Origin of the sequence: Leeuwenhoekiella polynyae (genome assembly GCF_004104075.1) — a bacterium.
Lineage (GTDB): Bacteria > Bacteroidota > Bacteroidia > Flavobacteriales > Flavobacteriaceae > Leeuwenhoekiella > Leeuwenhoekiella polynyae.
Genome location: NZ_QOVK01000009.1, coordinates 1 through 115,343 on the forward strand (window position 1 = coordinate 1; position 115,343 = coordinate 115,343).

99 protein-coding genes (1 of these 99 running past the window's edge) are annotated in these 115,343 nt (G+C 38.7%); 36 read left to right on the plus strand and 63 right to left on the minus strand.

The window, feature by feature from the left end:
- Window positions 1-559: 559 nt before the first annotated feature.
- The 6 genes from DSM02_RS11055 to DSM02_RS11080 form a co-directional block, all read right to left on the minus strand.
- Window positions 560-970 carry a Dabb family protein gene (locus DSM02_RS11055; RefSeq protein WP_128765697.1) on the minus strand — a complete coding sequence of 137 codons (411 nt, stop codon included), beginning with the start codon at window positions 968-970 and terminating at the stop codon, window positions 560-562.
- Between the two features lie 20 nt (window positions 971-990).
- Window positions 991-1,218 (minus strand): putative signal transducing protein, encoded by a 228-nt coding sequence (locus DSM02_RS11060; protein WP_128765698.1) that lies wholly within the window; start codon window positions 1,216-1,218, stop codon window positions 991-993.
- Between the two features lie 153 nt (window positions 1,219-1,371).
- Entirely contained in the window at window positions 1,372-1,905 is a 534-nt protein-coding gene (locus DSM02_RS11065) for a MepB family protein (RefSeq protein WP_240674035.1), read from the minus strand.
- A gap of 129 nt (window positions 1,906-2,034) precedes the next feature.
- The gene (locus DSM02_RS11070) at window positions 2,035-4,368 is read right to left on the minus strand and encodes an AAA family ATPase (RefSeq protein ID WP_128765699.1); all 2,334 of its coding nucleotides are present in this window, start codon (window positions 4,366-4,368) and stop codon (window positions 2,035-2,037) included.
- Between the two features lie 3 nt (window positions 4,369-4,371).
- Window positions 4,372-5,079 (minus strand): ABC-three component system middle component 1, encoded by a 708-nt coding sequence (locus DSM02_RS11075; protein ID WP_128765700.1) that lies wholly within the window; start codon window positions 5,077-5,079, stop codon window positions 4,372-4,374.
- On the minus strand, window positions 5,076-6,362 hold the full coding sequence (locus DSM02_RS11080) for a hypothetical protein (RefSeq protein ID WP_128765701.1): 1,287 nt from the start codon (window positions 6,360-6,362) through the stop codon (window positions 5,076-5,078). The genes DSM02_RS11075 and DSM02_RS11080 overlap by 4 nt, the downstream gene beginning before the upstream one ends.
- 403 nt (window positions 6,363-6,765) lie before the next feature.
- Between DSM02_RS11080 and DSM02_RS11085 the strand changes: the two genes are divergently transcribed.
- Window positions 6,766-7,275: a DUF1440 domain-containing protein gene (locus DSM02_RS11085; protein ID WP_128765702.1), complete on the plus strand. Its 510-nt coding sequence runs from the start codon at window positions 6,766-6,768 to the stop codon at window positions 7,273-7,275.
- Between the two features lie 181 nt (window positions 7,276-7,456).
- Window positions 7,457-9,628: an FUSC family protein gene (locus DSM02_RS11090; RefSeq protein ID WP_164918293.1), complete on the plus strand. Its 2,172-nt coding sequence runs from the start codon at window positions 7,457-7,459 to the stop codon at window positions 9,626-9,628.
- A 3-nt stretch (window positions 9,629-9,631) separates the two neighbouring features.
- Here the strand turns inward: DSM02_RS11090 and DSM02_RS11095 are convergent, their stop codons facing one another.
- Together DSM02_RS11095 and DSM02_RS11100 are read right to left on the minus strand one after the other, a co-directional pair.
- Window positions 9,632-10,768 carry a methionine aminotransferase gene (locus tag DSM02_RS11095; protein ID WP_128765704.1) on the minus strand — a complete coding sequence of 379 codons (1,137 nt, stop codon included), beginning with the start codon at window positions 10,766-10,768 and terminating at the stop codon, window positions 9,632-9,634.
- Entirely contained in the window at window positions 10,768-11,340 is a 573-nt protein-coding gene (locus DSM02_RS11100) for a DUF3109 family protein (RefSeq protein ID WP_128765705.1), read from the minus strand. The genes DSM02_RS11095 and DSM02_RS11100 overlap by 1 nt, the downstream gene beginning before the upstream one ends.
- Before the next feature lie 290 nt (window positions 11,341-11,630).
- On the opposite strand from DSM02_RS11100, the gene DSM02_RS11105 reads away from it, so the two are divergent.
- Window positions 11,631-12,203, plus strand: a complete 573-nt coding sequence (locus DSM02_RS11105) for a MarC family protein (protein ID WP_128761624.1) — start codon at window positions 11,631-11,633, stop codon at window positions 12,201-12,203.
- A gap of 9 nt (window positions 12,204-12,212) precedes the next feature.
- The gene (locus DSM02_RS11110) at window positions 12,213-12,434 is read left to right on the plus strand and encodes a hypothetical protein (RefSeq protein WP_128765706.1); all 222 of its coding nucleotides are present in this window, start codon (window positions 12,213-12,215) and stop codon (window positions 12,432-12,434) included.
- 17 nt (window positions 12,435-12,451) lie between these two features.
- Here the strand turns inward: DSM02_RS11110 and DSM02_RS11115 are convergent, their stop codons facing one another.
- From DSM02_RS11115 to DSM02_RS11130, 4 genes are all read right to left on the minus strand, one after another.
- Window positions 12,452-12,745 (minus strand): hypothetical protein, encoded by a 294-nt coding sequence (locus DSM02_RS11115; RefSeq protein ID WP_128765707.1) that lies wholly within the window; start codon window positions 12,743-12,745, stop codon window positions 12,452-12,454.
- A complete protein-coding gene (locus DSM02_RS11120) occupies window positions 12,745-14,334 on the minus strand; it encodes a S41 family peptidase (RefSeq protein WP_128765708.1) in 1,590 nt (529 codons plus the stop codon). Before DSM02_RS11120 ends, DSM02_RS11115 begins: the two co-directional genes overlap by 1 nt.
- Entirely contained in the window at window positions 14,334-14,774 is a 441-nt protein-coding gene (locus DSM02_RS11125) for a deoxycytidylate deaminase (RefSeq protein WP_128765709.1), read from the minus strand. The genes DSM02_RS11120 and DSM02_RS11125 overlap by 1 nt, the downstream gene beginning before the upstream one ends.
- A gap of 87 nt (window positions 14,775-14,861) precedes the next feature.
- Window positions 14,862-15,446, minus strand: a complete 585-nt coding sequence (locus DSM02_RS11130; RefSeq protein ID WP_128761629.1) for a HupE/UreJ family protein — start codon at window positions 15,444-15,446, stop codon at window positions 14,862-14,864.
- Window positions 15,447-15,575: 129 nt separating this feature from the next.
- Between DSM02_RS11130 and DSM02_RS11135 the strand changes: the two genes are divergently transcribed.
- Together DSM02_RS11135 and DSM02_RS11140 are read left to right on the plus strand one after the other, a co-directional pair.
- Window positions 15,576-16,025, plus strand: a complete 450-nt coding sequence (locus DSM02_RS11135) for a hypothetical protein (RefSeq protein WP_128765710.1) — start codon at window positions 15,576-15,578, stop codon at window positions 16,023-16,025.
- Window positions 16,018-17,028, plus strand: coding sequence for a YihY/virulence factor BrkB family protein (locus DSM02_RS11140; protein ID WP_128765711.1), 1,011 nt, complete (start codon window positions 16,018-16,020; stop codon window positions 17,026-17,028). The genes DSM02_RS11135 and DSM02_RS11140 overlap by 8 nt, the downstream gene beginning before the upstream one ends.
- Here the strand turns inward: DSM02_RS11140 and DSM02_RS11145 are convergent.
- On the minus strand, window positions 17,018-17,365 hold the full coding sequence (locus tag DSM02_RS11145) for an endonuclease/exonuclease/phosphatase family protein (RefSeq protein ID WP_205875138.1): 348 nt from the start codon (window positions 17,363-17,365) through the stop codon (window positions 17,018-17,020). The two genes, DSM02_RS11140 and DSM02_RS11145, sit on opposite strands and share 11 nt — an antisense overlap.
- A gap of 103 nt (window positions 17,366-17,468) precedes the next feature.
- Between DSM02_RS11145 and DSM02_RS11150 the strand changes: the two genes are divergently transcribed.
- Window positions 17,469-20,300, plus strand: a complete 2,832-nt coding sequence (locus tag DSM02_RS11150) for an NACHT domain-containing protein (protein ID WP_128765712.1) — start codon at window positions 17,469-17,471, stop codon at window positions 20,298-20,300.
- A gap of 167 nt (window positions 20,301-20,467) precedes the next feature.
- Here DSM02_RS11150 and DSM02_RS11155 read toward each other — a convergent pair whose 3' ends face one another.
- The gene (locus DSM02_RS11155) at window positions 20,468-21,532 is read right to left on the minus strand and encodes an endonuclease/exonuclease/phosphatase family protein (protein WP_164918294.1); all 1,065 of its coding nucleotides are present in this window, start codon (window positions 21,530-21,532) and stop codon (window positions 20,468-20,470) included.
- Window positions 21,533-21,620: 88 nt separating this feature from the next.
- Here DSM02_RS11155 and DSM02_RS11160 point away from each other — a divergent pair, with 88 nt between their 5' ends.
- From DSM02_RS11160 to DSM02_RS11195, 8 genes are all read left to right on the plus strand, one after another.
- Entirely contained in the window at window positions 21,621-24,461 is a 2,841-nt protein-coding gene (locus tag DSM02_RS11160) for a TonB-dependent receptor (protein ID WP_128765713.1), read from the plus strand.
- A gap of 35 nt (window positions 24,462-24,496) precedes the next feature.
- Complete coding sequence (locus tag DSM02_RS11165) at window positions 24,497-25,903, plus strand: DUF5689 domain-containing protein (RefSeq protein ID WP_128765714.1); 1,407 nt, start codon at window positions 24,497-24,499, stop codon at window positions 25,901-25,903.
- Window positions 25,904-25,945: 42 nt separating this feature from the next.
- Window positions 25,946-26,605, plus strand: coding sequence for a peptide deformylase (locus DSM02_RS11170; protein WP_128765715.1), 660 nt, complete (start codon window positions 25,946-25,948; stop codon window positions 26,603-26,605).
- Between the two features lie 73 nt (window positions 26,606-26,678).
- Window positions 26,679-27,242, plus strand: coding sequence for a hypothetical protein (locus DSM02_RS11175; RefSeq protein ID WP_128765716.1), 564 nt, complete (start codon window positions 26,679-26,681; stop codon window positions 27,240-27,242).
- On the plus strand, window positions 27,242-29,104 hold the full coding sequence (locus DSM02_RS11180; RefSeq protein ID WP_128765717.1) for a sensor histidine kinase: 1,863 nt from the start codon (window positions 27,242-27,244) through the stop codon (window positions 29,102-29,104). The genes DSM02_RS11175 and DSM02_RS11180 overlap by 1 nt, the downstream gene beginning before the upstream one ends.
- Window positions 29,101-29,727: a response regulator gene (locus tag DSM02_RS11185; protein WP_128761637.1), complete on the plus strand. Its 627-nt coding sequence runs from the start codon at window positions 29,101-29,103 to the stop codon at window positions 29,725-29,727. The genes DSM02_RS11180 and DSM02_RS11185 overlap by 4 nt, the downstream gene beginning before the upstream one ends.
- Window positions 29,728-29,856: 129 nt before the next feature.
- A complete protein-coding gene (locus DSM02_RS11190) occupies window positions 29,857-30,150 on the plus strand; it encodes a hypothetical protein (protein ID WP_205875140.1) in 294 nt (97 codons plus the stop codon).
- A gap of 95 nt (window positions 30,151-30,245) precedes the next feature.
- On the plus strand, window positions 30,246-30,560 hold the full coding sequence (locus DSM02_RS11195) for a DUF1456 family protein (protein ID WP_128765718.1): 315 nt from the start codon (window positions 30,246-30,248) through the stop codon (window positions 30,558-30,560).
- Here the strand turns inward: DSM02_RS11195 and DSM02_RS11200 are convergent.
- Entirely contained in the window at window positions 30,557-31,504 is a 948-nt protein-coding gene (locus DSM02_RS11200; RefSeq protein WP_128765719.1) for an endonuclease/exonuclease/phosphatase family protein, read from the minus strand. The genes DSM02_RS11195 and DSM02_RS11200 overlap by 4 nt on opposite strands.
- Window positions 31,505-31,579: 75 nt before the next feature.
- On the opposite strand from DSM02_RS11200, the gene hflX reads away from it, so the two are divergent.
- Window positions 31,580-32,806 carry a GTPase HflX gene (gene hflX, locus DSM02_RS11205; RefSeq protein ID WP_128765720.1) on the plus strand — a complete coding sequence of 409 codons (1,227 nt, stop codon included), beginning with the start codon at window positions 31,580-31,582 and terminating at the stop codon, window positions 32,804-32,806.
- Window positions 32,807-32,889: 83 nt separating this feature from the next.
- On the opposite strand, the gene DSM02_RS11210 is transcribed toward hflX, so the two are convergent.
- The 11 genes from DSM02_RS11210 to DSM02_RS11255 all read right to left on the minus strand — a co-directional run bounded on the left by DSM02_RS11210 (window position 32,890) and on the right by DSM02_RS11255 (window position 41,366).
- Window positions 32,890-33,837: a DUF3078 domain-containing protein gene (locus DSM02_RS11210; protein ID WP_128765721.1), complete on the minus strand. Its 948-nt coding sequence runs from the start codon at window positions 33,835-33,837 to the stop codon at window positions 32,890-32,892.
- Window positions 33,838-33,921: 84 nt separating this feature from the next.
- Window positions 33,922-34,428 carry a DUF2480 family protein gene (locus DSM02_RS11215; RefSeq protein WP_128765722.1) on the minus strand — a complete coding sequence of 169 codons (507 nt, stop codon included), beginning with the start codon at window positions 34,426-34,428 and terminating at the stop codon, window positions 33,922-33,924.
- A 17-nt stretch (window positions 34,429-34,445) separates the two neighbouring features.
- Window positions 34,446-34,775, minus strand: coding sequence for a DUF59 domain-containing protein (locus DSM02_RS11220; RefSeq protein ID WP_073099325.1), 330 nt, complete (start codon window positions 34,773-34,775; stop codon window positions 34,446-34,448).
- Window positions 34,776-34,779: 4 nt separating this feature from the next.
- On the minus strand, window positions 34,780-34,953 hold the full coding sequence (locus DSM02_RS20375; protein WP_164918295.1) for a hypothetical protein: 174 nt from the start codon (window positions 34,951-34,953) through the stop codon (window positions 34,780-34,782).
- 185 nt (window positions 34,954-35,138) lie between these two features.
- Complete coding sequence (locus tag DSM02_RS11225) at window positions 35,139-35,567, minus strand: SufE family protein (RefSeq protein ID WP_128761652.1); 429 nt, start codon at window positions 35,565-35,567, stop codon at window positions 35,139-35,141.
- Between the two features lie 5 nt (window positions 35,568-35,572).
- Window positions 35,573-35,974 carry an META domain-containing protein gene (locus DSM02_RS11230; protein WP_128765723.1) on the minus strand — a complete coding sequence of 134 codons (402 nt, stop codon included), beginning with the start codon at window positions 35,972-35,974 and terminating at the stop codon, window positions 35,573-35,575.
- Between the two features lie 67 nt (window positions 35,975-36,041).
- Window positions 36,042-37,280, minus strand: coding sequence for an aminotransferase class V-fold PLP-dependent enzyme (locus DSM02_RS11235; RefSeq protein ID WP_128765724.1), 1,239 nt, complete (start codon window positions 37,278-37,280; stop codon window positions 36,042-36,044).
- 40 nt (window positions 37,281-37,320) lie between these two features.
- Window positions 37,321-38,634, minus strand: a complete 1,314-nt coding sequence (gene sufD / locus DSM02_RS11240) for a Fe-S cluster assembly protein SufD (RefSeq protein ID WP_128765725.1) — start codon at window positions 38,632-38,634, stop codon at window positions 37,321-37,323.
- 106 nt (window positions 38,635-38,740) lie between these two features.
- Window positions 38,741-39,493 (minus strand): Fe-S cluster assembly ATPase SufC, encoded by a 753-nt coding sequence (gene sufC, locus DSM02_RS11245; protein ID WP_128761657.1) that lies wholly within the window; start codon window positions 39,491-39,493, stop codon window positions 38,741-38,743.
- A gap of 54 nt (window positions 39,494-39,547) precedes the next feature.
- Window positions 39,548-40,993 carry a Fe-S cluster assembly protein SufB gene (sufB, locus tag DSM02_RS11250; RefSeq protein ID WP_128765726.1) on the minus strand — a complete coding sequence of 482 codons (1,446 nt, stop codon included), beginning with the start codon at window positions 40,991-40,993 and terminating at the stop codon, window positions 39,548-39,550.
- Between the two features lie 43 nt (window positions 40,994-41,036).
- The gene (locus tag DSM02_RS11255) at window positions 41,037-41,366 is read right to left on the minus strand and encodes a HesB/IscA family protein (RefSeq protein ID WP_128761811.1); all 330 of its coding nucleotides are present in this window, start codon (window positions 41,364-41,366) and stop codon (window positions 41,037-41,039) included.
- A 265-nt stretch (window positions 41,367-41,631) separates the two neighbouring features.
- On the opposite strand from DSM02_RS11255, the gene thiL reads away from it, so the two are divergent.
- On the plus strand, window positions 41,632-42,684 hold the full coding sequence (thiL, locus tag DSM02_RS11260; protein WP_128765727.1) for a thiamine-phosphate kinase: 1,053 nt from the start codon (window positions 41,632-41,634) through the stop codon (window positions 42,682-42,684).
- Window positions 42,685-42,692: 8 nt separating this feature from the next.
- Here thiL and DSM02_RS11265 read toward each other — a convergent pair whose 3' ends face one another.
- Window positions 42,693-42,938: a DUF1660 family phage protein gene (locus DSM02_RS11265; RefSeq protein ID WP_128765728.1), complete on the minus strand. Its 246-nt coding sequence runs from the start codon at window positions 42,936-42,938 to the stop codon at window positions 42,693-42,695.
- Window positions 42,939-43,133: 195 nt separating this feature from the next.
- The gene (locus tag DSM02_RS11270; RefSeq protein ID WP_128765729.1) at window positions 43,134-43,901 is read right to left on the minus strand and encodes an alpha/beta fold hydrolase; all 768 of its coding nucleotides are present in this window, start codon (window positions 43,899-43,901) and stop codon (window positions 43,134-43,136) included.
- A gap of 36 nt (window positions 43,902-43,937) precedes the next feature.
- On the opposite strand from DSM02_RS11270, the gene brnQ reads away from it, so the two are divergent.
- The 3 genes from brnQ to DSM02_RS11280 are packed head-to-tail and all read left to right on the plus strand — an operon-like array spanning window position 43,938 to window position 46,029.
- Window positions 43,938-45,230: a branched-chain amino acid transport system II carrier protein gene (gene brnQ / locus DSM02_RS11275; RefSeq protein ID WP_128765730.1), complete on the plus strand. Its 1,293-nt coding sequence runs from the start codon at window positions 43,938-43,940 to the stop codon at window positions 45,228-45,230.
- Window positions 45,230-45,382, plus strand: a complete 153-nt coding sequence (locus DSM02_RS20380; RefSeq protein WP_164918296.1) for a hypothetical protein — start codon at window positions 45,230-45,232, stop codon at window positions 45,380-45,382. The genes brnQ and DSM02_RS20380 overlap by 1 nt, the downstream gene beginning before the upstream one ends.
- Before the next feature lie 38 nt (window positions 45,383-45,420).
- On the plus strand, window positions 45,421-46,029 hold the full coding sequence (locus DSM02_RS11280; RefSeq protein WP_128765731.1) for a DUF2652 domain-containing protein: 609 nt from the start codon (window positions 45,421-45,423) through the stop codon (window positions 46,027-46,029).
- On the opposite strand, the gene DSM02_RS11285 is transcribed toward DSM02_RS11280, so the two are convergent.
- Window positions 46,022-46,522, minus strand: coding sequence for a GreA/GreB family elongation factor (locus DSM02_RS11285; RefSeq protein WP_128765732.1), 501 nt, complete (start codon window positions 46,520-46,522; stop codon window positions 46,022-46,024). The two genes, DSM02_RS11280 and DSM02_RS11285, sit on opposite strands and share 8 nt — an antisense overlap.
- A gap of 402 nt (window positions 46,523-46,924) precedes the next feature.
- Here DSM02_RS11285 and DSM02_RS11290 point away from each other — a divergent pair, with 402 nt between their 5' ends.
- The 6 genes from DSM02_RS11290 (at window position 46,925) to DSM02_RS11315 (ending at window position 51,026) form a co-directional block, all read left to right on the plus strand.
- Entirely contained in the window at window positions 46,925-47,137 is a 213-nt protein-coding gene (locus tag DSM02_RS11290; RefSeq protein WP_128765733.1) for a hypothetical protein, read from the plus strand.
- Window positions 47,138-47,175: 38 nt separating this feature from the next.
- The gene (locus DSM02_RS11295; RefSeq protein ID WP_128765734.1) at window positions 47,176-47,610 is read left to right on the plus strand and encodes a hypothetical protein; all 435 of its coding nucleotides are present in this window, start codon (window positions 47,176-47,178) and stop codon (window positions 47,608-47,610) included.
- A 9-nt stretch (window positions 47,611-47,619) separates the two neighbouring features.
- Window positions 47,620-47,994, plus strand: coding sequence for a hypothetical protein (locus DSM02_RS11300; RefSeq protein ID WP_128765735.1), 375 nt, complete (start codon window positions 47,620-47,622; stop codon window positions 47,992-47,994).
- Between the two features lie 125 nt (window positions 47,995-48,119).
- Window positions 48,120-48,926: an MbnP family protein gene (locus DSM02_RS11305; RefSeq protein WP_128765736.1), complete on the plus strand. Its 807-nt coding sequence runs from the start codon at window positions 48,120-48,122 to the stop codon at window positions 48,924-48,926.
- Between the two features lie 48 nt (window positions 48,927-48,974).
- On the plus strand, window positions 48,975-50,030 hold the full coding sequence (locus DSM02_RS11310; protein ID WP_128765737.1) for a cytochrome-c peroxidase: 1,056 nt from the start codon (window positions 48,975-48,977) through the stop codon (window positions 50,028-50,030).
- A gap of 12 nt (window positions 50,031-50,042) precedes the next feature.
- A complete protein-coding gene (locus DSM02_RS11315; protein WP_128765738.1) occupies window positions 50,043-51,026 on the plus strand; it encodes a transporter in 984 nt (327 codons plus the stop codon).
- Between the two features lie 68 nt (window positions 51,027-51,094).
- On the opposite strand, the gene DSM02_RS11320 is transcribed toward DSM02_RS11315, so the two are convergent.
- The 18 genes from DSM02_RS11320 to DSM02_RS11405 form a co-directional block, all read right to left on the minus strand.
- Entirely contained in the window at window positions 51,095-51,679 is a 585-nt protein-coding gene (locus tag DSM02_RS11320; RefSeq protein ID WP_128765739.1) for an HPP family protein, read from the minus strand.
- Between the two features lie 100 nt (window positions 51,680-51,779).
- Window positions 51,780-52,076, minus strand: a complete 297-nt coding sequence (locus tag DSM02_RS11325) for a hypothetical protein (protein WP_128765740.1) — start codon at window positions 52,074-52,076, stop codon at window positions 51,780-51,782.
- Between the two features lie 366 nt (window positions 52,077-52,442).
- Complete coding sequence (locus tag DSM02_RS11330; protein WP_128765741.1) at window positions 52,443-52,805, minus strand: hypothetical protein; 363 nt, start codon at window positions 52,803-52,805, stop codon at window positions 52,443-52,445.
- 455 nt (window positions 52,806-53,260) lie between these two features.
- Window positions 53,261-53,641, minus strand: coding sequence for a hypothetical protein (locus DSM02_RS11335; protein WP_073099345.1), 381 nt, complete (start codon window positions 53,639-53,641; stop codon window positions 53,261-53,263).
- Window positions 53,642-53,690: 49 nt separating this feature from the next.
- Complete coding sequence (locus DSM02_RS11340) at window positions 53,691-54,071, minus strand: hypothetical protein (RefSeq protein WP_128765742.1); 381 nt, start codon at window positions 54,069-54,071, stop codon at window positions 53,691-53,693.
- A 74-nt stretch (window positions 54,072-54,145) separates the two neighbouring features.
- Window positions 54,146-54,559 carry a GreA/GreB family elongation factor gene (locus tag DSM02_RS11345; protein ID WP_128761677.1) on the minus strand — a complete coding sequence of 138 codons (414 nt, stop codon included), beginning with the start codon at window positions 54,557-54,559 and terminating at the stop codon, window positions 54,146-54,148.
- A 14-nt stretch (window positions 54,560-54,573) separates the two neighbouring features.
- Complete coding sequence (locus DSM02_RS11350) at window positions 54,574-55,881, minus strand: Glu/Leu/Phe/Val family dehydrogenase (protein WP_073099348.1); 1,308 nt, start codon at window positions 55,879-55,881, stop codon at window positions 54,574-54,576.
- Between the two features lie 457 nt (window positions 55,882-56,338).
- Window positions 56,339-57,667 (minus strand): sigma-54-dependent transcriptional regulator, encoded by a 1,329-nt coding sequence (locus tag DSM02_RS11355; protein ID WP_073099349.1) that lies wholly within the window; start codon window positions 57,665-57,667, stop codon window positions 56,339-56,341.
- A gap of 6 nt (window positions 57,668-57,673) precedes the next feature.
- A complete protein-coding gene (locus DSM02_RS11360) occupies window positions 57,674-58,750 on the minus strand; it encodes a sensor histidine kinase (protein ID WP_128765743.1) in 1,077 nt (358 codons plus the stop codon).
- Between the two features lie 29 nt (window positions 58,751-58,779).
- Entirely contained in the window at window positions 58,780-60,084 is a 1,305-nt protein-coding gene (gene nhaA / locus DSM02_RS11365) for a Na+/H+ antiporter NhaA (protein ID WP_128765744.1), read from the minus strand.
- A 67-nt stretch (window positions 60,085-60,151) separates the two neighbouring features.
- Complete coding sequence (locus tag DSM02_RS11370; RefSeq protein ID WP_128765745.1) at window positions 60,152-60,763, minus strand: MCP four helix bundle domain-containing protein; 612 nt, start codon at window positions 60,761-60,763, stop codon at window positions 60,152-60,154.
- A gap of 235 nt (window positions 60,764-60,998) precedes the next feature.
- Entirely contained in the window at window positions 60,999-63,116 is a 2,118-nt protein-coding gene (locus DSM02_RS11375) for a TIM-barrel domain-containing protein (protein ID WP_128765746.1), read from the minus strand.
- Between the two features lie 10 nt (window positions 63,117-63,126).
- Window positions 63,127-64,974 carry a glycoside hydrolase family 13 protein gene (locus tag DSM02_RS11380; protein WP_128765747.1) on the minus strand — a complete coding sequence of 616 codons (1,848 nt, stop codon included), beginning with the start codon at window positions 64,972-64,974 and terminating at the stop codon, window positions 63,127-63,129.
- A 66-nt stretch (window positions 64,975-65,040) separates the two neighbouring features.
- Window positions 65,041-66,483: an alpha-amylase gene (locus tag DSM02_RS11385; RefSeq protein ID WP_128765748.1), complete on the minus strand. Its 1,443-nt coding sequence runs from the start codon at window positions 66,481-66,483 to the stop codon at window positions 65,041-65,043.
- Window positions 66,484-66,527: 44 nt separating this feature from the next.
- Entirely contained in the window at window positions 66,528-67,670 is a 1,143-nt protein-coding gene (locus DSM02_RS11390) for a SusE domain-containing protein (RefSeq protein WP_128765749.1), read from the minus strand.
- Between the two features lie 14 nt (window positions 67,671-67,684).
- A complete protein-coding gene (locus DSM02_RS11395) occupies window positions 67,685-69,304 on the minus strand; it encodes a RagB/SusD family nutrient uptake outer membrane protein (protein WP_128765750.1) in 1,620 nt (539 codons plus the stop codon).
- 11 nt (window positions 69,305-69,315) lie between these two features.
- Window positions 69,316-72,258: a SusC/RagA family TonB-linked outer membrane protein gene (locus DSM02_RS11400; RefSeq protein WP_240674037.1), complete on the minus strand. Its 2,943-nt coding sequence runs from the start codon at window positions 72,256-72,258 to the stop codon at window positions 69,316-69,318.
- 311 nt (window positions 72,259-72,569) lie between these two features.
- Window positions 72,570-74,252, minus strand: coding sequence for a DUF6377 domain-containing protein (locus DSM02_RS11405; RefSeq protein ID WP_128765751.1), 1,683 nt, complete (start codon window positions 74,250-74,252; stop codon window positions 72,570-72,572).
- Window positions 74,253-74,756: 504 nt separating this feature from the next.
- Here DSM02_RS11405 and DSM02_RS11410 point away from each other — a divergent pair.
- Window positions 74,757-75,494, plus strand: coding sequence for a hypothetical protein (locus DSM02_RS11410; RefSeq protein ID WP_128765752.1), 738 nt, complete (start codon window positions 74,757-74,759; stop codon window positions 75,492-75,494).
- Window positions 75,495-75,986: 492 nt separating this feature from the next.
- On the plus strand, window positions 75,987-77,201 hold the full coding sequence (locus tag DSM02_RS11415) for a site-specific integrase (protein ID WP_128765753.1): 1,215 nt from the start codon (window positions 75,987-75,989) through the stop codon (window positions 77,199-77,201).
- 5 nt (window positions 77,202-77,206) lie between these two features.
- Here DSM02_RS11415 and DSM02_RS11420 read toward each other — a convergent pair whose 3' ends face one another.
- The 3 genes from DSM02_RS11420 to DSM02_RS11430 are packed head-to-tail and all read right to left on the minus strand — an operon-like array spanning window position 77,207 to window position 82,618.
- Complete coding sequence (locus tag DSM02_RS11420; RefSeq protein ID WP_128765754.1) at window positions 77,207-79,165, minus strand: hypothetical protein; 1,959 nt, start codon at window positions 79,163-79,165, stop codon at window positions 77,207-77,209.
- A complete protein-coding gene (locus DSM02_RS11425) occupies window positions 79,149-80,126 on the minus strand; it encodes a glycosyl hydrolase (RefSeq protein WP_128765755.1) in 978 nt (325 codons plus the stop codon). Before DSM02_RS11425 ends, DSM02_RS11420 begins: the two co-directional genes overlap by 17 nt.
- Window positions 80,123-82,618, minus strand: a complete 2,496-nt coding sequence (locus DSM02_RS11430; protein WP_128765756.1) for a glycoside hydrolase family 9 protein — start codon at window positions 82,616-82,618, stop codon at window positions 80,123-80,125. The genes DSM02_RS11425 and DSM02_RS11430 overlap by 4 nt, the downstream gene beginning before the upstream one ends.
- Before the next feature lie 137 nt (window positions 82,619-82,755).
- Here DSM02_RS11430 and DSM02_RS11435 point away from each other — a divergent pair, with 137 nt between their 5' ends.
- Window positions 82,756-84,093: an AGE family epimerase/isomerase gene (locus DSM02_RS11435; protein WP_128765757.1), complete on the plus strand. Its 1,338-nt coding sequence runs from the start codon at window positions 82,756-82,758 to the stop codon at window positions 84,091-84,093.
- Window positions 84,094-84,168: 75 nt separating this feature from the next.
- Here the strand turns inward: DSM02_RS11435 and DSM02_RS11440 are convergent, their stop codons facing one another.
- The 6 genes from DSM02_RS11440 to DSM02_RS11465 all read right to left on the minus strand — a co-directional run bounded on the left by DSM02_RS11440 (window position 84,169) and on the right by DSM02_RS11465 (window position 93,408).
- Window positions 84,169-85,374 carry a glycoside hydrolase family 27 protein gene (locus DSM02_RS11440; protein WP_128765758.1) on the minus strand — a complete coding sequence of 402 codons (1,206 nt, stop codon included), beginning with the start codon at window positions 85,372-85,374 and terminating at the stop codon, window positions 84,169-84,171.
- A gap of 85 nt (window positions 85,375-85,459) precedes the next feature.
- The gene (locus tag DSM02_RS11445; RefSeq protein ID WP_128765759.1) at window positions 85,460-86,518 is read right to left on the minus strand and encodes an IPT/TIG domain-containing protein; all 1,059 of its coding nucleotides are present in this window, start codon (window positions 86,516-86,518) and stop codon (window positions 85,460-85,462) included.
- Window positions 86,519-86,527: 9 nt separating this feature from the next.
- Window positions 86,528-88,078 (minus strand): RagB/SusD family nutrient uptake outer membrane protein, encoded by a 1,551-nt coding sequence (locus tag DSM02_RS11450; RefSeq protein WP_128765760.1) that lies wholly within the window; start codon window positions 88,076-88,078, stop codon window positions 86,528-86,530.
- A 13-nt stretch (window positions 88,079-88,091) separates the two neighbouring features.
- On the minus strand, window positions 88,092-91,274 hold the full coding sequence (locus DSM02_RS11455; RefSeq protein ID WP_164918298.1) for a SusC/RagA family TonB-linked outer membrane protein: 3,183 nt from the start codon (window positions 91,272-91,274) through the stop codon (window positions 88,092-88,094).
- A 281-nt stretch (window positions 91,275-91,555) separates the two neighbouring features.
- On the minus strand, window positions 91,556-92,539 hold the full coding sequence (locus tag DSM02_RS11460) for a glycoside hydrolase family 5 protein (RefSeq protein WP_128765762.1): 984 nt from the start codon (window positions 92,537-92,539) through the stop codon (window positions 91,556-91,558).
- A complete protein-coding gene (locus DSM02_RS11465; protein ID WP_128765763.1) occupies window positions 92,536-93,408 on the minus strand; it encodes a helix-turn-helix domain-containing protein in 873 nt (290 codons plus the stop codon). The genes DSM02_RS11460 and DSM02_RS11465 overlap by 4 nt, the downstream gene beginning before the upstream one ends.
- A gap of 205 nt (window positions 93,409-93,613) precedes the next feature.
- Here DSM02_RS11465 and DSM02_RS11470 point away from each other — a divergent pair, with 205 nt between their 5' ends.
- From DSM02_RS11470 to bglX, 7 genes are read left to right on the plus strand one after another with little or no spacing between them, the layout of a single operon-like run.
- Window positions 93,614-94,753 (plus strand): glycoside hydrolase family 26 protein, encoded by a 1,140-nt coding sequence (locus DSM02_RS11470; RefSeq protein ID WP_128765764.1) that lies wholly within the window; start codon window positions 93,614-93,616, stop codon window positions 94,751-94,753.
- Window positions 94,754-96,592 (plus strand): sodium:solute symporter family protein, encoded by a 1,839-nt coding sequence (locus DSM02_RS11475; protein WP_128765765.1) that lies wholly within the window; start codon window positions 94,754-94,756, stop codon window positions 96,590-96,592.
- Window positions 96,593-96,595: 3 nt separating this feature from the next.
- A complete protein-coding gene (locus DSM02_RS11480; RefSeq protein WP_128765766.1) occupies window positions 96,596-97,801 on the plus strand; it encodes a glycoside hydrolase family 130 protein in 1,206 nt (401 codons plus the stop codon).
- A complete protein-coding gene (locus DSM02_RS11485) occupies window positions 97,791-98,984 on the plus strand; it encodes an AGE family epimerase/isomerase (protein ID WP_128765767.1) in 1,194 nt (397 codons plus the stop codon). Before DSM02_RS11480 ends, DSM02_RS11485 begins: the two co-directional genes overlap by 11 nt.
- 4 nt (window positions 98,985-98,988) lie before the next feature.
- On the plus strand, window positions 98,989-100,230 hold the full coding sequence (locus DSM02_RS11490; protein WP_128765768.1) for a glycoside hydrolase family 26 protein: 1,242 nt from the start codon (window positions 98,989-98,991) through the stop codon (window positions 100,228-100,230).
- Complete coding sequence (locus DSM02_RS11495) at window positions 100,205-101,515, plus strand: glycoside hydrolase 5 family protein (RefSeq protein WP_128765769.1); 1,311 nt, start codon at window positions 100,205-100,207, stop codon at window positions 101,513-101,515. Before DSM02_RS11490 ends, DSM02_RS11495 begins: the two co-directional genes overlap by 26 nt.
- Complete coding sequence (bglX, locus tag DSM02_RS11500; protein WP_128765770.1) at window positions 101,499-103,832, plus strand: beta-glucosidase BglX; 2,334 nt, start codon at window positions 101,499-101,501, stop codon at window positions 103,830-103,832. The genes DSM02_RS11495 and bglX overlap by 17 nt, the downstream gene beginning before the upstream one ends.
- Here the strand turns inward: bglX and DSM02_RS11505 are convergent, their stop codons facing one another.
- The 7 genes from DSM02_RS11505 to DSM02_RS11535 all read right to left on the minus strand — a co-directional run.
- On the minus strand, window positions 103,833-105,212 hold the full coding sequence (locus DSM02_RS11505; protein WP_128765771.1) for a sialate O-acetylesterase: 1,380 nt from the start codon (window positions 105,210-105,212) through the stop codon (window positions 103,833-103,835).
- A 13-nt stretch (window positions 105,213-105,225) separates the two neighbouring features.
- Window positions 105,226-106,326 carry an SGNH/GDSL hydrolase family protein gene (locus tag DSM02_RS11510; RefSeq protein ID WP_128765772.1) on the minus strand — a complete coding sequence of 367 codons (1,101 nt, stop codon included), beginning with the start codon at window positions 106,324-106,326 and terminating at the stop codon, window positions 105,226-105,228.
- A 146-nt stretch (window positions 106,327-106,472) separates the two neighbouring features.
- Complete coding sequence (locus DSM02_RS11515) at window positions 106,473-108,917, minus strand: glycoside hydrolase family 2 TIM barrel-domain containing protein (protein WP_240674039.1); 2,445 nt, start codon at window positions 108,915-108,917, stop codon at window positions 106,473-106,475.
- Between the two features lie 19 nt (window positions 108,918-108,936).
- Window positions 108,937-110,130 (minus strand): glycoside hydrolase family 53 protein, encoded by a 1,194-nt coding sequence (locus DSM02_RS11520; RefSeq protein ID WP_128765773.1) that lies wholly within the window; start codon window positions 110,128-110,130, stop codon window positions 108,937-108,939.
- Window positions 110,131-110,210: 80 nt separating this feature from the next.
- Entirely contained in the window at window positions 110,211-111,368 is a 1,158-nt protein-coding gene (locus DSM02_RS11525; protein WP_128765774.1) for a SusE domain-containing protein, read from the minus strand.
- 16 nt (window positions 111,369-111,384) lie between these two features.
- Window positions 111,385-112,986: a RagB/SusD family nutrient uptake outer membrane protein gene (locus tag DSM02_RS11530; RefSeq protein ID WP_240674040.1), complete on the minus strand. Its 1,602-nt coding sequence runs from the start codon at window positions 112,984-112,986 to the stop codon at window positions 111,385-111,387.
- A gap of 11 nt (window positions 112,987-112,997) precedes the next feature.
- Window positions 112,998-115,343, minus strand: partial view of a SusC/RagA family TonB-linked outer membrane protein gene (locus DSM02_RS11535; protein ID WP_128765776.1) — the 3' portion only. It continues 615 nt past the right edge of the window; 2,346 of the gene's 2,961 nt are visible here — the last part of the coding sequence; its start codon lies beyond the right edge, outside the window; it ends in the stop codon at window positions 112,998-113,000.

Here is a 115,343-nt window from a genome sequence, read left to right on the forward strand (position 1 = left end):
GAGTTATCCACTGACGTTCTAATAGACTTGATACGGTAGAAGAAAGCTACAAGAATAAAAAGCATACGTATCCATACCCAAAGGGTAAACGAATCATAAATTCCCTCGGTTCAGAATAGGCGCAGGCAGCTCCGAAGGACAGGAGCGGTAGCGACGCGGAGCTGACAAGACGGTTTTTGCCTGATAAGGCAAAAAATTCCTAAGCGAGGGGGTCTTTTCTTTTGTTGAGCCTGCCCTGAGCGATAGTCGAAGGGTTTCTTTGGACAAGCAAAGAAAATGAACAAACATGATTAGAAGGAAGCACTACTCAAATCGACGTTAGGAGATTCACGAGTTCCCGTAAAATAACAAACACGCGAGCTAAATCTCTGTTAGGAGATCAATCAACATTTCATTAGAAATATAACTTCTATTCGTGTTTCTGTTCTTTTGTCTTGATACGGCAAAACATGTCTTTGAGCGAGTTGATGCGGCTGGAAACCAAAAAATCAAGGCTCACAAGACTAAATCTGGTGTTTAAGACCAGCTTTAGAAAATTTGATCTCGATTATCGAATAAATTACTCCTTCCAATAATCCACGACCAGAACATCTTCTAAAACCGGACCTAACATCGCACCAAATTCTTGATGCTTGGGATGCACCAAATACGTATCCCGATCTTGCTCACTCGTAAACGTGACAAAAAAGCAATGGGTAAAGCCTTTATTTAAATTTTCCGGACTGTTGTTGAGACCCCACTCGAAAGCTTTGATTTCATCGATTTCAACAGCCAGATTGGCAAAGGCGGCTTCTACTTTTTCAACTTCAGCGGGGGTTGCGGATTCTTTAAAACTGAATAACACCACATGGCGCAACTGACGCGCTTGCTCTTCTGCTTGGTTTGTAACCGCTTCTTCAGCTTCTGAATTCATGTCTTTACAGCTGGTAAAAATGAGTAAACCTATTAAAAGGTAACATGTGTTTTTCATGATTTAACTTTAATTCTTTCTTACTGGTCTACGGCTATATCCGTTTTATCAATGATCTCCTGAGCTCTTTCAAAGTCAGCTTTATGAACGTACAACTCTATATCATTCTGCGGAATTCCAAAACCTCCCAATCTAGCGGATTCAACGTGATCCTTTATACGTGTTGAAATGTTTTCTTGATCCAAAAGAAACGCAATTCGATTAATTATAATCGAAGTATTGGTCATTATTTTTAAGTAATCTTCCATATTCTAAAGCTTTAATTTCAAAAACTCTATGCGGGTCTCCACCTATTCTGAATATAGAAATTTAGGACTTTCTACTCGTATAATTCAACTTAACGATTAATTTAATCGTACTAAACACTATGTTTTAACTCCTCAACACTACCCATATATGCTTTAAGACAAGGGGCCCCCGTTGTACAAGGCTACCACTTTTTTGAAATCGATCGAAGTGTTCAGTTCGTAGAAATACTTCAACTGCCATTTTTGAGTGCGTACCGCTTGTTTACTTTGCGCGATGTCCCAGCTGGGGTATACTCTACATGCGCGTTTACCTGCTTGGGTTGCTGATGAGATGATCCCTTTTTCAAGCAGTACTTCTTTTGGAAATACAAACTGACCAAAAGCCTCTGCTGAGCGAACATTGACCACATACAAATCACCAGGATCTTGTGCATCAAACGGCTCAATGGGTCCGTTGCCAGTACGTTTCCAGAACGTCACAAACTGCCCGACTTTCTTAGGTGTAATTTTTGAACTTCTGCTTACGATCCGTGTTCCGTTTAATTTAAACCGGCACGCATCATATTCCTTACTTTCCGGCTCCATAAAAAATTCTGAAATCTCCAGCGAACATTTATCGTAAACTTCCGTTTTTAGGGTATTCAGATTTTTATCCATGCAATTGGTGTTCTTTAAAAGTGCCTCCATGCAGTGGATTATAATGGTTCTATTGGACAATAGTTTTTATAAGCGCTCATAAGATTTTAGTTTGTTGATTATGACAGATTAAGTGCTTTTACAAATACTTTGTACAGGAAAAATCTATAACATATTTTTTCAAGTTATCTGCCGCATTTCTATATTATCATGACTTAAGCCAAACCTCTCATACTTGTATCTTATGAAACGAGAATACTTATCTTCATGTGTCGACAAAACAACCTGTTCTTGCGAAAAGTTATGTTTAAGTAACTCAATTAGTGAATGAGTATTTATTTCATCCAAAGTCTGTATTGGATCATCAATCATAATTACACCTAAATCATTCTGATTATAAACTTTGTTCAAGACTAACATTAAAGACATTACTGTAGCTGAAAGCTGACCTGAACTTAGAGAAAAAGATGCTTCCTGCTTTCTTCCAAGAGGATGAATCATAATTTCGGGCGTTGCTTTATCAATATCGGCGTTAAATACAAGCCCTGTTCCTAAGGAATGATTTTGAAGTATTTTACTTGTATATATGTAGAATGGCGCAGTAATATTTGCAATTATTCCTTTTAAGTATCCGTTGATCTGGCTTTTAAGTAAATCTCTTACATCGGTACATTTCGTTCTAGTTGCATCTAGCTTAGTCAAATCCGCTTCAAGTTTAGTAACCTTCTTGTTAATTCCATTGAAATATGCATAATGAATATAATTAACCTTTTGCTCGATAGCTTCAACATCTATTTTTCTCAACTCCTCTAATGAATTGTTTAACTTACTTAGGAACGTTTCTCGTAACTCATCCGTTCTCAAATCTGCGCTAAATTGAGGGGTATATTCGGAAACCTTAGAACGAACAGATTCAATGACTTCATCTAATTCTTCCTTTTTTAATCGTCGATTAAATAAAGCTTTCAAGCCTTTTAATTCCTCTTCTGAGAACAGAGTTAAGTTCTTTTCAAATTCTTCCGACCAATTAGTCTGATTTGCCCTAATTCTTAAGAACTCGTCTGACCCAATGAGAACTAGCTTATTTTTTTCAATTTGATCGACCCTATCTGAAATACGCTTTAATAAATCCAGTTCGTCAATCTCAGCTTCCCATAATTCCTGAGCTTTTCTAAGTTTTTCACGAGATTTATCATTTGATTTAAAGATTAGTTCTTCCGTTTCCTTAAACCGAGATAATAATTCATCTTTAGTACCCCAATCATGAGAGCAGGTTGGACAAGTTCCATTCTCTAGCAATTTTATAGATTCTAAAGACTTCGTATAAACCTCTAGGAAAGAATCCCGTTTGTCCCTGATCTCTTCAATGAGCTTATTCTCTGAAGAAAGAAGGTTTTTAAGTGATAATAATTCACTTATCATTTTTTTAAGCTCTTCGTACGTATTATTATCTTTAATTACGTATTTGAGGGCTTCTTGTTTTTGTTGAAGAGTATAATAATCTTTACTCTCTAATGACTTGGATAAAATGGTTAGAGAGCCTTGTTCCATTGTTTCCTTACCTCTTTGTTCATTTTCTTTTATAAGAGTCTCGATATTGACAACATTCCAATAATTTCGGACAAGATTATCAATTCGTACGCGTGATTCAAGTAACTCTCTTATCGAATGAGCTTTGATAATTTTTTGAATCGATTGCTCGTTAGATTTTAGATAAGAAAATTTTTGAAGTTCATCTAAATAGCTAGCCCGAACTTCACTCTGAGAAATAACTAAATCTTTTTTATCCCAAGGAAGTTCCTTAATCTCAATGAGACGGCTATATACAATCCTTTCTCCTGCTCTTTCAAGAATTGCTTTATTTTCCTCTTTAACAAGAGTTAGTTGTTCTCCCAGCGCTTTCTCCTTAGCTTTAATAGTACGTATAACGTCGCCCGTTTTCTTTAACGTGTCATTTTGATCTTTAATCCCTAAAAGCTCGCTTAATCCGTTGTATTTATCCTTTGCCGATTTTTTAATGAAATAAGTGTTTTCATCTTGTTCAACATAGTCTAGAATAGTAAAGAACTTTTCAATATTCGTATACTTCAATAATTGCCCTAGCGTCTGATCTTCAATATTTTCATTGTTTAATTGAATCAAGTATTGTTCTATTTTTTCAAAGAAATTTCGAGGGTTTTTATCTCGATCCGTAATAGAACTAGCGCCTGGATATTTTCTATAGACATATAGTTTATTTCCTTCATCATCATAAAGAGTTAATCCAATCTCGATAGGTTTATTTTTATCTCTATGAAAAGAACTATCTCCATATCCAACTGACTGTTTTATGTTAGTATTGTCCTTGAAACGTCTTAAGTTTCCAGTGAAAGCTATCTCTAGAGCATCAAAAACAGTTGTTTTTCCGTACCCATTTGGGCCGTCAAATAACACTAGGTTCTTTTCACCAAAATCGAAAGAGTAATCTTCCAGACATTTAAAATTCTTTACCTCTAAACTCCTGATTCTGTACATCGTTTAATCTTCTTTCGTGATTAACTCTACTAAATCATTAATATCCGCTCCCATATCGTGTTCTAAGATGGAATTATAAACGCCAATTAAATTAAGTTCATCTAATTTTGAGAATATACTTTTATCAATATCCTCGAGAACTCGTTTCTCTCCATCCGTAACATGGTAGTTTAAAAATGGGATTTTCGTAAAAATCCTCGTAAGCAAGTTAAACCAAGGTTCGTCAGAGAAGTTCTTGAGCTTATCACTATTAAGAGAAACAAGTTCAGTAAGTGATAGAACAAGCGTTTTGTCAATTTCTTTTATTTTATCATTTAATACTTCCAACTCACCTTGAGAGTACGTTAAAATGTATTTCCTTGACTGATAATAATTTTCTTCGCTTTTAAGCATCCAGTTTATATCCTCCGTTCCCTCATCATTTTCAGCAACTATTATTAGGGATAAATTCTTTTCAATATATCTACTCTTGTATTCCAGTAATTTATCGCTCCTTAAAGTTCCTATCATGGAGTTCAACTCATATTCAAATTTTTTCAAATTACCATCAACTTTTTGACGGAACATAGAAACTTTACCAAACTGAAATAAGAAGAAGTCACTTTTCTGCAATTCAGGATAGTGTGCCAAGATAAACGTAGAATCATTATACATAAACTCTTCACTTTCAAGTCTATACCCCTCTATAAGATTTTGTATTAGTTCTTTCATGCATTTAATTCATTTGACGCCTTATCAATTTTTCTTAGTCCGAATACTCTGTTTTCTTCGAAAGAATCATCACCATCCAGAGCAAGATCAGTAAAGATATTGTTCAATACATCCTTTGCATCGTTAAGATCTAAGTTTAAGTGTTGATTTATGAAAAAAGAAACGTCATTAGAAACGGGTTTTTTTGCAAGCTTTTCAACCTCCTCCATGAGTTGGCTAGAATATCTTTCATCATCTGGAATATCCCTATTCAAGAGAGTGGCTTGATAGATATTGTGGGTCTTTTTACAAGTAAATGCCAAGGACGCATAATTAGGTCCATCATTAATTGAAGTTATTGCCCTACATAGAATGTCTATGACAAGAGTTTTATTCAAATAATCTCCGAATTCAATTAGGCTGAAACTGCCTTTTAAATCTTTATGAGGAATAAGGTTGTTTTCCAATAAGCCTTTGAACTGAGCATCATCGAGCTTCCCTAGCTCAAGAATAACTCTATCTATCTTCCCCTTTTTCTCTAACATATCATCAGAATTAAGATCTTTATAAGAATTCAATTCTTCCATCATCGCATGAAAGAAATTCCTTTTTACATAGTGCCATCCTATTTCAACATTGTAGGCTTTTGGAGCGTTTTTTATGTCATTAATAATTTCTGTAAACGGGATTTCTTTGCGAACTTTTTTAGAATGGCTATCCTTTATCAAAGAATCTACTTTACCACAAAGAAAAGCATATATAATATCAAGGTCTGAATAAGCGAAATCAACTCCAATATGATTTAATACCTTCTCAATTTCGATTTTAGTCTTGTCCTCAATATTTTCAACCGTGTACACTCCAGAAATTAAGGAAAAGGAAGTATCAATATGAGCAGAAAATCGGTCATCAAAACTTTCTTTATCCCAGTCCGTTATATTGTACCAGCTTACCAAATAGGATTTAATCGGTTTATTACGCACTTCATTTCTCTGAGATCTAATAGTTTTGCGACCATCAGCAGGGTCTTTCAACTCTTTTATTGAATACGTATAGCGATTTATTAGCTCTTCAACTGTATTCTTAAAAGCACTCATACTTGAATTAGCTATTGCCTTAACCTGGTACACTTCTAGTTCATTTTCTCTGATTGAGAAGTCTTCGTCTGATTCTATAAGTAAGGCGTTCCTAGATGTAAGGTTATCAACTCCAATACCCATGATTTTCTCTAGAGCCACGCAAATTGCAACTTCTCCTTGAAAAATAAATCCCGACCAACTTGGGGTAGCATCTCTCTTTGACATTTAGTGATTTAAGAATATTTAGTTTATTTGACTAAACTCAGTTTTATTTAGAAAACAGCTATTAATACTTAGCCTAAAACTACCCCAAAATCTCCAAACCCCTTTACACAATTCTGTAATTATCAAGCCATAAGCCCCTAAACCCTACAATTAGGGGGTATTTCCCCTCGGGTTTGCTTCGCCCTATACCCATTGATCCCCCATAGTTTCTCCATTGTTTTACCATTAAACCCCAGTGTTTATGGACAATTAATGGAGTATCAATGGACAATCTATGCATAAACCCCTAACAATACCCCTAAAAAGGCCGCAGCGTTGCAGGTGTCAAAAACGTGTTAAACCCCAACGGCTTGTAAGGCATCCTTCATAACTTTAAACTCTGATACATTAAGATTTTAGATTTATGAGCAACGCACTGGAAGCCTGGTTAGAAAAAGATACGTTTACCTCTAATGTGAGCCGCGGATTGATTTCCGGGGTGTTGGGGGGTATTGCCGGAACGGTGGTAAAAGCTGCTATTGAAAAAGTTTTAACTGTACGCAAACCCAATACGCGTTCTGCTCAGGTGAAAATGGTAGACGATCTCTCGATGCAATTAACGGGAGAGCGCATCAGCGAAAGCAATCACGAACTCGCAGAGCAATTGGTGAATATTCCGTTTGGGGCCAGTCTGGGTGCTACTTATGGTTATGCGAAACGCGATAAGCTCGATACCAATATTCTAGACGGTTTGGCCTATGGCGCAACCACCTGGGTAGGTACGCACGAGACTTCGTTACCCCTATTGGGTCTTAAAGACAATCCTACAGAAATTCCTGTAAAAATACAGATCAACGAGTTGATCGCCCATGCAGCCTTTGGGATCACGACCGAAATCGTACGGGGTATTATTGCAAAAAAACTCAGGGAATAGCTTAAAGTCCTAACTTGCATACGTAAAGAACCGCCTCAAAATACGGCTGTAAAGTGTTTATAAACTAGCAAACGGAGTTTGCTGAAGATGTAGTCTTCTACAAGCTTAGACTTAAAAAAATACCGCTTAAAACAGGTTTACCCGATCATCGGGCAGGCTCACACCCTTGAAGCATGGACCATTGAATTTAAAAGAGTATAGCGCAAAGATTCGCAGTTTTATAAACAGTACCGATTTTGCTAAAGCGATACTGATCACTACAGGTATCGTAATTCCTATTTTAACGGGGTATCTTTTAGACGCACTCGGCATCGGCCTTGCTATCGGAACCGGGGTCTTGTTGAGTTCGCCAAGTACCGTAACCGGAAGTCTGAAAAACAAGCGCATCGGTATTGTGATTTCGGCTTTTCTGGGCGCACTCATCAGCCTTATAGGCAGTTATATTCCTGAAGTATACTGGATACAATTACCCTATTTGGGGATCAGCATGTTTGCGCTTTCCTTACTTTCTGTATATGGGTTTCGAGCATCACTGATCGGTTTTGCCGGACTCTTTGCGGTGGTGTTGAGCTTCGCCAATTTATCGGCTTCCGGTTTAAGTCCGTTAGAACGCGCTGCACTCATCGTGGTAGGTGGAATCTGGTATTTAGTCCTGACCCTTATCTACGATCTTATCGCTCCTAAAAAGCAGGTAGAAGAGCTTTTAGAAACCGCAGTAGCTTTGTGTGCGAGTTATATTGAAGCACGTGGCGAATTCTTAAAGCAAGCCACCGATCGCGATACCGGACTCAATCGTTTATTCACGATTCAAAGTGAGTTTAACGAACATCTGGAGAAATTACGGGAGATCTTACTCATCAACAGGCATGCTTCCGGTACCTCGAGTTATTACCGAAAGCGCTTTTTGATTTTAGGCGAACTCGTAGATTTATCAGAATTGTCGCTTACCAGTCCTATTCCGCCCCGTAAAATGCACGACGTTTTAAAAAATTACCCGGAGCAGCTGGAAGCTTTTATTCAACTGAATAAAGCGCAAAGCGAAAGTTTAAAACGCATCGCCCACACCAATCTTAAAAAACACGATGTCAATTTAAGTCCGCTGGACACTGCCTTAAAAAACACAGCGCAAGCTCTGGAACGCTATCTGGAAAACAACGCGTGGGACAGCAACTACCTGGTGGTTAAAAACCTGTATGAATTACAGGAAAAACAAGCACAACGTATTTTTAGTATTGCAGATCTGCTAGACCGAAACAAGAACATCAAAAGCACTAAATCTGATTCTACTCATGAGGTTGAACATTTTATAACCCGGCAAGATTATAGCTTTCAATTGATTCTGCAGAACCTCAACCGGGACTCCCCCATCTTTAGGCATGCCTTTCGCATAGCCGTTACTGCGATAGTGGGTTTTGGGTTAGGCAGCTTTTTTGACGTTCAAAATCCGTATTGGATTTTACTCACCATTGTGGTGATTATGCGGCCTAGTTATGGCCTTACCAAACAACGTTCTAAACACCGCATCATCGGTACGCTCCTTGGCGCCGCAGTAGCTACCGGTATTGTCTACCTCTTTCAAGGTGATAAGATGCTCTTTAGAATTCTGGCTATTTTAAGCTTTATTTTGGCTCAGGCCTCCTTGCAAAAAAACTACCGTACCGGTGCACTTTTTATAACCCTGAGTATCATTTTTGCGTATGCACTTTTAAAACCCGATGTGCTTTTGGTGATTCAATTCAGAGTAATAGACACGGCTATGGGTGCCGGTCTTGCTGCACTGGCCAATGCCTTTTTATGGCCTACCAAAGAAGCTAAAACCCTTAAACAAAACCTCTCCGAAAGCCTGATTGCCAATCGCGATTATTTAAAAGCAATAGAGTCTCATTATGAGACTAAAGAAAAGATTGCGCTACCCTATAAAATGGCTCGCAAGAAAGCATTTTTAGCAACAGCAGCTTTAAATGCAGGGGTACAACGCTTGTTGCAAGAGCCTAAAAAAACAGAACAACTCACCGGGAAACTCTATGAACTCGCGGTGCTCAACCACGCTTTTGTAGGCGCATTAGCCTCAATAGGAACGTATTTACGCGGCCATAATGTGACCCGTATGGATGATGCTTTTCACAACTATACCGCACCTATTTATAAGAATATGGATACAGCCATACAATTGCTGGAGCACAATACCAGCAATCCTGAAGTGGTCACGGTTACGGAAGGCTATTTTGGCAACTTATCCTTTAAAGAAAAAAACGAACAACTTCTCGAAACCCATATTCTCAGCGAACAATTAGAGTCCCTTAAAAAGCTGAGCGAGCAGTTTAACAAACACTTGAAAAATTTAAAAGGCTAGTTTTTAGATTGCATTGAGAATGGCAGCGGCTTTAAGCAGGGTTTCTTCTTCCTTAGCAAAGCAAAAACGCAGCAATTGATCGTCTTGACCATTCACATTAAATACTGAAACCGGAATACTTGCGAGTCCGTTTTCTTTAGTCAGCCGCTCTGCAAATTCCGGTGCGGGTTCGTCTGTTATTTTGCTATAATCCAGCATTTGAAAATACGTCCCTGCGGAAGGGGTAACTTGAAATCGGGAATCCTTAATCGCCTCAATAAACACATCGCGCTTCCGTTGATAAAACGCACTTAGATTCAGGTAATGCCCGGGTTCTTCCAAATAGGTTGCCAGCGCAACCTGCGTAGGATGATGCACACAAAACACGGTGCTCTGATGTACTTTTCTGAATTCGTGCATCAATGCTTTAGGTGCCAGGCAATACCCTGTTTTCCACCCGGTAGTGTGAAAGGTTTTGCCAAAGGAAGCCGTGATCAAAGAACGTTCTGCCAATCCCGGAACACTTGCGACACTCTGATGCTGTTGGTTATCAAAAACAATATGTTCGTACACCTCATCACTCAGGATCAGGATATCTGTCCCATGCACCAATGCTTCCAGACGCTCTAAGTCTGCTTTCTGAAAGATCATTCCACTGGGATTGTGCGGATTGTTGATGATCAGCATTCGGGTTTTTGGCGTGATAGCCGCTGCCACCGCATCCCAATTAATTGAAGTATACGGCGCTTCTAACTGCACCGGAACGGGAACACCTCCTTGTACTAAAATTGTAGGTTCGTACGTATCATACGCGGGTTTCAACACAATCACCTCATCGTCGCGATGCACAAAAGCGGTGATGGCCACATACAAGGCTTCAGAAGCACCAACGGTCAGGGTGATTTCAGATTCCGGATTGTAATATTTTCCCCTAAGCTCCAGAACCAATGCTGCAATCTTTTCGCGTAGGCGTAAATTCCCGGCTAACGGAGCATACTGATTGTGACCCGCTTGCATCGCTTCGGTTACCAGTTGGATCAAAGCAGGATCGGTATCAAAATCAGGAAATCCCTGTGAGAGGTTGAGTGCACCGTACTCGGCAGCCAGTTTACTCATCACTGAAAAAATAGATAGCTTGCTATCGGGTAATTTACTACGCATTAGTCTTTTCTAAAATGGTCTGCTACCGCTTCTAGCTCCTCGTACCATTGCTCCCCAAATTTACGGATCAATGCCTCTTTAGTAAACTTATAAACCGGCACTTGCAGTTCTTTACCCAGGCTGCAGGCATCATCACAAATAGGCCATTTGTGATAATTAACAGCTGTAAATTTTGAATACTCCTGCAAACGCACGGGATACAAATGACACGAAATAGGTTTTCTAAAGTCCACTTCGCCTGCATTGTACGCATCTTCAATACCGCAAGAAGCGACCCCTTCCTTGGTAAAGGTTACGTATGCACACTCAGCCCCGTTAACTAAAGGAGTTTCCAACTCCTCTAAATCGGTTTCAATATGCGTGCCTTGTGCCTCGATAGCCGCAATGCCTTCTTCCCGTAAAAAGGGTTTTACTTTAGGGTAAATAGCTTTAAGAATAGCTACTTCGTTAGGTTCTAAAGGAGCCCCCGCCTCACCGGCAACACAACACTCGCCTTTACACGCGGAAAGATTACACACAAAATCCTTTTGAATGACCTCTTCTGAAACTATGGTTTGATCTATTTGAAACATAGCGCAAAGATACATTTTCTCAAATACTGTATCTGCTCCTGAGTAGTTAAGATACACGGCACTATAAAAGACTCACCAAGCGGCTATTAAACCAATAATCTACCTCGGGGCAAGACCCCCAGAAATTCCTCAGTAACAAATTTTCAATTTCAAGACGAGCCTCGGGATATTAAAGCCTTTGGCGGTGCCAATAATTCGCAGATTATGTATAGGTTAAATCTACCCACTAAACCTATTATATATCAAATAAATAGATGTAATTTTGCGCCCTCTTTAAAAAAAGGAACGATATGGCATTTGATATTAAAGAAATCGTAACGGCAACGATGATCTTGTTTGCAATTATTGATATCATCGGTAGCATTCCCATCATCATTGGTTTACGTGAAAAAGTAGGACACATTCAGAGTGAGAAGGCTTCTATTGTAGCTGCCGTTCTTATGGTATTGTTTTTATTTGTGGGTAAAGAGATCCTTACTTTAATAGGTATTGACGTAAACTCGTTTGCAGTAGCAGGTTCGTTTATTATTTTCTTCATTGCTTTAGAGATGATCTTGGGTATTTCGCTTTATAAAGACGATGCTCCGGAGACTGCTAGTGTGGTACCCCTTGCCTTCCCACTCGTAGCCGGTGCCGGTACCATGACCTCCTTACTTTCGATGCGTGCAGAGTATGCCGTAGAAAACATCATTGTGGCGATCATCATCAACATTCTTTTTGTGTATGCCGTCTTGAAAGCATCGGGCAGAATCGGAAAAATCCTAGGAAAACAGGGAATTAATATCATACGCAAAATCTTTGGTGTAATTTTGCTGGCGATGGCTGTAAAGCTGTTTACAACAAATATTCAAGGACTTTTTTAAATACACCCCATGAAAATCGCACTTTATATCATACTTGGCCTGGCAAGCGCATTGCTTATTTTTAATCTTACTAAAATAGATTATAGCGCTCCGTTTGAAGGAAATAGTATGGTGGGCGTTATTTCGGTTATCGCGTGTCTGTGTGCTATTTTGCTGGTTGTAATCCTGATGATCTCCAGAAAGATTGCTGTTAAAAACAAAGAATTGAAAAGAAGGCCTAAGAACCAATAAACGCAGGGGTATTCTCTTTAGAGTAGCGTAACCAAAGTAGGGTTTATAAATTCATACACGATACCGGCAAAAAAAGTAAGTATCGCCAATACTAGAAAGATCTTGTGTAGTTTTTGAAACAAAATTGCCCGCTTGAGCTTTTTGAGCATCTTCCGGTTTTTAATACTAAGCATCTGCTCTTTGATCTCTTCTTCTGAAAGATAAAACGGACTCACAGAAATACCACTGGAAATCAAGATGTTTGCACTGTTATCCAGCAATCTAAAAATCGCTGCAATGCAAAAGACAAATATAGAAGCTATGATAACCATTACTCGTTTCTACTTAAGGCTATTATTTTCTGAATAGCTGCATCTTCTTCATTAATCAGCTTTTCAAAAACCGTATTACCAAAAAGTTGCTGCGCCATTACGGCCTTAAGATACCGTTTTAAATCATTTTTGTAATCTTTTACCCGAATTTTAAGATTTCTACGATTCATATACGTTACAAAATCCTGAATACTGGCATCAGATATGGTAACCTCCTCGTTAAAAGCTTCTAACGACAGACTGTTATAATACGGGCGGCGCTTTTCAATCAATTCAAAAATAAAGCGTGACATATATCCCGCGCGCAACGCATAGGTAATCGCTTCTTTCTCATAATTAGTATCCTTCGGGATAAACACATCCGGGATGATACCACCCCCACCGTAAACCACTTTTCCTCCCGGAGTTACATACCGCAGACTGTCTGCTACGGTAATGCTGTCTACACTTTGCATCTCCCCGTTTTTATAGCGCGATAAGTAATCTTCATAATAGGCTTTATTACCATCTGCATACGGGCGTTGAATGCTTCTTCCTGTAGGCGTATAGTACCGTGCAATAGTCAGGCGCACAGCACTACCATCGCCCAACTCCATCTCGCGTTGCACCAGTCCTTTACCAAACGAGCGTCTTCCTACAATGACACCCCTGTCGTTATCTTGCAAGGCACCTGCAACAATCTCACTGGCCGAAGCGGAGTTCTCATTGATCAGAACATACACCTTACCTTGCTCAAACTCTCCTGCATCAGTAGCATACGCATTTTCTATTTTTCCCGTTTTGTTTTTAGTAAACAGAATGAGTTTATCTTCTTTTAAAAACTGATCGGCTATTTGTTCTGCCGCGGAAATATACCCTCCCGGATTACCGCGCAAGTCTAAGATCAGCTCTTTGGCTCCCTTCCGCTTCAGCGAAAGAATGGCTTTTTCAAACTCCTGAGGCGTACTTTCGGCAAATCGATTGATTTTGATATACCCTAACGTATCGGTTGCCATATACGAAGCATCAACACTTTTTAAAGGTACAACGGCACGGGTAACATTAAAATCCAATAAGCCTTTAACTCCGGGGCGCTTTACTTTAAGAGCCACCTTAGTATTCGCCTTACCTTTTAACTGATTGGTAATCGAATCATCAGCAACAATAGCACCCGTTAAGGGTTGCCCATCTGCCGCAACAATACGATCGCCACCCCGAATCCCTGCTTTTTCACTAGGCCCGCCGGGAATGGCTTGTATGACAGCTATACTGTCTTTAAAATTGTAAAAGCTGATCCCGATGCCTACGAAGTCTCCTTTCATACTCTCGTTCACCTGCTGCAATTCACTGGGGGGGATATACACCGAATGCGGATCGAGATTCTCCAGAATTCCATTTACCGTAACTTCAACAATAGAATCGGTATTTATAGGATCTACGTACTCATAGTCGATGTAATCAATGAGCCGGTTGAGCTTTTCTTTCTTGGAGTTTCCCCCTAGAATGTTGGTGGGATTGTTGCTGTAATTAAACTGGCTGCCAATGTAGATGCCTAAAGCAACAGCCACGCAGAAGAATATGGGCAGGTATTTTTTTTGGTAACCTCCCATTATTCGTCAATATTTTCAATACAAGCTACCTGTACTCCCGCGCGTTTTAAGAAATCAATTCCGCTGGGATCTTTATAGGCTTTATTAAAAACCACCCGTTTGATACCCGCCTGGTGCACCAGTTTACTGCATTCGGTACAAGGAGACAAGGTAATGTAAAGGGTAGCCCCTACACAAGCCTGTGTAGATGAAGCTACTTTGAGTATTGCATTGGCTTCCGCATGAAGCACATACCACTTGGTATACCCCTCTTCATCTTCACATACATTTTCAAAACCCGTAGGGGTGCCGTTATATCCGTCAGAGATGATCATCTTATCCTTAACGATAAGCGCGCCCACTTGTTTTCTTTTACAGTAAGAAAGTTTTGCCCATTCGCGTGCCATACGTAAATAAGCGATATCGTACGTGCGTTGTTTATCTGAAGTAATTGAAGACATATATTTATAAAACCGTACTTGAAGTACAAGCTGTTAAGCTTGCGAAGATAAAAAACTTAAGGTGCATAACATCCTCTAAAAAATGCTTTACCACGGATAATTAGCCATTAACATTGGGATTACCATACCGATGACCACTGCCGAAATAAACAAACACCAGTCTCTCCTTGAAAATCTAAAGATCGTCTGGCAGATAAAACCTAAGATTAAAACAACCAATACAATGATGATCTGAGCAGCTTCAATACCCAATCCGAATTCTAACAGCGGTAAGATTTTACTTGATAAATGCGCAGTCAACGATTTAAAAAAGGATGAGAAACCCAACCCGTGTATGAGCCCAAAGAAAAGTGCTGTTATAAACAATACGCCTAGTTTATCTTTATGAGCTCCTCTGCCGGCAGTAAATACATTGTATAATGCCGAGACAAAAATGGTAACCGGGATCAAAAACTCTATAATCCCCCGATCTACACTAACGACGCCATAAACAGCCAGAATCATTGCGGTCATATGACCTACTGTAAACAACGTAACCATTAAGAGCACACGCCTCCAGTCTTTAAAGACATAAGGCACCGTTAATACAATTAAAAATAAAACATGGTCGTACGCCTTGTAGTCTAAAACATGCTCTAGACCTATTTTAAAATAAAACCAAAAATCTGACATAAGGAAAACTTGCAATTTCACCAAAACTACAATTATTTCCCAAAGTTGCTGTGTTAAACGTTAAACTATGTCTAAACAGAAATCTAAAAAATTAAGGCTTTCGTAATTTCATTTTTTAAAAGCAAACCTATGCATCGCTTCTCCAAACTTATAGTGCCCGTATTTCTCACACTCCTACTCGTAAGTTGTGGTGCAACACCCGGGTTTACCTCCAGCCAGGACACCACATTACCCAATGCACCAGACTATACGTATATAGATACGAAAGGCAATGTGTATTCCATCAGTACCAAAAAGCTCATTTATGATCCGGTTTCTGAAGACAATACCATAGACGGTCTGGATGATGAAGGCCGGCATCTGGAGTTGAATATAGCGCTTAATGATTATGCAAAAATGGCTGCCGCTTGTGAGCAACAGTTAACCACTCCTCAGAACGAACTTCCTGCCAATTATACCGGTTATGTGATTCCCACATTAACCCGAAAAACCGCTGAAGAAACGGTGCAAATCGACCTCAGCATCAAAGCGGTAGACGAACTCGACTATATCATAAAACCCTTTTTAAAAGATGAATAAACCCAAAAACCCCATACTCAAAAAAGGGTTTGAGTTTTTCATCTTTATGAAAAATACCTATCTGGCCTGGGATCGTAACGATCCCTTTGCCAAGAGTGCCATCATTGCCTATTACACCTTGTTCTCGCTACCTTCCCTACTGATGATTGTGACCTCAATCGCAAGCACGTTTGTAGGCACAAAAGCGGTACAGGGACGTATTCACGATGAAATCGCCCGTTTTATCAGTCCGCAAGTAGCCGTTTCTATTGAAGAAATGATAGGCAATGTCACCTTACAAGATGATAACTGGATCACGCTGATCATCAGTATCGCTGCATTGATTTATGGTGCAACCGGAGTCTTTTTTCAGATGAAGAAGACGATGAATACCATCTGGAATGTCACCGAAAAAAACCAAAACTTCAAACGCATGCTCATCAACCGGGCTATTGCTTTTGGGATGGTTTTGGTATTGGGTTTTATGCTTTTGGTAGCCTTTGTAGTAACCGTATTGCTCAACTTACTCACCGATTATCTGGCGCAGTTCGCACCCGTAATTACAGTCATTTTTGCCGATGCGCTACGCTTTTTGATTTCGTTTATATTCATCGCTTCCCTTTTTGCAGCAATCTTTAAGATTTTGCCTGACGTAAAAATGGGTTACAAGACCACCGTTTTAGGAGCGAGTATTACCGCGATTCTTTTTCTAATAGGAGAAAGCCTGTTGGGCTATTATTTTTCCAGTAGTAATCCTGCTTCGGTATATGGTGGCGCGGCGTCTATTGTACTTATGCTGCTCTGGGTAAACTACACCTGCCTGATCTTGTTTTTTGGGGCTGAAATCACCGTACAATATGCACTGGTCAAAAAACATAAGATCGTACCGAGCAAGCACGCAGAATTTGCGCATACCGAAGAAACCAAAGCCCTGCGCGAGAAACAAAAACAGCTTGATGCCGATAAAAAAAAAGCGATCGAATTAGCAACCAATCCTGAAGACCCCAAGAATCCTACTTCCTAACCTTGCGAATCAAGCACACATAAACGGGAAAGTGATCGCTGTAACCGCCGGTATAACTACCATTTGCAAAACTTCTAAAAGGGTAATCTTTATAGGCACCACTTGGGGTCTGTAAAAACCGCTTGTTAAAAATACCCGCTTTGTAATATTGAAAGCTATCGTAGTCTTTTTTTAGCCACGCAGCCGAAAGTAAGATCTGACCAAAAAGATTCCAGCTATCGCGATAAGCAAGCGTGCCCAAACCTTTCTTAAAAAACTCATCCATAAAATTATACAGTTCGTTAATACCCAGATTTTTCGACTTGTTTTTAGTTCCCATTACTTTTTTTCTACTCATCAGAGGTTTTATTGGGAATTTTTCATAATTAAAATCCCTACACATCAATATTCTAAATAAACACTCTATTTTTAAATAATGAAGATTTAAAAATTAAACTAAAATGGCATTAGGAACAATAGCAGGATTAGCCTTTAAAACTTGGGCAATAAAGAAAATTTTTGACACAGGTTTTAATATTTTTTCTAAAGGACTGTTGAATACAGAAGAAATAGAAAAAGAGTTCAGTGCAGTAATTGATAAAGTTTCCAAAAAATTATCTAAACAATATCCTTTGGTTTTTGGAGGTAAAATGAAAATGATATTAAGCGATGACGAAGTATTTAATGAGCTAATGAAGCTTTTATTTGAATCATCTTCCATCGAACCTAACCTTCTAAAAACAAAAATTGATACAACAACAGTACCCGAAGGCTTTGTCGAAAATTTAATTGAAGAGCTCAAAATCGAGATAAAAAGAAATATTAGACTGAATGCAATCTTTACTAATAATAAAATCTATATAGCAATTCAAGGAATACAAACTGAAATTTCTAGAATAGAAAAAAACACATCAATAACTGTTGCTGAAATAATAAAAATTAGAACTTATTTATTAGAAAATCTTGACCCTGCATTTTCTTTTCAAAACTTTTTTAAAGTATACAAATCTAACGCCATCGGCAATTTATCACAGATAAATTTTATCGGCTTGGGTGTTGATATGTCAGTAAAACGAAACAGAAAAAACCTTAAAGAAATATTCGTTGAGCCTTTCCTAGAGGTGAAAGTAAACAACAAACCAGGAACACGTAAGCAATTAGACTTTATAGATAATTTACCTGTAGAGACCCAAATTTGTGATTTGTTTGAAAACGGTAAAAATATTGTGATTTTGGGTAATCCGGGTTCTGGTAAATCTTTATTGATAAGATATATCATCTGTGCAATTCTCAAGGAAGTTGAATTCAAATTCAACTATATCAATTCTGATGAAGTAGTGCCGTTTAGAATTGAGCTTAGGAAATATCTAGCATACAAGAAAGCTAATCGAGGTAATATATTTAAATATTTAAATAATCTTCTTGAAGAAGAGTATGGTTTACAGATAATTAATGAAAAATCGCTTTTATCAATATTAAAAAATCAGGATTGTATATTTTTCTTCGATGGTTTAGATGAAATTTTCAAAATACAAGATAAAATCGGGATAAAGAATGATATTGAAAACTTCCACAATCAATTTGAAAACGTCAGATCAGTAACAACATCTAGAAACATTGGCTATGAAGAAGCAAAACTTAATGAAGATAAATTTGAAGAACTAAGAATTTCAAATTTTACGGAAAGTCAAATAGAGGAATATATATCTAAATGGTATAAAGTTGAAGAAGAAGATGAAATTAGACGTGAAAAAGAGATTTCAGGGCTTTTAAATAAGAAAGATGAAATTGATAACGAGCTTTTATCTAATCCATTACTTTTAGCATTGATAGTAATTCTCTATAGAAATGTCTTGAAGCTACCTGAGTCCAAATTAGAAATTTACCAAAGTTGTACAAAGACACTTGTTGATAAATGGGATGAAGAAAAAAGTTTAGAAATAGATCTAGATAATGATATTTATAAGGATAGGGAAAAGATATTCGCTGACTTAGCTTATTGGCAATATGAGAAACTTAGTAGCGAAAACTCAAATGTCGTATTAACTTATGAGGACGCTAGAAAAACTGTTGAATCTTCTATATTAAATAAATTGGAAAAAGTAGATAATTATAATTGTGAAGATTATTCAAATAGCTTTATGGAATATGCAAAAAAAAGGTCCATTTACTTTGACAACAACTTCACACATAAAACTTTCTTAGAATACTATACGGCTTATTGGATATACTCTAATATTGAAAAAAAACATAAAATCAATAAAAGAGACGCATTAATTGAGAAATACATTCGAAATTCATTTTGGCATATTGTTTTGGAGTTACTATTTAATATGATTGATAAAGATCAAGCAGATACTGAAATAATAGATAGAATTTTAAAAAATCAAATAGCAAAAAATAACGATGCGTTACCATTCTGTCTTTCTATTTTACCAGGTTTGAAAAATGTGAGTATAAAAATCGAAAAAGAAATATGGGAAAATAGTCTTAAGGTTATTTTTCAAGAGGAAAGAATAGATAATAAGGGAAACATTAGTATTAAGCTTATAAGCCTAAATTCGATTACTCAAAACTTAACTAAACATACTAAACAAAATAAATTGCTATCAGAGGTTTTCCTAAAAATCATTAGCAATGAAACATACCCTAAAATTCTTGTTTATAAATACATCGTGGAAATATCAATATTTATAGAAAATAAACTTTCCCTTTTTGAAATGGGTTTTGAATTTGATAGAGATATTATCTATTCTGATCCACACTTAGCATTAAGTTATCAATACTTAGTAGAGGATTTAAAAGATGACAAAATCTCAAAAAAAGATGAACTATTCCGTTTTGTGAAAGAATTTGGCTCTACAATTTTTTTTAACGAACCAATGTCAACATATGCTGGGTTCAAGTATCCGTCATTTGCGTTTCTTTTTTTTAGGCATTTGCAATCATATTTGGAAAATGGTGAACTAATAGATGTATTTCACACTTTGCAAGAATATGATCTAAGTAAAAGCATGTTTATTGATCACCTTCAAGAAGATCCAGAATTACCTATGATATATAGTATGGACCAAATTAAGGAGTTTTTCATATTTGCAGAAAATTGTAGCGATATAGAAATAAAAGTCATAATACTTCTTTATTTAACAAATAGTTATGCACGTATCAACTCATCTTATAGAGAAGAAGATTTTATAACATTAGAGAATTATAAAGTATACCCAATTATTAGGATGATGCTAAATAATGAAAGTTCAGAAGATATAACTTATCGTATTTTAACTTTGATTTGAGTACGAAATTATTTTTCCAAAAAAAGACTTTATTTTGATCTAAAGACTGAGATGTCCTAATTCTGGGAATATTAAGTGTTACCCCAAAATTTGTCAATTCTATATTGTTTCTTCTTTTACTATTTATAGAAAACCTTTATTCGCAATACGATAAATCTTGTAAAATACTAATTTGTATTATGCTCCCTAATCAAGCACACATAAACGGGAAAGTGATCGCTGTAACCGCCGGTATAACTTCCGTTCGCAAAACTTCTAAACGGGTAATCTTTATAGGCACCACTCGGCGTCTGTAAAAACCGCTTGTTAAAAATACCCGCTTTGTAATATTGAAAGCTATCGTAGTCTTTTTTTAGCCACGCAGCCGAAAGTAAGATCTGATCAAAAAGATTCCAGCTGTCCCGATACGCAAGTGTGCCCAGACCCTGCTTTGCTAAAGCTTCCATCGGATTATAAACATCTTTAAGTCCCACGTGTTTCAATTTTGCTTTTGCTTTTAAACCCTTCTTTACACTTTTATTTTTAGGATCATCATTAAGATCCCCCATGGTAATGATTTTAGCATAGGGTTCCTGACTCAAGATCGAATCAATGATCTTTCGGTTTAAAACAGCCGCTGCAACCCGTCTGGCCTGGCTACGGGCTTCTCCTCCGCTTCGGGAAGGCCAGTGATTTACAATAATGTGTACCCGTTCTCCCACAAGATTACCACTCACCAGTAATTGATCTCGGGTATAAATGCGTTTGTTTTCTCGTTCCGGATCAAAGAGCTCCAGCTCATAAGCTTTACTGCTAATAGGCTGAAACACCATTTTATCATACAACAAGCCCACATCTATACCGCGTCGATCGGGAGAATCGTAATGCACGATTCCGTAGTCCGTTTTTTGCAAAACCGGCTGACTGACCAGATCTTCAAGCACCTTACGGTTTTCAATCTCCGCAACCCCCAGAACCGCTGGTCCGTTTTCAGCTTCCGGAGGTCCTATTTGTGCGATCACCTCTGCCATTTTTGAAAGTTTATCCGCATAAACAGCTTCCGTCCACCGGTCTTTGCCTTCGGGAGTACGATCGTCATCAAAGGTTATGGGATCATTTTCGGTATCAAAAAGGTTCTCCAAATTGTAAAACGCTACCGTAACCAGCTGATAATCTTCATGCTCCTGACTAAAAACCCACAGATTTGGGTTAAGAATGAACACAATAAGAACACTTAATCGAGTTTTTAACATAACACACCTAAAATCAAGCCATTAAGTTAAACTAATTTTTAATTTAGAAGTGTACGCCCCCGCTGAAAATCAATTAACTCTTTTCACTGTGTACAAAAACATATTTTTTATAGCGCTAGTATTCAGCTTAGAAACAGGTCTAACGCAAGAGATTCGCATCCGCGGAATCATCAAAGACGCGACAACAGCTGCTGCTATTCCAGAGGTTGTGATCCGTATTTTAAAAACGGATTTACATACCTCAAGTACCCCAACCGGAACCTTTGAATTGAAAGGCAAGCTCCCCGATGGAAATCAAACCTTAGTATTTTCAAAACAAGGCTATCTCGAGCTTCGGTTACCTGTAAGTCTTCATGCCAATCAAAACTTGTATTTAGAGTACATCCCCTTAGAAGTAGATCTCGCTGAAGCCAATCAAAACCTAACCTTGATCAGTCTTTCTGATATGCAGCTCAACGGAGATGAAACAGCACGTGACAATGTAGTTTCCGGTCTTTTAGGTGCTACGAATGATGTATTCAGTAATGCAGCAGCTTTTGATTTTAGCGCTACCTTTTTTAGGCCGCGTGGTTTGGACAGCAAGTACAGCAGGGTACTCATCAATGGTATTGAACTTAATAAATTCAATACCGGAAGACCGCAGTGGAGCAATTGGGGCGGACTCAATGATGTCATGCGCAATCGGGAGTTCAGTCCGGGAATTACGGCTAATGACTATACGTTTGGCGCACCGGCGGGGACACTTCATTTTAATATGCAAGCTTCCTCCTATCGCCGTGGCGGGCGAATCTCCTATGCTTATGCCAATCGCACCTATACCGGCAGAGCGATGGCGAGTTATACTAGTGGAGTTACTCAATCAAATTGGGCCTATTCCGTTTTGGCTTCCCGTAGATTTGGGCAACAAGGCTATGTAGCTGGAACACTTTACGACGCCAACGCTTTGTTTATAGGAATCGAAAAAATACTTGCTGAGCACCACAGCCTCAACCTGTCCTTGTTGTATACGCCCAATCGCCGCGGAAGAGGTACTGCATTAACTCAGGAAGTAATTGATTTGAAAGGAAACAAATACAACCCCAACTGGGGGTTTCAAAAGGGTGAACTGCGCAATGCCCGACTCCGGGAGATCGAAGAACCTCTTGCTATTTTGACGCATAACTGGAAGCTCGATAAAGAGCGGACTTTAACAACCAGCTTGGCGTATCAATGGGGAAAAACCACAAACTCACGCATCGATTACACCGGAAGCACGCTAGTGCTCAATACCAATGGTCAGGAAAGCTTTTTAGGTGGTGCCCGCAATCCTGCACCCAATTACTATCAGAACTTGCCCAGTTATTTTCTACGGTTTGATAATCCTACAGCCGCACACTACCAACAAGCGTATTCAGCTCAGGAAGAATTTACAACAAAGGGTCAGCTGGACTGGGATGCTTTATATAAAGCCAATCAAGCTGCAGCAACAACCGGACTCAATACGATATACGCAATACAAAACGATGTAAATAGTGATCGCTTAATTCAAGCCTCAAGTATATTAAACAGCAGTTTTTCTGAACATCTTGATCTGGATGCTCGCCTTTCAATTGCTCAGTTGATCAGTGAGAATTATGCGGAAATCGATGATCTGTTAGGGGGAAGTGTCTGGCTTGATATAGACAGTTTTGCCGAGGATGACAATACTACCGGTGGAGATCTCGCACAAAGCGACCTTCAGCATCGCAACAGACTGGTTACCGAAGGAGATCGCTACAAATACAATTATTCCATTCATGCTTTTAAGGCTTCGGCATTTGCACAACTTCAAGGTACTTACAACCACTTTGACTTTTATACGGGTTTGCAACTCGCACAAACCAACTATCAACGGGAGGGTTTGTATGAAAACGGATATTATCCCGGTACACAATCTTTAGGTAAAAGTGAAGCAGTCCATTTTACGACTCTCAATGCCAAAGGTGGGTTTACGTATAAATTCAACGGGAAACATTTTGCACAATTCAATGCCGGGGTGCTGGCTCAACCCCCTACTACAAACACCGTATTTACCAATGCCCGACAAAACAACGCTGTTATCGAAAACCCTTCCGCAGAAAATATAATGAGTTTAGATGCCAGTTACATCTACCGAAGTTCGTGGCTTAAAGCACGATTAACAGGCTACTATCTCGATTTTACAAATGGAAGCGAAGTCTCGTATTTCTACACGCAGTCTTTGCAAAACCCCGCAATTGAAAACGGCAATGCCCTGGTACAAGAAATCACGACCGATATCTCCCGTCAGAACTTAGGGGTTGAACTGGGTGCCGAATTCAAAGTACTGCCTACCCTGTCATTTAAAGCTGCAGCTGCCCTAAGTCAAAATACCTATACAAACGATCCCAAGGTTTATTACACGACTACCTTAGCTGATGCGCCTATCGCCTTTGGCGATGGGCATGTTAAACTTAAAAATTACCACGTTTCCAGCGGACCCGAGCAAGCGCTGCAGCTAGGTTTTGATTATCGGGATCCGGATTTCTGGTGGTTGGGTGGCAGTTTAAACCGGTTTGCGAATGCGTATGTAGACGTGAGTTATTTGCGCCGGTCTGCCGCGTTTAGCTCAGACTATGACGGACTCCCTCTCAACGACTACAATCCTGAAATTGCTGCTGGATTCCTGCAGCAAGAACAACTCGATTCGTATTATTTGATCAATCTCGTGGGAGGAAAATCATGGCGCATCAAAGACTATACCCTTGGCTTTTTTGCGTTGGTCAATAATCTGTTGAATACCCGGTATAAAACCGGCGGTTTTGAAGATTCCCGCATTGGTGATTACCGAAGTCTTCAGGAAGAACAAAACAGGCAAACGCCCTTGTTTGGCAACCGCTATTTTCTAGGTTATGGAACAACCGTTTACGCCAATTTTTACATTCGATTTTAATAGTCCGTTCTCACGGAATCAAAATTAAAAGCATTATGAAAGCACATCCCTTTTTAAGTTTTCTAGTCATTTTTAGCACCCTGAGCTGTGTCACCAATGAATTTGAAGTCCCAGATACTTCACTACCAGAGGTGGTACCGGAAGGCACCGAGGTACCTATTACTTCTGTAATTAATAATCTTACCCAAAGTACAGAACCCATTATCGAATATGAAGACTCAGACACCTACCTTACCGGTTATGTAATTAGCAGTGATGTAGCGGGTAATTTTTATCACGAACTCGTACTACAAGATGCTCCTGAAAATCCACAGGGTGGAATCACGATTCAGCTGAATCAAAACGCCATCTATACCGTTTTTGAACCCGGTCGTAAAGTCTATGTGTATCTTGACGGACTCGCAGTCACAACTGAAAATGGCATTGTACAGATGGGCATACGAGACGGCAACGGGATCACTGATATTCCGAATTCCTTAATTGGCAAACACGTACTACGAACACCTGAAGTTGCCACACTAGTCCCATTACCTATTTCAATCGCTGACTTTTCTGAAGCGTATGAGAACTTGTTGATCAGTCTTGAACATGCACAGTTTAATCGGGATGAGGTTTTAGACGAATCTATAAAAACATTTGCCGGTGAAGTGACCGATGAATTTGACGGTATCCGGCTGTTAGAAACCTGTGATACAAAAGGCAGAACATTGGTAAGCACCAGTACGTTTGCTAAGTTTAAATCTGTTGCACTCCCCACAGGAAGCGGAACCATTCAAGGAGTACTGAGTCGGGATTTTTACGATGACTTTTACATCATTCGCATCAACACCACAGCAGCTATTGATTTTACAAATACTGAGCGTTGTGATCCTGTCGAACTCCAATGCGGTCTTGCAGAAGTTTTAGGAACAAGCCTTCTTTTTGAAGACGACTTTAGCGAACAAACCCGTAACAATCCCATAGAAGGTAACGGCTGGACCAATTTTATAGAGTATGGAATTCAAGCCTGGGAAGCCTATACCGCAACCGGTAATAATGCTTCACAGGGAGTTTCTGCACGTATAGACTCGTATCAATCTGGTGATGCTCTGAGTGTTTGTTGGTTGGTCACACCGGCAATTGATTTAGCTTCTAACACCCATGTGAGAATCAGGTTTGAAACCAGCAGTAGCTTTGCAGACGGTAGTGATCTTGAAGTGCTGTTCAGTTCAGATTGGGATGGCGATGCGGCAACACTTACGCAGGCGAACTGGTCTGTTCTGGGTGACGCATTTGTAATTCGTGATCAGGATTTCTTTGGAGATTGGTACAGTTCTGGCATCGTGAGTTTATCCTGTGCTACCGGTGAAACCGGTTATGTAGCTTTTAAATATACCGGCAGTACACATGATGACTTTGATGGCACCTATCAGCTTGACAACATAAGTATTACGGCAGACTAAGCAATAAAAATGCTATTTTTAGGAAACTAAAACCTGCATATTTTGATTAAAACTACCCTACTCAGTTTACTTTTTATTGGTTGTATTGCCTGTAATTCTAAAAAAGAAACCGCTCAAAAAACTCCTCGATTTACAGCAGAACAAGCACAACTCATTATGGCTGCAGACTCGGTCACTCCCATGCGGGTCTTTAAAATCACTAAAAAAAGTGATTCGCTGTTGCTGCGTACTCCCAGCGAAAGAGTGATCGTAGATCCTAACGACACCATTCTTAAAAACCTCATAGACCGTATGTATGCTACGGTGCGCGACAGCCTTTCTCTGGGTGCGGGCATTGCGGCTCCACAAGTAGGGGTCTTAAAAAATATAGCCTGGGTACAACGTTTTGACAAAGAAGGTTTCCCTTTTGAAGTCATCATCAATCCTGTGATCAAGCAGTACTCAAAAAAGAAACAAGACTGCCCGGAGGGTTGTCTGTCTATTCCCGGTAGGCGTGACACGCTTTCTACCCGGGCTTATGCCATTCTGGTTGAATATGACAAACCCGATGCTACTCATGAAATTGAAATGGTTGAAGATTTTACAGCTGTGGTGTTTCAACATGAGATTGACCACCTCAACGGCATCTTATACCTCGATCATTTAAAGCAGGAAGTTAAAGACGCAGAAGGCTTGATGACTTTAGACAGTCTTTCAAATTAAAATACCCGATAGCGGGTATAAAATTTCTTCTTGCCTTTCTTTAAATTTAGATCTAACTAAAAATCATATAGATATGTCACTTGATTACGATGGAATAGAAGGCCTGGTTTATCTTGGTAAAGGCTCAGAAAATTATCAACAATTAGTTTATGCATCATCGCTTTATGGAACATTCTTCACTGTTTATGGAAATTTTCAAGTCGAAGATAATGGTTCAGATGGTTTAAAAATAGCCAAGGCTACTTTTAGCTTGGTGAATTATAAAGGAATACTAGACATTGGTTTGCGCAAGGTTAAGTTCAACAAGGAACGTCAAGAATGTGAATTAAAACTTCAGGCACTTAAAAAAAATAAGGAATGTACCTTAGAAAATTTTGTAATTGATCCTACAGAAAATCTGAGGTTTATAAGAAACTTATCTAAAGTTTCTAGCAAAGAAAAATATATTCACGATGATGAGTTTTATTACAGAGATGGGGATTTTAAGATGAACAAACCCCCTTATGACTTACTCAATAACGACAACTGTGGTGATATCGAGAAATGCATACAAAGTAAAGTTCCTTACGAACTTGACGCAATAGATAAAGCTCCCGGCGCACGCTGTATGCTCTCAGAACTTAAAGTTTTGATTTAATGGTTCGTTTGCTGTCTAAACTTCTTTGCTTTCTAGTTTTTAGCTTTTCGTTTGGGCAGCAAACAGACTTTTCGGATTTTGATGCCTATTTTCAGTATTTAAAAGAACTCGAAAATCAGCATGCAGTTGAGCAATTACAAACCATTGCCGATACTACGTATGCCATACCGCTTAAAACTTTTGCACGTATTACGTATCAGGGATTTACCGGTGAGGCTGCAGAATATGCATCTCTTTGCCAAGAACGTAAAAGTGAAAATCCTTTTTTAAATACCGTATATCTGCTCAATACGGGCTATTATGCATTTTACTTTTCGCAAGACCGCACAGCAGCCTACCCCTATTTTTATGCTGCTTTAAAAAGCGCCAATCGCACCAAATACAAACCGCTCCAAAGACGTTCACTGCGTGCTATTTTACAGTATTTTCATCACGAAATTGCCAGAAACAATAACAATTATCAGGTTTTTTTAGATCACTATAAAAGTCTTATTAGTGATATTCATGATCAGGTTTACGTTCAGGTTTATGAGGTTATTTTTGATTCTTCTGTTTTGCATGTGCAATCGGTCTATCACAAAAGAGCTGCGCAACTAGAGCTTTTAATTCCGCAGCTAGAGCCTAATTGTAAGCTCTTACCTAAGCTTTACTTAGAGATTGCACTGTTTTATGAATTAACCGAAAACCTCAACAAATCTGCAGTTTATTATCAAAAGGTTTTTGATGAAGGAAAAGACATCCCGTATTACAACGACAACCGGTTTTCGGCAATAACAAAACTGGCCTATCTGGAGCATTTACAAGGTAAGTCTGAATCTGCACTAGAAAAACTAAAAGAAGTCTCGTGTTGCTACAACCCGCAAGATTCCTTAAAAAATACCTTTTTTGTAGAATATTATCTCTCCAAATTTCACGAGGGTTTGAGCAATGATTCTTTAGCATTAGCGCATTATAAGTCGCACGTTGAAGCAGGTCACCAAATCAACTTTAGAGATAATTCTTTAGAAATATCAAGACTTCAGGTTGAATTAGAAACCGAAAAAAAAGCCAACGATTTATTGCTTGAAAGACAAGCCAAAAAGCGCTTTCTCCTAATTACTTTAGGGCTTTTGGCGCTGCTTGTTATCTTAATTCTTATTGGCTATCTCGTATTAACAAATAGCAAAAAACGTCGCAAACTGGCAGAGCAACAAAATGAATTGGAGAAAGAACGCGTAAAGAATCTTTTAAAAGAACAAGAGCTTACGAGTATTGATGCGATGATTGCCGGCCAGGAAAAAGAGCGCACCCGTATTGCCGGCGAATTACACGATGACCTTGGCGCTTTAATGACCAATTTGCGTTTGCATTTTGAATCCTTAAAGTCTTCGAGAGCTCCGCAGCTTTTTGACAAGACCGATGAACTCCTAAACGAAGCCTACCAAAAAGTACGAAGCATTGCTCACGCTAAAAATTCTGGGGTTATCGCCAATCAAGGTTTACTTAGAGCTGTAAAAGAACTCGCTCAAAAAGTCTCCCAACTAAACGGCCTGGAGATTGAAGTGGTACACCATGAGATGACCAATAGATTAGAGAACAGCCTCGAACTCAGCATTTTTAGAATCATACAAGAATTGATTACAAATATCATCAAGCACGCTCAGGCGACCAGCGCAACAATTCATCTTATCAATCACGGTGACAGCTTAAATATAATGATTGAAGATAATGGTGTTGGCTTTGAAACCCGGCACGTGCTTACACGCTCTTCGGGTATGGGAATAAGCAATATAGACCGCCGCGTAGAGCATTTAAATGGAAGCTTAACCCTAGAATCTGAACCCGGAAAAGGAACCACAGTTATACTAGATATACCGTTATGATACGATTAGGAATAGGTGAAGATCATCAGTCATTAATAGATGGTATTCAATTACTCATACAGGAAGAATCACATATAGAATTGGTTTGCACGGCTATTGATGGTGAAGAACTGGTTGAAACCGTACGCAAAAAACAGCCCGATGTGATCATCACAGACATACGCATGCCTAAAATGGATGGCATACAGGCAACGAAAATTATCAAAAGTGAATTTCCTGATATAGCGGTTATAGCCTTTACCATGTTTGACCAGAATGACGCTGTACAACAAATGCTTGATGCCGGTGCATCTGGATATATTTTGAAGAATTCAAGTTTACAAACGCTTAAAAAAGCGATAGAAACGGTTGCTGCAGGAGAACGCTTTTTTGATTCGCAGATAGACCTCAATTTTATGAATACAGCCAACAGCAGCACTTCAAAAAGTGGTTTACTTACTAAGCGTCAACTCGAGATCTTGAATCTGATTGCTCAGGGCAAAACCTCTCGGGAAATCGCAGACGCGCTTTTTATAGGGGTTCATACGGTAGATACACATCGCAAAAACATGATGCGAATTCTAGAATTAAAAGGGAAAGGAGAATTGCTAAGGTATGCACTCGATAAAAAATATGATTTTTAAAAATTCAGATTCTTCGTATCAATAACCGTATAATAACCCCCTGAATTTCAACAAATACCAGATATCAGGTATTTTCAAGAAACATCTATTCATTTAGTTTTGAATGCATTAACCATTAAAACTAGTCTCTTGAAAAACAAATTTTATATCAATGTACAGAGTTCGCTATCTCTGGTTTCAAAAGATAAAGAACGTACAAACCGCATCACAAATACGCTTACACTAGCTCCACGATTAGAAACCAAATGGTTTAGTGTCTATAGTCCCATACGTGTACAACAATATGATGGTTTTGCCTGGGGTTTTGGTCTTAGAGCAGGCCCGCTGACTGTAGGTTCAGCTTCCGCAATTACCAATTTGATATCCTCAAACTCTAAAGCTGCAGACGTCTATTTAGGCTTAAAAATTCCTATTTATCAATAAGACCCTATTTATTTGAATCAGCCATTCATTTAGAAAACGCTTCAGATATACTGGAGCGTTTTTTATTTCTACCTTTACCGTCTAATCTTTTGTATATGGCTTTATCTAACAACGACATCTTTAAAAAATTGCGTGTAGCACTTAAACTGCGGGATGACGATATCGTAAAAATTTGTGCTTTAGTAGATTTTGCAGTGACTAAAAGTGAACTGGGTGCCATATTCAGAAAAGAAGACCACCCAAAATATGTAGAATGCGGCGATCAATTTCTTCGGAATTTTCTTAACGGACTCGTCATTCATATGCGCGGTCCTATGCCTGAAAAAAAAGCCGGTAAACCGACCCTTAAAAAAGACGGGGATAAAAAGAAAAATAGTAAGAAGAAAGACTCTTCTAATAAAGCAGATTAATCCTCCAGTTTAAAAATCGTATATACCGGAAAGTGATCACTCAAACCGCCCAGATACTTATCTCCGGCGTATGTACGTAGCGGATTACCGCGATACTTTCCTTCTCGTTCTTTTAAATACTCCGGATTGTAAATCGCTGATTTCTCATATTCAATGGGATTGTCATAAGCCTTCATCCAGTTGGGTGAAAGAATGATCTGATCAAACAAATACCAATCACCTCGATGGGTTAACGACCCGGCATAACGCGTTAATAAAAATACCATAGGATTGTAAAAATCAGTAGAAACCAAATGATCGCGAACTGAAATACTCTGCGGATCATCATTAAAATCACCCATAATGATGATTCTCGCTTCCGGCTCTTTTGTCTGAATTTCTGTAATAATTTCCCGATTGCGTTTTGCTGCGGCAATACGCTTAGGCTCTGAAATCGCAACACCCTCTCCACGAGAAGGCCAGTGATTTACTAAAATATATACCTGCTCCCCTTTAAGCAATCCGGATACATACAAAATATCTCGGGTATAATCGCGCACGCCCTGAGCCGTATTGATGTGTAACGAGTAGCTTCGGGTTTCTAAGACTTCAAAAAGCTGCGTGTCATAGAGCAAAGCAGTATCTATACCGCGTTCATCAGGAGAGTTGTGGTGCACAAAATCATAATTTAAACCTTGTAAAGCTTCGGTTTGCAGCAGGTCATTCAGTGTTTTTTTGTTTTCTACTTCAGCAACTCCTACCAGCGCCGGACTTATACCCGTTTCCTCTTTTCCAATTTCAGCAATAACGCCTCCAAGACCTTTTATTTTTTTCGCGTAGCGCGAAGCATCCCAGTTAAGAGCTCCTTGTGGAGTAAAATCATGATCCAGAATATTAGGATCATTAATGGTGTCAAAGAGATTTTCTAAATTGTAAAAGGCAACGCAGATTTTATTTTGAGGCATTATTTAGTTTTAAGGCTAAGCAATTTAAGAAACCCTTAGCTTCTAAATCCTTATCTTTGCAGCTTACTTTTATTTATGATTGAAGAGAATAAAATAGAATATGAAAAAACCGTATTAATCGGTTTGATTACGCAGTTTCAGGACGAAGAAAAAGCTACAGAATATCTGGATGAACTGGAGTTTCTGGCGTATACCGCAGGGGGTGAAGTATTGAAACGCTACACTCAAAAAATGGACACGCCAAACCCGAAAACTTTTATAGGCACCGGGAAGATGGAGGAGGTACGCGCTTATGTTGACCAATACGAGGTAGGTACTGCTATTTTTGATGATGAATTGAGCCCGGCACAACAAAAAAACATTGAAAAAATACTGAAGTGTAAGGTTATAGACCGTACCAACTTAATCCTTGACATCTTTGCGCAACGTGCACAAACCAGTTATGCCCGCACTCAGGTAGAACTGGCGCAGTATGAATATTTATTGCCCAGACTTGCCGGTATGTGGACACACTTAGAGCGGCAACGTGGGGGGATCGGAATGCGGGGACCTGGTGAAACAGAGATTGAGACCGATAGACGTATTGTACGCGACCGTATCACTTTACTTAAAAAGAAACTTGAGAAAATAGATAAGCAACAGGCTGTACAACGCGGAAATCGTGGAGCATTAGTGCGTGTTGCCCTTGTGGGGTACACCAACGTGGGTAAATCTACCTTGATGAATACCATAAGTAAAAGTGAAGTTTTTGCCGAAAACAAACTCTTTGCAACTCTGGACACCACCGTTAGAAAAGTGGTTATACGCAATCTGCCTTTCCTTTTGAGTGATACAGTAGGATTTATTAGAAAATTGCCTACACAGCTGGTAGAATCGTTTAAAAGTACCTTAGACGAGGTACGCGAGGCCGATTTGCTCTTGCATGTGGTAGATATTTCGCATCCACAGTTTGAAGATCATATTGCTTCTGTAAATCAGATTATGGATGAAATAGGAGGTTCTGACAAGCCGATGCTGATGGTATTCAATAAAATTGATGCCTATACCCATAAAACCATTGATGATGATGATTTAGTAACCCAACGTACTGAAGAGCATTTTACTCTCGAAGAATGGGAGCGCACCTGGATGTCTCGTATGGATGGTGATGCAATCTTTATTTCGGCATTAAACAAAGACAATATGGAAGCTTTCCGCAAAAAGGTTTATGAACGTGTGCGTGAGATTCACATTACCCGTTTCCCGTATAACAACTTTTTATATCCGGAATATGACTTGTATACCGGTGAGGAAGAAGAATAACTCAAACGTATTGAATAGAAAAAGTCCGATACAGTGCAGTATCGGACTTTTTTTTATGATTGCAATAATTGGAAATCTCTTACTTAGAATGAATACGTCAGTCCTAATAAATAATACGATTGTAATTGGCTGTCTAGATTATCAAAGTTAGGTTCTGTACCCACGCTACCGTTATCTACAAACTCAGCTAATTGGTAGTCTAAATTTTCTTGCTTGTTTCCTCTTAAACCAAACTCAAAACCAACCCCAATATTATTGAAGAGTTTATAGTTGAATGAATTGATCCAGGTAAAGTTTGAGTAGTCACTACTCTTATAACTTTGGAAAGCTGAGAGGTTAGATTTAAAAGCTATTTTACCGATCTGACGGGTGTAATCTGCAACGATCTTAGCTCCTAAAGAAGATTCAAAAACTGAATCTTCGCTGCTAAAAACAAAGTTATAGTTTAAAGGATGCACCACAACTGTAAGGTTATTTATAGGAGTCCACGTCATACCCACACCCACATCAAGATATCCCGGATCATTAAAGTTATCAAGAATCGTAGTACGGTATTCCCCTAAGGTAGAAACGGCAAGCTTTTCAGATAACTTGTAACCGTATAAAGAGGTTATATTAAAAACATCTGTCGCGTTGCGGAAACTGTCGTCGTCTGTAGGATCGTCACGATCGTCAAACTTCACCCAACCCAGATTCAGATTTAATGCATTTCTCCAGAAATAGTTATCTGCTTTCTTATTTGCGAATGCATTTACAGTGGCACCAACAGTTGCAGAAGAAACGTTAGGATTCCCTTGAGAATACCAACTATTAAACCAGCTAAAGTTTGCGCCTACGGTACCAAACGCACCAAATTTCCAACCTGGAAGATTATCTATTTGAGATTGCAATGATTTTACTTCTTTTTGAAGTTTTGCAATTTCAGCTTTTTTAGGAGCCATCTCTTCTTTTAATTCTTCTTCAGTTTTATCCTGAGCATATACAGCAGTTAGTGTACATGTCATCAAGAAAACAAATAGTAATTTTTTCATAGTTCTGTTTGTTGCTTTCGGCAAAGATAATTAACCGTCATTTTTTAAACAGGCGTAAATACTAAGAAAAATAAGATTTATTAATTATTTGTTCGTTTTAAAAAGCGGAACAGAAGAGCAAGCCTCTCCAAACATCAGGCTTTTAACTACGGGTTGTAGTTTTTGAGTCAATAAAATATAGGCGTTTTGAGGTACCGGTTTATTAGAACAACCTTTAACAATCACATACTCATTTTCATAACCTGACACCTCCAATTGTTGAATAACTTCAGTATATAAAACGGTCTCTAAATCAGTAAGTGAGCCTACAATTATTTTTTTTGCAACAGATTGTAAATAAGTAGTTACAAGCATATAAGCCCAGGCAGGCACAATAGCATCTGTGCTGCATTGAAGCGCAACATAAGAATCCTCATAAACAGACCAGTCAAAGTTTTTTAAGCTTTCGCGAAAGTCTTTTTCGCGCAAAATAAAACCTTCGGTAAGCCATTGAGCAATATCAATAGTTTCCCGTTTTCCGGCAGGATATAAATCCTCCAGATTAAAAGTTTTAAGCTTGCTGTTTGCTACTCTGTTTATGATTTCTTCCATAAAAATAGATTAAAGGTTTAAAGCAGACCTAATTCTAATTTTGCTTCTTCACTCATAAGATCCTGCGTCCAGGGTGGATCAAAAGTAATCTCAACTTCACAGTCTTTTACCATATCTATGGTCTTAACCTTCTCCTCTACTTCTACAGGCAGCGTTTCTGCTACCGGGCAGTTAGGAGTGGTAAGTGTCATTAAGATTTTAGTCTCATAATCTTCATTTACAAACACATCATAAATAAGCCCAAGCTCATATATGTCTACCGGAATTTCCGGATCGTAAATGGTTTTTAGTACGCGAACAACTTTTTCGCCTAACTCTTGTGTATCTATCTCTTTTGTATCGCTCATCGTTCTAATCTTTAGTGTTTTTGTCGATTGCTCGCTGTGTCCTTACAAACATATATATAATTCCGCCTGCTAAGATCATAAAGCTTAAGAATATAAAACTTCTTGACTCATCACCTTTTGGAATTACAAATACTGAAATAGCCGCCAGAATTGTAAAAACAGCACCGACTTCTAACATGCGTAAGGAAGAATATTTTTGTGCAAAGTCCTAATTATCTTGATTTCTCATAGCCTTTACTGTACGGTAACCATAAAGAGGGTTGATTTTTTTAGGAGGAAACTTATACATAAAAACTGCTACAATTAGAAATACAATACCACTCAACCCTATAGTTAAAATGAAGCTATTTTCTAAATTCATCATTAGTTTCCGGCTTTAGCCTGATAGGCTATTGCATATAGTTTAATCTGTTTAATCATACTCACCAAACCATTTGCCCGGGTTGGCGAAAGATGTTCTTTAAGACCTATTTCGTCTATAAAAGAAGTATCTGCATCCAGAATTTCCTGAGGCGGTTGCCCAGAAAAAGAACGGATCAAAATTGCTATGATCCCCTTAGTAATAATCGCATCACTGTCTGCGGTGAACTCGATTTTATCGTCTTTAAGGTCAGCATGAACCCACACCTTACTTTGACATCCTTTAATGATGTACTCGTCTGTCTTGTACTTCTCATCAATAAGTGGTAACGATTTACCTAACTCAATCATGTATTCATAACGCTGCATCCAGTCGTCAAACATCTCAAACTCTTCAACTATCTCCTGTTGTATTTCTTGAATACTACTCATAATCATTAATCGTCTTTTGCTGTCAAAATCAGCGTGTTTTCAGCATTATAGAGCCTCAGTTTTCCTTTTTTAATTGAAAAGGTATTAGCCTTCGACAATGCTTGAAAAAAATTATATTCTAAGGATGTTCCTTCAGGACACATCATTTTTGTTGAGATTGCAGGTGAAAACTTAATGCTCTCCCCACTAACAACATATGTAGAACTGTAGCTGTTACAAACTCCTCTACCATTGATTTGACCGGTCTCTTCATTAAAAATAATGGTCATCTCTTTATCTGCGATAGAATCTGTTTTTACAGATTGTACAATGTATTTACCCTTTGGCCCTTGCATCTTTTTGTTAGTGGATTTACACGAACTAAAACCTACTAAACCGAATATAACCAGTGCTATTACTATTCTCATATTGCTATTATTTTGAATATGAAATTACTAGTATTCCTTGAAATACCCGCAAATCGAAAGGTTAAAATTAACTCAACATATTTTTAGCACGCTCAACAGCAGCTACTAATATGTCAATCTCTTCTTTAGTATTGTAAAACGCAAAGGAAGCACGCACTGTACCGGGAATCTTATAAAAATCCATAATAGGTTGTGCGCAATGGTGACCGGTACGCACGGCAACACCCAGCTTATCGAGGATCGTACCTATATCGTACGGATGAATTCCTTCTATATTAAATGAAATTACAGCTGTTTTTTCTTTAGACTCTCCGTAGATTCTAAGTCCGTCTATTGCTTTTAATTTCTCTGTACCGTATTCTAAAAGTTCATGCTCATATGCCGCAATGGTTTCAAAGCCTATCGCATTCATATAATCTAGAGCAGCGCCAAAAGCAATACCGCCACAAATATTTGGGGTACCTGCTTCAAATTTATGCGGCAAGCCCGCATAGGTTGTTTTTTCAAAAGTGACCTGATCTATCATCTCACCCCCACCTTGATACGGAGGCAATTGTTCTAGCCATTTCTCTTTTCCATACAGCATTCCTACTCCGGTAGGACCACACATTTTATGAGCAGAAACCACATAAAAATCAACATCAAGAGCCTGAACGTCTGCTTTGATATGCGGAGCAGCTTGAGCACCATCTACTAAAACCGCACCACCCACTGCATGTGTTTTTTCAATAATAAATTCAATGGGATTTACAGTTCCCAGTGCATTACTCACGTGATTTACAAAAACTAATTTTGTTTTATCCGAAAGCAATTGTTCAAAAGCATCCATATCAAGTGTCCCGTTATCTGTCATAGGGATAACCTTAAGCACTGCACCGGTCTTTTCACAAAGCATTTGCCAAGGCACAATATTAGAATGATGCTCTAATGCTGAAACAATAACCTCATCTCCTTCCTTTAAAATTTCGGCATAGCCCGAAGCGACAATATTAATCCCGTGCGTTGTCCCTGAGGTAAAAAGGGTTTGATAGGCATTAGGGATATTGAAATGCTTTTGCAATTTAATACGAGCCTGCTCGTAAGCATCTGTAGCTTCTTGAGAAAGCGCGTGAACACCACGGTGAATATTTGCATTATAGTTAGAATAATAATCTACAATAACATCTATTACCTGTTGTGGCGTTTGCGAAGTCGCAGCATTGTCAAAATACACCAAGGGTTTCTCATTGACCTTTCGGTTTAGAATAGGGAAATCCTTCCTTATACTCTTGACATCAAAGGTTAAAGGTGTGCTGACGCTAGCCATAACTGAATTTTTGAAAATTTATAGAATAAGAAAACGTATGCTACAGGTCAAAACCAATATTAACGCCTAACTTATCTGCGATAAGATTAGTAATACGTGCTTTTAGCTGTGGAATTTTTACACTCTCCAGAACGTTATTAGCAAACGCGTACATCAATAAAGCACGACCTTCTTTGACACCTATACCACGAGTTCGCATATAAAACAAAGCATCTTCATCAAGCTGACCAATAGTACAACCATGAGAACAACGCACATCGTCAGCAAAGATCTCTAATTGAGGTTTTGAATTTATAGAGGCTTTATCACTGATCAGGATATTGTTGTTAGACTGATACGCATTGATCTTTTGTGCAATCGCATCTACCACAACTTTACCGTTGAAAACACCGGTAGATTTATCATCAAAAATACCTTTATAATCCTGATGACTCTCGCAGTTAGGCTGCTTGTGATGAACCAAGGTATTGTGATCTACGTGCTGCTTGTCTTCTATTATGGTAATACCTTTTAGAATAGAGTTGTTATGTTCCCCATTCTGATAGAAGCTGAGATTGTTACGCGTTAATTTTCCTCCAAAAGAAAAAGTATGCACCGAAACTTCACTAGATTCTTGCTGATCTATATGCGTGTTATCTATTAAAGAAGCATTTTCTTTATCGTTCTGAATTTTATAGTAATCTACTCTTGCGTGTTTTCCGGCATAGATCTCTGTAACCGAATTTGTAAACACAGCATTAGAGTTAAGGCTCTGATGACGCTCAATAACCTGTACTTCTGCATTTTCTTCAGCAACGATCAGGTTACGCGGTTGAAGCATTAAATTAGCCTCATTACCGGTAGAAAAATGAACAATCTGAATAGGTTTATTTACCGCTCTGCTTTTAGGAACATAGATGTATGCACCTTCTTTTGCAAAAGCTGTATTTAAAGCTGTAAGGCTTTCTTTTTTAGCAATTTTGTTGAAATACACATCAATTACCTGCTTGAACTTTGGCTTAGTAAGTGCCGAACTCAATAAACAAACATCTACACCATCGTGTGTCGTTTCAGAAAGATACGAACTGTAAACGCCGTCTATAAACACAATTTTATAGGTGTCTATATCATTTAAGAAATACTTCTTAACGTCTTTAAATTCAATAGCATCATCTGCATGAGAAACCAAACTGTAATCTGGTTTTGTCAGGCTATTCAAAGAAGTGTATTTCCAGTTCTCATCCTTTCGGGTAGGAAAACCGTGTTCTTCAAATACTTTAATAGCTTCATCTTTAATATCGTGAATACTATTATCAAGATCTGTGTTCTCCTGAAAAGTCAGGTATGATGATAATAATTTATCTTTTAAACTCATTTCGTTACAGTTATAAGTTAAAAATTGAAAGTGCCATAATTAGCAAACCTCCACTTTTTACTTTTTACAAAAATCAGACATTCTAAAACGCTGACTTCTAATTCTTTTACGCTGTTAATTCAGCTTTTACCCAGTCGTAACCTTTTTCTTCTAGCTCAAGTGCTAATTCTTTACCACCAGATTTTACGATTTTACCGTCTACAAGAACGTGTACAAAATCTGGAACGATATATTCTAGCAAGCGCTGGTAGTGTGTAATAACAATAACCGCATTGTCTTTACTGCGCAATTTGTTCACCCCATTAGAGACAATACGTAAAGCATCAATATCTAAACCAGAATCAGTCTCATCAAGTATAGCAAGCTTAGGCTCTAACATCGCCATTTGAAAAATCTCATTACGCTTTTTCTCACCACCTGAGAACCCTTCATTTAAGGAACGAGATAAGAATTTACGATCGATTTCTAAAAGCTCAGATTTCTCACGAATCATCTTCAGCATATCACTAGCAGGCATATCTTCTAAACCTTTAGCCTTACGCGTCTCGTTGATTGCTGTTTTGATGAAATTAGTCACCGAAACTCCAGGTATCTCAACAGGATATTGAAACGAAAGAAAAACACCTTTGTGCGCACGCTCTTCAGCATCTAATTCTAAAATAGATTCGTTCTCAAACAAGATGTCCCCGCCAGTCACTTCATACTCTTCTTTTCCCGCAACAACAGAAGACAAGGTACTTTTACCAGAACCGTTAGGCCCCATAATCGCGTGAACTTCTCCTGCGTTTACTTTAAGATCAATCCCTTTTAAGATGTCTTTGTCTTCTATACCTGCATTCAGATTTTTTATCTCTAACATATTCTAAATTCTTTAGGCTGATTTATAATGCCTTTTTCTGATATTCTTAATTAATTATCCTACTGAACCTTCTAATGAAATTTCTAATAATTTCTGAGCTTCAACAGCAAACTCCATCGGTAGTTTGTTTAGCACTTCTTTACTGAAACCATTCACAATCAATGCGATTGCTTTTTCAGTATCTATACCACGCTGGTTACAATAGAAGATTTGATCTTCACCAATCTTACTCGTAGTAGCCTCGTGTTCTACCCGTGCTGTTTTGTTTTTAGCTTCGATATATGGGAAAGTATGCGCTCCACATTTATTACCCATTAATAACGAGTCACACTGTGAAAAATTCCGTGCGTTTTCAGCTCTGCTGTTTATCTGCACCAGACCCCGGTAGCTGTTTTGAGATTGACCGGCAGAGATCCCTTTAGAGATAATCGTACTCTTAGTGTTCTTACCTATATGAATCATCTTTGTACCCGTATCTGCCTGCTGAAAGTTGTTAGTAACAGCAATCGAGTAAAACTCACCGATTGAATTATCACCTTTCAATATACAACTAGGATATTTCCAGGTTACAGCACTACCGGTTTCAACTTGTGTCCAGGAGATTTTTGCGTTTTTCTCGCACAATCCGCGTTTTGTCACAAAGTTGTACACCCCACCTTTACCTTGATCATTACCAGGATACCAGTTCTGTACCGTTGAATATTTAATCTCTGCATCATCTAAAGCAATCAACTCAACAACTGCTGCGTGTAACTGATTTTCATCACGTGAAGGAGCTGTACACCCCTCTAAATAACTCACGTAACTACCTGCATCAGCAACCACAAGAGTTCTTTCAAACTGACCCGTCCCGGCCTGATTGATTCTGAAATAAGTAGAAAGCTCCATCGGGCAGCGTACGCCTTTAGGAATGTAACAGAAAGAGCCATCACTAAAAACTGCACTATTTAAAGCAGCGTAAAAGTTATCTTTCTGAGGAACCACTGAACCAATATATTTTTTTACCAATTCAGGATGTTCTTTTATCGCTTCAGAAATAGAGCAAAAAATGATTCCCTTTTCAGCAAGCGTCTTCTTAAAAGTTGTTGTTACCGAAACAGAATCCATAACCACATCAACCGCGACACCTGCAAGCTTTTTTTGCTCATCAAGAGAAATACCCAAACGTTTGAATGTATCTAGTAATTCAGGGTCTACTTCATCAAGACTATCATATTTTGGTTTCTTTGAAGGAGCAGAATAATACGAAATATTCTGAAAGTCTGGTTTTGCATAATGCACATTAGCCCACTCTGGTTCTTCCATCGTTTGCCAATATCTAAAAGCTTCAATACGCCAGTCAGTCATCCATTCCGGTTCTCCTTTCTTTAAAGATATTGCTCGCACAACATCTTCGTTCAACCCATTAGGAAACGTTTCAGATTCAATATCTGTGTAGAATCCGTATTTATATTCTTTGGTCGCTAACTCTTTTTCTAAATCGTCTTCTGTATACGCCATATACTTTATCTAAGCTGTTTGTTACAAACAGTAATTATCATTATTATAGTGAAAAACTTTCTCCACAACCGCAGGTGCGTTGTGCATTGGGGTTGTTAAAGACAAAACCTTTACCATTTAATCCCCCACTGTACTCCAGAACAGTACCTATCAGATAGAGAAAACTACGCTTATCAACAATCAGTTTGATATCATTATCTTCAAACAATTTATCTTCTTCCTGAAGACTTTTATCAAACTTTAGCTCATAAGACAAACCACTGCAACCGCCGCTCTTAACCCCCACTCTAACGTAGTCTACAGCAGCATCATAACCCTCCTCGCTCATAAGGCCGGCTATTTTCTTTTTTGCGTCTTCGCTTACTTTAATCATATCACTTCTTAATTGGTGCAAATATACCATTTAAGTAGGGTTTTACCATACAACCTTACATTAAACTATCTTATAAAATAATAAAGGAATTATATCATAAACTCTATTTGCTATTCCTTTTAACTATAATTGGTTCAATCCAGAATTCAAAGTTCAGGCGACTGCTGATCTGAGCTCTTTTTTACAAAGATTTTTGTTTTAAAACAGTCTTGAATATCGGGTTTCGTTTATTCCATTTAACTTTGCAGCCAAAAGCAAGGCTATTATGTTTGACAATAAAGATCAATCCCGAACTTCATTAAGCGACTTGGGTGAATTTGGACTTATAAATCATCTGACTCAGAATTTTACCATACGCCAAAACAGTACCGTAAAAGGTATTGGCGACGATGCTGCAATTGTAAATACCGAAGGTAAACAAATGGTAGTAACAACAGATCTCTTAGTTGAAGGTGTACATTTTGACCTCAGCTTTATGCCTTTAAAACATCTGGGTTACAAAGCGGTAATGGTAAATCTTTCTGATGTGTATGCGATGAATGCTGAAGCGACACAAATTACCGTTTCTATTGCTGTCTCTAACCGGTTCCCTCTTGAAGCGCTTGAGGAATTATATGCAGGGATTGAATTGGCTTGCTCTATCTATAATGTTGACTTAATAGGTGGCGACACCACTTCAAGCACAAAAGGTTTGTTAATTAGCGTTACTGCTTTAGGCACTGCAGAACCGGAAGCTCTTGTAAAACGTGACGGTGCTAAAGATGGAGATCTTTTGGTAGTATCCGGAGACCTTGGTGCATCTTATATGGGACTGCAAGTCTTAGAACGTGAGAAACAGGTTTACAAAGTAAATCCCAATGCGCAGCCGGACTTAGAACCTTATTCCTATATCATAGAACGTCAACTAAAGCCTGAAGCCCGAAAAGACATTGTAGAATTGCTTAAAAAGATGGAGGTCAAACCTACCTCAATGATTGACATCAGCGATGGTTTATCATCAGAAATCATACACTTGTGTAAAAGCTCTAAAACAGGTGTTCGTCTATACGAAGAGAAGATCCCATTAGACCCTCAACTTATTAATGTCTGTGAGGAATTTGAAATTGACAGCACAACAGTCGCTTTGAGTGGCGGTGAAGATTATGAATTACTATTCACCATCAATCAGGATGATTATGAGAAAGTAAAAGGAAATCCACATTTGACTGTGATTGGTCATATCACCCCAGAAAGTGATGGCATGAACTTGATTACAAGAGCAAATACCTCCATACCTATTGTAGCCAGAGGATGGAATGCTTTAAAAGATGAGGAATAAAAAGCTAATTAAGCAGATTGCCGTCTAGTATTCTTAAAAATATAGAATTTCTCCATCACTTCATTGATGCGTCTCAATTTTGGAGTTAAGGTTTCCAGTTCGCCATAGTCGTTTTCTGTAAACTGCTTTTTACAATGTGAACACTCGTATTCTTTTTTATTCGTCTGATAAGAACGGAGAATAGTGTACTTGTGTCCAAATAATTTACACTGTAATCTTTTAAAAGGGTTTCTAGTTTGGGATTCGATACTCATGAGGTAGGGAGTTTTATGAAGTTAGCATCCCAAATTTAACAAAACAAAACGTTAAAAATACATTTTTAAACGTTTAAATACCTAGTCGAGCTCAAAATCACATATGTTCTCAATTTAGGTTATATATATTGAGAATCTTTCAAGTATAAAAGCTTATAATCAGAAATTTACAATCAATACAGCATTAAGCCTACCTTAAAAATCCAACAAAAGAGCTAAAACAGCGTCAAAATTCTCGATATTAAGCATATGTCCACCAGGCAATACGCTTATTTCCACATCAAAACCATTAAATTTTTCCCGCATTTGTTCAGCAGATATTAAGGTATCCTGAGCTCCTAAAATCATCCACTTTTTAAAGCGGGCTTGTTTCCAAAGCATTTTATTATCAGAGCGTAAAGCCATTCCGTTTTGACAAGCGACATACCCGGCTACAGGTGTTTTCAATGCCTCTTTTTTAGTGTACGAAATTTCCTCTTTCAATTTTCCTCTCAACTCAACTGAAAAAAGATTTGCCACAGACATAGAGATCATCGCCTTATAATTCTTTTGAGCAACAGCTATTCCATGTTGTCTCAATTCCTTACGAGCTTCAGTATCAGCTTCGGGAGTAGAATTTAAAAGGCATATACCCGCTGTTTTCTCAGGAAACAAAGCTGCATACGCAAGTGCTACGTAGCCCCCCATAGAATGTCCTACAAATTTCACTTGATTGACATGAAGATTATCAAAGAGCTCATCAAGCGCTACAGCCATCTTACTCATTGTGTTAGCACCGGGTAAGACATTAGTATTACCGTGACCCGGAAGATCAACAAGTATAATGTGATTTTTTATTGACAATTGTTCAATAAAAGGCAACCACATTTTTCGATTCTCTAAAAATCCATGCAGCAGACAAAGGGTCTCTCCACTCCCAAATTCCTCATAAAATAGACTGCTTTGCACTTTAGTTGGCTTCATTTTATTTTATCTTTCGGGTGGAAAGTTACATCGTGTATGGGTTTTAAAAAAGAAACACTAATTACTGGTTTCGCTATATTTTCACTTTTTTTTGGAGCAGGTAATTTAATCCTGCCTCCATTACTGGGTTACAATTCTGGGGATCAGTGGTCTTTGGTCACATTAGGTTTTGTTATTTCCGCAGTATTTATTCCAATTTTAGGAATTTTTGCCCACGCACGTTTACAGGGCACGATGCTAGACTTCGCATCTAAAGTGCATCCTAAATTCAGCCTTGTATTTTGCATATTGATCTATCTGGTCGCTATAACATTACCGGGACCTCGTACCGCTTCCTTAACGTATGAAATGGCGCTTCAACCATATTTTACGTTAAGCTCCCTTACATTGAGCTCAATTTATTTTGGTCTGGTTTTATTATTTACACTCAACCGCTCAAAAATCTTAGATCTCCTAGGAAAATATTTGACACCGCTTTTACTCATTATTCTTATAACTATAATTGGTATTGCTTGTTTTGCAGAATTACCACAGGCTACTACCAGTTCGATAACAAATCCGGTAAGGTCTGGAATCTTAGAAGGCTATCAAACTTTTGATGCAATAGGCGCAATAGTCATAGGCGCTGTGATCGTTATTTCGTTAAAACTTAGAAATCAAGAAGATTTTAATACCAAAAAAAAGATTTTAAAACGAGCTGCTATTTTAGCAGGAATGGGTCTATTTAGCATTTATACCGGCCTCATTTATATAGGCTCCTTGTACCGAAATAGCATAGAAAATCCATCTCGCACTGACCTGCTTTCTTTTTTGAGCTATGAGACTTTGGGAAGTGGCGGCCGCTTAATTTTAGCTTTTGTAGTAAGTATCGCCTGCTTTACTACGGCGGTAGGAATCGTTACCGGAACAGCAGATTTTGTAAAAGGCTTGTTTAAAAATTCTCAAAAAGCTTATGTCATTACGGTTATTTTAGGCTGCTTAATTGGTGTCATTATAGGGCAAACCGGTGTCGCGTATATTATAGAGATTGCAGTGCCGGCTCTAAATTTTATCTACCCACTAGTTATTGTTTTAATAGTGCTGAATGCCTTACCAGAAAAATACACTTCTCAAAAGGTATTTAGAATCGTTGTCTTAACTACTATATTTTTTAGCATTCCAGATTTTTTAAAAAGCCTGAATATTTTGAGCCTTGAAAATACAAAACAACTGATCCCTCTGGCAGAATATGGCATCACCTGGTTTGTTCCCACAATTCTTTCGTATGGTATTGCGCGTATAGCTGAATATTTTACAAGTAAAGCACAACCTTTAAATCCAGAAGACTAATGGCAAAAAAAGGAACTCCCAAAAACGGAAAAAATAAGGCGAAGCACACCAAGCTTCTCAAGCAAAAAAAAGAAAAATTACGTAAAGAAAAAGAAGCAAGAGCTGCAAAACTCAAGGCGATTATCAATGCGTCTAAATCTGATAAAGAGTAAGCAAAAGCTTATTCTTGATAACGAACTCACAATATATTATGAAAGCAACACCAACTTTAATTTGTATACCAGACATTAGTGGGTTTACTCAATTTATGCGCGAAGCAAACTTTGAATTGACTTCTCAGGTCATTCCTGCTTTATTAAATGAAATAATTTATGCCAACACCCTAGACCTTAAAGTCTCAGAAATAGAAGGTGATGCTGTTTTATTTTTTAGAAAAGGAGAATTGCCTGACCTCGCTTCACTTATAGAGCAATGCAAAATCTTTTATACAGATTTTTACAAACGTATTTTAGAACTGCACAAAAAACATCAATCTGAAGAAGACGCTATTACAATACCAGAAATTCTGGGTCTTAAAATCATTTTGCATTATGGTGAAGAGATCGCAATGGTGCCTATAGGCAATCGAATTAAACTCATGGGTGAAGACGTTATAACCGCTCACCGGCTTTTAAAAAACAACATTAAAATCGATGAGTATATTCTAATTTCAGAACAACTCTTTGAGCATTTTCCTGAAGAAGCGTTTAAAAAATACTGCGACTGGTCGCCCTTAAAAAAACAGTCTGTAGAAGTTGAACATCTGGGAACACTTAATTATCGCTATATTGATTTAAATCCGTTAAAAAACATCAAGTAGTATATTCTACAGAATGAATTTTTAGATGTTTTAAATTTCCACCAAGATTTATTTCTGCAGTTTCTCCCGTTTCTTTTCCTATTAAGACTTTAGCTATGGGAGCTGTAAATGCTATTTTTTGCTTTTTGACATCTGCTTCATCCACTCCTACAATGGTTATTGTTTTAAGATTAGAATCCCCATCAACTGTATAAGTAACCTTTGCGCCAAAACGCACTTCTTCTGTTTGCACGTTACTTAAAATACGCGCAGAATGTATTCGATCTACTAAAAGATTTAATTTTCCGTTTAAAACGGCTAAGGCTCTTCTGTGTTCCCGCTCATTAGGTTCATCAAGACTAGCGATCCTTAGTTCTAAACTTTCCTTTTCACCTTTAAGCTCTTTAAATCCATCAGGGGTAACATAATTTACCACTCCTGCAGGCAATGCAGCACGTGGGGGTATGATAGGAGTTTCTTCCTGATCATCTTCTTTTACAAATCCTCTACTCATAGCTTGTTATATAGAAAAATAATGTAATACATTACTTCTAAGAAGTCCCTAAAAAATATTTAAAATATCAAAAAGACCCTTATCAAAATAGAATAAGGTATTGTTTTCAAACAAAGCTTAAATTTTAACTAAGAAATTTTAAACAGAACCCTATTTTTGCACCGTAAATTATCTAGTGATAAATCAACAGGATAATAGTTCAAAACAAGTTTAAATTTCGGTGTTAAACCCGAAGCATTTAATTCTCGAGTGAAAAACCTAGTAATTATTTTCGCATTTCTTATGGTCCTGCGCCCTGCGTTTCCATTTTTAGAATATGCTTTTGATTACGAATACATAAGTACTGTTCTTTGTGAAAACAAAGATGTCCCTAAGCTCAATTGTAATGGGAAATGTTACCTTATGAAAGCTCTTGCTGAAGCTTCAGAAAAAGAGTCTACTCAAAAAAAGAAAAGCAACACAGCAAACGTAGAGCTCCTTCCTTTTATACTTACTACAAGTGATTTTACGGTTCCTGTAAAATTTGTAGAAACTACATTTGTTCCGTTCTCATTTGCTTCAAAATTTATAAACAGAGAAACCTCACAAAGTCTCTTACGCCCACCCATCGCTTAGTTTAGACATATCTATTTTATAAACTAAACTTTTAAGCAATGAACATTTTTAAAAAATGTCTCGTGGTGTTTGCATGTATCACACTATCTGCAAGTATGATTTCTTGCGATGACAATGCAGCACTACGTGACCAATACAATTCTTTATTTACTGAAGTAATAGCTATTCACGATGAGCTTATGCCAGAAATGGGGAAACTCACCGAACTACAAGAACAACTTCAAGCTCAAGATTCGATAACTTCTGCTCAGCAAGAGGCCTTAGATAAACTTAAGGAATCAGACAACAGAATGATGTCATGGATGCACGATTTTACAGATACCTATGTAAAAGACCGCACGCCGGTTGCTAAAATGACTGCTGCAGAACTTGAAGAAAACATTGAAGGTCTAACAACCGAACTTGAAGAAGTTAAAGACCTCCGCGATTTTACAAATGAAAGTATAGCATCAGCTCAAAAAAGCCTTAAATAAATCAATCTGTTGAAGTTTTTCTGGCCTCTTTTTGCTGCGTTTATCTTGCTGCAGCCTGCTGTACCCATACTCAACTATGTATTCAATTACGATTATATAGTAGACGAATTGTGCGTAAACCGGGACCGCCCAGAGCTCAATTGCAAGGGTCGCTGCTATCTTATGCAGGCACTTGCCGATGAAGCTTCAAAGAAAAAAGATGCCCAAGAGCGGGGCGCTAAAAACAATCTTCAGCTAACAATTACCTACTTCCTGGAGCATACTACTGCCTGGGATTTTAAATTTCTAAAACCCAGACCCAAAAATAAAGTAGAGGACTGCTACAATCGTACAGTGACTTCAGGTCATACGAATCAGATTTTAAGACCACCCATTTTCAGCTAATTATACAGAAAAGCCACAGCATTTGATTTTCAAAATTGAATGTCAAAAACTGCTGTGCAAATAGTTCAGGCAAACGCCTGACACATCCCGTATGGGAAAAAAATTAAATTCTAATAATTACTGAAATGACAACATTAAAAAGATTTCAATACTTGATTTTAGCCACCGGGCTAACGCTTACTTCATGTTCATCAGACGATGATGCTACTCAAAACCTAACAGGAGAAAACAACCTTACGATAGAATTTGACAACAGTGTAAATGGCGATGATTTACTTTTAGATAGTTCAACCTACACAAACAGCAATAGCGAAGTACTCACCATAAACCGTTTCAATTATATTGTGAGTAATTTTGTTTTAATCGATACTGAAGGAAACGAGTTTACTTATCCTAAGGACGACAGTTACTTTATAATTAGTGAAGAAGCAGATTTAAGCGAAGTAACGTTAACTAATATTCCTGCCGGAGATTATGTTGCGGTACGTTTTGGTTTAGGTGTTGACCAAGAAAAATACCTGCAAGGTGCAGAAGGTCAGGGAGATTTACTTCAGTTGGCTGAAGAAACAGACATGATGTGGTCTTGGCTTGCCGGCTATAAATTTTTAAACTTTGAAGGCTCCTTTACCTCTCCTACTGTAACAGAAGCAACAGACTTTAAAATCCACATGGGAAGCCATGGCAGCAGTTTAGACAACTACAAAGAGCTTACTTTAGAATTGCCTACCAATGCTTTAGTTAGTTCAAACTTGAGCCCTATCGTACATCTAGCAGTTGATGCCAATCAAATACTTGACGGTAACACTAAAATTTTACTATCTGAGAAGGCAGTTGTTATGGTTGACGAAGTTAAAAGCCCGCAAATTGCCACCAATGCTGCAGCTATGTTTCGTGTAGATCACGTGCACAATGGTGAGAATCTTGAGCATTAATTAATACTAAGGTGCAGCATTATAAATGCTGCACCTAACTTTTTATATATGAAATACAGTATTAAAATTGCTTTAAGCATGGTAGTGCTCAGTCTGATTTTTGCGTGTAGCAAAAGTGACGACACAGATTACTTTGCTTTAGATGAAAACCTAGAGGTTAGTATACCGGCTAATTTTCCGGAGATGCAATACGATATCAGTAGAAATCCGCCTACAAAAAACGGATTTGAACTGGGCAAAAAACTGTTTTACGATGGTAAATTATCATCCAACGGATTTATTTCTTGTGGCTTTTGTCACGAACAACGCTTTGCCTTTACGCATCACGGACATCAATTTAGCCACGGTATTGACGACTTAGAAGGAATCCGAAATGCTCCGGCTGTTCAAAACATGGCTTTTCAAAGTCAATTCTCTTGGGATGGCGGCACCTCTCATCTTGATTTATTTCCCATTATCCCTATTACTAATGAGGTTGAAATGGGAGAAACCATAAGTAATGTGCTTAAGAAACTACAAGCAGATAGCGAATATCAGCGGTTGTTTGCTTCGGCTTTTGAAGACGGTTCGGTTAATAACGAAAACTTCTTTAAAGCACTTTCTCAATTCATGGTTATGATGATCTCGTCTAACTCTAAATACGATAAATACGTACGGAATGAGCCTGGCGGTGAATTTTTAGAATTAGAAGAAGAAGGACTGCGTGTTTTTGAAGCCAAGTGTGCTTCTTGTCACAAAACCGATTTATTTACAGATAGTGCTTTTAGAAATAACGGTCTTCCTCCCTATCCCGGAATTAACGATCTGGGCCGGACAGAAGTTAGCGGCAGCACCACAGACCACTATAAGTTTAAAGTACCCAGTTTGCGCAATGTCGCTGTCACAGCCCCTTATATGCACGACGGGCGTTTTGGAAGCTTGGCCTCTGTACTCAATTTTTACAATTCGGGAGTACAGGATTCTGAAACCTTAGATCCCATATTAAAACAAAATGGCAGATTAGGAATAGCACTCAGTACTAAGGAGCAAGAAGCCCTGATCGCCTTTTTACAAACCCTTACAGATTCTGAATTCCTCAACGATGAGCGTTTTGCAGAATACTAAAATAGACTTCAGATGAAAAAATACATAACTATTTGCTTGATGCTAGCAGCAGCATTTTCTGCACAAGCCAATACCAATACAAATACTATAAATCCTGAAATCAATCCTTTTTATAAATATGATTATGAAGACTGTGATTTTTGCGGTTGCGGAAGCACTGGTGGTGGTATGGGTTATGGTACGGTAGGCAACGAAAATTTTATAGGCCTGCGTTACATTTACCAACGTTATCAATCCAGAGACGGGATTTTTAATAATTCACCCTGGGTAGAAGAGAATTTCAACACCCTACAGATTTGGGGTAAAATTCCAGTTACCGAAAAACTGAGTATAACGGCTATCGCTCCGTATCATTTTCACAACCGAAATTTTATTGACGGAAGTTCTCAAAACATCAATGGGCTTGGCGACATGAGTATTCTTGCTTTTTACACGCTGATCACTCCGGTTCCTGATGGTTTGTATGAAAATCAAATAACAAAATACAAACACAGTCTTGAAATAGGTGGTGGAGTAAAAGTACCCACCGGTGAGTACAAGCGTTCTAACAATGAAGGCAGTGTAAACCCAAGTTTTCAAGTGGGTACAGGAAGTTTTGACTACATTGTAGCTGCTAATTATTCAGTAGGGTATGAAAACTGGGGCTTGGGCTTGATGACCAACTATACCTTTAAAACCGAAAACAAAAAAGACTATCATTTTGGCGATCAATTCACTTATGGAATCAATCTTTCTAAAGTGTACAATACACTTAAAATAAACAAGATCATTCCGTTTGTAGGTTTGGCAGGTGAGGTTTATTCAGAAAATGAAAACTATGGTTTACCTGTTGCAGGTACAGAAGGCAATGTACTTTTTGGACGCTTAGGCGCTGAATTTTCTCTAAAAAAACTAAGTGCTGGTGTTAATTTAATGCTTCCGGTAAGTCAAGATTTAAATGATGGTAAAGTAGAAGCTAAATACCGCTTAGGACTTCATTTTAATTACGTTTTATAATCTAACTAGTAGTGTTTGGGAACGTATTATAGAATCATTTCCAAACACTAACTATTAAAAATTTTCTATCATTTTCTTAGCAAACGGGTAAGAAAACGCCTTTTTGAACGAGCGGGATACCTTCTGTGCTTAGTGAGGTTATTGAAAACCAAAGCTGTTACAAAAAGAATTAAGGTTCCTGTTAAAACCGGAGATAGTACATATCCATAGCCTAACTCACTAATTTTTGTATTTCCTATAATAGCTATTAATGCTGTAGCACCACCGGGTGGATGTAACGTTTTTGTAAACTGCATAGCAATTATAGAGGTGGCCACAGCCAAAGGCGCTGTAACCCAAATAACGTCTGGCATAAACTTACCTATCGTAACACCAATAGCTGCTGATATAAGATGCCCACCTATTAAATTTCTAGGTTGCGCCATAGGACTGTTTATTGCTCCGTAAATCAAAACACTAGAAGCACCAAAAGAACCGATTAAGAAAATATTTTCTAGTTCTGTTAAAAACTGAGACTGCACCCAAGCGATAAGTCCTATCCCTACAAATGCACCCACAAATGACCAGAAATACTCTTTATAGTCAACAAAAGTTTCTTTGTAAATAATGTATTTAGAAATTCTATAAGTCCTTCTTACATTTCTTTTAGGCATTGGCTATAAACTTTTTTATAATTGCGTCTCTGAACTTAAAACCTACAGCATAAAACTGTCTATAAAGGTATCTTGTTGCTCAACGGTTTTGATGTATAAATCAAAAATTTCCATCTTTAAAAATAATGTATAGTATCTCCTGCTGCACATTCCAAATTGAAGTTCCCAGAGCTGTCACTACAGAAGTTTCTTTTGATTTATCAGAACCCTTTGAATTTAAAATCAAAGTTATATACTGCTTTTTTGAATCTAAAGCCCGCAATATATTACTATAAAGTCGTACCACATCGTTTGGAAAATACTGGGCATCCCAAATTCTGGCACTATGCAGTTTAGCATCTAATACGCTTAAAGCATATCCATAAGAATCCTGAATAAGATGATGTGAAAAATTCATTACCTTTTTAAGATGCACATATTCTTTTTTCCCTAAACAACTACTTAGAGGCAAGCCTCGAAGCATTTAAATCTCGATTATAGCGTAAAAAATGATTGTATTTCATGGCTGCAATAAAAAAAGCCCGTACCCAATTGTGTGATCCCTACTTCACGTGAATCGGGGTTGGGGCTTTGATACGTTTAATTCAAAAAATACCAGAGAACACGCACTTGCTCAATTTGAATGCTGCTCAAATTAATTTGTATTAAATAACCTTAGGATAAAACCACAAAGCTTTCTAATCTTTATTATCGAGCAAGCGCGCACTAACTAACAGAAACTTTTCTCTGGATTGTTTTAGTTTTTGGCTAATTAACTAAACACTTATTCTAATACGATTTCTCCTGCATCAAGAGCTTTCTTAAGGTCCACGCGTACTGTTTTAACTGTGTTGAAGAATTTCTTTCCATCTTTTAATTTCACGTCGACCTGAGCCACGCAACCATTTTCTTCGGTTACTTCTGTAACTTCTATCTCTTTGTTGATGAGTGATCTGTAATTAGCTATTCCGCCACGCTTAATGATAAAATTGCTCTTCGGAAAATTGATATGTTCAAATGAACTCGTAGATGGTGAAGCAATTTTTAAAACATCCCCAGCCTTAAGTTTTGGAGTTGTGCACGTATCTTGGGCATGAATAGATAAAGTTCCTAATGCCATTGCGGCTACAAATAATATAGTCTTCATAAGATTGATATTTAGGTTATTAAAATTGTTCTACTACTTATAAAGCAAGGCATATGCCAGTAGATCAAAACTAAATATTCAAAATTTTAAAAAATTGAAAATCAGGGTGTTAGTTTGAATTCAAACTGTTTAAATAAAGTGGTGTTGGGTACAGAATACCCGGGTTGGATACAAATTACCCACCTATACGGGTTTTGCTTAGAATACCACAAGCAAATGAAGCCATTTTCAATACAAACAAGTCTTTTAATTAAGAAAGCTCACAAACAGTTAAATACACAAGGTGAAGCTTAGTCTTTTAGAAAAAAAACAGGATTAACTTATTAATCAAAAAAAACAAGCCAAATAAGACCATAATTAAAAGAATCATTTGCACGTAAAATTTTAGTTGGTTTCGTTTCATTTCATTTTAATTAGACCAAATGAGTATTTAGTTAATGTACACGTACTGGAGTTTATCTACGTTCTAGCAAAGAAAGTTTCTTATAGACCGTACTTTGCAACGCTCTAAACGCTTTCAAATGTTGAGTAAAAAGACTTCGATGAAGGTCATGTTCACGATTCCATTTCAGATTATAAGTTTCATGTCCATATTCTTTTTCTTTTAACAACCGTTGTTCTTGTCGAAAAATCGATGCCATAAACAACGTGTTTTTTCTCCGGAAGGCTAAGAGATTATAGTTTATGTCTATATTCTTTAAAAGTTGCTTTTCAATAACTGCTAATTGATTTATCTCGGTAGTCAAGTTTTCTAAATGCGTCATCCACAGGTTCAACTCTTCAATATCCTTGTTGAAGAGTTGAATTGTAAAAAAATAATCTTGAGTAGTGCTCATTGCTGAAATTCATTCATTTACTTCAAACTCTTTCTAGAGTTAACTTAAGTTATATAGCCTCTATACTGTTTAAGAGCTTACATTTTAACTTAGAACACTGTTCTATATGATAATTAAATAAGACTCTAAGTTGCTCATGCTGATGCTGATAATAGTACTCACAATCCATATCTTCGCATTCTCTAATTTCAGTAATCTGATTTAAATACTTACCAAGCAAATCAAGCAGTACGCTTGTTTCAGCCTTTTTATCGGTCAATTTGTGGATCAAAACTTCTGATTTAAAAGATTTTCTTTCTCCTAACCAAACAAAACTTTCTAACTCCTTAGCGGTTAATTTTAGAAGAGTCATCCAGGTTTGAAGTTCTACGTAATTATTTTTTTGATAAAGGTCTACTTCATTGTCGTGTGCATAAATTTTTGTATCCATTATATAAAAGCTTATCAATTAAAATTCGTTTTGAGCAGCACTGCCTAAGCCCAATCAAGACTCATTATTCTGTATTACAGGATATTACCATCAATCGAAACCTGCTGCTGAAAAACCCCTTTGATCAAAAGTGATTTAGACCCATTAGGAAAATCCCATATTACCTCATCACCTGTTGAGTAACCAATCAATGCAGCTCCCATAGGAGCCATCACCGAAATTCTTTTTTCAGCCAAATTGCTTTTTGCCGGGGATACGACGTAGAAATCCTGTTCCCAATCTTCCCATGCAACAATAACTTTACTGTTAAACCGAACCACATCTTCAGGGACTTCGGGATCATCACAAATTATCGCAGCCTGTAATTCTGCATTTAGATTATTAATTGATTTACGTACCAAGGGATCGTCTAAATGATACGAAACATTCATAATGCGTTTCAAAAGCACATATTCTTTCTTTTCTAAAATCAAGCTTCCATATTTCATAATTTCTAATTTGTTTATGGGAAAATCCCGCGTTGTACATAGGCTTTCTCAATGCGTTCGATAGCCAAAATATAGGCTGAAGTTCTCATGTCTATCCCCCGCTCTTCTGCTGTCCTACTTACATTTTGAAAACTTGTACGTAACTTATTTTCTAATTTTGCTATAACTTCATCAAGTTTCCATAGCTCTCCATTTCTATTTTGCAACCATTCAAAATAACTGGTAATAACCCCACCGCTATTGCATAATATATCGGGTATGATGGTGACTCCTTTATCCAGAAGAATACGCTCTCCTGCTGCATTTATTGGTCCGTTTGCTCCTTCTGCGATCAGGCTCGCTTTAATACGTTCTGCATTATCTTCGGTTATCTGATTACCCAAAGCAGCGGGTATAAGGATATCACAGTCTATGCTGAAAAAATCATCTTTATTTATTTCTAGGGTATTCGGAAAATTTTTAATACCTGTTCCGCTGGTATTCGCATAGTTAAAAAGTGCTTCTACACCAATGCCTTCTTCTGAATATATACTTGCAAAAGCATCTTGAACCCCAACCAGTACGGCTCCATCTTTTTCCATAAAATATGCGGCCCAGTTACCTACATTACCAAATCCTTGTACGCTGTATTTCTTTGCTTTAAGCGAAATATTATTCGCATCTGCCCATAACTTAATACAGAGATAAACACCATACCCTGTAGCCCTGTCGCGGCCTTCTAAACCCCCAGAACCCACAGGCTTTCCCGTTACAACATGCTGATAAGTTGAACGTTCAGACGGACTCTTCGTAGACATGTAGGTATCTGCAATCCAAGCCATAGTCTGGGCATTTGTATTTACATCTGGTGCCGGTATGTCGTGTTCAGGACCTATATTATCACCTAACGCATAAGTGAATCTTCGCGTAATACGCTCTAATTCTGATTGAGAGTACAGTTTGGGGTTTATCTGAATCCCACCTTTTGCACCTCCATAGGGCAAGCCTGCTAAAGAGGTTTTCCAAGTCATCCACATCGCTAATGCTTTTGCTGCATCAACATCTACAGTATCGTGATAGCGCAATCCCCCTTTGTAAGGACCAAGTGCATTATTATGCTGAACTCGATAACCCTTAAAAATCGCCACTTCTCCAGAATCGAGCTTTACCGGGAAATGAATGATGATCTCATTTGTCGTGACACTAAGTATTCTACGTATATTCGGATTTAAATCTATTTGATCTGCTGCATTATTAAATTGCCCAAGCACATTTTCTACCATTCCAGTAGCCTGTGTTTTAGCACTGGTTTTTTGAAGTTTTTCTTTTTCTAGCGTTATCATAATTTTTAAAATGATGTAATTTCAATTAAGGTTTAGGGTTTTGTCAAAGTGTAGGCGATGATTTTCTGTTTGAGGAAAATCATACTCGCTACAAGACCACACCTGATCTTTATACGCGGTCAACACACAAGTTTTTAAATGAATACAGCTGAGGCAAATTGAAAATGAATTCGTTTTCATAGTATATAATTTTCACCCGAAAATTGAGATTAAAATACTTCGAGTACGTTTACACAACCATTAAAACAAGAGCCTTGCCAAACAATCTAAACCCATAAGCATTACACCTCTAAAAGACTAATTACTAGAACAGTATGCTTGTTTCCCCAAAAAAATAATAATAAATCTGTAAACCTTATTTACCCGACTGGATAATTAGCACCCGAAATTAACACAAAGAGCCCCGACCTTATATTAAGACCGAAGCTCTTATAGATTTAGAATAAAAAGACTCGTGCTAATCCTTCAACTTTTCCCGCAAAGTTTTACGGGTAATTTTAAGTATTTCGGCCGCTTTGGTTTTATTATTCCCGGTTGTTCTAAGGACCTTTTGAATGTACTTTTTTTCCATTTCACCCAATGTTAGTAATGCTTCATCAGGAAAATCTAACTTGTATTTAAGGTGTTCGGGCAAATGATCTATAGTGATGTGGGTATCACACAAAATCACGGCCCGCTGTATAACATTTTCAAGTTCCCGAATATTTCCAGGCCATTGATAGCGCTTTAAAACTTCTAACACGTCCGGATCTATTTTAACGAAACGGTCTTTGTATTCTATACCATATTTGAAAAGAAACTTATCAACGAGTAAGGAAATATCGGACACCCTTTTACGCAATGGTGCTACTGCTATCTCAACGACACTGAGCCTGTAATACAAATCTTCCCTAAAGCTTTGGCTTTTAATCATTTCAAGCAAATCACTATTCGTTGCAGCGATAACTCTAACGTCTATCTTCTCAGCGTTTTGAGACCCGATACGCATGACTTCCTTTTCTTGTAAAACCCGTAGCAATCGGGCTTGCACTGCAAGGGAGGCATTGCCAATTTCATCTAAAAAAATAGTACCTCCTTGCGCAGCCAAAAAGGCTCCTTTTCTATTGGTATCTGCACCTGTAAAAGCGCCTTTGGTATAGCCAAAAAGTTCGGCTTCCAGTAAATTTTCAGGAATACCCCCACAGTTTACTGCTATAAATGGCGCTGTAGCAAACTTACCGGAGTAGTGAATAGCACGGGCTACGAGTTCTTTTCCTGTTCCACTTTCACCCGTTATAAAAATAGTTGCTTTATTATTTTTTACGCGTTCAATAATTTGAATGACATCATTTATCTTTTCAGAAGAACCTATGATTTCTTCATGCGTATTTTTTGCCCCTGTAGCGGTAGAAGATTTTTGAGAACCACTATCTGAAGTTTTAGGAATTGTACGCGCAATAGCCGCTTTCAATTCATCTTTTGTAAAAGGTTTCGTGAGGTATTCTAGCACCCCAGATTTCATCACCGTTAGTGAATCCTGTACAGAAGGATACCCGGTAACTACTAGCTTAGGTAGATTGGGATAGTGCTCTGATACAAATTTTAAGAGCTCAAAACCATCTATCTGCGGCATTTTAAGATCTGTAATCATAAGATCTATATGACTATCTCGTAAAATATGCACCGCCTCTTTTACAGAGACCGCACGATAGGTGTGATAGTTCCAAGAATGTAAATGCCGCTGTAAAAGCTCTAAAATGTGCAAATCATCATCTACAATAAGTATATTCTCTTTTCGTAATCTCATGCTTTCCTATTTAGGTAAACGAACACTAAATATAGCGCCTTTATCGGTATTGTTTTGAGCTACAATACTGCCCTTATGACTAGCCACAATACCGTGCACTACACTAAGCCCTAATCCAGAACCTTCGCCTGTAGGCTTTGTGGTAAAAAAGGGCTGAAAAACTTTTTCTAAAGCCTCTTCACTAAGTCCTGGACCTTCATCAAGTATTTTCAGAATAATGTGCTCCGTGTCTTGAAAGGCCTCGATAGTTACAACACCATTTTTAGGGGAAAAATAAATAGCGTTGATTATAAGGTTAAAGATAATTTGAGTAATCTGCACAGTATCTGCCTGAATGACAAGCGCTTCTTCTTCAATCTTCACCTGATAGCTCACCTGTTCTTTTCTAAACGTCGCTTCTAATAAATCGAGTGAATCATAAATATGCGGAACGATATTGATATGTTTTTTTTCTTTTGGCATCGCACATGCAAAAAACATCAGCTTCTTTACTACTTCTCTTGAAAAAATCGTGTTCTTAATTATCTTATCAAGATCTGAAGCAGCTGTTTTATCAGCTGCCATACTCTCTTTAAGTAATTCTGCAAATCCTAGGATATTTGCTAATGGAGTATTAAGCTCATGAGCTATTCCGGCTGTTAATTCTCCCAGTATCGAAAGCCTGTCTGCGTGCTCCATTTGCCTTTTTAGTAGACTTTCATTTTTTTTAATAGCAACACGTTCTAGGAAATCTCCTATTTTAAGTGCTATATTATCAATTAATTGCTGCTCTTCTCTTAAAAAAGACATCTCCTTTTTTTTGAGAGAAACCACTATAGCTCCTTCTTCTTTATTGAATAAATATATTGGAGATGAAATGCTTGCTTTGTTATCAGAAAATCCAGTCTTAATCTGGGTTTTACCTTTCCTTATTAATATTCCTGTATATTCTGGAAATTGAAATGCTTTTTTTAAACTGAAAGCAATAGCCTGAAATGTTTCTTCCTGATATTCAGGATCAGCATTCACCAAAATCGAAGAAACCTCATAAAGACAGGTCAACTCTTTAATACGCTCTTTTAAAGCCTCTTCAGTAGCATTCATATTTTATACTATTAATTTAAAGTGTAAGCTTAACCAGCACTATTGGGTTTAATTCTTAAAATAAGATACCCTATAATTGCAGCTATTACCGAACCTATGAGTATTCCCATCTTTGCTGATAAATTGTAGAAGGGATCACTTTCAAAAGCTAAATTAGAAACAAAAATAGCCATCGTAAAGCCTATTCCGGCAAGAAATGATGTTCCTATAATATGCCGTAGCGTAATATCTTTAGGTATATTGATAAGTTTAATCTTTTTAACAAAAAGAATTATAGCTGTTATTCCTATACTTTTCCCCAACACCAACCCTAAAATTATATTTACAACCAGTTGTGTATCTAATGCTACTTCACTGGTAAGGTTTACACCTGCGTTAGCCAGTGCAAATATAGGAATGATTAAATAAGCAACCCAGCCATGCAAACTGTGCTCCATATGTTGTAAGGGGGATTGATAACGACTGGTCCAATCTTGAAGATCATCAATTTCCTGTATTTGTTCTTTACTTAGAATAGGTTTTTTAGAGATTGCTGACATTTTAATAGTTGAAGTGATTGCGACTAAGTTCTCTATAAATTCAGGCGTATTGATTTTTTGCCTAATAGGAACCGAAAATGCCAGTAGAACTCCTGCAAGTGTAGGATGAATGCCTGATTTGAGGAATAAAACCCAAATCACCAATCCGAAACTTATAAGTATAAATTTTGAATAGTACTGTTTATAAGACAATATATAGATGAAGACCAAAAGAATCAGTGCGATTATTAGCATTGTCAAATTAATCGTTCCGCTATAAAAAAAAGCAATCACCACTACGGCTCCTAAATCGTCTACGATAGCAAAGGCCGTTAAAAAAATTTTGAGGCTTAAGGGTACTTTTTTACCTAATGCATTCAGAATAGCTAAAGAAAAAGCAATGTCTGTAGCCATAGGTATACCCCAGCCTTTCAGGGTTTCAGGATTTTGATTTAAAATCAAAAAGAATGCAACCGGTACAACCATTCCGCCCAATGCTCCAAAAAGCGGAAAGGCCATTTTTTTTAAAGAGTTTAACTCACCTATAAGCACTTCGCGCTTTATCTCTAAGCCAATCAAAAAAAAGAAAATGGTCATAAACCCATCATTAATCCAGAGAATTAAGGGTTTGTACAATTCAAAGCCTTCCGTTTTAAAACCTATTTTATAATTCCATAAATCAGAATAACTATCTCCTAACGAAGAGTTAGCCCATAACAAAGCTAGGAGTGTTGCTAACAGCAGGAGTATTCCGCCGGAGCCTTCAATTTTTACAAATTTTTGGAAAAGAGTTTTGCTGAATAGGTTTTTATCCATAGTTAGAATAGAGATTATGATGTTAGATTTACAGGCAGTAGCTAGTTGTTGAGCTCTAGTATTACTATTAAGAGCTCTTTTTTACTCTATAAAAAAGAGTAATTTGGATCACGATCCCAATAACGATAAGAAAACCAATTTCTAAAGTTGAAATAAGTTTACTCGTATTCAAAGATTTCTGGGCACTATGCATTAGATTTTCACTCTCATGTACCTGTATTTTTGACAAAGTAACCAGAGCATCTTGCATCGTATCAAGAGTATTAAAAATTTCCGTTTTTAACCGTTCAAAATTGGCGGTTTGTTGAATTATTTGAGGTTCTAATATTTGTATTTTTTCAAAACTCTCTTGCAGGCCTCTCAATTGGCTTGACTCCTTCCCGGTTAATTTTGTATTCTGAAAATCAGAAAGAAGTTTTGCTATCTTTTCATTATTCTCAAGCAATTTTTTAGAAATAGCACTGTCTTTTAAAGCCAGCCTTTTCGCGGCTAACATGTTAGAGATAGAAAAAATATAATCCTGTACCAGTACCCGGTCTTCAAACACTTCATTTACCGATTTCTGAGCGGTTTCAAAATGATGTTGATCAATTTTATTGGTTGCCAGAACCAATAAAAACACCACCGAAAGTGCTAATATCGTGTTGATGCGTTTTGCTAAAGGTAAGTTTGAAATCATAATAATTTGCTTTAAAACAGGTTTTATCACTAAAAGCAAAATACTCACCACAAATCACCACCAAACAACAACCAATTGATTATCAACAAGGTAAACCTAATCAGCTCTAAATAAGAAATTTCCTATCGGGTAATATGGAATCAAATTGGGTAATAAAGACCCGCTCTAATAATAATCAATCAATAAAAAAGGCTTCCGGAATGGAAGCCTTTTCAAACCAAAATTCAATTATTACTTAAAACGTTAAAGTCAATTCGTTTTGAGAAGACCAGTCAGAATAGATGATTTGATTGTCTTTCACTAAACCAATTCTAAACTCACGTGCAGTTTTGCGAGTTCCTTCGGTTTGTTTTACACTTACTTTTAAGGTGTTTTCAGCAGTTTTGAATGCTGAAAAATCTAAGATCGCATAATCGCCATCCTGATAACCAAAACCTTCTCCGGCATCATCATACAGGCTTCCGAAAGCATTTCCTGATTTATCGGGATTGATTAACAATGTGAGCTTTTTTGTACTATAATCTTCAGTGCTTTGAATTACCGGTCCCATAGGAACAATTGCTCCATCACGCAATTTTACGATTGCCTGATAGGTATCATCCGTTTCTTCAAAGGCGATGTCTTGCCAATCCCCTTCAGGCATTTTTAAATCCTCTGCCCAACGCGGAATAACCAATAGATTTTCACCCAATAGAAAACTCTGTTGCTCTTCTCGTAAATTTTCGTCCTGAATATCAGCAAAAAAAGTAGGACGCATAATCGGCATTCCTGTGGTTGCTGCCTCGTGAAACAAAGTATACAAATAAGGCATCAAACGGTATCTGCGATTGATTGCTGTACGCGACACATTCTCAATCTCTTCCCCAAAAGCCCATGGCTCCTGATCTTCGGTTTCGTTAGACGTGTGGTTTCTGGAAAATGGGTAATATGCTCCTAAAGCAATCCAGTTTCCGAATAAATCTGCAGACGGACTTTTTGTAAATCCTCCAATATCGGGACCGTTAAACGGCTGACCCGAAAGACTCAGGTTTATAGACATCGGGATCGACATTTTTAAGTTATCCCAGGTTGCAGAGTTGTCTCCCGTCCAGGTCGCAGCATAGCGTTGCCCGCCAATATAATTAGCTCTGGAGAGTACAAAAGGGCGCTTCTCTGGATTCACAGCCATGATTCCTTCACGACTAGAACGCACCATTAAGAGTCCGTATACGTTATGATAACGCAAATGCACATCTCGTGGTAAATCGCCTCCTCCCCGGTGAATATTGTTATCTGGCATAGAACCACCCGGACCGTCAAAAACGGCCGGCTCGTTCATATCATTCCAAACCCCGTCAATTCCCAGATTCATAAAATCTTTATATAAAGAAGCCCACCATTTTTGTGTTTCAGGTCTGGTATAATCCGGAAATGCAACCTGACCCGGCCACACTTCGCCATTATATTCATTACCTAGCGAGTCTAAAACCCAGTGATTGCCTGCACTTCCTTCTTGATAAACGGAATACAATGAATCTTGTTTTACACCCGGATCTATCATAAATACCGACTTGAAGTCTCTGGCATGGAGATAAGCATTCAAGCCTTTAGGATCAGGAAATCCTTCAGGATCAAAAGTGAAGACTCTAAAGCCGTCCATATAATCAATATCCATCCAGATTACATCTGCCGGTATTTTTCGAGTTCTAAACTCGTCTGCTAAGTCTTGCACATTGGTATCCGGAAAATAGGAATAACGCGACTGCTGATACCCCAAAGCCCAGATTGGCGGCATTGCCATCGTTCCGGTGAGTTCTCCAAGCGCTACCATAACCTCTTGTGGTGTTTCTTTGTCGATAACAAGAACTCTAAAAGAAGGCCCTTCGCTGATGATATCAACTCCGTTTTTTAAACGAATTTCTTGTCTCCATGAATTATCTGCCAAAATACCAAAAGAGCTTCCGTCGGGACGTACACCCAAAACCCAGGGATGAGCCTGATAAAGCTGCTTTCCTTCAAATTTTCCGTATTCATAATTGTCAGTATTCCAAAGCGTAACCTCAGAACCGTTGCGACGCAGGTCACCAATAACTTCACCGGTTCCATAAAGATCTATATCGGTATTTAAATCAAAATGTACTGAAGTTTTTCCGTCTCTAGTAGTAAACTCCGGTTTGATCGTCCAGCTTGCCGGAAGCGAATCGCGCTTCGGTAGCTCTTTAAGCACTGCCAGAGAAGGAAGCGTATGAATCGAGTCGAAATCTTTTGGATAAAACACAGCAACGTCCGGTTCTGCCAGACTCGCCGATTGTGCAAAAGCAGTTTGTAAACCTGCTGTTAATGCTAAAATATACAGTAATGTGAATTTCTTCATTTTTAAAAAACTAGTTTAATTGAATAATCATTGGGGTTTTTGCCGCTACCGTAAGTGTATCGGTCAGCGCAATAGTTTGAGACGTGATGATGTCTGTTCCGCTTGGGGTTTTAAGGTCTGCTGCAAAACGCGCGAGGTCTAACGTTTGGTCGGTTTCGTTATTATTCAAAACCACCATCACCTGATCTGCGCCTAAACTTCTGAAATAGACATAGACATTCTGCTCCGGAATATACTGGGTGAGTTCTCCTGAGTGAACGGCTTTTGACATTTTTCTCCAGTTGAGAATTTTCTTGGTAAAGTCAAAAAATGCTTGTTGTTGTTTTGTTCTTTCGGAAGCGCTAAAAGCATTTTGCTCGTCTGCTTCCCAACCTCCGGGAAAGTCTCTGCGGATATCCCCGTCTCCTTTAGACTTGTCTCCACGCATCCCTAGTTCTGAACCGTAATACAACTGTGGAATACCACGTGTGGTCGCGATAAGACTAAGGCCTAACTTATATGTATTGATGTCCTGATCGTAGATGTCGTTAAACCTGCGGGTGTCGTGATTCTCTAAAAAAACTAAAAGATTATCTGGATTTGGATATAGAAAATCATTAACGAAATTGTCGTAAGCCTTCATGATCCCACTTCCCCAGCCGCCTTCTTCTGCAAACATGTGCTCAACGGCATTGTGCAGCGTAAAATCCATTACGGAAGGCAAATAGGTATTGTAATTTTGTATAGCACCGATCTTGCTGTCTTTTTGCCAGTACGCAATTTGCGCCTGGTTGTGCAACCAGACCTCGCCAACAATGTTGAAGTTAGGGAACTCGTCCATAATGGCTTTGGTCCACGTTGCAATACCTTCTTTATCATTATAACTGTAGGTATCTACCCGCAAACCATCAAGGTCTGCGTATTCTATCCACCAAATTGCATTTTGAATGAGATAATTGAGCACCAAAGGATTTTTCTGATTGAGATCTGGCATGGTTTTTACGAACCAACCATCTACACAGTATTTAAAATCGCTGTCCGATTTATGTGGATCAAACTGGGTTTCCATTCTATAGTTAGACTGTGCATAGCCGGGAAACTGATTGATCCAATCGTAACTGGGTAAATCTTTTATCATCCAGTGTTGTGCTCCCCAGTGATTGGTCACATAATCCATAATGAGCTTCATATCGCGTTTGTGCAATGCTGAAGCCAGATTTTTATAATCTGCATTGCTTCCATAGCGGGGATCTATGGTGTATACATCGCTCTGCGCATAGGTGTGATACGAATAGGCAGGATCATTATCTTCAAGAAGTGGAGTGCTCCAGATAGCCGTAACGCCCAACTCCTCTAAATAATCCAGATGCTCTGTAATCCCCTTGATATCGCCACCGTGTCTTCCACCGCTTTTGCTTCGGTCTAATTTATCGTCTAAACCTTCTACAGAATCATTATCAGGATCTCCATTAGCAAAACGGTCTGGCATCAGCAAATACATCACATCGCTGCTGGTATACCCTTCCCGAGCTGCAGAATTTTCAGCTCTTTCTTTCAATTCATATTCCCGGGTAAATTGCAGCTTTCCTTTTTTCTTAAAATCGAAATGAATCGTTCTGGCTGCTACATCTTGAGTTTCAATACTCACAAAAATATAATTGGGATTTTCGGTTTTAATCACTCCGGTAACCGGAATTTCTTCTCGCACCGAAATGCTAAAATCTGCAATATTGGTTCCGTAGAATAGTACCTGTATTTCAGACTTCTCCATCTCTGCCCACCAGAACGGTGGTTCTACCTTTTCCAGTTGCGCATAACTGCTATAACTATACAGACAACTCAATGCCAGCAGGATAACATGCCTTAATGTACTTCTCATAATTCTTGCTGTAAAAGCAGCCTTTGTCGTTAAAACAAGAGGCTGCAATGGTAGTTCTGTTTTAGATTACTGCATCACAGACCAAACGGCATAGCCGTTTGCAGGAGCTTCTAACTGCGCTCCGCCATCTACGTCGGTAATGGGTGAATAGGTCGTGTTTTCAGAATAATCCATCAACTGTACTCCATTCCAACCGGTAGCGATTGTACGTCTTTTTGTACTGCTGTTAGAGGTGATGTATACAATAAGTCCCGGATTGTCTGCATTACCTTTTCGCTTTGCGATATACTCATCTTCATCTGTGTACAAGACTTCCAAGTCTCCGGTAGCCAACGTATTGTGAATGAGGATCAACTTATTCAACTGCTCCTTAAACGCTTCATTCTCGTAGTCCAGGTAGAAAACCGTAGGATAACCGGGATGCGTCATGATAAAAGCATAGGCCTTTAATTTATTGGAAGACTCAATATAGTTATCGATGTTTCCATCTTTTTCGGTATCGTGATTAGCTGTGAAGGTTACCGCTTTGTCCGGATGGGTTTGCCATACCTGATCTCTGGTCAAATACGTCAAGTCATCGTTACGGTCAAAAGCTTGTTCCATTCTGTAAAATGCGGCAAAGTCAAAAGCACCACTGCCGGTAGCTTCTATGTGCTCGCGGATGAGATCTGGATCTCCATCCCACAATTCACTTACTGAAAAACCACCCACTTCTGCCAACCAGTCTTTAATTACAAACGATTCAAAACCCAATACATAATCAAACCTCCAGCCGTCAAAGCCCATTTCGTTTTTGTAATAGTTTGCTACGGAATTGTCCTGTTTCCACAACCAGTTTTGAACGCGTTCTCTGTGGTGGTCTAAATTGGTTTCTGCATAAAACAAACTACCCGGATCGTAATTACTCACGCTATTGGGATAAAAATCTTCATAGTTTCTGTTGAACATTCCCGAAGCATTACCGTGGGTTTCATCAAAAAGACTATAGGTATCTTTATCACGATACGGATTGTACTCCAGACCACCACCCGAATTGTGATTCAATACAATATCTGCGATCACTTCCAGATCATTCTCGTGAGCGGTTGCGATCAAATTCTCCAGATCTGCACGCGTTCCAAAACGAGTTGGAGTCGTCCCATGCTGCTCAAAATTTCCAAAATCATAATAATCAGACACATCGTATCCCATAGAATACCCACCTGATTGTCCTTTTGTAGCAGGGGGTAACCAGATACGGTCTATACCCGCTTCGCTCCAGTCTGCAACTTTACCGGAAAGGGTATTCCACCATTCAAAACGAGGCTCAACATCCCAGTAAAACGCTTGCATCATGACTCGGCTACCGTTATCATAATCTTCTAGATTAAGTGCCGTAAATTCAACAGGATCTACAACTCCGCTATCCCCATCCGTTGGTACCTCGACGCTGTCATCTGATGCACATCCTACACTCAAGAGTAGTATAAAAAGATACAGCAATAGGTTTTTAAAAAAAAATTGTTTCATATACATTCTATTTAAAAAAGGCTGCACCAGGCAGCCTTGACAAATTAGTTTTTAGATATAGAATAGGTGTATTGTCTTGGATTGCTCAGATCTAATGTGATCGTATAGTTCCCATCTTCTGGAATACCGATATTTTGATTCGTATTAAAGTCTAAGGTACCATCTGCATCAGTATCACCAAAATTGATATCCCACGCATCATTCGCTCTAAATTTGATTCCATTATCTGGAGCTTCCTGCTCGGTAAGGTCTAATGTTACACTCCAGGTTTTTGTTGCTGAATCATACACCATATCGGTATCGCTATCCCAACCGGTAGGTGTTGCATTACCGATCACACCCCAACTTGTTTTAGTAAGATCATAGGTCAATGCGTCTGTATCTACATTTACAATATAGTAACCACCGGTTCCGTCAGGAGTACCCGCGTTTACTTCACCTTCCTGTACGAGCGTTCCTGAGAACGTACCGTTATCTGCACCGGTATCCCCATAATCCCCATCAAAACTGGTGTTGGCAGGTAAGAATTTGAATTCCGGAGTTTCTGAATTGATAAATACATAACCTTCATAAGCTGTGTTTCCTTCAGCAGCAGCTGCAAGCGGCACTGCATCAGCCGGTGTCCAGTCTGTACCGTAACCCCCAGATGCCAGGAAGTTACCCACTACAAAGATTTTAGGAAGATCTAACCCTTCTTCTGCCTCTTCGGGTAAGGTTACAGAAACTGCCATCACCTCAGAAAGTTGCTCAACAACATTGCCGGCATCGGCACCTACATAAGCACGCACTCTAAAGTAAACAGTTCCGTTATTGGGCGCTGCCGTAGTAGGGTCGTTATCAAGACCGGCCTCTCTAGCCAGTGCTAACATATTTGCCACCGTAACAGCCTGATTGGTTTGCGTACCCACGCCTATTACAGAAAAACTCTCAAAAGACTCAACAGAAGACCCTTGAACCTCATAGTTCACCGGAGTTTGCACACTGAAGTTCGCAGCATTCCAAACCAAGCGTTCTGCAATATTAGACGCATTGGAAGCTGTTAGATTGTACGTTTCTAAAGTTGAATTGGTAAACGCAATACCTTCAGGATCTGGCTTAGCGGTATAGGTAAAACCATCATCATCTGAACACGATGTGAAATTGAATAGTGCGATACACGCCAGAAATACAAAAGTTATTTTTTTCATGGTTGTCTTATTTATTAATAACCTGTGTTTTGAGTCAGGTTAGGATTAATCAAAATGATGTTACTGGGTAATGGGAATAATTTTCTGAAATCATCAACAGCAGTTCCTGATTTTGAACCGCCTTTAAAAGGCCACAGGTAACTCCCGGTTGTATAATCGTTGAAGCGAATCAAATCTGTTCTGCGTTGTCCTTCCCAATACAATTCGCGTGCACGTTCATCTAAAATGAAATCAAGATCTAAATCTCCAGAAGAAATATTACCAGCAGTAGAGCCAAATGCACGTGCTCTTAACACATTGATGTAGCCGGTAGCTGTATTGAGATCCCCACCGGATCCTCCTCTTAAAACAGCCTCGGCGTAGTTTAAGTAAATTTCGGCAAGTCTGATAACCGGTAAGTCGGTATCTACAAAGTCACCCCCTTCATCTACACCGGCGGCACCGGTAGCATCCACATTCTTAAATTTGGTAACCGCATAACCATCGGTAAAGGTGTTCGCAATGGTATTGATCTCCAAGCTTTGCCCGTCTGTATAGAATAGCGCTCTGCTATCTTCCCATTCAATAGGATTACCGTCTGCATCTGTATTACTAACAGCATAATCAAACTTATTCACCAAAGCTTTGGTGGTGCGTAAACCACTCCAACCTCCGTTTACACCAAAGTTAAAGGCATCCATAGAACCGCCTATTGCAGCGTGAACCAAAAAGGTCGTTCCCCCATAGGTTCTGGAATTGTTTCCGTCAAAATTGAGTGCAAAGATGAATTCGTTTTGTGCGCCGTTACTGTTGTTATCGGCTAAGAACAGTTCATCATAAGCAGACCCGTTTCCGTTAGCATCATTCGTGTTGATGCTGTACGAAGCATTGATCGCAAGGTTTGAAAACGCAATCGCATCCGTATACCGATCTTCACCCGTGAATACTTCAGCATTCAAATACAACTTAGAAAGCAAAGCCCAGGCCGCAACCCGGTCAACACGACCATACTCATTAGCCCCGCTATCTTTAAGCAAGTCTTGAATCGCTAACAATTCAGACTCTACAAAACTAAAAATCTCAGCTCTGGTGCTTTGCTCCGGCAACTCTGTAGAAACCACAGTAACCAAGGGTACGGCGCCGAATAGATCTAATAAATTATAATACGTAAAGGCACGTAAAAAACGAGCTTCTGCAATGTATGCTTCAACCTCAGCATTTTCATTAAGCAAAGCTGCGTTTTCTATAAACGAATTGGTAAAAGACACTTCCTGAGCCAGGCGGTAATACATACCTGTAGTAAAGTCATTACCCGCACCCCAGTTCATCGCGTGTAGATTAGGCAATCCCGGATCCCCCCAGCCTATTACCGCATGGTCTGTTGTGAGTTCATTTAAGCTAAAAAGCAAACGGGAGTATTGTGAAGTACCTTCATCAATTCCAGTGATATCCGGTTGTCCCGAAGGCCCCTGCTGACCGGTTAAAGCAAGACTCGCATAGAGTTTTGCCAAAGCTCCTTTAGCTTCGTCAGCATTCGCAAAAACATTGGTTTCCGTAAAACTGTCCGGATCTATAGGTGTCTGATCCAAATCGTCATGACACGACACTATAATAAGTGTTGGAATGACAAAAAGTAATTTTTTTATGTAATTCATGTTCATTTTTTTTAGAAGTTTAGATTTACGCCAAAAGTGAAAATTCGGGGTCTTGGGTAAAAATTGTTATCTATACCGCCATTGATCTCCGGGTCTAACCCTTCATAATCTGTTAGGGTAAACACGTTTTGTGCAGAACCGTAAAGTCTCAGATCTGAATCTTTAAATACCTCAGCAAAGGTGTATCCCAACGTGATGTTATCTAGCCTGAAGAAGGAAGCATCCTGAATGTAGTAATCACTTTGCAGACTGGTTTCTGTTATAGACTTAAAACCGGTATTGAAATAATCCCTGTGGAGGTTAGTCAAAATACTATTTTCGGTAGCACGCACTTCGTAAGACCTACTGGAGGCCATGTTGTTGTACGCATAGTTGCCTAAACTCGCTCGAGATACGATTGCCAGATCCCAATTCTTATAATTTAAGTTCGTGTTAAGCCCCATAGTCACATCTGCAAACGGACTCTTATACAGATAACGGTCGTCATCGTTGATCTGGTCATCGCCGTTGCGATCTACAAAGGCTCCTTCAATAGGGCGGCCGGACTCATCATAAATCTGCTTATACACCCAGTAGCTAAAAGGGGAATACCCTTCTTTATGGAGTTGTACCGTGTTACCCGTACCACCCGTAATACCTCCCACTTCTACCTGATCGGGCAAGTTTGTAATGGTATTGTCATTGTATGCTACGTTATACCCTATTCTCCATGTGAAGTTTTCAGTCTGAACAGGTGTTACGTTCAATTCAAATTCAATCCCTTTGTTCTCCATATCACCAATATTCTTATTGATCTTGTTAGAGAAATTGGTAAACGGGTCAACCGTTACAAAGCTGATCAAATCTTCTGTTTTCTTTAAATAGGCATTTATAGAACCGGTAACTCTGCTATTGAACAAAGCATAGTCAATACCTGCATTAAACGTTTTTCCCACTTCCCAGCGTAAGTCTTCATTATACGCATCCGGGCGATAGGTCTGGTAATAGGTATCTCCAAACTGATAGTTTGCATTCGAACGACTACCGGTATAGTTGGTCAAGAATAAATAATCCCCCAGACCGTTTACGTTTGCAATCTCACCATACCCCACACGCAACTTAAGCTGATTGATGGTTTCAGAATTGAAGAAATCTTCGTTATTGATATTCCATGCAACCGCAAAAGATGGAAAATACCCCCAGCGATCATCCGGGTTTAATTTTGAAGAAGCATCAGCTCTCATGGTAGCGGTTAACAAATAGCGGTCGTCATAATTGTAATTGACTCTACCAAAGTAAGAAAGTAAGATACTGCGCCATTTATCAATAAATTCTGCGTCGTTTCCTTCTTCTTGTGCCTCGCTGTCAAAACTGTAATTATCATACTCAAAACTTTGATACGAATACCCCGCAACAGCATTTAAAGAGCTTTTTCCGAAGTCTTTATCATACGTCAAATAAGCATCAAAAAGCTTATTGGTAGCCTGGTTGATGTAATTAGAATACGAACCGTTCCAGTCTAATTGCGCAGAGGGCATTTGATCAGAAACAATTGTTCTACCGTGACTGTTCGTTTTGTCCATCCCTACATTTACCGTAGCGGTTAGATCTGGAAAGAAATGCAGTTTGTAATCTACTTTTGCATTACCAATAAATCTTCTAATCTCTGCGGAATCCTCTTTCTCGTTAAGTAGCGCAATAGGATTTGTGGGTGAAAGGCTGTTTTGAATGAATCGATCTGCATCTGCGCTGTAGATGTACCAACCATTATAGTTAGCAAACGGTGAGTCATCCGTGTAAACACGCTTAGTAGGATCAAAATCAACTGAAGAACCAATAGCATCGCGGTTAGCAAATGTATTTTCGGTATACATCCCTCTACCGTTGATTTCTACTTTAAGATGACCGTCCATAAACGTAGGTCTTAAACTTACAGAACCGGTAGTTCTGGAAAAATTATCACCTCTTAAAACACCATCCTGATCCGTATGACCTACCGAAGCTCTTACCGGCATAAAACCGCCAATGTTTCCGGTAGCACTTAAATTGTGTTCAGAACCTAAAGCTTCTCTATAAATCAATTGTTGCCAGTCTGTAGATGCAGTTCCTAAACGAGAAATCGCCGCATCAGAACCTACACGTGTCACTAAAGATCTGAATTCATCCCCGCTCATCACGTCTACATAATTCGTAGGACGATACGTTGTTGTAGCACCTGAATAGTTGAATTTAAATTCGTTTCCTTTTCCCTTCTTGGTTGTAATCAGAATGACACCGTTTGCGGCCCTAGAACCGTAAATCGCTGTAGAAGAAGCATCTTTTAAAACGGTCATCGTTTCAATATCTGCAGGGTTGATAAAGTCTAACGGGTTTCTGGAACCACCTACATTCGTATTATCTAACGGAATACCATCTACTACATACAAGGGCGAACTATTCAAGGAAATAGAACCAATACCGCGTATGTTAATATTCTGACCTTCACCGGGCGCACCTCCACCTGAAGTTACGGTAACCCCGGCAATTTTACCGGTAATCAACTGCGAAGCCGTGTTGACCTGACCTTTATTAAAATCCTCGGTAGAAACCTGGTTAACCGCACCTGTAGCATCTTTTTTAGTTACCGTACCGTAACCGATTACCACGACTGCATCCAGACTGGTCTGGCTTTCTTCTAATGCCACATCTATCGTAGGCTGACCTGCGTAAGCAATCTCGACTTCTTTAAAACCAAGAAAAGAAAACAGCAAAACATCTCCCTCCTCAACATTGTTAAGGGTATACTTACCATCAAAATCTGTTGTAGAACCCTTGCTGGATCCTTTAACAATAATGTTTGCTCCCGGTATGGGCATCCCGGAAGCGCTTTCTGTCACTACCCCGTTCACCACATCCTGGGCAAAAATACTTACAGGCAGCATGAACACTAAGAGCCGGAAGCTTTTAAATAATTCTCGCATAAATTTCTCGTTCATTTATTAGATTTAAAATTGTTTTTTAACCCAATTGAACCTTGCAAACGTTTTCGTAACATGAAGAAAAAGCGCGTAGTTTTTTGCAAATACAAGAGGTGTTTAAAAGGATTATCAGGTTAAAATTGTATCTGAATTGGATAATAATCCACATACATCACAAAATTGAAGAAATTACGAGTGCTTACAACGCTTTGAAAATTTCATATAGAAAATAAAGACAAAATAAATAGTTCAATATTTTGAAAATCAACTATTTGAATATTTTAAGTTGCTTTTTTCATATAGAAAATTACGCTACAATTTGTCCCTTTTTAGAGCTTGAGACGGGTTCTTTCGAGAAGCATTTGGTCAAAATCTTTCTTATCTAAGAATGATTTATTCCTAATTTTTGTCTTATAAGCGTAAATAGAATTGACAGAATAGCCCAAAACCTGTGCTATAATTTCATTATGTTTAATTCCGAGACGAATTAAAGCAAAGATGCGAAGTTCTTTATTTAATACCTGTCCGTCTTTGATTGCTATTTGTTCCTCTTCTTTTAAAAGCGAATTAAATTCAACGATAAAATCAGGGAATAATTTGATAAAAGCTTCATCAAAACTCTGTAAGAGCTTTTTCTTTTCTTTCTTAAGATCATAGCTCTTAGAAAGGTATTTTATACCGTCTAGATTATCGGTTTTGAGGTTGTGATCTATGCGTGTTTTAAACTCTTTAAACTTTTCAAAAATATCTGCATCCTGCGTAAAAAAGAAACCGATGTAATCTTCTTTAATCTTATTAGCCTCCAGCAGCAAATCATTCAAGCTGTTGAGTTCTTCATTTTTAGAATTAATGGTCTCGTTGACCTCCACAATACGTTCATTTTTGACCTGAAGATCTTTATGCGCTACTAAAAGCGCTTGTCTGGCACGTTTCAATCTGCGTAATTGAATATAGGTTATTATAGCAAGCATCAATAAAACAACTAGTAGCACACTCAACATAATGTTTTGTTGTGATAAGCGTTCGCGTTGTTTTTCAACTTGATTGATTATTTGTTCTTCAATCAGTGGTAAAATTGCGCCCACTCGTATTTTGCGTTGCTGTGCACCGTAGGCTTCGGCATCCTCATTCGCTTTTTTAATAAAAATAGAAGCGAGTTTGACATCGCCACTCTGAAACAGAAACTCTGCCAGTTGAATCATAGAAAGATTCTCTTTAGCAGAAGATTTAATATCTGCTATAGAAGATTGGGATAGGTGCCTAATAGCTTTCTCGCGATCTCCCAATTGAATGTAAATATCTCCTAAAACCGAATTCACCACAGCCTGAGACCTCAGGTCTTGCCGCATATCTAGTGAAGGTTTAAGATCAACTAAAGCTTTGTCCAGATTACCATACTTATAGTTCAAGTAGCCTCTAAGCATAATATAATCCCATGTGTTTGGTGTCGCCAGCTCTAAGGACTTTTGATGGTACTCCTGCGCTTGTTTTCGGTAGCGTTCAGAGAAGTAGGTTATCGTGCTGTAATCTGCCATATCGCTGTAGCAACGCCCTAATAACCCATACAGTGAGAACCGTATATCTTCGGGAATATGGTCTGGATCGGTACCGTTTAAATAAGCCAGAGCCTCGCTAAACATTCCTGCCGACACACACACATTAGCCAGATCAAGGGTGGTCTCTGCAATAAGCCGCTGATCGCCTAATTCTTCAGCTAGATTTTTAGATTGTATTCCGTATTTAAAAGCAGAATCTTGCTTAAAGATTCGATATTCAAAAAAAAGGGAACGATTTAAAGCAAATCTCGATTTTAAATCACCTTCTTGTTGTAATCGAAGCAACTGGTACAACGAGTCTATTCGCTCTACTTTAATAGCATCATAGGCTGCAGACTTTTTGATGGTTTCCAAAAGCTCTTTAAAATTAGCTTCTTGTTGTCCATAACTCATCCAAGACTGAAAAAACAGCAGCAGCACTGCCAGCGGTAAAACCAGTTTGTTATAACAAATCATATAAAAGGCATCTCCTTGAAATAGAAAACAAGATAGCAAAAAAGCATGCTAAAAATTCAGTTACACCAGTGGAGGCTTTACGACCTGCAAACAATCCGGCAAAGCATGCAATGTGTTTTTAGTATCTAACGACTCTTTTCCTATGCTGTACCCTAAGGTACATGGGCTGCAATACTGTTTGCTCGTGAATCTTTAGCCCCCTTAAACCTGACTTTTTAAGCTTGAGAACCCCATTCACTCCCTTATCCGTTGAATCGGATCAGGCATAGGCTTAATCCATAAGGATCATTATCAAGGGTTTAGGAATGCTTTTTTTACCCAAATGTTACGTATGCACTGGTGGCGTATTGCTTTATTTCATAACTTACTCTTGTGCAGGGTGCTACCACACTGCTACCACAGTGCAACCACACTCCAACCACACTTTACCACAGTTTTAGTGTGAAAGACTGGTTAAAATAAGGTAGCATTCTTGTATCATGTATAACTTAACACCTACCTACTATGGCACAATTAGACAACAAAAGCGGCCTTAAAGGCAACATCGGCAATCTTGTATTTAGAAATGTGAAGGGGAAAACCATCGTTCAGTCGCGGCCCGATACTGCCGGGAAAGCCCGAGAAGGGCGCGCCAAACAGACCGCTACCGATTTTGGACGCGCCTCCCAAACTACCAGCAGTATCATAAGGGGCTTACGTCCTTTTCTCAGCAGCATGTACGACTCCCAGTTTTTTAACCGCTTTCGCACAGCGGTGTATCAGGGGATGAAAATGAACGACACCCTCCCTCAAGGCAGTTTGGATTTCTGGCAGGGGGAACCCACCGTACTGGAAGGCGTGGAAGCCGACCTGAAAAATCAGTATCCGCAGTACGTGCAGATACCCGACCTGCAGCTGAGCCTTGAAGCGGAAACTCTGGAAATTACCGTACCCGAATTTAAGGCCGACAACCACCTCTACTGGCCGTCAAAAGCCGGTGAAGCCGAACTGGGTTACTGGATGAGCGTCTACGACTCGAAGACTTACCAGGTGTTGCGGTACGAACTCTTTAGTATTCCCATTCCGCACAAGACGCAAAGCATCCCTGCAACTCGTTTTACCGCAACGGGACTGCCTCCCGAAGCCCTGATTTTGGTAACGGCCGGGGTGTTGTACTATACGGCAGACATTCGTTTGGGGAAATTATGTATGAATTCGAAAGCGTTTAATCCCACGCAGGTGTTGAAGGTTTTTAGGACTTAGTCTACAAAACCTAATGAGTTGAGTTATTGCTTTTAAAAGGTGTTAACCTTCCATAATAGTTTTTTAGAGATTTCGATTCCATATACGGTTCTTTACTCACTTGATTATGAGCTCAGGGAGCTCTTGAATCTCCTAAAGTTGATTTGCTTGATGTGAAGAAATCCTTCTAAAAATAATGTTTTAAAATCCTATTTACTAAAAACCAATTACACTTACCCCCCCGCTTATTGATGTTGAAATTTTTAAATAAAAAAGGGTTTAAGCTTTCGCTTAAACCCTTCTGGTACCCCGGGCGGGAATCGAACCCGCACTCGTAAGAACTGGGTTTTGAATCCAAGTTATATATGGTCATCGCACATCAATATACACTACATACTATTGATTTACAGTTGTTTAATAAATTTTAATTTTATTAAACATCATTAAAAAGCAAGATTTGTTGTACCTATGTTGTACCATTTTAGTTTAACTTTATTGTAAATCACAGATGATATGACCTCAAACACAAAAATAGTTCTTCGTAAGAAGCCCAACAAAAGTGGACTATACCCCATAGCAGTACGAATCACTAAAAACAGAAGATCAACTTATCATTATATTGGGCACTATATTCAATTAAAAGATTGGGATGAAAAAAACTTAAAAGTCAAGAAGTCAAATCCTAACTTTTCACATTTAAACTACCTTATTTACACAAGGTTAAAGGAGGCTAATAAAAATTTGTTGCAGCTTCAGTCTAATAATCTAGATTTATCTGTAAATCAAATAAAAAAAGCAATTTACACCAACGTAAAGTCAAAGACATTTTACGAACTTGCTCAAGAATTCTTAAAGGAATTAGAGCTAAATAAAAAAATGGCTCAATTATCGGCAGACAGAGTGCGCGTAAATCACGTGATAAATTTTCACAAATCTAAACAGCTAACTTTTGAGGAAATAAATGAATTATTTTTAAGAAATTTTAAAGTTTATCTCAAGAGTAAATTGAGCCTCTCTGAAAGATCCATAGTTAATAATCTAATTGTTATTAGAACAATCTACAACAGAGCAATAAAAATTGGCATTATAGACCGTAAACTTTATCCTTTTGGAGCTGATAAAATTAGAATAAAAATTCCAGAAGCTCAAAAAATTGGTTTATCGATTAATGAAATCAAGGCATTTGAAACTGCAAAGAATCTGACAAAAGAGGAAAAGCATGCTCAAAATGTCTGGCTTTTTAGCTTCTACTTTGCCGGAATTAGAATTGCAGATTTACTGAAGATTAGATGGAGTGACATTTTTGATGATAGACTTCACTATACAATGAATAAAAATTCTAAGGTTTTATCTCTAAAATTGCCTAAAAAAGCAAATACTATCCTCAAATACTACAAACCATTTCAGAGGCAGATGGATGATTTTATATTCCCGGAGTTGAAACTGGCTGATTACAGTAGACCAGAAGATGTATATGCTAAGACCAAAACCGCAACCAAGAATATTAATTTTCATTTAAAACAAGTTGCTGAAAAATCTAAGATTAAAAAGAAAGTCACTATGCATATTGCACGTCATAGCTTTGGACACATATCTGAAGACAAAATTCCTATTCAAATGTTACAAAAGTTATATCGCCATTCTTCATTAACAACCACCATAAATTATCAATCTAATTTTATTCACAAGGATGCAGATGAGGCTCTTGAAAGTGTTGTTGACTTTTAAATAATTTACTTCAAGTCAACAGAGAATAGTGAAATGAAAGATCCTCCCTCGGCGAATAGATTTATTTTACCGTTACTTACCTGGACCTTTTTAATTCTTTTGAAAGAATTATTTTCATCTGTTACATACACATTAAAAGCTGATATACTTGAAGGGATTCCAGTAACTTCAATTGGTCTTTTACCGCCTTTATTAACCAGATGTAAAACATATTTTCCATATTCTTTACATCCCAATGCGGCAGCCGTAACACTTTTATGATTTGATGTGACTGGTATACTTCTCAAACCAGAAGGTGTTTTGCCTAATTGTTTGAGATTGAAAAAACGTTGGGTTGGTTTAAGTTTATTGTCGTTTCCGTATATACCACCACCGGAAAGCACGGAATAGTCTGAAGTTAACTGCCATTGAAGAATAGTTAGAGGTTGAGCAAACTTCAAAATCTTAAGATAAATCCGTATTTCTTCAAGTGCATAGGAGGGTTCTTCAAAAATTTGGGGATATCTCCAGGCACCAGCATCGATGCTGCCTTCACCAACAAATAGAGGTTGGCCAACACGATTTGCGATATCATACCATTCTAAAAGATTTTTTTGAGACCAACCTCGCCATGAATGAAATGATACTCCGCCAATATATGGTATTGATTCTGGGTTTAAAGATGCTCTAGTTGTGAAATCCCAACCATTTGCATCGGCTGTGTCACCAAGTAGTAACTTAGTATCTAATCCATTGCTTTTAAAGAGACTACCAAGTTCGCGTATCAATTGATCATGCTCTTCTGGGGTTTGCCTCACATCGATTCCCAAGTCAGATTCATTAAATGAAAACAACACGGCTTCTACTCCATACTCCTCTTTTAAAAATACGAGGTAGGATATTATTGATCTATAAATTTCTTCTTTTTTAGATTGATCTAATTGATTGCCGCGGCTGCCGTCAAGATTAACTCCTTCAGCCCGTTCCCCAATAATTGTCCAATTAGGAGCAAACCAGGCTGCCAGGATTACCGGAATACCTTGTTCATTTAAACGCCTTGCCATTTCTAAAGAGGCTTTTACTTTGGGATGTAAGTTCCCTTTTTTAGCCTCAATCATCGGGTTTTTATCAAGATCAGGATGCCATTGTTTCCAAGGTAATTCTACCCGGCTCCAGGCGACACGCAAGTTATCTAAAGCATAATCTATAACCTGTGGGTCTGTATTAGGGTTTTGTAAACGGAAATTTCCACCTATCCCGTCAAAAGGATTTCCTTCTTGTTCCGGAAAGAGCTTTAAAGTTACAGGTGAGTTATCAGTTTCTCCGCTAACTTCTATATCAAATGTGTTTGAATAGGTCTTACCCGCTTCAAGATTACCCATAGCTATGGCAAAATTCAACTCAAAGTCAGGATTTAAAGAATCTTTACTCGTAGTAATAATCAATTCGGTTTGCTCTTGAGCTGTGACTTGAATGCCGCGTTTTTTGGTGAGCATATTCACTGCTTTTACTGGCGCCTTATAAGATGCATTATCAAACGCAGCCCTTATCGCCTGAGCAGTTATAGATTCTGGATTGGTGATTTTAAAATTAGTGTCTTTTGTAAAATCTTTCGGCAATTTAATTCTAAAATAAGCACCCTGAATCAGAGTATCTTTTGGAGCGCTAAAATTAATTTTAACACGAATGGAATTAGTAGTTAATGGTTTAAGCGTTTGAGTCCAACTGATGTTTTTCATTTCATAACTGAATGTCCTGGTCTCGTTATCTCTCTTAAAATCGGTTTTCTGTCCTTCTTTTCGTGTGACCCATTTATATCCTTGTTCATTTACTAGTACGAGGCTGGTATTAAAATCATGCAGGCCTTGCTCTGTGCGAATGCCGGTAAGGTTACCCCAGGTTTCAAATTCGGTCTGAGCAGTTATTTTTTGAAAAAAACTTGAAGCCACTAACAGTGTTAGCAATACCTTATTTTTTAATTTCATCTTTTGTTATCGTTTTTGAATAATTATAGATTTCTTTCACGCGATTGACCGTATTTGCAGTCTCGAGCCAATTAGACCACACCATAAACCAAGACCATTTAGGTTGTTTTTGAAGAATATTAGGTTTGGGTAATTCTCCCACTTCCCCGAGCGCTATAGGCTTACCGGCGGCAAGCTTTAAAAGTGCTTCATAATCGCGCTGCTCATAGTCATAATGATACACATCTGTAGCGAGTATATCTACATATTCAGCTCCCGGGTAAAAGTCCTCATAAGCAAAAGCCTCATCAAAGGGGATATCACGCGGCGCATTTGCATTCCATACCCAAATCAAGTTATTTAATTGATGGTACTCCGCTAAGCGGTTGTAGAGTATTTTCCAAAGCTTTTTATAGGCCTCCGGATTATTTCCCCACCAAAACCAAACCCCATTCATCTCATGATAAGGCCTCCACAAGACCGGCACTCCTGATTCTTCCAATTTTTTAAGATATGAAGCCACATGATCAACTTGCTTGAGCCATCTCAAATGAAGAGCGGTATTGGGAGTAAGTACTTGTTCCCAATTTTCATCACTAAATTCATTCTGTACACTTTCACTCCAGCTATAGGGTGGTTTATCTGTAGGTCTTCCTACATGCCACATCAACGTTACCAGTGCTCCCTCTTCATGTTTTTGAATAGCATTCTTCACAATTCGCTCTCCAGGATCCTTTTGACTATTCCAATAAAAATCTGTTCCCCAGACCGCGGGATAGTTCCCAGTGATTTCATAAGCCAGTTTATAAAACTTTTCAGGCTCTTCGTTGTAACTGTGCTGACCAGATAAAATATTGTCACCTAAAGAAGCTATATAGGCTAATATCTGCTTTGCTTCCGGAGTTGCATACGCATTTACCGGTGTTTGAGCCAAACCTAGAGTAGAAAGCACTACACTTATTAAACAGATTATTTTTCTCATTGCTGCTCATTTAAAAGCTGATCTGCCGCAAGAACCAGAAAGATATAATCTGTGGTTCCTCCTCCCAACACATATTCGGTTTGCTGCCAAAGGAAAGGCCACTCCAGTAGTTCGGGAAAATCGGGTCTTATTAAAGCGGTTCCCGAACCAATACCTCCGGGTATAAACGAAAACTCCCCTCGATTCATCCCATAAGCTTGAGTCAAAGATCGTGCACCTACCCCTGAGGCAAAAGAAGAGGTATTTACGCCGGGATGAGCACCTAACACAAAATTAAGAGCGTTAAGCAAATAGTCTTTCGGAAAAATTTCGGGATAACTGGTGTGAAAATAATATTGTTTCATTCCAAAATTCTGAATGCCCCAGCCAGCACCCCAGATGTCTGGTTCATAAGGCATTCCATAAGGTGTTTTTTTACCTAAGTCTACTACTTGTTGATAATAAGCCTTTACAGCGGTGTTCAATCGCTTCTTGAAAGCAGGTTCTTGAATTAAGGGTAATGCCGGCCCTACTATCCACCCGGTGTTTTCTATATTAGAAATAATACCTTCTGTATTTTTTATCAGGAATTGTGCGTATTCTTTATTTTGAGTAGACCTTAACAGTTCTACTGCCAGTTCTAGTTTAGGGATAAAAGCTTCCTCACTGTGCGAGTCCCAAATGGCTTTTGCAATAGACAGGCATTGCGCAGCCAGGTCTGGATTGTAGCTTTTTAAAACCCGTGCTGCTGCAGCCAAGGCAGCGGCAGTAGAAAGTTCTCTGGCAGGGTTTTCTTCTGTAAAAACCCAGCGGTCATCAGGTGCACCGGCTAAACCTATAGGGATATTCTGATCTGCTTGAGTGTTGGAAAAAATAATATTATCGCTATGGTTTACAGGATCTCCCAATAAGGTATATTGCCTTTTAGTAGGAACTATTATTCCGCGGTAAAAACGACCCATAGCGGTATACCCTCCCACTATAGAAAGTACGCCATGCTCAATTTGCTGTAAGATATCTGGTTTACCATCTGGCTGAAGGATTTCAACCACGCGTGTACTTTGATCAATACTTGTATTGTCGTAGTTTATGTTGAAATTTTCATAAATATGCGCCAACCCTTGTACTGTAGCTGCCTGAGATTCAACCCGAAGATCAAAATCTCCTGCATCATGCCAGCCGCCCTTATTTAATTCAGGGACGTGTTCTCCTGATTTATATTCTGTAAGTGTTGTAGACCCCTGTATATACCCGTCAAAATGATTGTAGTCTATAGGAGCCATACGCGCATCGTCCATATGACAGAGTCCGTGCCAGACTTTATAACGATCGTTCACGCGCATATGGCACATTTGAACCGGTAAAAAGTATTCTAGTGTGGGTTGCCAGACGTCTCTTTGATATACCTCTTGGGTTATCTGAAAAGCTTCGGTAGTATAGTCACCATATTGAACCACATACATACCGGGTTTTGTAATCGCACTAAAGTCTAGTTGATAATAGGTATACCGGAGAAAATTCCCCCAAAGTTCTGGTTTCTTAGAAACCACTTCTGTATATCCGCCTTCGTTATTGATGCGTAGCAGTTTTGCATCCTGTTTTTTGGTGTCATTGGGATCAGTTTCTATTACGGCTATTTTTTCTTGTGTCGGATGGTAGCCCACCTGAGAAATTTGTACTACCGGGTCGTATAAAAAATCTTTCAGCGTATTAGGCGTGATTAGCCATTCTATAGCATTTTTTGTTTTTCCGGCGGGAACAAGCGATCTAACAATAAACCAACCATTGCTGTGACTGGCACGCCCATCTAATAATTGCAGTTCCGCCTGAGAATTTAAATTTTCAATATGAATAGTTTGTGCCGGAGTACCCGGAGCAATTACCAGATGTTTTCCTTGAGCTATGGACTGCAGGCGATATTCTCCTTCTTCAGCATAGGTGCCGGGGCCATTAGCTTGCCTATTAAAAAGACCAAACTTTTCATCCATGTAATAGGATTTTCCAAAAAGAATTCCGGGGAAAAATTCAATATTCATTCCTACTTTTCCTATCCATTCTTCCGGTAAAGGTTTATCAAGATCTACCGTTATTTTAAAAGATTTCCCTTGCGGATTGACCTTCAGTTTATATTCCATCTCCAGACCTGGGTAAATAATAGGGTTAAATCCTTTGCGGTCTTTCGAAGCGTCGGGGTAGCTCATGTGAACGCTTATTTCCTGTTTTTGTCTGTCTACCTGTCGCTCTCCTACTTTGGGAACCGGTTGCCATTGACCGGGAGTTGATTCTAGTCTAAGATCACCATTCGTGGCGACGCGTATGCCGTTCTGAATGACACCTACTCCGCCCTGATGGCTTTCCGGATAAAAATCGTGCGCCAGCATCACATTAGCACCTTGTCGCTCAAGATATTCCTGTTTGTTAATTCTAAAAACAGTAGAAGAGTCAGCCAATTGTTGCGCACTAACTTGAGCTAATCCGAAAAAAAATAAGAAAAAAATAAAAATACGTGTCATAAATCATCGAAAATTTAAAAATAGGTCTCTAATGTATGCCTTACTTAATACTTTTTTATCGATTTCCTATAGGATATTTTCAGAACAGTTTGCGCTAGTGCACATTGCTTTATATTTAAACTGAAATTAATTATGTTATGAAAATACTACACTTTTTTAGTCTCTTTTGTCTAACTACTTTTACCGCTTTTGCTCAGGAAAAAGTAGCTAACGAGGCGATCATTTCTCAAATGAAGGTTGATGCCAAAGAAAACCTACTCGATAAATGGTACCCGCTTGTGATAGACAAGGAAGACGGGGGATATTACAGCGAGATTACCTATGATTTTCAAATAGGGGAAAAACACGATAAGATGATCGTAACGCAAGCAAGGCATATCTGGACCAATTCGGTCGCAGCTGAATTTTTTCCTGATAAGCAGAACAACCTAAATTATGCGGCACACGGATTCGAATTTTTGAGAGATGTCGTGTGGGATGCTAAATATGGTGGGTTTCATAACCTGGTTACCAAAGAAGGAAAACCTATCGCTAAAAAAGGAGAAGAAAAAACCGCTTATGGAAACTCCTTTGCTATTTATGGCCTTGCGGCATACTACAGGGTTTCTGGGAATAAAGAAGCGCTTGATCTTGCAAAAAAAACCTTTTACTGGCTTGAAGAGCACAGTCATGACCCAAAAAATAAAGGCTATTTTCAATCTTTAAACTTAGATGGTTCTCCAATTTTAAGAGACTCAAGTTTTGACTCTACTTCAGATGTGGGTTATAAAGATCAAAACAGCTCTATACATTTGCTGGAAGCTTTTACAGAATTATATAAAGTATGGCCAGACAAACTAGTTGCCGAAAGACTGAAAGAACTCTTATTGCTTATACGAGATACTATCGTGAGTGAAAGAAATTATATGAATCTCTTCTTTGAGGCAGACTGGACTCCTGTATCTTTTAATGAGGAAACAAAAAAGATTATAAAAAAACATTATTATCTAGATCATGTTTCGTTTGGTCACGATGTAGAAACCGCGTACCTAATGCTAGAAGCTTCTGAAATACTGGAGCGTAAGGATATCGAAAAAACGTTATTAAAAGGAAAAATGATGGTAGACCATGCTCTTGAAAATGGTTGGGACCCCGAATTTGGAGGCTTTTATGACGGTGGGTATTATTTTGGGGAAGAGAAGTCGTTAACCATCGTGAATTCAGATAAAAACTGGTGGTCACAAGCTGAAGGATTAAATACACTCCTTATTATGCAACACTATTTTCCAAATGACAGCCACCACTACGGGATTTACTTCAATCAATTATGGGAGTATGTGAACACATTTTTCATGGATGATCGCTTTGGAGGTTGGTATGAATGGGGCCAAGACAATAAACCTGAAACGAAAGACGATCTAAAAGGCCATATTTGGAAAGCTAATTATCACAACTTTAGAGCACTTATCAACTGCTTAAAAAACTTAGAAAAATAAGCAATAAAAGTATTTTCAAAAAAACAGGGCAAATACATTGATGTATTTACCCTGTTTTTTTGAAATATGTTTACTCTATTTTTTAGTCAACTGCAGTGTGATCACATCGTGTGGTGCAACTACTGCATTAAAGGAACTCTTTGTTGTTTTTAGGTCTTTCTGCGCCCATACATCTTTTAAAGAAAAAAGGGTATTTTTAAAATCAACAGTATATTCAAAATCAGGATCTTTTATTTGATGATCTTCCCAGTTGAAATTTACTTGATGTTCACGATCTGCCCGGTTTAAGAACGTTACAGCCCAGTCTCCGTTTTTAAGAGGCTTAAACCACGTTTCAAGTCCTTCTTTACTGCTGTATTTGAAGCCTTGGATTCCTAAAGAATCCTGATTGATAGCGATCATATCTTTATTAGTAAGGATAGCTACTGTTTCTGCGCTCATATCTGCTAAATCATTTCCTGCTATTAAAGGAGCCGAGAGCATACACCACATAGCAAAATGAGCGCGATCTTCAGCAACAGACATCCCATTTCCCACTTCCATCATATCAGGATCGTTCCAGTGCCCGGGACCGGCATATTTTCTAAGGCCATCCTGCATATCTAAAATTTTAAGCACGCCCCAAGATGACCAGTCGCCGTGATCTTCTTCACAATCCCAGCAAGCATAAATATCCCCAGTTGTTCTCCACATATGGCCAATATCTTGGGCCCATTCCCAAGGCTTATTATCACCCCATTCGCAAATTGCAAACAAAATTGGGCGACCAGCGCTATAAAGAGCATTTCTCATTGTTGTGTAAGAAGCTTCGGCATTTTGCTTTCCTGTATTACACCAATCGTACTTTAAATAATCGACGCCCCAGGATGCATATTTAATGGCATCTTGATATTCGTGACCACGGCTTCCAGGCTCACCGCCACAGGTCTCAGTACCTGCGTCTGAGTATATCCCAAACTTAAGGCCTTTGCTATGTATATAGTCTGCCAGAGCTTTCATACCGGAAGGAAATTTTTCCTTATCTGCATGAATAAAACCATCAGCATCCCGCTCACCGTGCCAGCAGTCATCTATTACAATATACTCATAGCCAGCATCCTTCATACCGCTGGAGACCATGGCATCAGCAGCATTTCTGATAACTTGTTCATTGATATTACAGGCAAATTTATTCCAGCTATTCCACCCCATAGGTGGCGTTTCGGCAATATTATCAAACTTCTGAGCATAGCTTTTAAAATTCAACATCGTGATGAAAAAAATAAAAAAAAGGTTTTTCATAGTTTAAAAATTAAAATAATATTCCCTGCTTAAATTGTTTAAACAGGGAATAATTTGAACAAAATTAGTGGATAAAAGTCTAAATCTAAATCAATCCCAGATCATCTATATAAATTACTGACGGGGCAGCACCACTAAACTCCTGAATGACAATCTCGTTAAGTGTAGCTGGAGAGCCCAATTGTGACAATGGTATTGTAAAATCGTTCCACTCTCCCTGATTGATAGTTATTACTGCACCTGCGTCATAATTTCCGTTTAATACGAGTTTTAGATTGTTGATTCCTTCTCCTCCATATATTGATACTTTAACGGCTTGTTTGTCGGCAAGATCAATGGTGGCACCACCATTGCCAATTTGAAAACCTGAGTAACCCCCCTCATAAGTTCTCTTGATTGAGAAATCGCCACGTTTTACGCGCTCAGTACTTTCAAAATCTTCTGAACCAGACCAACCCCCAATCCACCAGCTTTGGGCTAATGCATCATCATAAACCACAAATTTAAATCCGAAGGATTGCGTACTCTGGGATATGCCCCCTGCTGTTTCCACAAACAAAAAGGCCTGTACAATTCCTTCAGGTACTGCAACCTGTATTTCCGTGGTGGTAGATGAAATTATTTCAGCCTCAACATCTCCAAATCGCACGGATACAAGACCTTCAAAAATCTCACCTTGAATAGTAACAATATCCCCGGCACTTGCTGCCAATGGCGTAAATGAAGTAATTCTAGGAGCTGGTTGCTCGATCATAAAAAAAGTTGTCGCAACACCTTCTGATGTAACTACACGCAACTCATCGCTAGCGTCAAAGTAGGGTGCATCTTCAGGGATACTTGTAATAATAACATTATTTGTAACCAATGTCGGGTTAAAATAGGCTTCCGTGTCATTAAAATATACCTCTTGAGTCGTGGCTAAGTTTTCTCCATAAATGGTATAGGAATTTTGACGAAGTCCTACTGTAGTGGTAGAGTCTCTTGCTGTAAGGGCCACACTTGTTATACTTGGTGGGCCGGTTGCTTCTACACCACCCGTATCATCGGGTTGACAAGAGGTTAACTCCAGGCTTAACATTAGGGCTAGTAATAGAATACCGCCGCTACTGATTTGCTGTTTAAAAAATTTAATTTTCTTCATCATCACTGTTTTTTAATTAAACTCATAAGGAACTGGTTCTTCAAGTAGTCTTGGATTTAAAGCCACGTCTGTTGCAGGATAGGGCAACAAGAAATCGTCTACTTCTGGAGTATACATCTCTGTAAATATTTCAGGTGGTTCTTCATTACTATAAGTTCCTCTTTCCTGGTTGCTTATAATATTAATGGCTGTTTGACGGTCGATTCGTCCCAAATCAAACCAATAATCCCCCTCTATAGCAAATTCAATTCTACGTTCTTGTAAAATATCATCAAGTGTAATTGAAGGCAGACTGCCCAGACCTGCCCGTAAACGCACACTATTAAAAGATTCAAGCGCCTGAGCATCACTTGTTGAAGCAGCACCTGCCAAAATAGCTTCGGCATTAATTAATAATACATCGGCATACCGCATTATATAGGTATTGTTAGATGCGGCCTGCATTGCAGAATTACCATTATTATCTGCTGGTGTACCAACGACATATTTTTTAATCCCTGCTTTTGTGTTCTGAGCATTTATATCATCTGGTACTGTGTAGCCCCCATCAGCTGCCCTGATGTTGGGATAGAAATCTCCGGCAAGCATTATAGTTGCCTTTCTACGTTCATCACCATCTTCATAAGCTTCCTGCAAATCAATTGTTGGCCCTATCACACCATACCCATCACCAGTACCAGTTATGGCGCTGCTTATAGCAAAAGAAGCCTGCATTGCATTACCAACACCATAACCCTGAGATGTCCACTGCATAGCTGCAATAGATTCTTCATTATTGTTGAACTCTGTTAAAAATAGATTATTGTAATCATCAAGTAATTGAAATTCTTCGCTCGAAATCACTTCCTGACTTAGTTGTCGTGCTAGATCGTATTCCTCTTGATAAAGGTGAACTTTTGCCTTTAATGCTTTAGCAGAACCACTTGAGACGTGGGCATTTGCTAAATAATTACCACCGCGCACCTTTGGATAGCAATTATCAATTGCAAACTGAAGATCACGCTCTATTAATTCATAGATATCTTCTATTCGGTTTTTAGAGATCTGAGGATCGTAGACATAATCTAGATTATTTTCAATTATGGGCACTGATCCCCAAATCCTAACCAAATAAAAATAAGCAACCGCTCTCATAAAATGTGCTTCGCCTATTGTATTGTTTACTGCTTCCTGAGAAACCGATGGGCTTACTCTACTTTCAGTAAAATTTATTATTGCATTTGATTGAGCAATCACACCCCATAAAGAACCCCAACCATCGGCTAACACAGTGTTATCGCCTGTTATTGAGAAGTTGAAAAAGTTTACTACGTCCCCAGAGAAAGTACGTGCGTTACCACCGCTCAACTCTGTAATTGACCAAAATGCCTTAGTATTGAAATTAAACCATACTGCTCCATAAAGGCTATTTGTATTAGCTACTAGTTCTTCTTCACTAGAATAAAAATTATCTAATGCAATACCGTCTTCTGGTGGTCTTTCTAAAAATTCATCGTCACAAGATACCAGCGAAAAAAACACCAAAAACAGTAAAAACAGTTTGTTATACTTTATATATTTCATCGTAATTTATTTTTTAAAATTCAACATTTAAACCTAGAGTAAATGTCCTGGGTATGGGGTATCTCCCTCGATCAACACCCATTTGCAGTGCATCACCATTAAATGATCCTATCTCCGGGTCATATCCAGAATAATTTGTAAAGGTGTAAAGGTTTTGTATAGTACCATAAACCTTAAGATTTGAGAGGTAAAATCTTTGACAAAAGGTTTGAGGGAGATTATAGCCCAGACTAACATTTTGTATTCTCAAGTAAGACCCATCTTCAACATACCGATCTGAAATAAATAAATTTTGATTATCATCTCCCCTTCTTGGTCTTGGAAAAGCAGCATCAATATTATCTGGGGTATAGTAATCCTGCGCTATGTTTAATTGATTGGTGTATAATCTTGATAGACCAACCGTTTCCTTTCGTGTCAAATTTAATAGATCATTACCATAAGATCCTTGAAGGAAAATACTAAGATCAAAATTTTTATATTTAAAGTTATTGGTAAATCCAAATGTGAAATCTGGGTGAGGGTTGCCAATATAGGTTCTGTCTTTTTCATCAATAACACCATCCTCATTTACATCAACATATTGAATATCACCGAGGCTGTTATCACCTAGTTCCTCAGAAAAAGGGATACCAAATTGAACAGGCGCTCCATCAATATCTTCTTGGGTTCTAAATATTCCGGCAACTTTATAACCCCAATATTTCCCTAAAGGCTCACCTTCAACTGTTCTAGTAATTGGAGAAGATAAAAACCCAGTTGTAACAGAACGTAAAACTTCCAGGCTTTCGTTATAAAGTTCCGTTACTTCATTTCTGTAATGAGATATATTGAAATTGGTTGACCATGAGAAATCTTTAGTCTTTAAAGTTGAATAACCCATAGAAACATCAATACCCTTATTATTCATTTCACCCAGATTGACAAAAGGAGCAGAAATTCCTCCTAAATAATTATCAGGCCCAGTTAGGAAGACTGGCAGAGGTAACTGGTATAAAAAGTCTTTTGAAACCTTATTATACACTTCGATTGTAGCATTGAATCGGTTATCCAAAAGTGTAAACTCTATACCTAAATTGGTTTGTCTAGTTTCTTCCCATTTTAAATCGGGATTAGGAATATTATTAACTAAATATCCAAGTCCTATGCCCGTAGGAGTATTGTTTAAGCTAGAACCATAAAGATAGTTTGCAATCCCCTGATTACCTACAACACCATACCCTGCTTTCAATCTAATATTATCAACCGTCTCGTTAAAGCTTTCCATCCATGGTTCATTTGACAATTTCCAAGATGTCGCAAATGATGGAAAATAACCCCATTGCTTACCTCCTTGAGGATCAAATTTAGAGGAGCCATCTGCCCTCAAGGTTGCTGTTAAACTGTATTTATTTTTGAATGAATAGTTTGCTCTTCCGAAGTATGAATTTAAAGCAGTGCTGCCTTGATAGGCATCGTAGCTTACTATTGAATTTGCATTATTAAGGGTCTGAATGTCATTATTGACAAAGCCCTGACCCTGAGCCTGAATCCCTTCCCAGAAGGACTCCTGTGCTTCTTGACCTAACAAAACATTTAGGTTATGGTCTCCAAAGTTTTTCGAAAAATTAAAATAATTTTTAATAATCCAAAAATGACTTTTTTCCCTTTTTTCAAATAACGTTGCATTTTCATTGATAAATCGCCCCCATTCGTAAGTTGGAGTGAATTGAGTGTTTGTGCCAAATGTTAAATTACCTCCTATTTCATTCCTAAATGTTAGACCATCCATAAGGGTAAACTCAGAATAGAAATTACCCAGTACATTATAGGTGAGTAAGGAATTACTTCTTTCCAGTGCTAAAGCTACGGGATTTATACTGCCTTCAATTGCCCCTGGTTCATCTGGCGGTCCAGCAAAAGAACCGTCTGGATTGCGCACCGCCACATCTGGAGCCTGAAGTAACCCCAAACTGACAATACCATTACGATTACTATTTAAAGTGATATCTTCACTTGTTCTACTTGCAGTAAGGTTAGCACCTACCTTCAGCCAATCTTTTAAATTGCCATCAATATTCGCCCGGACAGTCAATCTATCAAAGCCAGAGCCTAAGACGGTTCCTTCCTGATCTAAGTAACTACCAGAAATAAGGTAGTTTACTTTCTCATATCCTTGTGAATAAGAAATTTGGTGACTCTTTAAAATAGCTTGTTGAAATACCTCATCCTGCCAATCAGTGCCATCTCCCAGGTTCTCAATCGTTGTAAATTCAATTCGTGGTTCAGTCCCATACTCTACAGCCAATGCATTTTGTAGTCCGGCGTAAGTAGGAAGATCCATTACATCTAGCAATTTTTGGGGTTCTTGAAGAGCATAATAGGTATTGTATTTCAAAGAACCTGCTTTATTCCGACTGCCTGTCTTAGTTTTTATAATTACAACACCATTCGCACCTCGTGAACCGTAAATTGCAGTAGCTGAAGCATCCTTAAGTATATCAACAGACTCAATATCACTAGGGTTTAATCCGGCCAATGGACTTGTGCCTGTCTGTCCGTTCCCCCCAAAGTCTGCTGCTGCTGTCCGCCCACTTGTACTGGTATTACGTGAATCACCAGATATAGGCACACCATCAATTACATACAATGGTTCGTTATTCCCAGTAATAGAAGTTATACCTCTTATCCTAACCGAAACCGCGCTTCCAGGCTTTCCTGAGTTTTGACTAATGGTAACCCCAGAGGCTCGGCCTTGCATCAATTGGTCTATACTTACCTGCGGAATATTTTCGATTTCGTCAGATTCAATACTAGATACTGATCCGTTAACGTCTTGTCGCTGTTGCGTTCCATAACCAATTAGGACAACTTCATCCAAACTTTCAGAATCTTCAGACAGCGCAACATCCACTCTTTGTCTCTGATCAACAGCAACTTCCTTAGTTTCAAATCCAATGAAACTAAATACAAGAATGCCATCCTGAGGCACATTGAGCTGAAAGTTTCCGTCAAAATCTGTGGCTGTACCGTTACTAGTATTTTTTTGTATGACATTTACACCCAGCAGTGGATTTCCGTTTTGATCTGTTACTGTTCCTTCTACTACATTTTGTTGAGCCAAGCTTAACTGAGTTAATAGACAGAATAGCGCAAAAGTGATCATCTTACTTATGCGTTTCATACCGCCTTTACGTTTGATTATTTTTTTTAGCATTATTGAGAAAATTGTTGAATTGATACTAATATTATGAGTTTGATAAAATACCGGTTTATTTATTAGAGCTTCGATAAATATTGACCCATAATATTTCATTATCAAAATTATGAGGATGGTTAAGCTTTTGTTAATATTATTTTATCATTTAATAATGATATTTTTTCGAATATCTAAAAGGCGTAAGATTAAGTGATCCAGAATATTAAGATAAGGTAGGATATCACTGCATTTTTTGAGAATACCAGTATTTAAAAATTTGATAATATAAATTCTAAACCTTAATGAGTAAGTCTATTGTAAATAAAATAACCTGATTCGCTAAAATACCTTGGGTTATTTAAATCACTACTATCAGATTGGGGTAATAGCGCAGAAGATGCCTCGGCTTTATTAGATATTGACCAATTACACCAGGAAACCTGATTTTTGGTCATAAAATCTAACCAGATGTTTGATTCTTTATAAAATACCTGTCCATCCCCATCAGCGAGTGTAGTACCGAATTCTGTAACAAATATGGGCATCCCAGTTTTTAAAGCTTCACTTACTTGATCTCTAAGCTTCGCACTATGAGTACCGGCATAAAAGTGAAGAGTGTATGCCAAATTAAAACCCTCTAAAGGATTTCTTGAAGCTTCTAAAACACCCTGAGACCAATTAGGAGTTCCACAAATTATAAGATTTTCACTATCATTTTTTCGTATTGTGGTAATTATTTGTTGATGATAAGGCAAGAGTACCTCTGTCCAGGATACATTAAGCGGTTCATTATAAATTTCATAAATTAGATTAGGTACTTGACCATATTTAGCGCTCAATTCCTTAAAGAATTCTTTTGACTGTTGAATATGATCTTCAGCGTGATGGTCGTGCCAGTCTACAATCACGTAGATACCGTATTTGATCGCTGCTTCAATTACACTAAACACTTTTTTTTTCTCTTCTCTAGGGTTTTCCAGATAACCACCGTGTTCTATACCCATAGCGACACGCACAACATTTACTTTCCAAAAATCCCTTAAGTTTTTAACCGTATCTTCATTATAAAATTGGGGTTGCCACTGACTCCAAAACAACGACATGCCCCTGAGCACGATTAAATTATCACGCATATCCCTTAAACGTCCTTCTTTAAAGCTTAATCTCCCATATTTTTCAACAGGATTTAATTCCTGCTGAGCATATAAATTACAAAGGCAACTAAAAAAAAGGATTAAAAAAACCGGTATAAAGAAATATCCTAAACGCATCTTAATAATCATAAAACTCTTTTTATCCCACTAAATTCTTGTCTGAACTGGCTGGGCGTGCAGTTTTTTGTTTTTTTAAAAACCCTATTAAAATTCGCGATATTATTAAAGCCACATTTAAATGCAATCTCAGCTATACTTAACTCCTTTTCAATTAACCATCTTGAAGCATAGCCTATACGTGTATCATTAACATATTCTATGAACGTTTTACCGGTACGCTTTTTTATAAATCGATTAAACGAAACCGGACTCATATTTACCAAGTCCGAAATTTCATTGAGGCTCATTTTATTATGATAATTGTTTTGAACGTATTCGTAAATTTTTTTGATTTTATCGCTATTCTCAAAATTCTTATTTTCTGATATATACGTTGATAATAGTTGCTGGTTTCTTGAATTTGCTAAATCGTGTAGGATGGATATAAGCTCTAGAAAATAATCAATACTATCAATCTTTGAGAGTTTTAAAATCTTTGGTTTAATCTCTTCAGCTATTTTTTTTGAAAATAAGATACCATGTGCAGAGCGCTCAAACATATCTTTAATCGGTTTCATGATTCTCCTGCTAAGAAGTCGGTCGTCAAATAAATCATTGTGAAACTGTATTGTGATTTCGTGAATATTTTGATTCTTACATTTATATATTTCCCAACCATGTTGCAAATTAGGCCCCACCAAAACGAGCTCAATAGTATCTATTTCACTCAAATGATCGCCAATAATACGCCGTACGCCCTCGCCGTTTAAGATAAAATTCAACTCAAATTCTGGGTGAAAATGAATTGGAAAATCAAAATCATCTTTTATTCTATCAAATACTAAAAAACTGTCTTCAGGAGCTAATGGAGTTATTTCCCTGTGTATGTCTTTTTGCATTAAAAGTCCTTTTAGAAATTATTTTATTATGAAATGACAAAATTCTATTAATCCAATAATTAGATTGACGGTAATTTTGGAAATCATTAACATTTTGAAGAAATCTTAGCAATAATACAATCTAGGTAATTTTAAAGATAATTTATGGATGACAAAACAAAATCTATATTATTTTATCATTTGCACTAAAATTTATTAAAAACAAATGAATATTTTATTCAAATTTATAATATTATTTTGCAGTTTTTTAATACTAACGTCGTGTTCAGGATTAAAAAATTCAAATTTCGATACCATAAAAACAGCAAATCCTAATGCTGATTTAACTTCAAAAATTCTGTTGCAGCGGTTAAAAGAGATTCCGTACAAAGGCATCGCTTTCGGCCATCAAGATGCAACTATGTACGGAATTAACTGGGATCAGAGCGACACTCCTAATATTTTACAAAGTGACATCGCAATGGTTAGCGGTAAAATGCCAGCGGTACACGGTTATGATTTAGGCCACATTGAACTTGGTCTAGAGTACAATTTAGACACGGTAGCATTTAATGTAATGCGAAAGCATATACAAAAACTACACGACGATGGTGCGATAATTACATTTAGTTGGCATTTAGACAATCCCAAATCATTAGGGAGCTCTTGGGATACCACGGCCACCGTAAAAGAAATTTTAAAAGCTGGGGAATATAGAAAACGTTACGAAGACTGGGTTGCTAACCTCTCAAACTTTTTTAAATCTTTAAAATCTAAAAAAGGCAATTTCATTCCTGTAATTTTTAGACCGTTCCATGAAATGAATGGAAGTTGGTTTTGGTGGGGAAAAGGAAATTGCAGTCCTGAGGATTACAAAAGCTTATGGCAAGAGACCTTTCAACTATTAAAAGAAAACGAGGTAAATAATTTGCTCTTTGCCTATGCCCCGAATACATTGAGTTCGCCAGAAGAATTTGACACCTATTATCCGGGCGATCAATATGTAGATATCCTTGGGGTTGATATTTATAATTATGGTGATAAGGATACCTTTATAGCGACTATTCAAAATAACCTTTTGATACTTAAGAAAAAGGCCGCCCGTCAAAATAAACCCTTTGCACTTACTGAAACAGGAAATACGAGGCCTGGAAATGATAAAACCTGGTGGACAGAAACTTTATATTCAGGCATAAAAGACAGTGGGATTTCTTGGGTACTCCTCTGGAGGAATGCGCGTCTAGATCATTATTTTTCGGTGTACCCAGATGATATTTCAGCGGAAGATTTTAAAGAGTTTGCTGGTTATAAGGAAACCTTATTTCTAAATAAGGTTAAGAATATTAATTCTAAAAAAACATACTAAATGCTACAAGGCTTGGATATAGCTATCATATTACTCTATCTGATCGGAACCATTCTCATAGGTCTTGCTTTAAGAAAAAAAGCTCAGAAAAGTAAAGATGATTATTTAATGGGAGGCAAGTCATTGCCATGGTATATGTTAGGCCTTTCAAACGCATCTGGCATGTTTGATATATCGGGGACCATGTGGCTCGTGACCTTAACCTTCGTTTACGGACTAAAAAGTATTTGGATACCCTGGTTATGGCCTGTTTTTAACCAGGTGTTCTTAATGGTTTACTTATCTGTCTGGCTTCGGAGATCTAATGTTACTACTGGTGCAGAATGGATTCTTTTTCGTTTTGACAACGGTAAAGGAGGTAAAAGATCTCATACAATAATTGTCATTTTTGCAATACTCAGTTGTCTGGGTTTTTTGGCATACGGTTTTATAGGACTGGGAAAATTTGTTGAAATATTTATCCCTTGGGAAATAGTGTCCCAGTACATCCCCTTCAACATCCCACCTAACTATATCCCTCACTTTTATGGTATTATTTTTACATTATTTGCAGTATTCTACTCTGTTTTAGGAGGGATGTCTGGTATTGTTTGGACAGACGTTTTACAGTATACGGTAATGACGGTGTCATCAATAGCCATTGCTGTTATCGCCTGGAAGGCAATGGGCTCCAATCAGCTCAATGTTCCTAATGGCTGGATGAATCCATTTTTTGACTGGAAGTTAAATATGGATTGGACCGGAATTATCGATGAGGTCAATGCCAAAATAAAATCTGACGGATACTCCCTTTTTACCATATTCTTCATGTTGATGCTTTTTAAAGGAATTCTCGCTAGCATCGCAGGGCCTGCCCCAAATTACGACATGCAGAAAATTTTATCTACTAAATCGCCATTCGAGGCTGCAAAAATGAGTGCTTTTTCACTTGCCGCATTAATTCCTACCCGATATCTAATGGTAGGTGGCTTCTCGGTTCTGGCAATTTTATTTTATGATGATTTAGATCTTTATACTGCCGGTATACTTGATTTTGAAAAAATACTGCCTGCGGCAATTGAGCAATTTGTTCCTGTTGGTTTATTAGGTTTATTACTTGCCGGCTTACTTGCCGCGTTCATGTCAACTTTTGCCGGAACCTTAAATGCAGCTCAGGCATATCTTGTAAACGACATTTATCTGAAGCACTACAATCCTCATGCCAGTCACTCTAAAATTAAGAAAATGAACTATAGCAGTGGCCTCGCTGTTGTACTTGTAAGTATTATTCTCGGCTTTTTTATACAGGATGTCAATTCCATTTTGCAGTGGATAGTTTCGGCACTCTATGGTAGCTACGTGGTGTCTAATGTCTTAAAGTGGCACTGGTGGAGGTTTAATGGTGAAGGCTACTTCTGGGGAATGCTCTCAGGAATGATCCCTGCTATGATCTTTCCATTATTTACTGATACTTTAGATCTTTATTACTTCCCAATTATCCTTCTTATTTCGATTGCTGGTAGTATTCTTGGAACTTATTCTGCCCCTCCAACCGATCAAAGGGTACTTATGGATTTTTATAAAAAAACAAGACCTTGGGGATACTGGAAACCCGTGTACGAACAACTAAAAAAAGAAGATCCCGGGTTTTCAAGAAACAAAGGTTTTACAAGAGATATGTTTAATGTAGTGCTGGGCACGGTAGCTCAAACATTACTAGTTGTTATCCCTATCTACCTGATACTTCACGAAAATATGCATTTCCTAATTTCTTGTGCAATACTGGTTGTGTGCATTATGGTATTGAAAAAAACATGGTGGAACACCATTAAAATTGAAAATAATATAAGTAGTAAATAATTTATGTCAATTACAGAAAATAAAAATCCAAAAACGAAAAAAATACCAAATTATGATCATTTGGTTAATGACTTTCAAACCTTCCTGGCACAAAAAAATTACCCGGAAGACCAATCAAATGGTATTTACAAAAGGTATGTAAACCCGGTTCTAACCAATAAACACGCTCCTTTAGAATGGCGCTACGATTTTAACCCCGAGACAAATCCATTTGGGATGGAGCGCATTGGTATAAACGCCACATTTAATCCGGGTGCGATTAAATGGAATGGTCAGTATATTTTAGCTGTTCGTGTTGAAGGGAATGATAGAAAATCCTTTTTTGCGTTAGCTGAAAGCAATAATGGAGTTGACAACTTTAAATTTTGGGATAAGCCCATTGCATTGCCGCAAACCCATGAGCCTGACACCAATGTCTATGATATGCGTCTTACCAAACACGAGGATGGTTGGATCTATGGTATTTTTTGTACCGAACGTAAAGACAACTTAAAACCTCTTGACACCACTGCTGCTGTTGCAAATGCAGGAATCGTTCGCACAAAGGATTTAAAAAATTGGGAACGCTTACCTGATCTAATCTCAAATTCCGGTCAACAACGCAATGTAGTCATGCATCCAGAATTCATAAACGGTAACTATGCGCTATACACCCGTCCACAAGACGGTTTTATTGAAGTCGGCAAAGGTGGTGGTATTGGTCTAGGGTACATAAAAGACATGAAAAATCCGGTACTTGAGGGTGAGAAAATAATCAATCGCAAAGCCTATCATACAATTTATGAATTAAAAAATGGTCTGGGTCCCGCTCCAATAAAAACAAAAGAAGGCTGGCTCCACCTGGCTCATGGCGTAAGAAATACTGCAGGAGGTCTACGCTATACACTTTATTTATTTATGACAGCATTAGATAGTATTGAACAAGTTATCTATCAACCAGCAGGATATTTTATGGCTCCTGACTATAAAGAAACCGTGGGAGATGTACCAAATGTATTGTTCGGTAATGGTTGGATTCTGGATGATGATGGTAGAATACTCATCTATTATGCCTCATCAGACACACGTTCTCACGTTGCTGTTTCTTCTATAGACAGACTCATTGACTATGTGAAAAACACCCCTCAGGACACCTTTACATCTTCAGGCTCAGTTCAAAATATCCTGGCACAAATTGAACGCAACAAAATCTTTAAGGATGCCGAATGATGCAAATCAAAAATTTAAAAGCGAGCTTGAAAACGAGCTTAGGGAAATTCTAAAGTATTGGAAATATAATACTTTAGATGAATCAAATGGCGGTTTTTACGGAAGAAGGAATTTTAAAAACAAATTAATACCAAAGGCTGATAAAGGCATTATTTTAAATACGCGTTTGCTTTGGGCATTTTCTGCAGCAGGTAACTTTTATAAAGATGAATCCCTTAAAGTTTATGCGGACAGAGCTTATGAATATTTAAAAGATCATTTTCAGGATCCCAGCCATTATGGCCTCTATTGGGAACTAGATTACACGGGCAAACCTAAAAATACCCGAAAACAAATCTATGCTCAGGCCTTTGGAATATATGCTTTATCTGAATATTACCGATTTAGCAGTAAAGAAGAAGCTAAAGATTGGGCACTATCCTTATTTGACCTGGTAGAAACCTGGGCTAGAGATCAAAAAAACAATGGATATCTAGAAGCCTTTCAAAATGATTGGAGCCCAATAGCTGATGTGCGGTTGAGCGAAAAAGAGGATAACTCGGCTAAGACCATGAATACCCATTTACACATCCTGGAAGCATATACCACTCTTGCTCAAATATCTAAAAACACCAAAGTACACGAAGCGTTGGAAAATTTAATAGTGCTTTTTCTAAATCGTTTTTATGACGAAACTAGTCAGCATTTCCAATTATTTTTTGATGAAAATTGGCATCGTACAAAAGCAATTGTTTCATACGGACATGATATCGAAGCAATCTGGCTTCTAACAGAGGCTTGTAAAGCAGTTGCCAACCCTAAATTACTACTAAAAACCAAATCAATTAGTGTAGCGGTTGCTAAAACCTTTTTAAAACAAGCCTATTTACCCAAATCAGGGATTATAAATGAAGTTGATCTTGATACAGGTAACGTTGATCCAGATAGACATTGGTGGGCCCAAATGGAAGCTTTGGTAGGCCTGCAATATGCTTATGAATTTTCTGGAGATATTCAATTTAGAAACGCGCAACTTGACATTTGGAATTATACAAAAAAACATTTTATAGATAGCAAATACGGCGAATGGCATTTTCGCCTAAATGAAAATCAAGAACCCTATACCTCTGAGGATAAGGTAAGTATGTGGAAAGCTCCATATCACAACTCCCGGGCTTGTATGGTAGTAATCAAATTAATTTAAAATTATGAAAAGAATATTAACATCACTTTTTATTGTGAATTTTTTCTTGGTAAGCTGTTCAAAAGACGAAGAGTTTATGGAAGAAATAGATGCTACACCTCCAGTTTCTGAAGAACAACCAGAAATAAGTTTCCCTCCTTCCCTTGCGTATTCATATATGGTAGATGCTGGAGCAACACCAGAGACTATTGCTTTGTTTTATAACCTTAAAGCTTTGTCATACTCAAGTTATATTGTTGGCCAGCAGGACGCTTTCAGTGCATTTTATCAGAATACCGGTGGAATGTCTGACATGAAAAAACTAACGGGTAGTGATCCTGGCATGTTAGGATCAGACTTTATGTTTATCACAGATGATGCAAATGACGAGCAACCCAACAACTGGTTCTATCAACAAGAGCAACACATCCGTTCAAAAGCCATTGAAGCTTTTGATAAAGGAATGGTAAATATCTTTTGCTGGCACCTTAGAGAACCCTATGAAGGAGACCACTTCTATACTTCTGAAATGACAACAGATCAAAAACAAAATGCCTTCAAAAGTATTCTGCCGGGTGGTGAGAATCACGAGTATTATAAGAAAAAATTACAAAAGGTAGCTACATTTACAAAAAACCTTAAAAGTACAAACGGCACACTCATTCCTATAATATTTAGACCATTCCACGAGTTTGACAAAGACTTTTTTTGGTGGGGTGCCGCTTATAGTTCCCCTCAGGAATTCATTGAACTCTGGCGGTTTACGGTATCTTATTTGCGTGATGATTTAGACGTTAGTAATATACTGTACGCCTTTTCACCCGACAACAGCTATACTACCGAAAACAGCTATTTAACGCGCTATCCTGGAGATGAATACGTAGACGTGGTAGGGATGGATAATTATGGGGATTTAGCCGCACAAAATGGGTCATTGATAAGTCTTGCCAATCAAAAATTAAAAGTAGTATCAGACCTTGCAGAAAAACGCAACAAAATTGCTGCATTTACAGAAACTGGGTATTTTGTGTCTCCCTCAGATCAATTAGCCCCAGATTTTTACTCCAGAAACGTTTATGAAGTACTTACCAAACAGGACATAAATTTAGGTTTTATGATGTTTTGGCAAAATTATCAAGATTCTTATACGGTACCTGTACCAGGAGCCCGGGGAGCAGATGACTTTTTAAAGTTCAGAGAAAAGGAAAAAACCATGCTTTTAACAGATTTGCCAGATATTTATGATTTACCTGAAGACGACATTTAAAAATATAAGTTGGAGGTTCTTTACTTGGGCTTTGTTGCTTATTACGTTCACTTCCTGCGGAAGTATTGAAAAAATAAGTGTTGAAGACGGGCGTTTTTACAAGGGTGACCAGCCATACTATTTTATAGGTGCTAACTATTGGTATGGCCCACTCATAGCTGCACCAAATATTGGCGATCGAAAACGTTTAGTTCGTGAACTTGATTTAATGGATAGTTTAGGAATTAATAATCTACGAATATTGGTAGGAGCTGAAGGCGGTAAAGAAGACTTCCAGGTTAAACCCGCATTGCAACCCACCCAAGGTCAGTATAATCAAGACTTACTTGTAGGTCTGGACTTTTTGCTGGCAGAGATGAGAAAACGCAATATGTATGCGGTGCTATACTTAAATAATAATTGGATTTGGTCTGGAGGAATGTCTGCATACCTAAACTGGAATGGATATGGGGAAGTTGCAAACCCCTTTCTGGAAAAATACACCTGGCCCGATTATTTTAAGTATACGCAACAATTTCACACCTGCACACCCTGTCGAAAAGCGTTTTTAAATCATATCCAATTCATTCTGGGGAGAACCAATTCTATAAATGGAAAAAAATATACCGAAGACAATACCATTATGTCCTGGCAAGTTGCCAATGAACCCCGGATTTTTACAGAAGAAGATCGGGCACCTTTTAAAGAATGGCTAGATGAAGTCGTTACCCTTTTAGAAAATTTAGATCCAGACACCCTAATATCTACTGGAGCTGAAGGTAAAGCGAGTTACCTTCAGGAAATAGACACCTATAAGATGCTTCATGAAAATTCCAATATTGACTATCTCACGATGCATATGTGGCCAAAGAACTGGCAGTGGTACGATCCGAATAACGAAGAGGAGTCCTTAAAATCTTCTATCTCGAAAGCAAATGATTATATACAAGAACACCTACAGGTTGCTCAGGAACTGAATAAACCAATAGTTATATCAGAATTCGGTTTTCCACGTGCGAAGGAAAGCCTTTCTAAGAAAGCATCTATTGGCAATAGAAATGCATTCTATAGAGAATTATTCCAACTTATTGAAATAAGCTCTAAAGATAAATCTGTGTTATCAGGTCTAAATTTTTGGGGATTTGCGGGCTACGCGAAAACAAATGAAAAGAATGGAAAATGGGAAGTAGGAGATGATTTTAGTGCAGATCCCCCTCAGGAGCCGCAGGGTTTGAATTCTGTTTTTGCTTCAGACACCTCTACATTAAGCCTTATTAAAAAATACAACGATGCTCTACAAAACTGATCGGATAAAATGGTGCTTATCAATTTCTTTAGGGCTAAGTGCTTTTATTTTTTTGAACAGCTTCCGCTTTGCAAACACTTCAAATTTATTAGAAATGCAGCGATCTCAAACAGACTCCATCGATGTTAAAGTAGATTCCATTTTAAAAATTATGACCCTTGAAGAAAAAGTGGGTCAAATGAATCAATATAATGGTTTCTGGGATGTAACAGGCCCCTCACCGAAAGATGGAAATGCAGCAAAAAAATATGAGGATATAAAAAGCGGTAGGGTTGGCTCTATGTTGACCGTTCGGGGGGTAGATCAGGTAAGGGAAGTCCAGAAGTTAGTGGTAGAAGAAAGTCGTTTAGGCATCCCTTTACTTATTGGTTTTGATGTTATTCACGGCTACAAAACCTTAAGTCCAATTCCGCTTGCAGAGGCAGCCAGCTGGGATATTGAGGCAATCAAAAAATCAGCTGCTGTTGCTGCTTCAGAAGCTGCTGCATCGGGTATCAACTGGACATTTGCTCCAATGGTCGACATTTCTAGGGATCCGCGTTGGGGACGAGTAATGGAGGGCGCCGGTGAAGATCCTTATCTGGGAAGCAAAATTGCTAGGGCACGCGTTGAAGGTTTTCAAGGAAAAAATCTAAATGCCGTAAACACAATCGCCGCTACTGCAAAACATTTCGCAGCTTATGGTTTTGCTGAAGCAGGTAAAGAATACAATAAAGCAGATATAGGCACTGTCACTTTACATAATATGGTACTCCCACCGTTTAAAGCAGCAAACCAGGCCGGTGTAAGTACCTTTATGACAGGTTTTAATGAATTCAATGGTATTCCTGTAACAGGAAGCGAGTATCTTTTACGGGACTTATTAAAAAATAAATGGGGTTTTCAAGGCTTTGTGATTTCAGATTGGGCCTCTATAGAAGAAATGGTAACTCACGGCTATGCAAGGGATAAGGCTGATGCCGCAAACAAGGCAGTAAAAGCAGGTGTAGATATGGATATGGAGTCCTCTTCCTTTCTTGATGAATTGATTGGGCTGATTCAAGCTGGGGCAGTTCGGGAAGAATTAATAGACGATGCCGTTCGCAGGATTTTAAAAGTAAAGTTTCTGTTGGGCCTCTTTGATGATCCCTATAAATATTGTGATGTAGAGCGCGAACTACAAACTATTGGTAGTGAAGAAAATCGCAAAGCCGTTCTGGATATGGCCAAAAAATCTATAGTGCTTTTAAAAAATGAAAACAATTTACTACCCCTTAAAAAAAATGGTCAAAAAATAGCAGTAATAGGTCCGCTTGCCGATGATAGCAACAGTGTTTTGGGAAGTTGGCGCATTGCTTCTGAAGACAGTAGCGGTGTTTCAATAGTAGAGGGTTTAAAGCAGTATAAGGGAAATGAATTGATCTTTAAAAAAGGGGCCGATCTAATTACAAATAAGCCTACTTTTATCAACGAACTTGAATTTAATACTACCGATAAAAGTGGTTTTGAAGAAGCCCTTTCAGCTGCAAAAGCTGCTGACGTTGTTATAATGGTTTTGGGAGAGCACGGATTTCAGAGTGGCGAGGGACGTAGTAGAACACAATTAGACCTTCCAGGAGTTCAGCAAGACTTAATGGAAGAAGTGTTTAAGGTTAATAAAAATTGTGTTCTGGTGCTTAATAACGGGAGACCCCTGGCTATTGAATGGGCGGATAAACACATCCCCTCAATTGTAGAAGCCTGGCATTTAGGTACCGAAACAGGAAACGCAGTAGCTCAGGTTCTTTATGGTGACTACAACCCTAGTGGTAAATTGCCAATGACCTTCCCCAGAAATGTGGCTCAAATTCCTATCTATTATAACCATAGAAATACAGGAAGACCTGTAGATCCTCAACCGGGTGAAAATATGGTTTTCTGGTCACACTACAGCGACATAGAAAACGCTCCACTATTCCCTTTTGGCTATGGGTTAAGCTACACCTCTTTTAACTACTCCAATCTCAACGTAGAGAAAGAAAGCTATACTGTAAATGAAGAAGTACAAATTAGTGTAGAACTTAGTAATACCGGCGATTATAATGGTAAAGAGGTTGTACAATTATACATTCGTGATCTTTTTGCAAAAATAGTAAGGCCGGTAAGAGAACTTAAAGGTTTCCAATTAGTAAAGCTGAAAAAAGGCGAATCTAAAATCATAAAGTTTAGTCTAACCAGCGAAGAGTTGGGTTTTTATGATCAAGACGGAAACTTTACAGTAGAGCCAGGAGAATTTGAAATCTTTGTAGGTACTGATTCAAACGCTAGTCTTAAAACCCGTTTTTTACTAAAGGAATAACTACTCTATTTTTATAGTAAAACTAGAAGTAGGTAAGCCTGTTCCATTAAATATATTTGGTATACTGGAATTTGCCCAAGAATAGCGAACAAAAAGCGGATGTTCCAGTTTTCCTTTTTTAAGAAAAATCTGATTGTCTTTGATTTTGAAATCTACAGGTTGAAAGACTTTATCTGCTCCTGCAATTTCAAACTGACTAGCTTTATTATTCTTGTCAATGTGTAAAAGCTCTGCATTACTAAAATTTAGAATAATTTTATTTTTGTCGCTTGTAGCTTTTTGAATAAGCGGCGGATATGCCTTTATTTCCTTTTTGAATTTATCAGCCATCACAAGATTTGCAAATCGTATACCTACATCCTTTTTATTTTTAGGGTGGATGTCATTGATGTTTCCTATATCACTTGTTACGACCATTCCCGTTTTTGCAAGTCTCAAAGCACGTCTTTGAGCATCCCTAATTTGAACACCAGAAAATTCAGTCTCGTACTTATACGGTGCTATTTGGGCAAAGTAAAAAGGGATAATTTCGTTAAACTGAACCCTCCAGCTTTCAATTAGGGTAGTGAACATTTTTTCATAATATTGAGAGTTTACTGTATTTGACTCCCCTTGATACCACAGTACTCCGGCAATTTTGAAGTTCATTAAGGGATGTACCATTGCGTTGTAAATAGACCCAGGTTCTTTTGGTCCCCATTCTGTTTCAGGCAGTAATCCTGCCGCTTTAACCAATATACTGTCACGCTCAATAGCATGTTTAGGAACCCATGTTTCGGCTGGAGTACCGCCCCAGGTTGATCCAATTAAACCTACAGGAACTTGAAGTTCCTTATTCAATTTTTGAGCAAAAAAATAGGCTACTGCACTAAAGTTTTTCATGGTTTCAGGCTTACTCCCTACCCAGCTCCCATTTAGATCATCTTGAGGAAATCGAGCAGTTTTGTGATTTACCGTAAAAATTCTAATCGAGTCGTTTTTTGAATTTTGGATAGCTCGCTCACCATTTTCAATTCCTGCCGCTGCACTCCATTCCATATTTGATTGCCCTGAAATCAACCAAACTTCACCCAACAAAATATTCTTAAGAGTAATCTTGTTGTATCCCTCAATTATTAAATTTAGGCTGCCTTTTTTTTCGTTTGTTAAAATTGTGGTCTTCCAAAAACCCCTATTATTAGGGGTTACAGAGTATTCCGCAACATCCCAGCTTGATGAAATTTTGACTGTTTCTCCTGGTTTAGCCCAACCCCATATTGCGACATCAGCATTTCGTTGCAGAACCATATTATCTGCAAAAATTGCCGGCAATACTACATTAGAATACATTTGACTTATTTGCATTACCGCAACAACAACAATTATAAATTTGATTTTCATTTGGTGCATTGTTCTAATTGTTTAGTTGTTTTCCTAAAAAAGGTATTAACTGTTCTGCCATTTTCCGATGATCACTAAGATTTGGGTGGCCACCACAACCATTTGGTTCCATCTGAGCAAACTCAAATAAATATATGGGTTTTCCCATCATATCCCGTTGAATGATTTTTAAAGACTCCAGTAAAATACCTTGTTCCCGTTCACCTACCATTGGGCTAGTCAACATAACGACCTTGGTCTCAGGATACATATCAAATATCATTTTCACAAAATCAGTATAGTTACTTATAAATCTTTTTTGGTCAAATACACTTCTATCTTTTTTGCCATCGCCTAAAGAAAGGTCATTAGTACCTAAAGCGATAGACACTAAATCAGGTTTGATTTCAAACGCGATTTTCTTAGATGTATCACTATTCAGTCTTAAATTTTTATACACATGAGGCATAACAGGTTGCTCCTCATCATTCCAATTACGGTACATACCCATCCCGGATACACAACTCAACCTATAATCACAATTTAAAGCCCTGGCAGTTCTTGGGCCATAAGCTAAATATGAATTGTGCTGATCATACCATTCACCAGTATCGCAGGGTATTTCTTCCGTTTGTGCACCCATTCCACAAGTGATACTGTTGCCAATAAATTCGATTATTGGCTTGTTTACCTGAGTTACTTCAATTAAATTCTTTGCAATTACTTTATTAAAAATAACATCACCTGTACTGGCTTCCGTAACTTTATAAATTTTCACACTTGAGGTGTCTGAAGAAGGTAATTTTATCCTTAAAGGACTTCCATCCACCAGAAATCTACCTTTATATTCTTGATTTACCTCGAGAGCTACGTAGGAATGATCCTGTACACTGTTAGATAAAAATAGCGTACAGGTATCTCCCACAATATTCATTTCAATAACTGAACCTGAACCAATAAGAGCAACCGATGTGTCATTTAGATATTCGTAGCGCCCTTCATACTGAATTAATGGGCTGGATGCTCTAAAGTTGCGCTCTACTTGTTTACAACCAACTGTTAAAATTAAAATGAATAAAAAACCAAAACGTTTACACAAATCCATGATTAAAATTTTATGCTGAAAATTAATCATCTATCATAAAGTAAAACGAAACTATTTCCTCAAAAACTTATAGAATATTTCAAGCAGCGGATTAGTTGAGTGCTTTAAGTTAATTTTGATTTTAGTTAATTTCTTAAAGAATCCATATTAGAAAAGACAGTTTTAATAGTATAATTTTATTGAATTTCTAACTGGGTTTTTACCTCGTTTAAACCCTGCCCCCTTACGCTTACATTAGTAAGTCCTTTTTTAAACCCCCCACCTACAATAATCATAGCCTTTCCATAAAACAAATTGACCGTATTGCCTTTAAAAGGGGTTAAACTCTGTGGGTTACCATTACCTACACCAGCTAAATAACCGACACCATTTACTTCAATTTGCAAGGCATTATCTGCAAGTGGCGCAGGATTACTATCTTTGTCAAAGGCTTCCACAAGTATGTAGCTCAGATCCATCCCGTTAGCCATTAAAGTCTTCCTGTCAGGACTTAGTTTGATCATACTTACTTCCCCCGCCGTTTTTATTGTTTTTTCGCCAATAACAGCACCATCTTTATAGACCACGGCTTTTACTTCACCGGGCTCATAGGTTACGTCCTTCCACATCAACCTAAAACGCTCGGTCGAATTCATAGAGACCGGATTTTTACATTGTTTTCCCTTGGATTTTCCGTTAATAAACAATTCTGCACAGTCGCCATTGGTATAAACAAATACCGGGGTGACCTCGCCTTCCCTTCCTTCCCAATTCCAATGCGGGAGGATGTGGATGGTTTTTTCTTCGGGTTTCCAGTAACTTTTGTACAGATAGTATCGGTCCTTAGGAATACCTACCAAATCAACAATGCCAAAATACGAGCTGCGTGCTGCAGCTTCCTCACCTAAATTCATCTCTTTAGCCGTCATACCTGTGTAAGGTGTGGGTTCACCTAGATAATCAAAACCTGTCCAGACAAATTCACCTGCGATATAGGGTTCGTCCTGCTGCCACATAAAATCATCATCAGCGATCTCAGCCCAGGAAGGGGCATTAAAGTCATAAGAGCTTACCTGAAGTGATCCCGTGACCTCAGTCTTATCTTCCGGCAGAGGAAATTCATAGAAACCACGAGTGCTTAAAGTAGAGGCTGACTCGCTGATCACGACGGCCTTTTCAGGCTCCATTTGCCGGGCCAGGCGGAACCTCCGGCCATAATTCCAAGCATGGATGTCGTAATAATCAAAATGCCTCATCGATGCGCTCTGCATATTGTCATTAACCAGAGTCACCGGGCGGGTGTGGTCATACTTTTTCACATAGTTCACCATAGTGTGCAGTTTCTGAAAGCCATTATCAATATTCCACTGTACATCGCCTATCTCGTTCCCTACACTCCACAGAAACACAGACGGGTGATTGCGATCCCTAAGCACGAAATTCTTTATGTTCCTATGGGCGAATTCTTCAAAATTGGTCGTATCTGTTATATCAGCTTTTGCATCGTACTTATCAAAAATCTCATTGAAAAACAGCAATCCCATACGATCGCAGAGTTCCAGAAGTTCTGGTGCGGCAACATTATGGCTATTACGTATGGCGTTAACGCCCATAGACTTCATAATTTCCAGTTGGCGCTCCATCGCCCGGGGGTGAAAAGCTGCACCCAGCGGGCCGTGCCCGTGATGAAGGTTTACCCCTTTGAGCTGTACCCTTTTGTCATTTAAATAAAATCCGTCATTGGCCGTAAACCGGGTGGTACGAATACCAAAAGTGGAAACCTTCTCGTCAACAAGTTTATCCCCAAAAAACACCTGTGTTTTTGTAGCGTATAGGTTGGGATTTTCTACGTGCCATCGCTGGGGATCGAGTACCTTAAGGGTGACTTCGAGGTTTTTCTCCTCCTTGGGATTGAGGTATTTGATTATTTCTTTGCTCTGCAATTCATTGCCCTTGGGATCCAAGATGGTCTGCACCACCTTTATCGAATCTGCCCGGCTACTCATGTTCAACACCGTGCTGCTGATGCGTACGTCTGCGTAGTGGGGCTTCACTATAGGCGTGGTAATGTGGTTTCCCCAAATGCCCAAGTGAACCGGGTCTACCTTAAGCAGTTGCACCTTTCTATATATGCCTGCGCCAGGATACCAGCGGCTGTCATGCTCCACGGTATTTGTATAAACGGCCAATATGTTTTTTTGGCCAAAAATAACATGATCGGTCACATCCAGATAGAAGGAGTTGTAGCCATAATCCCAACTTCCTGCACGTTTACCATTTACATAAACCTTGGGAAATGCCATGACTCCATCAAAAATGAGGTATATCCTCTTGTTCGCATCGGCTTGCGCCAAATCTATTCCGGTGCGGTACCAGCCCTCACCTTTCCAGGGTAACTTACCTGTATTGCCATCGCCTTTGGGGTCAAAGGGCCCGCTGATGGCCCAATCGTGGGGCACGCTTACGCTTTCCCAAGTGGCATCGTTAAAACCGGGGCGCTCTGCATTTTCTGGATTACCCTTGGTGAATTTCCAGCCCTGTTGAAGGGTTTTGTATTCCCTCTGGGCCATTGTAGTCATGCTTGCAAGCATAAAAAAAAAGAAAGCCAGCCGTGCCGACTTTCTTCTGTATATTGTTTTCATATCTCAGTTTCCTATAAAGCTAATCGTTTAGCCCTCCGTTATAAAAATTAAGGCCTAGGGTAGCCTTATAATCATGATCAAATAAGGTTGCGTTATCCCAGTGAGAACCTTTCGCCCATTGTGTGCTGCAGCTAGTTGAAACCCAAGCAGGCTCCCAATAAATTAGTCCACCGGCGCCTACCTCTACCAAAACATCCCTTAGGGCGTTTAGATAACCCAGCTGTCCTTCGGGGCTTGCCTCAAAACCGGGAACCAAAGCATCATTACCCAATATATTGTTTGCACTATCTGCATTTTGCATGGTAAACGGATAGGCAGTTTCCACAATCATCAGTTTCTTATTATACGTATTTATCAGGTTCGAAAGTGGCGTTGAAACTTCATCAAGATCGTAATCAGACCAGATTGGATAGTAGGATAATCCTATCCAGTCATAATCAGTAACTCCCGCATTTGTGGCCTGCTCAAACCACCATAACCCATTCTCTGGCTGTGCAATGTGGAGCATAACCTCGATGCCCGCATTTTTTTCTGCGGAAAGATCACGAACCGCCTTAATGCCCTGATTTATCAACGAGGAATTTCGGGTCCAGTTAATGGGCCATTGCAGTTCCCCTTTTTGAAGGATCATTGGATTGATCTCGTTCCCCACCTGCACGATGTCTGGCGTAAGATTTTCACCTTCCAAATCCTCAAGGATGTCATAGGTATAATCGTACAACAATTGACCTAAGGCTTCGGTATTGTCTATTTGTGCTTCCCAAGCCGCAGGAATTTCCTGCTTGGCAGGATCAGCCCAGTCATCAGAATAATGAAAGTCGAGCAGTACCCTCATACCTTCAGCCTTTGCGCGGCTTATGGTCTTTTTTACGTCTGCCAGATCAGAATAATTGGTCCAGGCAGCATCATGCCAAAGCCTTACGCGTACCAGGTTTGAGCCCGCCTCTGCGAAGATTTTATAGGGATCAGCATTATTTCCATCCTGATCTTTATAGACAGCACCACAGTCCTCCATCTCATTGACATAAGATAGATCTGCACCGTAATAAAAATCAGGCTCTTCTGGTGGTTCATTGGTTTCAGGTCCTGGCTCTTCGCCTTCATCTGGGTTTTCACCAGCAGTGGGGTCTTCCGATGTGTTTTCATTCCCATCACCGGGAGAACAGGAAGTCGCCACAAAAAGTGAAAAAAAGATTAAGAATATTCGTAGCATGTCATTTTATTTTTGGTTAATGCAACAAGGAAAGCTAAACCAGCAAGCAATGCGTTCCTTGTCTTTTCTAAACTGGATAATTATTCTAAACTGATGGTTTTCTCAAGCGTGTTGATAGTCATAGTATACGTTCCAGGGATACCCACAAATGTAAAATTACTATCACCGTCTCCGGCATTTTCAAAATTCTCACCTATGGTATAACCCATTTCTTCAAATGTGGGATAGTTAATCCCGCTGTTCCAGTCGTTGAAGGAGGTAAATACCCTAAAGGCTCCGGTACCGCTGAACTCAAGGGTTGCCGTCCTGATGTAGGCACTGGTCTCGACCACGTTTACCACGGGTTCGTCCCAGTTCCAGCCAGTGGGCACACCGTCTCCTACAAGATAATAAGGTGTGGAAGGCGTGAGGGTTATCGTTTTTTCATTGCTATCTACCACAACCTCATAAATACCTGGAGTTCCCACAAAACTGAAATTGCTGTCGCCATCGGCCGCATTTACTAAGTTTTCATCAATGGTAAAGCCTTCCTCTTCAAAATAAGGATAGTTAAGGCCAGATGCCCAGTCCCCTTCAATCTCAAAAAACCGGAATGTATCATTGGTAAGCTCAACCCTGGCGGTATAAACATCGCCGTCACAGAAAAATTCTACGGGCGAACTCCACTCCCAGCCAGCATCTACCGCTGCTGCACCTACCACGTAAATCGAGGCGCAACCGCCCCCTGTATCAGGCGCCTGCTCGATTATGCTCAGGGTCAAAGGTGCAGCATCTGAATATACCTCGACGGAATTTGCAGCTCCAGTACCTGAATAAGCATGAATTCTGAAATAAACCTGACCTGTATTATTGGGCAGACCATCTTCTCCCGTAGTTGCAGGATCGTCATCCAGGCCCAGGTCTTCTGCAAATTCAAGCATTTGATCAACTGTAACCGCTTGATTGGTAGCTGAGGTAGAACCTAAGATTACGGGTGTGGTAAATTCAGAATCAAGTGAAGCTTCTAGGTCATACGTGATATTTACAGGGGCATCAAAATCTACCGGGTTCCAAAAAAAGCGCTCAGCGATGTTGGTCCCGGTATCCTCGCTGAGCAAGTACTGGGAAGAAAAGGAGTTTTCAAAGTTTACCCCTTCTGGATCTGGCTGCGCTGTGAATACTAAGTAATCTTCTTCGTCACACGAGATCAAGCCAAATAAGGCTAGGATAGCACCGTAAATTAAAATTGTTTTTTTCATATTAATTTTTTTTGAATTAGTAACCTGGATTCTGAGTTAAATTTGGATTGGCCGCGAGGCTTGCAGCGGGAATTGGAAAAACATCTCTGGTGGCATCTATGGCGATGCCGTTTGCCGATCCACCCTTCCAAGACCAATTATAGGTACCACCGGTGTAACGGCCAAAACGGATAAGATCCTGCCTCCTGTGGGCTTCCCAATAAAGTTCTACTAACCGCTCATTGAGGATTAGATCTAAGGTCAGCCTGTTGGCTGCAACTGCATTGGGGTTGCCTGCACGTGCCCTTAGATCATTAACATAGCCAACCGCAGTGCCAAGATCACCACCACCACCACGTAAATGTGCTTCAGCGAACATAAGATAAGCATCTGCCAGTCGAAACATAGGGAAATCAGTATCTACTATTTCAATGGCAGAACCGGGTTGTCCGTCTGAAGTAAGGTTAGACCATTTTGCGATGATAAAGCCTGTATCCCTTTGAGAGACATCAGGAATATTGATAATTCTATCCTCAGTGATTAATGTGTTTCGCACGTCAATATTGTAGTTGCCATTCTGGAAAGTCTCAGAAAACTCTGAGGGCACTCGCAGTGCTCCGCTCCAGCCACCGGCATTTACCCCAAAATTACCGCCATTGGCCTCTTGAGATCCTACCTGACCGTTGATCATCACTGTTGTGGGACCAAAATTTTGAGTGGTAACCCCGTCAGAAATGATTGGGAATATAATTTCGTTTCTTGCAGGTTGATCATTATTATCGGCTTTAAAGTTGTTTAGGTAATTTGGCGTAAGCTCATAACCCGAATTAATAATTTGCTGACAGTATTGCAAACAATCTGCATAGCGGTCTTGATTCACATATACTTCAGCATTAAGGTATAGTTTTGCTAAAAGCATCCAAGCAGCGGCCTTATCTGCACGGGCATATTCGTTCTGAAGCGGATCAACCATTTGTGGAATGATCTCGAGAAGCTCGCTTTCAATAAATTCAAACAACCGCTCCCGGTTATACTCGGGAGCCTGAAAAGCTCCCACAGGGTCATTTTCGGTTACAAAAGGTGCTTTGCCAAAGAGGTCTACCATATGATAATAGGCCAATGCCCTTAAAAAGCGTGCCTCAGCTCTATACTCTGCAATATCGGCACGCAGGCTTGCATCTACTCCCCTGCCATCAAGGGCAGCATCAGAAGTTTGTCTCAGGTACTCGTTGGCAAAAGAGACCGATGTCATAACCCTGCCAAACATTCCCCGAAGGACTACATTATCGGCATTCCAGGTATTACGGTTCAATTCCCTTAGGCCCGGGTCATTTTCCCAAGACCAGATGGCCTCATCACTGGTAAGCTCTTGAAGGTTCCACCAGCCGCGACCATATTGACTGGTCCCGGCGTCAAGTCCCTGAATGTTGGAGCTTCCGGCACCATCGGTACCCGTAAGACTTAGGTTTCCATAAACACCGGCGAGACCGCTTCGGTAAGAGGCAGGGTCTGCATAAAAGTCAGTGTCCAAAAATGCTTCTGGATCTCCCGGTTCTACATCAAGATCGTTTGTACAGCCTACGAGAAACAATAATACTCCGGCCAGTACCCAAATCCTTTTAATTAATAACGTGTTCATTTTCATAATTTTTATAAGCTAAAATTAGCCCCAACCAAGAACGTTCTTGGCCTGGGGTATATCGTGTTATCTATTCCGTTGTTGAATACTTCAGGATCCAACCCAGAATAACCTGTGATTATAAAGACATTTTGCACCCCTGCACTCAACCTAAGGGAAGCGCTTCCATCAAACAAACTATTTATGGTGTAGCCCAGGGTGATATTATCCATCTTTAAGAAGGAAGCATTTTCGATGTAAAAATCAGATAGAATAACATCTTCAGTCACATTGAAACCTGTTTGCAGTACGGCTCTGGGAAGATTTGAAGCCACGGCATTGTTCTCGAGCAGGTTAAACTGTGCTCTGGCAGAATTTACGTTGTTATATACATAATTGCCCAAGCTTGCCCTCAGATTGAATGAAAAGTCGAAATTCTTATAACTCATATTGGAAAGCAAGCCCATTGTAACATCTGCATTCCCATTTTTATAGAGGTACCGGTCATTTCCGTTTATAATGTTATCACCATTAAGATCAGCGTAACCCCCTTCTATGGGTAACCCATCAGCATTATATATCTGTTTGTAAATATAATAGGTAAATGGTGCATAACCCACACGATTGATTTGAGCTGTATTCCCAGTTCCACCAGCGATACCGCCTACTTCTTGATCTTGGTTAAGAGCAAGTTCTTTAATTTCGCGTTCGATATAGGTGGCATTATAATTAAGACTCCATCTAAAATCGTTTGGGTTTAGGGGTTGTATAATGTCAGCATTTATAGCAAACTCAAGTCCTTGTGTAGTAAAATTACCTACGTTTTGAAACCCGGCATTACTAAAGTTTGAGCCGTCAGAAATGGCGGCATTGGCAAGCAGATCACTTGACTCTTTATAAAACCCTTCTATTGAGCCTGTAAACCGATCATTCATAAAACCATAATCAAAGCCCACATTGTAGGTAGTGGTCTCTTCCCATTTTATGTTTTCATTTCTAAATTGAGGGATACCTACGGTAAGTACCTCACCACCAAATTCGTATTGTGAGGCAGGCAGTCCACGCACGTAACGGGCTAAAAACAGGTCTCTGTTGCCGCGACCTATGTTTTGCTGTCCTGTGATTCCATAACCCAAACGCAGTTTAAGGGTAGAAAATGCCTGGGATTCTGCAAAGAAATCTTCATTGATCTGCCATGCAAATGCAGCCGCAGGGAAATTCCCCCAGCGGTTATCCGGGCTAAAACGGGAAGTACCATCGCGACGGTAACTAAGTGTGAGTATGTATCTATCTTTAAAGCTAAAATTTGAACGGCCAAAAAATCCTATAAGTACAAGATCTGTATCTACATTTAGGGTAGGTTCGGTATCGGGACCATCATCCAGGAGTTCACCTGTATTGTACTGCTCACTGGTAAATTTCTGGTAAGAATAACCCGCGGTAGCTTCTATTCCAAAATCACCTAAATCCTTGTTGTAGGCAAGATAACCGTCAAAAAGGGTATTTTTTTGATAATTATCATATTGCGAAAACGACCCTATGATTCGACCATCAGCCTGACTTAAGGGATTGAACGGTGAGACTTTAACATAACCGTCTGCGGTCTGCTCATCAAAACCAAGATTAACTGTTGCCGTGATGTCTGGAAAAAAATGCAGTTTGTAATCAAATTTGGCATTTCCATAGATGCGCCGTACGTTGCTAATGCTTTCATTTTGAAGCAAATTTGCAACAGGGTTGAAAGGTGAATTTGAAAGTAGATCATCAGCATTTAGCACGCCATCATCCACAATGTTGGTATATTGAAAAAAGCCACCAAACGGAGAATTAGGATCATAAACCGGCTGTGTGGGATCAAATGTAATCGCGTTGCCCTCTTCTCCCCCGGCAAACCTGTTCTTTTCAAAAGAGGCATTTGCGTTGACATTGATTTTGAGGTGATCTTCAAAAAAGCTAGGGTTAAGGTTTGCACTAAAGTTGTTTCGTTCAAATTTTGACGTCAACCTAAGCCCTTCTTGGTAGGTACGACCTATACTAACCCGCACGGGAACATCTGCAATCGCTCCTGAAACGGATAGGTTTTGGCTGGAAGTCATTCCATTTCTATAAATTTCGTCCTGCCAATCTGTATTTGCATTACCCAATCTATTCAAGAGTCCCGGTCTTTCAGAAGCAACGATTTCGCGAATTTCATTTCCAGAAAAAACATCAATTTTATTGGGTAGCGTATTAGTACCCATTTGAGTGTCAAGGTTCACCCTAAGATTGCGCGAGCCTTTTTTTGTTGTTATGATAATTACACCGTTTGATGCCCTTGAACCATAGATGGCAGTTGCCGATGCATCTTTCAATACGGTGAACGACTCAATATCGTTTGG

Excerpts from the sequence above, each read along its gene's own strand:
- DSM02_RS11345 (WP_128761677.1), bottom strand. The coding sequence starts at position 54,559 with ATGAAATATGGAAGCTTGATTTTAGAAAAGAAAGAATATGTGCTTTTG.
- DSM02_RS11415 (WP_128765753.1), top strand. The coding sequence starts at position 75,987 with ATGACCTCAAACACAAAAATAGTTCTTCGTAAGAAGCCCAACAAAAGT.
- DSM02_RS11465 (WP_128765763.1), bottom strand. The coding sequence starts at position 93,408 with ATGCAAAAAGACATACACAGGGAAATAACTCCATTAGCTCCTGAAGAC.
- DSM02_RS11200 (WP_128765719.1), bottom strand. The coding sequence starts at position 31,504 with ATGCCTCAAAATAAAATCTGCGTTGCCTTTTACAATTTAGAAAATCTC.
- DSM02_RS11480 (WP_128765766.1), top strand. The coding sequence starts at position 96,596 with ATGTCAATTACAGAAAATAAAAATCCAAAAACGAAAAAAATACCAAAT.
- DSM02_RS11530 (WP_240674040.1), bottom strand. The coding sequence starts at position 112,986 with ATGAACACGTTATTAATTAAAAGGATTTGGGTACTGGCCGGAGTATTA.
- DSM02_RS11470 (WP_128765764.1), top strand. The coding sequence starts at position 93,614 with ATGAATATTTTATTCAAATTTATAATATTATTTTGCAGTTTTTTAATA.
- DSM02_RS11085 (WP_128765702.1), top strand. The coding sequence starts at position 6,766 with ATGAGCAACGCACTGGAAGCCTGGTTAGAAAAAGATACGTTTACCTCT.
- DSM02_RS11180 (WP_128765717.1), top strand. The coding sequence starts at position 27,242 with ATGGTTCGTTTGCTGTCTAAACTTCTTTGCTTTCTAGTTTTTAGCTTT.
- DSM02_RS11380 (WP_128765747.1), bottom strand. The coding sequence starts at position 64,974 with ATGAGAAGTACATTAAGGCATGTTATCCTGCTGGCATTGAGTTGTCTG.
- DSM02_RS11055 (WP_128765697.1), bottom strand. The coding sequence starts at position 970 with ATGAAAAACACATGTTACCTTTTAATAGGTTTACTCATTTTTACCAGC.
- DSM02_RS11495 (WP_128765769.1), top strand. The coding sequence starts at position 100,205 with ATGATTTACCTGAAGACGACATTTAAAAATATAAGTTGGAGGTTCTTT.
- DSM02_RS11105 (WP_128761624.1), top strand. The coding sequence starts at position 11,631 with ATGGCATTTGATATTAAAGAAATCGTAACGGCAACGATGATCTTGTTT.
- DSM02_RS11315 (WP_128765738.1), top strand. The coding sequence starts at position 50,043 with ATGAAAAAATACATAACTATTTGCTTGATGCTAGCAGCAGCATTTTCT.
- DSM02_RS11455 (WP_164918298.1), bottom strand. The coding sequence starts at position 91,274 with ATGCTAAAAAAAATAATCAAACGTAAAGGCGGTATGAAACGCATAAGT.
- sufD (WP_128765725.1), bottom strand. The coding sequence starts at position 38,634 with ATGAGTTTAAAAGATAAATTATTATCATCATACCTGACTTTTCAGGAG.
- DSM02_RS11445 (WP_128765759.1), bottom strand. The coding sequence starts at position 86,518 with ATGATGAAGAAAATTAAATTTTTTAAACAGCAAATCAGTAGCGGCGGT.
- DSM02_RS11070 (WP_128765699.1), bottom strand. The coding sequence starts at position 4,368 with ATGTACAGAATCAGGAGTTTAGAGGTAAAGAATTTTAAATGTCTGGAA.
- DSM02_RS11475 (WP_128765765.1), top strand. The coding sequence starts at position 94,754 with ATGCTACAAGGCTTGGATATAGCTATCATATTACTCTATCTGATCGGA.
- DSM02_RS11450 (WP_128765760.1), bottom strand. The coding sequence starts at position 88,078 with ATGAAATATATAAAGTATAACAAACTGTTTTTACTGTTTTTGGTGTTT.
- DSM02_RS11115 (WP_128765707.1), bottom strand. The coding sequence starts at position 12,745 with ATGGTTATCATAGCTTCTATATTTGTCTTTTGCATTGCAGCGATTTTT.
- thiL (WP_128765727.1), top strand. The coding sequence starts at position 41,632 with ATGTTTGACAATAAAGATCAATCCCGAACTTCATTAAGCGACTTGGGT.
- DSM02_RS11150 (WP_128765712.1), top strand. The coding sequence starts at position 17,469 with ATGGCATTAGGAACAATAGCAGGATTAGCCTTTAAAACTTGGGCAATA.
- DSM02_RS11505 (WP_128765771.1), bottom strand. The coding sequence starts at position 105,212 with ATGAAAATCAAATTTATAATTGTTGTTGTTGCGGTAATGCAAATAAGT.
- DSM02_RS11145 (WP_205875138.1), bottom strand. The coding sequence starts at position 17,365 with ATGAGTAGAAAAAAAGTAATGGGAACTAAAAACAAGTCGAAAAATCTG.
- DSM02_RS11165 (WP_128765714.1), top strand. The coding sequence starts at position 24,497 with ATGAAAGCACATCCCTTTTTAAGTTTTCTAGTCATTTTTAGCACCCTG.
- sufC (WP_128761657.1), bottom strand. The coding sequence starts at position 39,493 with ATGTTAGAGATAAAAAATCTGAATGCAGGTATAGAAGACAAAGACATC.
- DSM02_RS11510 (WP_128765772.1), bottom strand. The coding sequence starts at position 106,326 with ATGATTAATTTTCAGCATAAAATTTTAATCATGGATTTGTGTAAACGT.
- DSM02_RS11265 (WP_128765728.1), bottom strand. The coding sequence starts at position 42,938 with ATGAGTATCGAATCCCAAACTAGAAACCCTTTTAAAAGATTACAGTGT.
- DSM02_RS11295 (WP_128765734.1), top strand. The coding sequence starts at position 47,176 with ATGAACATTTTTAAAAAATGTCTCGTGGTGTTTGCATGTATCACACTA.
- DSM02_RS11420 (WP_128765754.1), bottom strand. The coding sequence starts at position 79,165 with ATGAAATTAAAAAATAAGGTATTGCTAACACTGTTAGTGGCTTCAAGT.
- brnQ (WP_128765730.1), top strand. The coding sequence starts at position 43,938 with ATGGGTTTTAAAAAAGAAACACTAATTACTGGTTTCGCTATATTTTCA.
- nhaA (WP_128765744.1), bottom strand. The coding sequence starts at position 60,084 with ATGGATAAAAACCTATTCAGCAAAACTCTTTTCCAAAAATTTGTAAAA.
- hflX (WP_128765720.1), top strand. The coding sequence starts at position 31,580 with ATGATTGAAGAGAATAAAATAGAATATGAAAAAACCGTATTAATCGGT.
- DSM02_RS11440 (WP_128765758.1), bottom strand. The coding sequence starts at position 85,374 with ATGAAAAACCTTTTTTTTATTTTTTTCATCACGATGTTGAATTTTAAA.
- DSM02_RS11340 (WP_128765742.1), bottom strand. The coding sequence starts at position 54,071 with ATGGATACAAAAATTTATGCACACGACAATGAAGTAGACCTTTATCAA.
- DSM02_RS11410 (WP_128765752.1), top strand. The coding sequence starts at position 74,757 with ATGGCACAATTAGACAACAAAAGCGGCCTTAAAGGCAACATCGGCAAT.
- DSM02_RS11125 (WP_128765709.1), bottom strand. The coding sequence starts at position 14,774 with ATGTCTTCAATTACTTCAGATAAACAACGCACGTACGATATCGCTTAT.
- DSM02_RS11350 (WP_073099348.1), bottom strand. The coding sequence starts at position 55,881 with ATGATAACGCTAGAAAAAGAAAAACTTCAAAAAACCAGTGCTAAAACA.
- DSM02_RS11335 (WP_073099345.1), bottom strand. The coding sequence starts at position 53,641 with ATGAGCACTACTCAAGATTATTTTTTTACAATTCAACTCTTCAACAAG.
- DSM02_RS11370 (WP_128765745.1), bottom strand. The coding sequence starts at position 60,763 with ATGATTTCAAACTTACCTTTAGCAAAACGCATCAACACGATATTAGCA.
- DSM02_RS11270 (WP_128765729.1), bottom strand. The coding sequence starts at position 43,901 with ATGAAGCCAACTAAAGTGCAAAGCAGTCTATTTTATGAGGAATTTGGG.
- DSM02_RS11195 (WP_128765718.1), top strand. The coding sequence starts at position 30,246 with ATGGCTTTATCTAACAACGACATCTTTAAAAAATTGCGTGTAGCACTT.
- DSM02_RS11400 (WP_240674037.1), bottom strand. The coding sequence starts at position 72,258 with ATGAACGAGAAATTTATGCGAGAATTATTTAAAAGCTTCCGGCTCTTA.
- DSM02_RS11210 (WP_128765721.1), bottom strand. The coding sequence starts at position 33,837 with ATGAAAAAATTACTATTTGTTTTCTTGATGACATGTACACTAACTGCT.
- DSM02_RS11485 (WP_128765767.1), top strand. The coding sequence starts at position 97,791 with ATGCCGAATGATGCAAATCAAAAATTTAAAAGCGAGCTTGAAAACGAG.
- DSM02_RS11305 (WP_128765736.1), top strand. The coding sequence starts at position 48,120 with ATGACAACATTAAAAAGATTTCAATACTTGATTTTAGCCACCGGGCTA.
- DSM02_RS11320 (WP_128765739.1), bottom strand. The coding sequence starts at position 51,679 with ATGCCTAAAAGAAATGTAAGAAGGACTTATAGAATTTCTAAATACATT.
- DSM02_RS11520 (WP_128765773.1), bottom strand. The coding sequence starts at position 110,130 with ATGCTACGAATATTCTTAATCTTTTTTTCACTTTTTGTGGCGACTTCC.
- DSM02_RS11435 (WP_128765757.1), top strand. The coding sequence starts at position 82,756 with ATGAAAATACTACACTTTTTTAGTCTCTTTTGTCTAACTACTTTTACC.
- DSM02_RS11395 (WP_128765750.1), bottom strand. The coding sequence starts at position 69,304 with ATGAATTACATAAAAAAATTACTTTTTGTCATTCCAACACTTATTATA.
- DSM02_RS11075 (WP_128765700.1), bottom strand. The coding sequence starts at position 5,079 with ATGAAAGAACTAATACAAAATCTTATAGAGGGGTATAGACTTGAAAGT.
- DSM02_RS11285 (WP_128765732.1), bottom strand. The coding sequence starts at position 46,522 with ATGAGTAGAGGATTTGTAAAAGAAGATGATCAGGAAGAAACTCCTATC.
- DSM02_RS11525 (WP_128765774.1), bottom strand. The coding sequence starts at position 111,368 with ATGAAAAAAACAATTTTAATTTACGGTGCTATCCTAGCCTTATTTGGC.
- DSM02_RS11140 (WP_128765711.1), top strand. The coding sequence starts at position 16,018 with ATGAATAAACCCAAAAACCCCATACTCAAAAAAGGGTTTGAGTTTTTC.
- DSM02_RS11220 (WP_073099325.1), bottom strand. The coding sequence starts at position 34,775 with ATGAGCGATACAAAAGAGATAGATACACAAGAGTTAGGCGAAAAAGTT.
- DSM02_RS11255 (WP_128761811.1), bottom strand. The coding sequence starts at position 41,366 with ATGATTAAAGTAAGCGAAGACGCAAAAAAGAAAATAGCCGGCCTTATG.
- DSM02_RS11065 (WP_240674035.1), bottom strand. The coding sequence starts at position 1,905 with ATGGAGGCACTTTTAAAGAACACCAATTGCATGGATAAAAATCTGAAT.
- DSM02_RS11390 (WP_128765749.1), bottom strand. The coding sequence starts at position 67,670 with ATGAAAAAAATAACTTTTGTATTTCTGGCGTGTATCGCACTATTCAAT.
- DSM02_RS11225 (WP_128761652.1), bottom strand. The coding sequence starts at position 35,567 with ATGAGTAGTATTCAAGAAATACAACAGGAGATAGTTGAAGAGTTTGAG.
- DSM02_RS11235 (WP_128765724.1), bottom strand. The coding sequence starts at position 37,280 with ATGGCTAGCGTCAGCACACCTTTAACCTTTGATGTCAAGAGTATAAGG.
- DSM02_RS11425 (WP_128765755.1), bottom strand. The coding sequence starts at position 80,126 with ATGAGAAAAATAATCTGTTTAATAAGTGTAGTGCTTTCTACTCTAGGT.
- DSM02_RS11060 (WP_128765698.1), bottom strand. The coding sequence starts at position 1,218 with ATGGAAGATTACTTAAAAATAATGACCAATACTTCGATTATAATTAAT.
- DSM02_RS11110 (WP_128765706.1), top strand. The coding sequence starts at position 12,213 with ATGAAAATCGCACTTTATATCATACTTGGCCTGGCAAGCGCATTGCTT.
- DSM02_RS11095 (WP_128765704.1), bottom strand. The coding sequence starts at position 10,768 with ATGCGTAGTAAATTACCCGATAGCAAGCTATCTATTTTTTCAGTGATG.
- DSM02_RS11310 (WP_128765737.1), top strand. The coding sequence starts at position 48,975 with ATGAAATACAGTATTAAAATTGCTTTAAGCATGGTAGTGCTCAGTCTG.
- DSM02_RS11360 (WP_128765743.1), bottom strand. The coding sequence starts at position 58,750 with ATGAATGCTACTGAAGAGGCTTTAAAAGAGCGTATTAAAGAGTTGACC.
- DSM02_RS11215 (WP_128765722.1), bottom strand. The coding sequence starts at position 34,428 with ATGGAAGAAATCATAAACAGAGTAGCAAACAGCAAGCTTAAAACTTTT.
- DSM02_RS11385 (WP_128765748.1), bottom strand. The coding sequence starts at position 66,483 with ATGAAACAATTTTTTTTTAAAAACCTATTGCTGTATCTTTTTATACTA.
- DSM02_RS11290 (WP_128765733.1), top strand. The coding sequence starts at position 46,925 with ATGAAAGCTCTTGCTGAAGCTTCAGAAAAAGAGTCTACTCAAAAAAAG.
- DSM02_RS11460 (WP_128765762.1), bottom strand. The coding sequence starts at position 92,539 with ATGATTATTAAGATGCGTTTAGGATATTTCTTTATACCGGTTTTTTTA.
- DSM02_RS11100 (WP_128765705.1), bottom strand. The coding sequence starts at position 11,340 with ATGTTTCAAATAGATCAAACCATAGTTTCAGAAGAGGTCATTCAAAAG.
- DSM02_RS11080 (WP_128765701.1), bottom strand. The coding sequence starts at position 6,362 with ATGTCAAAGAGAGATGCTACCCCAAGTTGGTCGGGATTTATTTTTCAA.
- DSM02_RS11155 (WP_164918294.1), bottom strand. The coding sequence starts at position 21,532 with ATGTTAAAAACTCGATTAAGTGTTCTTATTGTGTTCATTCTTAACCCA.
- DSM02_RS11430 (WP_128765756.1), bottom strand. The coding sequence starts at position 82,618 with ATGACACGTATTTTTATTTTTTTCTTATTTTTTTTCGGATTAGCTCAA.
- DSM02_RS11280 (WP_128765731.1), top strand. The coding sequence starts at position 45,421 with ATGAAAGCAACACCAACTTTAATTTGTATACCAGACATTAGTGGGTTT.
- sufB (WP_128765726.1), bottom strand. The coding sequence starts at position 40,993 with ATGGCGTATACAGAAGACGATTTAGAAAAAGAGTTAGCGACCAAAGAA.
- DSM02_RS11490 (WP_128765768.1), top strand. The coding sequence starts at position 98,989 with ATGAAAAGAATATTAACATCACTTTTTATTGTGAATTTTTTCTTGGTA.
- DSM02_RS11230 (WP_128765723.1), bottom strand. The coding sequence starts at position 35,974 with ATGAGAATAGTAATAGCACTGGTTATATTCGGTTTAGTAGGTTTTAGT.
- DSM02_RS11375 (WP_128765746.1), bottom strand. The coding sequence starts at position 63,116 with ATGAAGAAATTCACATTACTGTATATTTTAGCATTAACAGCAGGTTTA.
- bglX (WP_128765770.1), top strand. The coding sequence starts at position 101,499 with ATGCTCTACAAAACTGATCGGATAAAATGGTGCTTATCAATTTCTTTA.
- DSM02_RS11185 (WP_128761637.1), top strand. The coding sequence starts at position 29,101 with ATGATACGATTAGGAATAGGTGAAGATCATCAGTCATTAATAGATGGT.
- DSM02_RS11405 (WP_128765751.1), bottom strand. The coding sequence starts at position 74,252 with ATGATTTGTTATAACAAACTGGTTTTACCGCTGGCAGTGCTGCTGCTG.
- DSM02_RS11135 (WP_128765710.1), top strand. The coding sequence starts at position 15,576 with ATGCATCGCTTCTCCAAACTTATAGTGCCCGTATTTCTCACACTCCTA.
- DSM02_RS11120 (WP_128765708.1), bottom strand. The coding sequence starts at position 14,334 with ATGGGAGGTTACCAAAAAAAATACCTGCCCATATTCTTCTGCGTGGCT.
- DSM02_RS11515 (WP_240674039.1), bottom strand. The coding sequence starts at position 108,917 with ATGAAAACAATATACAGAAGAAAGTCGGCACGGCTGGCTTTCTTTTTT.
- DSM02_RS20380 (WP_164918296.1), top strand. The coding sequence starts at position 45,230 with ATGGCAAAAAAAGGAACTCCCAAAAACGGAAAAAATAAGGCGAAGCAC.
- DSM02_RS11175 (WP_128765716.1), top strand. The coding sequence starts at position 26,679 with ATGTCACTTGATTACGATGGAATAGAAGGCCTGGTTTATCTTGGTAAA.
- DSM02_RS11130 (WP_128761629.1), bottom strand. The coding sequence starts at position 15,446 with ATGTCAGATTTTTGGTTTTATTTTAAAATAGGTCTAGAGCATGTTTTA.
- DSM02_RS20375 (WP_164918295.1), bottom strand. The coding sequence starts at position 34,953 with ATGTTAGAAGTCGGTGCTGTTTTTACAATTCTGGCGGCTATTTCAGTA.
- DSM02_RS11325 (WP_128765740.1), bottom strand. The coding sequence starts at position 52,076 with ATGAATTTTTCACATCATCTTATTCAGGATTCTTATGGATATGCTTTA.
- DSM02_RS11355 (WP_073099349.1), bottom strand. The coding sequence starts at position 57,667 with ATGAGATTACGAAAAGAGAATATACTTATTGTAGATGATGATTTGCAC.
- DSM02_RS11330 (WP_128765741.1), bottom strand. The coding sequence starts at position 52,805 with ATGAAGACTATATTATTTGTAGCCGCAATGGCATTAGGAACTTTATCT.